This window comes from Kitasatospora sp. NPDC092039 (assembly GCF_044756065.1).
GTDB lineage: Bacteria > Actinomycetota > Actinomycetes > Streptomycetales > Streptomycetaceae > Kitasatospora.
On the sequence record NZ_JBIVSD010000027.1, the window covers coordinates 1 to 86,185 of the forward strand.

General features: G+C 73.5%; 68 protein-coding genes, 1 tRNA gene, 1 rRNA gene, 1 other RNA gene, 1 pseudogene and 1 riboswitch. Of the genes and pseudogenes, 21 read left to right on the forward strand and 51 right to left on the reverse strand.

Going from position 1 to position 86,185, the window contains the following annotated elements; translation table 11 throughout:
* Window positions 1-126: 126 nt before the first annotated feature.
* Complete coding sequence (locus tag ACIQI7_RS35120) at window positions 127-669, reverse strand: VOC family protein (RefSeq protein WP_401117970.1); 543 nt, start codon at window positions 667-669, stop codon at window positions 127-129.
* A 203-nt stretch (window positions 670-872) separates the two neighbouring features.
* Here ACIQI7_RS35120 and ACIQI7_RS35125 point away from each other — a divergent pair, with 203 nt between their 5' ends.
* A complete protein-coding gene (locus ACIQI7_RS35125) occupies window positions 873-1,430 on the forward strand; it encodes an Lrp/AsnC family transcriptional regulator (RefSeq protein ID WP_401117972.1) in 558 nt (185 codons plus the stop codon).
* 152 nt (window positions 1,431-1,582) lie between these two features.
* Window positions 1,583-2,353 carry an IclR family transcriptional regulator gene (locus ACIQI7_RS35130; RefSeq protein ID WP_401117974.1) on the forward strand — a complete coding sequence of 257 codons (771 nt, stop codon included), beginning with the start codon at window positions 1,583-1,585 and terminating at the stop codon, window positions 2,351-2,353.
* A gap of 69 nt (window positions 2,354-2,422) precedes the next feature.
* Here the strand turns inward: ACIQI7_RS35130 and ACIQI7_RS35135 are convergent, their stop codons facing one another.
* The 3 genes from ACIQI7_RS35135 to ACIQI7_RS35145 all read right to left on the reverse strand — a co-directional run bounded on the left by ACIQI7_RS35135 (window position 2,423) and on the right by ACIQI7_RS35145 (window position 6,165).
* Complete coding sequence (locus tag ACIQI7_RS35135) at window positions 2,423-3,229, reverse strand: S16 family serine protease (protein ID WP_401117976.1); 807 nt, start codon at window positions 3,227-3,229, stop codon at window positions 2,423-2,425.
* A 38-nt stretch (window positions 3,230-3,267) separates the two neighbouring features.
* Window positions 3,268-3,918 (reverse strand): IclR family transcriptional regulator, encoded by a 651-nt coding sequence (locus ACIQI7_RS35140; protein ID WP_387756885.1) that lies wholly within the window; start codon window positions 3,916-3,918, stop codon window positions 3,268-3,270.
* A 414-nt stretch (window positions 3,919-4,332) separates the two neighbouring features.
* Window positions 4,333-6,165 (reverse strand): DEAD/DEAH box helicase, encoded by a 1,833-nt coding sequence (locus tag ACIQI7_RS35145; RefSeq protein WP_401118076.1) that lies wholly within the window; start codon window positions 6,163-6,165, stop codon window positions 4,333-4,335.
* A 310-nt stretch (window positions 6,166-6,475) separates the two neighbouring features.
* On the opposite strand from ACIQI7_RS35145, the gene ACIQI7_RS35150 reads away from it, so the two are divergent.
* Window positions 6,476-6,901, forward strand: coding sequence for an SsgA family sporulation/cell division regulator (locus ACIQI7_RS35150; protein WP_401117979.1), 426 nt, complete (start codon window positions 6,476-6,478; stop codon window positions 6,899-6,901).
* Between the two features lie 92 nt (window positions 6,902-6,993).
* On the opposite strand, the gene ACIQI7_RS35155 is transcribed toward ACIQI7_RS35150, so the two are convergent.
* The 3 genes from ACIQI7_RS35155 to ACIQI7_RS35165 are packed head-to-tail and all read right to left on the reverse strand — an operon-like array spanning window position 6,994 to window position 11,527.
* The gene (locus tag ACIQI7_RS35155; RefSeq protein WP_401117981.1) at window positions 6,994-9,597 is read right to left on the reverse strand and encodes a rhomboid family intramembrane serine protease; all 2,604 of its coding nucleotides are present in this window, start codon (window positions 9,595-9,597) and stop codon (window positions 6,994-6,996) included.
* Window positions 9,564-10,889: an alpha/beta hydrolase gene (locus tag ACIQI7_RS35160; RefSeq protein ID WP_401117983.1), complete on the reverse strand. Its 1,326-nt coding sequence runs from the start codon at window positions 10,887-10,889 to the stop codon at window positions 9,564-9,566. The genes ACIQI7_RS35155 and ACIQI7_RS35160 overlap by 34 nt, the downstream gene beginning before the upstream one ends.
* Entirely contained in the window at window positions 10,886-11,527 is a 642-nt protein-coding gene (locus ACIQI7_RS35165) for a class F sortase (protein ID WP_401117985.1), read from the reverse strand. Before ACIQI7_RS35165 ends, ACIQI7_RS35160 begins: the two co-directional genes overlap by 4 nt.
* A 402-nt stretch (window positions 11,528-11,929) precedes the next feature.
* Between ACIQI7_RS35165 and ACIQI7_RS35170 the strand changes: the two genes are divergently transcribed.
* Entirely contained in the window at window positions 11,930-13,225 is a 1,296-nt protein-coding gene (locus ACIQI7_RS35170; protein ID WP_401117987.1) for a hypothetical protein, read from the forward strand.
* A gap of 3 nt (window positions 13,226-13,228) precedes the next feature.
* On the opposite strand, the gene ACIQI7_RS35175 is transcribed toward ACIQI7_RS35170, so the two are convergent.
* Complete coding sequence (locus ACIQI7_RS35175; protein ID WP_401117989.1) at window positions 13,229-14,671, reverse strand: MFS transporter; 1,443 nt, start codon at window positions 14,669-14,671, stop codon at window positions 13,229-13,231.
* A gap of 106 nt (window positions 14,672-14,777) precedes the next feature.
* Window positions 14,778-15,092, reverse strand: a complete 315-nt coding sequence (locus ACIQI7_RS35180) for a DMT family transporter (protein WP_387756878.1) — start codon at window positions 15,090-15,092, stop codon at window positions 14,778-14,780.
* A gap of 44 nt (window positions 15,093-15,136) precedes the next feature.
* Window positions 15,137-15,203, reverse strand: a riboswitch (guanidine-III (ykkC-III) riboswitch).
* 83 nt (window positions 15,204-15,286) lie between these two features.
* On the opposite strand from ACIQI7_RS35180, the gene ACIQI7_RS35185 reads away from it, so the two are divergent.
* Window positions 15,287-15,358: transfer RNA gene (locus ACIQI7_RS35185), tRNA-Cys, on the forward strand.
* Between the two features lie 87 nt (window positions 15,359-15,445).
* Here ACIQI7_RS35185 and ACIQI7_RS35190 read toward each other — a convergent pair.
* The 6 genes from ACIQI7_RS35190 to ACIQI7_RS35215 all read right to left on the reverse strand — a co-directional run bounded on the left by ACIQI7_RS35190 (window position 15,446) and on the right by ACIQI7_RS35215 (window position 22,857).
* Window positions 15,446-17,773 (reverse strand): xanthine dehydrogenase family protein molybdopterin-binding subunit, encoded by a 2,328-nt coding sequence (locus tag ACIQI7_RS35190; protein WP_401117991.1) that lies wholly within the window; start codon window positions 17,771-17,773, stop codon window positions 15,446-15,448.
* On the reverse strand, window positions 17,770-19,032 hold the full coding sequence (locus ACIQI7_RS35195; RefSeq protein WP_401117993.1) for a 2Fe-2S iron-sulfur cluster-binding protein: 1,263 nt from the start codon (window positions 19,030-19,032) through the stop codon (window positions 17,770-17,772). Before ACIQI7_RS35195 ends, ACIQI7_RS35190 begins: the two co-directional genes overlap by 4 nt.
* The gene (locus ACIQI7_RS35200) at window positions 19,029-19,895 is read right to left on the reverse strand and encodes an FAD binding domain-containing protein (RefSeq protein ID WP_387757053.1); all 867 of its coding nucleotides are present in this window, start codon (window positions 19,893-19,895) and stop codon (window positions 19,029-19,031) included. The genes ACIQI7_RS35195 and ACIQI7_RS35200 overlap by 4 nt, the downstream gene beginning before the upstream one ends.
* 313 nt (window positions 19,896-20,208) lie before the next feature.
* Window positions 20,209-21,819 (reverse strand): beta-N-acetylhexosaminidase, encoded by a 1,611-nt coding sequence (locus ACIQI7_RS35205; protein ID WP_401117995.1) that lies wholly within the window; start codon window positions 21,817-21,819, stop codon window positions 20,209-20,211.
* A 111-nt stretch (window positions 21,820-21,930) separates the two neighbouring features.
* Window positions 21,931-22,209, reverse strand: coding sequence for a DUF3039 domain-containing protein (locus tag ACIQI7_RS35210; RefSeq protein ID WP_224282582.1), 279 nt, complete (start codon window positions 22,207-22,209; stop codon window positions 21,931-21,933).
* Between the two features lie 63 nt (window positions 22,210-22,272).
* Window positions 22,273-22,857: a YqgE/AlgH family protein gene (locus ACIQI7_RS35215; RefSeq protein ID WP_387756874.1), complete on the reverse strand. Its 585-nt coding sequence runs from the start codon at window positions 22,855-22,857 to the stop codon at window positions 22,273-22,275.
* Between the two features lie 307 nt (window positions 22,858-23,164).
* Here ACIQI7_RS35215 and murA point away from each other — a divergent pair, with 307 nt between their 5' ends.
* Window positions 23,165-24,505: a UDP-N-acetylglucosamine 1-carboxyvinyltransferase gene (gene murA / locus ACIQI7_RS35220; protein WP_401117998.1), complete on the forward strand. Its 1,341-nt coding sequence runs from the start codon at window positions 23,165-23,167 to the stop codon at window positions 24,503-24,505.
* Between the two features lie 73 nt (window positions 24,506-24,578).
* Here murA and ACIQI7_RS35225 read toward each other — a convergent pair whose 3' ends face one another.
* The 8 genes from ACIQI7_RS35225 to ftsE form a co-directional block, all read right to left on the reverse strand.
* Window positions 24,579-24,863, reverse strand: a complete 285-nt coding sequence (locus ACIQI7_RS35225; protein WP_030242980.1) for an HU family DNA-binding protein — start codon at window positions 24,861-24,863, stop codon at window positions 24,579-24,581.
* A gap of 507 nt (window positions 24,864-25,370) precedes the next feature.
* The gene (locus ACIQI7_RS35230) at window positions 25,371-26,843 is read right to left on the reverse strand and encodes an NAD-dependent malic enzyme (RefSeq protein ID WP_387756872.1); all 1,473 of its coding nucleotides are present in this window, start codon (window positions 26,841-26,843) and stop codon (window positions 25,371-25,373) included.
* A 349-nt stretch (window positions 26,844-27,192) separates the two neighbouring features.
* The gene (locus tag ACIQI7_RS35235; protein ID WP_387756871.1) at window positions 27,193-29,496 is read right to left on the reverse strand and encodes a HelD family protein; all 2,304 of its coding nucleotides are present in this window, start codon (window positions 29,494-29,496) and stop codon (window positions 27,193-27,195) included.
* 150 nt (window positions 29,497-29,646) lie between these two features.
* Window positions 29,647-30,028: a transfer-messenger RNA gene (ssrA, locus tag ACIQI7_RS35240) on the reverse strand.
* 86 nt (window positions 30,029-30,114) lie between these two features.
* Window positions 30,115-30,591 (reverse strand): SsrA-binding protein SmpB, encoded by a 477-nt coding sequence (smpB, locus tag ACIQI7_RS35245; protein ID WP_045695776.1) that lies wholly within the window; start codon window positions 30,589-30,591, stop codon window positions 30,115-30,117.
* Window positions 30,592-30,635: 44 nt separating this feature from the next.
* Entirely contained in the window at window positions 30,636-31,769 is a 1,134-nt protein-coding gene (locus ACIQI7_RS35250) for a S41 family peptidase (RefSeq protein ID WP_401118002.1), read from the reverse strand.
* Window positions 31,770-31,882: 113 nt separating this feature from the next.
* Window positions 31,883-32,794, reverse strand: a complete 912-nt coding sequence (gene ftsX, locus ACIQI7_RS35255; RefSeq protein ID WP_387756869.1) for a permease-like cell division protein FtsX — start codon at window positions 32,792-32,794, stop codon at window positions 31,883-31,885.
* A 79-nt stretch (window positions 32,795-32,873) separates the two neighbouring features.
* Complete coding sequence (ftsE, locus tag ACIQI7_RS35260) at window positions 32,874-33,563, reverse strand: cell division ATP-binding protein FtsE (protein ID WP_188307673.1); 690 nt, start codon at window positions 33,561-33,563, stop codon at window positions 32,874-32,876.
* Between the two features lie 350 nt (window positions 33,564-33,913).
* Here ftsE and ACIQI7_RS35265 point away from each other — a divergent pair, with 350 nt between their 5' ends.
* Window positions 33,914-34,108: a hypothetical protein gene (locus ACIQI7_RS35265; protein ID WP_355268548.1), complete on the forward strand. Its 195-nt coding sequence runs from the start codon at window positions 33,914-33,916 to the stop codon at window positions 34,106-34,108.
* 148 nt (window positions 34,109-34,256) lie between these two features.
* On the opposite strand, the gene prfB is transcribed toward ACIQI7_RS35265, so the two are convergent.
* From prfB to ACIQI7_RS35280, 3 genes are all read right to left on the reverse strand, one after another.
* Window positions 34,257-35,372: a peptide chain release factor 2 gene (gene prfB, locus ACIQI7_RS35270; RefSeq protein ID WP_401118005.1), complete on the reverse strand. Its 1,116-nt coding sequence runs from the start codon at window positions 35,370-35,372 to the stop codon at window positions 34,257-34,259.
* Between the two features lie 69 nt (window positions 35,373-35,441).
* Window positions 35,442-36,695: a serine/threonine-protein kinase gene (locus tag ACIQI7_RS35275; protein ID WP_401118008.1), complete on the reverse strand. Its 1,254-nt coding sequence runs from the start codon at window positions 36,693-36,695 to the stop codon at window positions 35,442-35,444.
* Between the two features lie 285 nt (window positions 36,696-36,980).
* Window positions 36,981-38,915: a protein kinase gene (locus tag ACIQI7_RS35280; RefSeq protein WP_401118010.1), complete on the reverse strand. Its 1,935-nt coding sequence runs from the start codon at window positions 38,913-38,915 to the stop codon at window positions 36,981-36,983.
* Window positions 38,916-39,295: 380 nt separating this feature from the next.
* Here ACIQI7_RS35280 and ACIQI7_RS35285 point away from each other — a divergent pair, with 380 nt between their 5' ends.
* The gene (locus tag ACIQI7_RS35285; RefSeq protein WP_401118012.1) at window positions 39,296-42,130 is read left to right on the forward strand and encodes an FtsK/SpoIIIE domain-containing protein; all 2,835 of its coding nucleotides are present in this window, start codon (window positions 39,296-39,298) and stop codon (window positions 42,128-42,130) included.
* A gap of 174 nt (window positions 42,131-42,304) precedes the next feature.
* Here the strand turns inward: ACIQI7_RS35285 and ACIQI7_RS35290 are convergent, their stop codons facing one another.
* The 3 genes from ACIQI7_RS35290 to ACIQI7_RS35300 all read right to left on the reverse strand — a co-directional run bounded on the left by ACIQI7_RS35290 (window position 42,305) and on the right by ACIQI7_RS35300 (window position 44,264).
* Window positions 42,305-43,114 carry a class I SAM-dependent methyltransferase gene (locus tag ACIQI7_RS35290; RefSeq protein ID WP_401118015.1) on the reverse strand — a complete coding sequence of 270 codons (810 nt, stop codon included), beginning with the start codon at window positions 43,112-43,114 and terminating at the stop codon, window positions 42,305-42,307.
* Window positions 43,115-43,275: 161 nt separating this feature from the next.
* Window positions 43,276-43,827 carry a hypothetical protein gene (locus tag ACIQI7_RS35295; protein ID WP_401118017.1) on the reverse strand — a complete coding sequence of 184 codons (552 nt, stop codon included), beginning with the start codon at window positions 43,825-43,827 and terminating at the stop codon, window positions 43,276-43,278.
* Between the two features lie 14 nt (window positions 43,828-43,841).
* A complete protein-coding gene (locus tag ACIQI7_RS35300) occupies window positions 43,842-44,264 on the reverse strand; it encodes an ATP-binding protein (protein WP_401118019.1) in 423 nt (140 codons plus the stop codon).
* Between the two features lie 201 nt (window positions 44,265-44,465).
* On the opposite strand from ACIQI7_RS35300, the gene ACIQI7_RS35305 reads away from it, so the two are divergent.
* The 4 genes and pseudogenes from ACIQI7_RS35305 to ACIQI7_RS35320 all read left to right on the forward strand — a co-directional run bounded on the left by ACIQI7_RS35305 (window position 44,466) and on the right by ACIQI7_RS35320 (window position 47,722).
* Window positions 44,466-45,791 carry a tetratricopeptide repeat protein gene (locus ACIQI7_RS35305; RefSeq protein WP_401118079.1) on the forward strand — a complete coding sequence of 442 codons (1,326 nt, stop codon included), beginning with the start codon at window positions 44,466-44,468 and terminating at the stop codon, window positions 45,789-45,791.
* A pseudogene (locus tag ACIQI7_RS35310) lies at window positions 45,755-46,261 on the forward strand (XRE family transcriptional regulator); the annotation flags it as partial. The gene ACIQI7_RS35305 and the pseudogene ACIQI7_RS35310, both read left to right, overlap by 37 nt.
* A 27-nt stretch (window positions 46,262-46,288) precedes the next feature.
* Window positions 46,289-46,756, forward strand: coding sequence for an NUDIX hydrolase (locus tag ACIQI7_RS35315; RefSeq protein ID WP_401118021.1), 468 nt, complete (start codon window positions 46,289-46,291; stop codon window positions 46,754-46,756).
* A gap of 135 nt (window positions 46,757-46,891) precedes the next feature.
* Window positions 46,892-47,722 (forward strand): hypothetical protein, encoded by an 831-nt coding sequence (locus ACIQI7_RS35320; protein WP_401118023.1) that lies wholly within the window; start codon window positions 46,892-46,894, stop codon window positions 47,720-47,722.
* Here the strand turns inward: ACIQI7_RS35320 and ACIQI7_RS35325 are convergent.
* The 13 genes from ACIQI7_RS35325 to ACIQI7_RS35385 all read right to left on the reverse strand — a co-directional run bounded on the left by ACIQI7_RS35325 (window position 47,709) and on the right by ACIQI7_RS35385 (window position 65,137).
* Window positions 47,709-48,554 carry a hypothetical protein gene (locus ACIQI7_RS35325; protein ID WP_401118025.1) on the reverse strand — a complete coding sequence of 282 codons (846 nt, stop codon included), beginning with the start codon at window positions 48,552-48,554 and terminating at the stop codon, window positions 47,709-47,711. The two genes, ACIQI7_RS35320 and ACIQI7_RS35325, sit on opposite strands and share 14 nt — an antisense overlap.
* A gap of 118 nt (window positions 48,555-48,672) precedes the next feature.
* Window positions 48,673-49,575, reverse strand: a complete 903-nt coding sequence (locus tag ACIQI7_RS35330) for an enoyl-CoA hydratase/isomerase family protein (RefSeq protein ID WP_401118027.1) — start codon at window positions 49,573-49,575, stop codon at window positions 48,673-48,675.
* The gene (locus ACIQI7_RS35335; RefSeq protein WP_401118081.1) at window positions 49,572-50,762 is read right to left on the reverse strand and encodes a cytochrome P450; all 1,191 of its coding nucleotides are present in this window, start codon (window positions 50,760-50,762) and stop codon (window positions 49,572-49,574) included. The genes ACIQI7_RS35330 and ACIQI7_RS35335 overlap by 4 nt, the downstream gene beginning before the upstream one ends.
* Before the next feature lie 336 nt (window positions 50,763-51,098).
* The gene (locus ACIQI7_RS35340) at window positions 51,099-52,487 is read right to left on the reverse strand and encodes a cytochrome P450 (RefSeq protein ID WP_401118029.1); all 1,389 of its coding nucleotides are present in this window, start codon (window positions 52,485-52,487) and stop codon (window positions 51,099-51,101) included.
* Window positions 52,488-52,560: 73 nt separating this feature from the next.
* Entirely contained in the window at window positions 52,561-53,151 is a 591-nt protein-coding gene (locus ACIQI7_RS35345; protein WP_387756854.1) for an ATP/GTP-binding protein, read from the reverse strand.
* Window positions 53,126-53,500: a DUF742 domain-containing protein gene (locus ACIQI7_RS35350; RefSeq protein ID WP_401118032.1), complete on the reverse strand. Its 375-nt coding sequence runs from the start codon at window positions 53,498-53,500 to the stop codon at window positions 53,126-53,128. The genes ACIQI7_RS35345 and ACIQI7_RS35350 overlap by 26 nt, the downstream gene beginning before the upstream one ends.
* Window positions 53,497-53,898 (reverse strand): roadblock/LC7 domain-containing protein, encoded by a 402-nt coding sequence (locus tag ACIQI7_RS35355; protein ID WP_387756852.1) that lies wholly within the window; start codon window positions 53,896-53,898, stop codon window positions 53,497-53,499. Before ACIQI7_RS35355 ends, ACIQI7_RS35350 begins: the two co-directional genes overlap by 4 nt.
* Window positions 53,895-55,169, reverse strand: a complete 1,275-nt coding sequence (locus tag ACIQI7_RS35360; RefSeq protein ID WP_401118034.1) for an ATP-binding protein — start codon at window positions 55,167-55,169, stop codon at window positions 53,895-53,897. Before ACIQI7_RS35360 ends, ACIQI7_RS35355 begins: the two co-directional genes overlap by 4 nt.
* A gap of 409 nt (window positions 55,170-55,578) precedes the next feature.
* The gene (locus ACIQI7_RS35365; RefSeq protein ID WP_401118037.1) at window positions 55,579-60,525 is read right to left on the reverse strand and encodes an NAD-glutamate dehydrogenase; all 4,947 of its coding nucleotides are present in this window, start codon (window positions 60,523-60,525) and stop codon (window positions 55,579-55,581) included.
* 284 nt (window positions 60,526-60,809) lie between these two features.
* Window positions 60,810-62,435: an L-glutamate gamma-semialdehyde dehydrogenase gene (pruA, locus tag ACIQI7_RS35370; protein WP_401118083.1), complete on the reverse strand. Its 1,626-nt coding sequence runs from the start codon at window positions 62,433-62,435 to the stop codon at window positions 60,810-60,812.
* Window positions 62,436-62,635: 200 nt separating this feature from the next.
* Window positions 62,636-63,292, reverse strand: coding sequence for an HAD family hydrolase (locus ACIQI7_RS35375; RefSeq protein ID WP_401118039.1), 657 nt, complete (start codon window positions 63,290-63,292; stop codon window positions 62,636-62,638).
* 63 nt (window positions 63,293-63,355) lie between these two features.
* Complete coding sequence (locus ACIQI7_RS35380; RefSeq protein WP_401118041.1) at window positions 63,356-63,865, reverse strand: DUF6912 family protein; 510 nt, start codon at window positions 63,863-63,865, stop codon at window positions 63,356-63,358.
* Window positions 63,866-63,997: 132 nt separating this feature from the next.
* Window positions 63,998-65,137 (reverse strand): patatin-like phospholipase family protein, encoded by a 1,140-nt coding sequence (locus tag ACIQI7_RS35385; protein ID WP_401118043.1) that lies wholly within the window; start codon window positions 65,135-65,137, stop codon window positions 63,998-64,000.
* A gap of 334 nt (window positions 65,138-65,471) precedes the next feature.
* Here ACIQI7_RS35385 and ACIQI7_RS35390 point away from each other — a divergent pair, with 334 nt between their 5' ends.
* A complete protein-coding gene (locus tag ACIQI7_RS35390; protein ID WP_401118045.1) occupies window positions 65,472-65,948 on the forward strand; it encodes an Rv3235 family protein in 477 nt (158 codons plus the stop codon).
* Between the two features lie 101 nt (window positions 65,949-66,049).
* Here ACIQI7_RS35390 and secA read toward each other — a convergent pair whose 3' ends face one another.
* On the reverse strand, window positions 66,050-68,812 hold the full coding sequence (secA, locus tag ACIQI7_RS35395) for a preprotein translocase subunit SecA (RefSeq protein WP_401118047.1): 2,763 nt from the start codon (window positions 68,810-68,812) through the stop codon (window positions 66,050-66,052).
* Between the two features lie 266 nt (window positions 68,813-69,078).
* Between secA and ACIQI7_RS35400 the strand changes: the two genes are divergently transcribed.
* Both ACIQI7_RS35400 and ACIQI7_RS35405 read left to right on the forward strand, forming a co-directional pair.
* Window positions 69,079-69,633 (forward strand): GNAT family N-acetyltransferase, encoded by a 555-nt coding sequence (locus tag ACIQI7_RS35400; RefSeq protein ID WP_401118049.1) that lies wholly within the window; start codon window positions 69,079-69,081, stop codon window positions 69,631-69,633.
* 37 nt (window positions 69,634-69,670) lie between these two features.
* A complete protein-coding gene (locus tag ACIQI7_RS35405; protein ID WP_401118051.1) occupies window positions 69,671-70,882 on the forward strand; it encodes a winged helix-turn-helix domain-containing protein in 1,212 nt (403 codons plus the stop codon).
* A 24-nt stretch (window positions 70,883-70,906) separates the two neighbouring features.
* Here the strand turns inward: ACIQI7_RS35405 and ACIQI7_RS35410 are convergent, their stop codons facing one another.
* Both ACIQI7_RS35410 and hpf read right to left on the reverse strand, forming a co-directional pair.
* The gene (locus ACIQI7_RS35410; protein ID WP_387756842.1) at window positions 70,907-71,659 is read right to left on the reverse strand and encodes a response regulator; all 753 of its coding nucleotides are present in this window, start codon (window positions 71,657-71,659) and stop codon (window positions 70,907-70,909) included.
* 202 nt (window positions 71,660-71,861) lie between these two features.
* The gene (gene hpf, locus ACIQI7_RS35415; protein WP_401118054.1) at window positions 71,862-72,557 is read right to left on the reverse strand and encodes a ribosome hibernation-promoting factor, HPF/YfiA family; all 696 of its coding nucleotides are present in this window, start codon (window positions 72,555-72,557) and stop codon (window positions 71,862-71,864) included.
* A 369-nt stretch (window positions 72,558-72,926) separates the two neighbouring features.
* Here hpf and ACIQI7_RS35420 point away from each other — a divergent pair, with 369 nt between their 5' ends.
* The gene (locus ACIQI7_RS35420; protein WP_401118056.1) at window positions 72,927-73,664 is read left to right on the forward strand and encodes a ComF family protein; all 738 of its coding nucleotides are present in this window, start codon (window positions 72,927-72,929) and stop codon (window positions 73,662-73,664) included.
* 43 nt (window positions 73,665-73,707) lie between these two features.
* On the opposite strand, the gene ACIQI7_RS35425 is transcribed toward ACIQI7_RS35420, so the two are convergent.
* From ACIQI7_RS35425 to mtrA, 3 genes are read right to left on the reverse strand one after another with little or no spacing between them, the layout of a single operon-like run.
* Window positions 73,708-75,567, reverse strand: a complete 1,860-nt coding sequence (locus ACIQI7_RS35425) for an LpqB family beta-propeller domain-containing protein (RefSeq protein ID WP_401118058.1) — start codon at window positions 75,565-75,567, stop codon at window positions 73,708-73,710.
* Window positions 75,542-77,641 (reverse strand): MtrAB system histidine kinase MtrB, encoded by a 2,100-nt coding sequence (gene mtrB / locus ACIQI7_RS35430; RefSeq protein WP_401118060.1) that lies wholly within the window; start codon window positions 77,639-77,641, stop codon window positions 75,542-75,544. Before mtrB ends, ACIQI7_RS35425 begins: the two co-directional genes overlap by 26 nt.
* 1 nt (window position 77,642) lies before the next feature.
* Entirely contained in the window at window positions 77,643-78,320 is a 678-nt protein-coding gene (gene mtrA / locus ACIQI7_RS35435) for an MtrAB system response regulator MtrA (RefSeq protein WP_030247322.1), read from the reverse strand.
* A gap of 297 nt (window positions 78,321-78,617) precedes the next feature.
* Between mtrA and ACIQI7_RS35440 the strand changes: the two genes are divergently transcribed.
* The 5 genes from ACIQI7_RS35440 to ACIQI7_RS35460 all read left to right on the forward strand — a co-directional run bounded on the left by ACIQI7_RS35440 (window position 78,618) and on the right by ACIQI7_RS35460 (window position 84,167).
* Window positions 78,618-79,781, forward strand: a complete 1,164-nt coding sequence (locus ACIQI7_RS35440; RefSeq protein WP_401118062.1) for a hypothetical protein — start codon at window positions 78,618-78,620, stop codon at window positions 79,779-79,781.
* 5 nt (window positions 79,782-79,786) lie between these two features.
* On the forward strand, window positions 79,787-80,488 hold the full coding sequence (locus tag ACIQI7_RS35445) for a DUF4129 domain-containing protein (RefSeq protein WP_401118064.1): 702 nt from the start codon (window positions 79,787-79,789) through the stop codon (window positions 80,486-80,488).
* A complete protein-coding gene (locus ACIQI7_RS35450) occupies window positions 80,485-81,723 on the forward strand; it encodes a DUF4350 domain-containing protein (protein ID WP_401118066.1) in 1,239 nt (412 codons plus the stop codon). Before ACIQI7_RS35445 ends, ACIQI7_RS35450 begins: the two co-directional genes overlap by 4 nt.
* Window positions 81,720-82,730 (forward strand): AAA family ATPase, encoded by a 1,011-nt coding sequence (locus tag ACIQI7_RS35455; protein WP_401118068.1) that lies wholly within the window; start codon window positions 81,720-81,722, stop codon window positions 82,728-82,730. Before ACIQI7_RS35450 ends, ACIQI7_RS35455 begins: the two co-directional genes overlap by 4 nt.
* 126 nt (window positions 82,731-82,856) lie before the next feature.
* Window positions 82,857-84,167: a DUF58 domain-containing protein gene (locus ACIQI7_RS35460; protein WP_401118070.1), complete on the forward strand. Its 1,311-nt coding sequence runs from the start codon at window positions 82,857-82,859 to the stop codon at window positions 84,165-84,167.
* 9 nt (window positions 84,168-84,176) lie between these two features.
* Here the strand turns inward: ACIQI7_RS35460 and ACIQI7_RS35465 are convergent, their stop codons facing one another.
* The 3 genes from ACIQI7_RS35465 to rrf form a co-directional block, all read right to left on the reverse strand.
* Window positions 84,177-85,334: an RNA polymerase sigma factor gene (locus tag ACIQI7_RS35465; protein ID WP_401118072.1), complete on the reverse strand. Its 1,158-nt coding sequence runs from the start codon at window positions 85,332-85,334 to the stop codon at window positions 84,177-84,179.
* Between the two features lie 9 nt (window positions 85,335-85,343).
* Window positions 85,344-85,751, reverse strand: coding sequence for a YciI family protein (locus ACIQI7_RS35470; protein ID WP_401118074.1), 408 nt, complete (start codon window positions 85,749-85,751; stop codon window positions 85,344-85,346).
* A gap of 182 nt (window positions 85,752-85,933) precedes the next feature.
* A 5S ribosomal RNA gene (gene rrf / locus ACIQI7_RS35475) occupies window positions 85,934-86,050 on the reverse strand.
* Window positions 86,051-86,185: the final 135 nt, after the last annotated feature.

The window sequence follows — 86,185 nt, forward strand, 5'->3', positions numbered from 1 at the left end:
TACCGAGCCGGCGTCGTCCTCGCCTCGCTGATCCTGTGGCTACGAGCCGAGGAACAATGACCCGGCACAAGATCAATTACGAGACACGGCCTAGGGCCTGTCCGACGATTCCCGGCGGGCGCTCCGTCAGAAGCCGTCGCAGGGCACGTACCCCGGCAGGTACGGCCCGACGTAGCCCGCCCGGTCGACCAGCGTGTGCCTGGTCCCGCCCGGCACCCCGATGGTGGCCAGCACCACCGCGCCGTAGTCGTCCCGCGCCTCGTACGGCTCGGCCAGCGACAGCGCGCCGCGGTCCACCGCGTAGTCGTAGGCGTAGGGGACGTCCGGCACGCTCACCGCGAGGTCCAGCACCCCGTCCCCGTACCGGTCCAGGTACGCGGCCAGCTCCCGGCCGCGCGGGCCGGTGGTCCGCACCGGCGAGGAGAGCACGATCCGCGTGCCCGGCGCGGTCAGCACGTACGAGAGCGTCTCCGGCTCGCCGGTCTCCGGCCCCGCGTACGCGGTGCAGCGCAGCCCGAGCGCGGCGCAGTAGCGGCGGGCCGCCCGCTCGGCGTCGGCGACCGCGAAGACCACCGCGTCGGCGCGGCCCGCCGGCAGCGGCCCCGCCTCCGCCGGGTCCGGTAGGAGGCCCGCCCCGAACAGGGCGGGTTCGGCGGTGGTGTCGGTCATGACTGCCCTCCCGGTAGGCGTACGGACCATCCTGGCCGCCCCCGGCACCGGGGGTGGGGCCCTGCGCACGGGGGTGTGGCTGGAGGGTGGCGCCGGGGCGACCTGCGCGCAACTGTTTCGTTTCCTCCTGGTCAAGCTGTGCCCCGGAGCGGGAGAATCGACCGCGCCGCTGTACAGAATGCCCACCACAGGACGGTGCCGCGATGCCCCCCGCCCACGCCCCGAGCTCGCCCGGGTCGCCCAACTCCGCCGCCCCGCACGGCGTTTCCGCCGCACCGGCGGCCGGCGCCAACGACACCATCGACACCCTGGACGGCCGGCTGATCCGGCTGCTCGCCGAGGAGCCCCGGATCGGGGTGCTGGAGTGCTCGCGCCGGCTGCAGGTCGCCCGGGGCACCGTGCAGGCCCGGCTGGACCGGCTCCAGGCCAAGGGCGTGATCGGCGGCTTCGGCCCGGAGGTGGACCCGGCGGCGATCGGCTACCCGGTGACGGCGTTCGCCACCCTGGAGATCTCCCAGGGCCAGGGCGCGGACGTGCGGGCGCACCTGGCGAGCGTGCCGGAGGTGCTGGAGCTGCACACCATCACCGGGATCGGGGACATGCTGGTGCGGATCGTGGCCCGGTCCAACGCCGATCTGCAGCGGGTGATCGACCGGGTGCTGGGCTTCGACGGGATCGTCCGCTCGTCCACCGCGATCGTGCTGGAGAACCCGGTGCCGTACCGGATCCTGCCGCTGGTGGACCAGGCCGCCGCCGAGTAGGAGGGTCCGGGCGGCGCGACGCGCCGATCCGGCATAGGCAGGCGGCGCCGATGGCCTCAAGATTTAAATATGAACGTTCTACTGTCCCTCGTGTCGCCCCGCGGCCCGCTGACACCCGCGGCAGCCGCGTCCCTGCCCGGGCCGGCCCCGGCATGACGAACGCCGTCGCGGCCGACGGTACCGCCCCCACCCTCATCGCCTCCGCCCAGCGCGCCCTGCGCCTGCTGGAGGCGGCCGCCCGCTACCCCAAGGGCGCCACCGCCAAGCAGCTCGCCCGGGACACCGACCTCGCCCTGGGCACCGCCTACCACCTGCTCCGCACCCTGGTGCACGACCACTACCTGGAACGCCGCAGCGGCGTCTACCTGACCGGCCCCGCGGTCGCCGGGCTGATCCGGTACAACGGTCCGGCCACCGGGCGGGCCCGGCTCAGGGCGCTGCTGGGCATGCTCGCCGACGAGCTCTCCGCCGCCGTCTACTTCACCTGGTACCGGCACGGCGAGGTGGAGCTGGTCGAAGCCGCCGAGGCCCCCGGCGCGCCGCTGATCGACCGGGCCTGCTTCCGGACGGGCGCGCACGCCACCGCGGCCGGCAAGACGGTGCTGGCCCTGATGACCGCCGACGAGCGCCGGGACCACCTGGCCCGCCACCCGATGGTGGCGTTCACCCCGTACACCCTGCGGGACCCGGCCTGCCTGCCGCTGCTGCCGCGTCAGGGCCCGCGGCGGGTCGTCCCGATCACCCAGTTCCAGGAGTACGCGATCGACGTGGCGGGTGCGGCCGTGCCGATCGTCGCAGGCAACGGCATCGGCGCGATCTCGGTCTCCCTGCCGATGGCCCAGGCCCACCGGCTGGCCGGGATCGCCGCCCAGCTGCACACCCGGCTGGGCGACGACTTCGCCGCGGTGGCCTTCGGGATCTGAGCCCGAACCCTCCCGGACGGGGCCCGAACCCTCCCGGACCGGGCCGACCCGTGTGCGGGGGACGCCCGGTCAGCAGGAGGGGACGGTGCCGCCGCTCCTCAGCGCCTGGAGCGCGGAGACCGCCTCGTCGAGGGTGCCGACCGGCACCAGGCGCAGCGACTTCGGGGTGTTCACCCTGGCGTCCGCGCACTCGTCCTTGGGCAGCAGGAACACCGTCGCGCCGTCCCGGGCGGCCGCCTGCGTCTTCAGGGGGACGCCGCCGACCGGGCCGACGGTGCCGTCCTTGTCGATGGTGCCGGTGCCGGCGATGGTGAGCCCGCCGGTGAGGTCGCCGCCCCTGCCGTCGCCGGCCAGCTTGTCGACGATGCCCAGCGCCAGCATCTGACCGGCGCTCGGGCCGCCGACCGCGCCCAGGTCGATCCTGACCTTGACCTGGTCCGGCGACAGGTGGAGGTGGTTCAGCGCGGCCGCGGTGGCCGCGTCCTGCGACTCGGCCATCTGCTGGGCGGTCGCCTCGTCGGCCTTCACCGGGTCGGTCTCCGGGTAGACCGTCTCGGTCGGGCGGACCGCCTCCCGCGGGTCGAACCAGGCCTGCACCGAGCGCCAGAAGGTGTTGCGCTGACCGGCGTTGGTCGCGGTGATGGTGACCATCCGCAGCTCGCCCTCGGTGGTGCGCAGCGGCGCCCCGGTGATGGTGAGCACCGGCCTGTCCTGGTACGAGCCCAGGGTGTCCGCGGTCAGGCCCGGCCAGGTGATGGTGTACGGCAGCGGGACGAAGGCGGCCACGCCGAACAGCGCGGCGACCAGCACCCCGCACAGCGTGAGCGCGCGGGTCCGCGGGGAGGTGAGGGCCTTGGAGAGCTTGGTGTCGGACACAAGGGGAATCCAAACACACCGGACCCGGTGCGCGGGCGCTACCTCAGGGCGTCGGCCACCTCGGTCGCTGCCTCCACCACCCGGGGGCCGACCCGCTCGGGGACCAGGCCGTTCAGCATCACCACGCCGACGCTGCCCTCGATGCCGCTCAGGCCGACCAGCGCGGCGGCCGCCCCGCTCGCGCCGGACTGCTCCTCCGCACGGGTGATGACGAAGCCCTGTTCGGGCCGGCGCTGGCTGGGGAAGGTGCGTGCCTCCAGGATCGCCCGGCCGGCCGCGCTCTCGGTGAGCGGGTGGCGCAGGCCGGTCCGGTAGGCGACGTGGAAGTCGGTCCAGCTGGGTTCGACCACGGCGACGGCCAGCGCCTCGTTGCCGTCCACCAGGGTCAGGTGGGCCGTGGCGCCGAGGTCCTCGGCGAGGCTGCGCAGGGCCGGGAGGGCGGCCTCGCGCAGCAGCGGGTGGACCCGGTGCGCGAGGCGCAGCACGCCGAGGCCCACCCGGGCGCGTCCGCCGATGTCCCGGCGGACCAGGCCGTGCTGTTCCAGGGTGGCCAGCAGCCGGTAGACCACGGTCCGGTTGACGGCCAGCCGGGCGGCCAGCTCGGTCACGGTGAGCCCTCGTTCGGAGTCGGCGAGGAGCTTGAGGACCCGGACGCCGCGGTCCAGGGTCTGGGAGGTCTCGGCAGTCACGGCGGGCAATCCTTTCCGCGGCGCTCGCGGGGCGGGCGGCGCCGTTCCAAGACCGGTGTCGCGCGCAGGTGGGGGTGGCCGCGCTCGGACCGCACGGCGTCGTCCTTGACGCGCACGGCCCCGCGGCGCCGTCCCGCGGGGGTTGCCCGGCGGAAGAGCGTGGGGGAAAGGTAGTGAAGGAAATGACGCGGCGGAAGTGGTTGTCCAAAATTCGGGCGTGATCAACTTCAACACCGCGTCGAAATCAGGACGAACCCCCGCGATTCGCCGGGTGCGTCGGGGTGCGTACGCGCCCCCGGTCCGATGTCCGGACGCGCCGGGGAGGACGGGGCGCCCGGCCCCGGCCGGGGCGCGCCGGCCGGCGGAGCCTTCCGTCCGCCCGCCGAACCGTTCCTCCGCCCGCTACGGGCTCCGCTACTTGGCCCACTCCCGGATCTTCGCGATCCGCGCCCTGAGCTGGTTCGCGGTGGCCTGCGCGGTGAGCGGCCCGCCGCACTGGCGGCGCAGCTCGTTGTGGATGGTGCCGTGCGGCTGGCTGGTGCGGTGGTGCCAGGCGGCCACCAGCGCGTTCAGCTCCTTGCGCAGCTCCCGCAGCTCCTGGTGGGTGACCACCGGCCGCTGCTCGGCCGGCAGCTCCAGCAGGTCGGCCTCCTCGGCGGGCTTGGTCCTGCTGCGCTGGATCTGCCGGTGCTGGCGCTTCTGCAGCAGCATCTGCACCTGGTCCGGCTCCAGCAGGCCCGGGATGCCGAGGTAGTCCTCCTCCTCCTCGCTCCCCGGGTGGGCCTGCATGCCGAACTCCATGGCGTTGTACAGCACCCGGTCGAAGACCGCGTCGGAGCCCAGCGCCTCGTAGGAGAACTCCTCGCCGCCCGCGCCGTCCGGCCCGTCGTTGGCCCGCTCGGCCTCGGCGAGCAGCCGGTCCTCCTCGTCGAAGAGGCCCTCGCCCTCCTTCTTCGGGCGGTCCAGCACGTGGTCGCGCTGGAGCTCCATCTCGTTGGCGAAGCCCAGCAGCAGCGGGATGGTCGGCAGGAACACCGAGGCGGTCTCGCCGCGCTTGCGGGCGCGCACGAAGCGGCCGACGGCCTGGGCGAAGAACAGCGGGGTGGAGATCGAGGTCGCGTACACGCCGACGCAGAGCCGGGGCACGTCGACGCCCTCGGACACCATGCGGACCGCGACCATCCAGCGCGAGGTGCCCTCCGCGTAGTCGGAGATCCGCTTGGACGCCTCGGCCTCGTCCGAGAGCACCAGGGTGACCTTCTCGCCGCTGATCTCGCGCAGCATCTTGGCGTAGGCGCGGGCCACGTTCTGGTCGGTGGCGATGACCAGCCCGCCGGCGTCCGGGATGGCCTTGCGGACCTCGGTGAGGCGCCGGTCGGCGGCCTGGAGGACGGCCGGGATCCACTCGCCCTGCGGGGACAGCGCGGTGCGCCAGGCCTGGGCGATCAGGTCCTTGGTCATCGGTTCGCCGAGCCGGGCCTCCAGCTCGTCGCCGGACTTGGTGCGCCAGCGCATGTTGCCGCTGTAGCTGAGGAAGATCACCGGGCGGACGACGTGGTCGGCCAGCGCGTGCCCGTAGCCGTAGGTGTAGTCGGCGACGGACTTGCGGATGCCGTCGCCGCCGGCCTCGTAGGCCACGAAGGGGATCGGGTTGGTGTCGGAGCGGAACGGCGTACCGGTCAGCGCCAGCCGGCGGGCGGCCGGCTCGAAGGCCTCGAAGCAGGCCTCGCCCCAGGACTTGGAGTCACCGGCGTGGTGGATCTCGTCCATGATCACGAGGGTCTTGCGGGCCTCGGTCCGGTTGCGGTGCAGCATCGGGTTCACGCCGACGCCCGCGTAGGTGACCACGATGCCGTGGTACTCCCGGGACAGCGGCCCGGAGGAGTACGCCGGGTCGAGCTTGATGCCTATCCGCGCGGCGGCCTCGGCCCACTGCTTCTTCAGGTGCTCGGTCGGCGCGACCACGGTCACCTGCTGCACCAGGTGGTTGTGCAGCAGGTACGAGGCCAGGGTGAGCGCGAAGGTGGTCTTTCCCGCGCCCGGGGTCGCGACCGCGAGGAAGTCGCGCGGCTGCGTCTCGATGTACTTGTCCAGCGCACCCTGCTGCCAGGCCCGCAGCTTGCCCGCGGTGCCCCAGGGGGCGCGGCCGGGGAAGGCCGGCGAGAGATGGTGCGAACCGGCGGGCGCGGCATGGCCGACGGGCCGGGCGGGCGCCTGCGCCTCCGGTACGTCGGAGAACAGCGGCATCGAGGAGGCGGCGGCAGTACTCACGGTCTCCGAGGGGGGATCATCGCAGGTCAGAGGCGGTTTTGCGGCCTCGCCCCGCGGTCGGGAGGCAATCGGACAACCCGCCCAGCGTACCGGCCCGGCGCCGTTCGGGCCTCCAGGCGAGGCTCCGCGCCGGGCCCGCGCGGCCGGAAATCGATGTGACCCGGATCACGTCGAATACCTCGTGGAACCGGGTAAGCACCACCGGTCCCGGGACTCTCACCAGGGTGAGGCCGCACCAACCCCACTGCCCTAGCGCGGCCCCGCACCCGACCGAAGGGACCCGTCCGTGCGCACCGTCGAAGAGACCGTCCAGGCCCGCCTGATCCTGTCCACCCACCGGTCCGTCCGGCTGCGGGTGGTGCTCGGCTACCGGCCCGAGGACCCGCTGGCCGTGCGGATGGCCTTCCCCTCCGAGTTCTCGCTGGACGACCCCGCCGAGCGCCGGGACAGCGCCGACATCGTCTGGATCTTCGCCCGCCAGCTGCTCTCGGCCGGCGTCGAGCTGCCGGCCGGCGTCGGCGACGTGCACGTCCGGCCCGCGGCCGGCCGGCGCACCATGGTCGAGCTGCGGGCCCCCGAGGGCACCGCGCTGCTCCGGTTCGACACCGCCGACCTGCGCCGCTTCCTGTGGCGCAGCCGGCTGGTCGTCCCCGAGGGCGAGGAGCACCTGCACCTGGACGCCGACCGCGCGCTCGCCGAGCTGTTCGGCTGACGGGCCCCGGCGCCGGGGAACGTGACGTCCGTCGCCGGCAACCCGGGTCCGGGGCCCGGGAAGCCCGTACGGCCGCCCACCCCCCGGGCGGATCACCCCGAGAGCCTGCGCATCAGCCGGACGCCCTGGGCCGCCGTCAGGTGCGGCAGGTACGCCTTGCCGATCGCCCTGGTGATGCCGGGCAGCGCGGCCGGGTCGGGGTACGCCATGTACATCGGCCGGTACTCCGGCTGGAACTTCGCCTTGAACGCCAGCAGCGAGCGGAAGCCGTACACCGGCTCCAGCACCTTGCCCATCCAGTCCAGCATCCGCTGCAGCCCGGTGGGCTCCTCGTCCTGCCCGGTGCGGGCCAGCGGCGCGCCCGACAGCGACAGGAAGCGCGCGCCCTCCTCCTTGAAGCCGAGCGCGGCCGAGGCGATCAGGAACTCGCTGACGCCGCGGAAGCCGTCCGAGCGCCGGCGCATGAAGTCCAGCGTCCAGCCGACCGGCACGCCGTCCTCGTAGACCGGCATCCAGCTGGTCAGCCCGTGCACCACCCGCTGCTCGTCCACCGCGATCAGCACCCGCACGTCCGGGTCGTCCAGTTCCTCCAGCCCGCCGAGCGTGAAGCCCATCTCCGGCAGGCCCTTCTCGGAGACCCACTCCTCGGAGATCGCCCGGATCTGCTCGCGCAGCGCGAGCGGCGCCTCGTGGTACGCCCACCACTCCGCGGAGATGCCCTGCTTGCCCGCCTTGTTGAGGGCGGTGCGGATGTCCTGCCACTTGCGGCCGGTGAAGGCCAGCTCGGGCAGCGGCACCACGGTGTCCTCGGCGACCTGCACCGAGCGCCAGCCGAGCCGCGCGGCGGCGGCCCTGGTCTCGCCGCAGACGCTGTAGAAGCACGGCGTCCAGCCGCGCGCGTCGCAGTACCGGGCGAAGCCGGCCACCGCCCGGGCCCGGTCCTCCGGCGCGCCGAACGGGTCGCCGGTGGTCAGCGCGACGGTGCCCACCACCCGGTAGGCGACGGCCGCCCGGCCGCCCTCGTCGAACCAGTAGTGGTTGCCGTCCCAGGTGGCGATGAACGAGAGCGTCCCGCCGCCGTGCTCGGTCAGCAGCGCCCGCGCCCGGGCGGCCGCCGCCGCGTCGGTGTGCAGCACCGGGCGGCGGAAGACGGACAGCAGCACGGCCAGCGCGACCACCCAGAACGCCAGCCCGCAGTACGTCTCCAGCAGGCGCGCCACCGGCCCGACCGCGATCGGGTAGTCCGGCAGCAGGTCGTTGTACGCGGGCGGCAGGAACTGCGCCGGCAGCCCGGCCACCAGTCGGCGGGCGGTCGCCCCCGGCTCGAACTCCCCGGCCACCAGCCGCCCGACCCCCACGTAGGCGGTCGCGGAGGCCAGCGCCGCGCCGCCGAGCACCAGGGCCAGCCGGCGCATCGAGCGGCCGGACAGCCGCAGCGGGAACCGCTTGCGGGTGGCCAGCAGCAGGACGGTGGTCAGCAGCGGCAGCAGCAGCGCCTCGACGAAGTACTGCACCACGTCCCGGCCGACCGGCCCGCCCTCCAGGTACAGCCAGCACAGCAGCGCCGCCCAGAGCAGCTCGGTGGCCACGGTCACCAGCCAGGCGAACCGCAGCCCCCGGCGCAGCCCCTCGGCCAGCACCAGCAGCAGCGCCGGGAACAGCGCGGCCATCAGCCGGCCCGGGGTGTCGAAGATCCGGACGACGGCGTGCGCCCGGGCGCAGTCGTGCGCCGACACCGCGCAGAAGTCGGCCACCTCCTCCGGGCTGAGCCGGTGCGAGAGGTACAGCTCGGAGAAGGTGTTGAACGGCCCGCTGGCGTTGTCGTACAGCGAGGCGAGCAGCGGCCCGAAGGCGGCGGCGACCAGGCAGAGCGCGACCAGCACCCGGGTCTCGGAGTGCGAGGAGCGGTGCGTGCGCAGGTGCGGGCGGCCCCGGCTGAGCAGCGCGCCCAGGCCGAGCCCGGCCAGCGCCGCGGCGCACCGCTGGACGCTCTGCAGGTGGCCCACGTACAGCGTCATCACCAGCGGGACGAGCAGCACCAGCAGGTGCAGCCGGCGGCGCCAGAGCACGGTGAGCCGGTACCCGAGCACCCCGGCCAGCGCGAACACGCCGACGCCGGGGCCGACCGCGATCTGGTCGGCCACCGAGACGGTCCACGGCTCCCCCACCGCGGAGCCGAACGCGACCAGCGCGGTGCCCAGCAGGGTGCCGACCACCTGCCCGCCGACCAGCACCACGAGGGTGCGCGGACGCCCGAGCCGGTGCTCGGCGGCCGGGCCGACCAGGAGCAGCAGCAGGCTGGTGAACACGTACGAGCCGCTGCCCGAGCACCAGAACATCGAGGTGACCGGCGTCCACCAGTGGCCCTCGGCCAGCGTGGACGGGCCGACGCCGGCCCGTTCCAGCAGCCGGTCGGACGGGCCGTGGCCCAGGCTGCCGGTGGCCGCGCCGAGCAGCCAGAGCCCGGCCAGCAGGGTCAGCGTCAGCGGCGCCGACCGCAACCGGGAGCCGAGCACCCGGGCCGCCCGCCGGACCCGCTGCGGGCGCGGCTCCGCGGTGCGGGTGACCGGGGCCCGGTCGGCGCCGCGCTCGGCCGCGCGCTCCGCGTCCGGCCCGGGCCCGCGCCGCTCCCCGACGGTGGCCAGCGCGGTCCCCGCGCCGGTCACCGGGTCAGCCCGGTCTGCTGGGCGAGCCACGGGAGCTGCTCGGCTATGCCGGGGCGGAAGACGACCCAGCCGTGGCCGCCCGGCATCAGGTCGAACTTGGCCTTCATTCCGGCCGCCTGCGCGGCCTGGTAGACCTTCTCCATCTGCGGTCTGAACTCCTCGTCGGTCTCGCCGACGACCAACGCGACGTTGGTGTCCGGGAACTTCTTGCGGGCCATCACCTGCAGCGGATCGACCGCGTCGAACTTCTTCTCGTCGCCGCCGAACGCGGCCTTGACGGTCTGTTCCCGGCTGCCCAGGGTCGGTTCCTCCTGCCCGGACATGTCGAGGACGGTGCCGTACACCTCGGGAGCGTTGACGCCGAGCTGGAGCGCGCAGGTTCCACCCATCGAGGCGCCGCCGATCGCCCAGGCGTTCCGGCCGGTCGCGGCCTGGAGGTTCTGGTGGACCCAGTCGGGGACGTCCGCGGCCAGGTAGGTCTGGGTCTTGGCGATCCGGGAGTCGAGGCAGAGCGTGTTGGCCCAGGTGGAGCCGAGCTGATCGGGCATCACCACGATCGGCGCGAGGCCGTTGTGCTCCGCGGCGTAGGCGTCCAGCGCCTCGTTGATCTGCGCGGAGAGCACCCAGTCCCCCGGGATGCCGGGCTGACCGGTGATCATCACCACCACCGGCAGCAGCGGCCGCGGGGTGGCCTGGTAGGCGGGCGGCAGGTAGACGTACGCGTCGCGGGCCTTGAAGCCCGACTTGGTGCCGGGGATCGGCACCACCGAGACGGTGCCCTTCTCGGGCAGGTCCGCCGGGGGCTTCCAGACCTCCTCCAGCGACCTGCCCGGCGGGGCGGCCACGACCTGGCCGGCCTTGGTGGCGACCAGCCCGTCGGTCTTGGTCAGCCACGGCGCCAGCATCACCCGCCCGCTGGGGAACTGGCCGAAGCCGATGTTGACCTCGGAGGAGGCCATCAGCACCACCAGGCCGGTCAGGCCCAGCGCGATCCCCCGCCGCCGCCAGGTGAGCCGGCGCATCCGGTAGCCCGCCAGGCAGAGGCCCAGCAGGGCGATGGTTATCCACCGGGTGACGTACCGGGGCGTGCCCTCCGGGAAGGGGTGCCACCAGCCGTCGACCACGGCGTCCAGCAGCCAGCTGAGCGCCGCCGCCGTCAGCAGGGCGGCGGGCAGGCGGACCCGCCACCAGCTCCGGCCGCGGCCGACGGCGAGGGCGAACAGCGCCGCCCAGCCGGCCGCGAGCACGGCGTGCGGGATCAGGCCCTCGGTGAGCGGCCAGTCGATCGGGTTCCAGCGGGTGGCAAGGGTCAGCGTGCTCATGCGGCTTTGCCCGGCGGGGTGGTGTCGGCCAGGAAGCCGTAGGCGACGACGTTGCCGTCGTAGCCGTGTTCCGCGCTGTACGAGCCGCCGCAGGTGATCACCCGCAGCTGTGCGTCAGCGGCCTGGCGGTAGACCCGGTCGTCCGGGAAGTCCTTTCGGTCGTGCACTTCGATGGCGTAGAGCTGGTAGACGGCGGTGGCGCCGTCCGCCCGGGCGATCTCGATCCGATCCCCCCGACGGAGCGCGCCCAGATGATAGAAGACCGCGGGGCCGGCCCTGTTGTCGACGTGCCCCGCGAGGATCGCGGTGCCGCGCTGACCGGGGCTCGCCCCGCCGCGGTACCAGCCCGCGAGGTTGCGGTCCGCCTCCGGCGGGGTCTGGAGGCGGCCGTCGGCGTCGAGCCCCAACGCGGTCACCGGGGCATCCAGCCGTACCGCCGGGATGCGGATCCGGGTCGGCGCGGACGGGCCCAGCGGCGGGACCACCGAGACCGGCGCGATCCCGGCCTGGGCCTGGCCGGCCTGCGGGGCGGGCGGCAGCGACCGGCCGCCGTCGTGCAGCAGCCAGGCGCCGAGCACCAGCGCGGCTCCGGCCGCCAGGGTGCCCGGCCACGGACCCCTGCCCTGCTGGACGCCCACGGGCGCTCCCCTCTGCCGACGGAATCCCGCTTCCTGGGAGTTTCCTGGGAACAATTCAATCGGAACGGACTGTAGGGCACGTCCACACGACGGTCGTACCGGCACCCGCCGATCGGCAGGGTTGATGGCCTCTTCCCTGCACGCCGTGGGCGTCCGGTCGCTGAGCGCGACGGCGGCCTCCCGCATACGATCGCCGCGGGTGCACACCCGACACGACCTACCGACGGTTCAACGGACCCGATCGGTTGCGTCGTTCGAGCGATCACTCCCGACCGCGCGCTGTGCCTCTCCGACCGGCTCCTCCCCCGTGCCATGCTGACCCGGTTACGGGTTCCGTCGTCCCCGCGCCCGATCGGACTCCGCACTCCCGCACGCCGCCACCGCCCCACGAACGGAGTGACCATGGAAGCCCTCTCCCGCCGAACCCTGCTGACGGCCGGCGCCGCCACCGCCGCCGCCCTGGCGGCCGGCTGCGGCAGCAACCACGCCACCGGCGGGGAGCGGGCGACGGGCACCACCGTCCCGGCCACGGGCACGGTCGACGAGCAGCTCGCCACCCCCACCCCGGCCCCGGTGCCCAAGCCGCAGGCCGTGCTGATCGGCGACGGCTCCACCTCGGACACCGGCGCCCAGCCGCACCAGCCCGTCTCCGAGAGGCTGGAGCCCGGCCAGCGCCCGCCGCAGTTCGTGGTCTTCTCCTGGGACGGCGCCGGGGAGCTCGACAACGGCCTGTTCGCGCGCTTCCGCCGGCTGGCCCAGGAGCACGACGCGAAGATGACCTTCTTCCTCAGCGGCCTCTACCTGCTGCCCGAGTCCAGGAAGGACCTCTACCGCCCGCCGCAGCACAAGGTCGGCGCCTCCGACATCGGCTACCTCAGCGACCAGCACATCCGCGACACCCTGGAGAACGTGCACGCGGCCTGGCTGGAGGGCCACGAGATCGGGACCCACTTCAACGGCCACTTCTGCGGCTCCACCGGCGTCGGGAAGTGGTCCCCGGAGGAGTGGGACAGCGAGATCCAGCAGGCGATGGACTTCGTCACGAACTGGCGCACCAACACCGGCTTCACCGACCTGCCGGCGCTGCCCTTCGACTACCGCAAGGAGCTGATCGGCAGCCGCACCCCCTGTCTGGAGGGCCAGCGCAACCTGCTGCCCACCGCGGTCAAGCGCGGCTGGCGCTACGACAGCAGCGGCAACGGCACCCAGGTGTGGCCGCAGAAGATCCAGGGCGGCGCGCTGTGGGACCTCCCGCTGCAGTCCATCCCGTTCCCCGGGCACACCTTCCAGGTGCTCTCGATGGACTACAACATCATGTACAACCAGTGCGGCCCCAACACCAAGGCCGACCCGGCGCTCCACTCCGGCTTCCAGGCCCAGGCCCGCGACGCGTACCTGATGGGCTTCGACCGCGCCTACAACGGCAACCGGGCGCCGTACGTGATCGGCAACCACTTCGAGGAGTGGAACGGCGGCATCTACATGAACGCCGTCGAGGACGCCCTCAAGGCCATCGCGGGCAGGCCGGAGGTCCGGCTGGTCTCCTTCCGGCAGCTGGTCGACTGGCTGGACGCCCAGGACCCGGCGGTGCTGCGCAAGCTCCGGACCCTCGCCCCGGGCCAGTCCCCGGCCGGTGGCTGGGAGGCCTTCCTCGGCGCCCCGGCGGGGGCGGCGGCCCCCGCCGCGGCCGTCGGCTGACCGTCAGGTCCGGGGGCGCACCCGGCCGGCGAGCAGCGCTCCCAGCAGCGCCACCCCGGCCATCACCAGCAGGATCACCGCGAAGGCGCCGGGCGAACCGGCGCCTTCGGCCGCTCCGTGGCCGGCTGCCGCCAGGGCGCCGCCGCCCAGGGCCGCGAACAGCACCCCGGCCAGGCCCGTGAGCAGCACGTTGCCCAGCGCGTCGCTCATCTGCAGCGCGGCCGAGTTGGCCCCGGCGTCCTCCGGCGCGGAGAGCTTCATCATCAGCACGCTGACGCTCGCGATGGACAGCCCCATCCCGACGCCGCCGAACCCCCAGGCCACCGAGGCCGCCCAGGCCGGCACCGCCGGAACCAGCACCAGCGCGGCGCCCGCGATCGCCAGCGCGGTCAGCAGGAAGCCGCCCCGGATCATCGCCGCGCGGTAGCGCTCCGCCCCCGGCCGGCCCTGCAGCCAGGATCCCAGGGCCCACGAGAGCCCGCCGCTGGTCAGGGTGAGCCCGGCCAGCGTCGGCGACAGGCCGCGCTGGGTGGTCATCATCAGCGGGATGAAGGCCTCGGCCGCGAAGAACGCCCCGGCCGCGACCCCGCGCAGCAGGATCACCGTCGGCAGCCCGCGCCCGGCCCGCAGGGTCCGCTTCGGCAGCAGCCCGAGGACGGCCGGCACCAGCAGCGCCGCCCCGGCGATCCCGGGGAGCAGGCCGGGCAGGTCGAGGCGCTGGCCCGCGTACTGCAGCAGGCCGGCGCCGAGCGCCGCCATCGCGGCCAGCAGGGTGCGCCGGCGGTCGAAGGCGGCGCCCTTGGGCAGCGGGTGCTCGCGCTCGGAGCGGGCCAGCGCCGGGCCCATCACGGCCAGCGGCAGCAGGATCAGCGCCGGTACCGCCAGGAACACCCAGCGCCAGCCCAGGTGCTGGGTGACGGCCCCGGCGACCAGCGGGCCGACGATCGAGGGCAGCACCCAGGCCGACGAGAAGGCCGCGAACACCGACGGCCGCAGCCGCTCCGGATAGGCCCGCCCGACCACCACGTACAGTGCGACGATCACCAGCCCGCCGCCGAGGCCCTGGATCGACCGCCCGGCCACGAACACCCACATCCCGGGCGCCGTCCCGGCCACCACCAGGCCGACGCCGAACACCGCGATGCCGGTGAACAGCGGCTGCAGCGGGCCGCGCCGGTCGCACCACTGGCCGGAGACGACCAGGGCGAACAGCGTGCTGGTGAAGTAGCCGGAGAAGGCGAAGGCGTACAGCCCGAGGCCGTCCAGCTGGCGGGCCGCGGTCGGCATCGCGGTGTTGACGGCCGTCGCCTCGAAGGCGATCACCAGGACCACCGAGACGATCCCCAGCGTCAGCGCGCGGTAGCGGCCGCCGAGCACCCCGCCACCGGGGTCGTCGTCGAGGGGTATCGGTACGGAGTCGACCGTGGTGGAGGAGGCTGTGGTCATACGTAACATCGTAAGAGCCGTCCGCCCCGGTGACCCCTGACCCCGGTCGCTGATCGACTGGGTCCGTGGACGTAGGACCAGGGGCCCCGGGACACCCCTCGGGGGCTCAGTGCAGCACCTTGAGACCCACCACGCCGGAGACGATCAGCAGCAGGCAGGCGACCCGGGCCGCGGTCACCGCGTCCCCCAGGACGGCCATCCCGTAGACCGCGGTGCCGACCGCTCCGATGCCCACCCAGACGGCGTAGCCGGTGCCGATCGGAATGGTGCGCATCGCGTACGCCAGACCGCCCATGCTGAACAGCAGTGCGACGCCGAAGACGAGGCTGGGAACGAGCCGGGTGAAGCCCTTGGACGATTCCAGGGCGACCGCCCACACGGTCTCCAGGAAACCCGAGACGATCAGAACGAGCCAGGCCATGACGGTGCTACCTCCGCAGTCCACAGCGGCCGGATTGCCGCTGAACTGCGCCGTCTTGTCGTCACCGGGTACGACGCGCTCGTCCGGGGTGGCGGAAAAGCACGCCACCTGTCTCCGACGGTAGCACACTGCCACGCAGAATTTACAAAGGAGCATTGACCCCGCTCCCCCGGACCGGCCACTATGAATTCACTGGCCGTGTGCCCGAGTGGCTTAGGGAACCGTCTGCAAAGCGGTACACGCGGGTTCGATTCCCGCCATGGCCTCCCCGGAAAGGGAATTGCCGGTCGACTCCGATAAGTCGGCCGGCAATTCCCTTTCGCTTTTCCGGATTCTCCCGGGAGACCATCCGGTCAGGCCGTGACGGCGTCCTCCGCCCGGATCGGCAGCCGGCCGACCGGCAGACCGGTGGCGGCGCGCACCGCCGCGGCGACGGCCGCCGGGGCGACCACCGCGGGGACGGCGCCGACCGCCTTGGCGCCGAACGGGGCCACCACGTCGCGCTCCTCCAGCAGCGCGGCGATCCGCACCTCCGGGGTGTCCAGCGCGGTGGGCAGCCGGTAGCCGGTGAGCGACGGGTTCTGCAGCACCCCGCCCTCCGTCCGCAGGTCCTCCAGCAGCGCCAGGCCCACGCCCTGGGCCACCCCCGCCTCGATCCGGTCCTCGATCTGGCGCGGGTTCAGCGCCCGGCCGACGTCCTGGGCCACCGTCATCTCGACCACCCGCACCGAGCCCAGCTCGATGTCCACGTCCACCACCGCGCGCATGGCGCAGAACGAGATGGAGACGAAGGCGTCGCCCTGACCGGCGTCGTCCAGCGGCTCGGTGGGGTGCGGGCGGCACTGCGCGGTGGCCCACAGCTCCTTGCCCTCCAGCGCCTCGGCGACCGGCATGCCGAGCACCCCGTCGTACGAGGTGATCTTGCCGTCGGAGATCTGGAGCAGCTCCGCCGACATCCCGAAGTTCGCCGCGATCGGCTGCAGCAGCTGGTGGCGGACCATCAGCGCGGCCCGCTCGACGGCGCCGCCGGAGACCCAGGTGTGCCGACCGCGGGCGGACGGCCCGGCGATCGACTGGTCGCTGTCGGCCGGCGCGATGTAGACCTCGCTGACGCCCAGCACGGTCTGCACGATCTGCCGGGCCAGCGTGGCGAAGCCCTGCCCGGCGTCGACCGCCGCGCAGATCACCGTCGCGTGGTCGCCGCTGACCCGCACGGTCGCGGTGGAGACCTCGTCCTCGCCCTCGGCGCCCAGCATGTGCACCATGCCGACGGCGTAGCCGATGCCGCGCCGCACCGCCGCCGGGTCGCCCGCGCCGCCGGGCCCGCCGGGCAGCAGCCACTCGGCGTCCGGGTCGTCCACCGGCAGGGCCGGCAGCGGCTCCGCGGCGACCGCGTCCAGCAGGGCGCGGACCGGCGCCGGGCAGGTGACGGCCTGTCCGGTGGGCAGCGGGTCGCCGGTGGACATCGCGTTGCGGCGCCGGATCTCCACCGGGTCCACGCCGATCCGGGCGGCCAGCTGGTCCAGCTGTGACTCGTAGGCGAAGCAGGCCTGCAGGGCGCCCTCGCCGCGCATCCGGCCGGCCGGCGGGTTGTTGGTGCGCACCGCCCAGGCGTCCACGAAGACGTTCGGGCAGACGTACGGGCCGGCCGAGAAGGCCGTCGCGGCGGCCAGCGCCTCGGCGGAGACGTCCGCGTAGGCGCCGCCGTCCAGCAGGATCTGCGCCTCGACCTTCACCAGGACGCCCTCGGCGTCCGCGTGGTGGCGGTAGCGCAGGAGGGCGGGGTGGCGCGAGGTGTGGGTGTGGAAGGACTCCTCGCGGGTGAGCGTCATCTTCACCGGGCGGCCGGTGCGCAGCGCCAGCAGGGCCAGGGTGACCTGGAACGAGATGTCCTCGCGGTCGGTGGTGGCGCCGGGCACGCCGGTGACCACCAGCCGGACCCGGTCCGGCTCCAGGCCGAGGCAGGCGGCGGTGCGGTCGCGGTCGCCGTGCGGGTCGGTGGAGGACAGGTGCAGCTCGACGCCGCCGTCCGGGCGCGGCACGGCCAGCCCGGCCTCGGCGCCGAGCGGGGCCGGGTCCTGTCGGCCGACCTGGTAGAGGCCCTCGACGACGACCTCGCCGACCGCGTCCGGGTCCCCGGTGCGCAGCGGCAGGTGGCGGAACAGGTTGCCGTCCGGGTGCAGCGGCGGCGCGGTGAAGGCCTGCTCGGGGTCGGTGACGGCCTCCAGCGGCTCGTAGTCGACCGTGATCAGGCCGACCGCCAGCCGGGCGGTGTCCGGGTGGTCGGCGGCGACCGCGGCGATCGGCTCGCCGTGGTGGCGCACCACGCCGGAGGCCAGCACCGGCCGGTCGGCGACGATCGGCCCGGCCGGGGCGCCGTCGGCGGTGCCGTCCGGGCCGGGCGGCAGGTCCGCGGCGGTGACCACGGCGTGCACCCCGGGCAGCGCCAGCGCGGCCGAGGTGTCGATGCCGAGGATCCGGGCGTGCGGGTGCGGCGAGCGCAGCACGGCGCCCCACAGCAGGCCCTCGGCCCACAGGTCGGCCGCGTACGGGTAGATGCCGAGCGCCTTGGGCAGCGCGTCGCTGCGCAGCGGGGAGCTGCCCAGGCCGATCGGCTCCGGTGCGCCGCCCTCGCCGCCGTCCTGCTGGAGTGCTGCGCCGATGTCGGTAGGCGACGTCATGATGCGTGGTCGTCCTCGGGGAGCCGGATGCCGTGGGCGGGGGTGGCGCCGTACGGGGCACCGGCCGGGGCGCCGCCCTCGGCCGGGGCACCGTGCGGGTGCGGGGCGGCGTACGGGGTGCCGTGCGGCGGCGTGCCGTCGTAGGCGGCGCCGGGCAGCGGGGTTCCGTGCGCGGGGGTCGGTTCGTAGACCGGGGCGTCGTACCCGGTGTCGTAGCCGTTCTGCTGCGGGTGGCCGTCCGGGTAGGGCACGTAGGTGCCGTGCGCGGGGGTGGCCTGGTACGGCTGCTCGGGGTAGCCCTGGGGCGGGTAGTACACCTGGTCGTCGGCGGCCTGCGCGGGGACGGCGTCCCGGATCGGGGCCAGCACGGTGGTGTCGTACACGCCGCTGTCGTAGCCGTGGGGGTCGCCGTACGGCAGCCCGGCCGGGGCCTGCTCGACGCCCGGCGGCCCGGCGGCGTGCTGCTGCTCCGCGGGGTTGTCGAGCGGGTGGGGCACCGGGTGGGCCGCCGGATGGGGCTCGACGGGCTGCTGCGGGACGTGCTCGATCCAGGCCTCGGCGTCGGTGTAGACCGGCGGCTCGACGGCCTGCCCGGGCTCCACGGAGGGCTCCCCGGGCGCCTCGGCGGCCCGCCCGGGCTCCGCGGGCGCCTCCGCCGGAGGCTCGGCGGCGGCCTCGGCGGGCCCCGCGGCCTCCTCCGCCTCCTCGGCCTCCAGCGCGCGGGCGTCCGCGACGGTCTGGACGGCGGCCAGCACGCCCCGGTAGCCGGTGCAGCGGCAGAGGTTGCCGCACAGGGCCTGACGGGCCTCCACCTCGGTGGGCCGGTGGTTGCGCTGGAGCAGGTCGTGCACGGCCATCGCCATGCCGGGGGTGCAGTAGCCGCACTGGACGGCGCCGGAGGCGGCCAGCGCCTGCTGGACGTCGCTCGCGCCGCCGGCGGCCGACAGGCCCTCGACGGTGTTGATCTCGCTGTCGGCGGCCAGCGCGGCCGGGACCAGGCAGCCGGCCACCAGCTGGCCGTCCACCTGCACCGAGCAGGCCCCGCACTCGCCCTGCTCGCAGCCGTCCTTGGCGCCGGCCAGGCCGAGCCGCTCGCGCAGCACGTAGAGCAGGCTCTCGCCGATCCAGGCGTCGGTGACGGGCCGTTCGAAACCGTTGACCCGCAACGTGTACGAGGCGCACGGGCGCAGCTCGCGGCTGACCTGCGGGGAGAGGCCGAGCGGGTCGGCGTCCAGGGTCTCGATGGGGTCTGTGGTCACTTCAGCGCCCTTCCCAGTGCCCGTCGGGCCAGCACCGATACGGTACGCCGCAACCGGACGGCGGCCGCGGTCGGCCCCTCGGTCACGGCCTCCCAGGCGCCCTCGGCGCCGTAGTCGTCGGGGACGCAGGCGGAGGCCACGTACTCGCCGAAGGCGGCGGTCGCGGCCGGGTCGATCTCCCGGCTGCCGTCCCAGTCGATGCAGCCGGCCACCCAGGCCTCGGCCTCCAGCGGGCGCAGCGGGACCGGCGCGACGGCCCCGACGGCGCAGCGCACCGAGCGCCGGGCCGGGTCGAGGACGAGGGCGACGGAGGCGGTGGCGCGGGCCGGGCCGCTGCGGCCGGTGGCCTTGAGGAAGACCTGCGGGGCGTGCAGCAGCGGGACGCGCACCCAGGTGAGCAGCTCGCCGGGGCGCACCGGGTCGAGCCCGGTGAGCAGGTGACTGACCGGCACCTCGCGGGTGCCCCCCGCCCGGGCCAGGGTGACGCTGGCCTCTAGCGCGGTGAGCACCGGGAGGGTGTCGCCGGCCGGGGCGGCGGTGACGATGTTCCCGCCGAGGGTTCCGACGTTGCGGACCTGCGGCGGGCCGGCGGTGCGGGCCGCGTCGGCGAGCGCGGGGATGAGCGCGGCGAAGTCGGGGCGGTCCATCCGGGCGTGGGTGAGTCCGGCGCCGAGCACGGCGGTGCCGCCGTCCTCGTAGCGCCAGCCGCGCAGTTCGGTGATCCGGCCGAGGCCGACCAGGGCGGCGGGGCGCAGTCGGCCGGCGTTGACGGCCTCCATCAGGTCGGTGGCTCCGGCCACCGGTACCGCGGCCGGGGCGGCGGCCAGCGCGTCGACGGCCTCGTCGAGGGAGGCCGGCAGCATGATCGTCCGGTTCACCTGGGTCCCACCGTGCTCCACTTGCTCATCGATCGCCTGCCGCCCGCCGGCCTTCGGCCGTGCCGTCCTGCGTCAGCAGCCCGGCCTGGCCCGTAGGGTACGGGCGATCGGGCCGGGTTGGGCAACTCTGGCACACAATGCTCGATGATCACTTCTGGGCCGGTGAACGGGGCTGCCCGATTGGGACTGATACCGGGCGGTATCTGCCCCGACCCGCTCCGGGTCAGGGCAGATGTTCATCAGTTCTTGACGTCGGACGACCGTTCAGAAGTTCCCGGCGAGGAGCACCGGGGCGTGTCTAGCGCACCGGCGGCGGGCCCTCGATCGGCCGGCCGGCCACCCCGGGCCGGCGCTGCCACGGGTGCGGCCCGTCGGCAGGGCGGTACTCGACGCCGAGCGCGTCCAGCGCCCGCAGGTGCGTCGTCAGCCGCCGCTCGAAACCGGCGAAGTCCCGCTCGGCCGGCTCGGCGGGCAGTTCGGACCAGGCGACCTCGGCGAAGGCGACCAATCGGGGGAAGGCCCGGTAGTCGAGGTCCCGGGCGCTGTCCATGAACTCGCTCCACAGGTTGGCCTGGGTGCCGATCACGCGCCGGGCGGCGGCCTGGTCCAGCTGCTTCGGGACCGGCTCGAACCGGTAGACGTCCTCCAGCGTGCGCACGAAGCCGACCGGGATCGGCTCGTCCGGCCCGTCCGCCTGCCGGTGGTCGAAGTAGACGTGCTGCTCGGGGCACATCACCACGTCGTGCCCGGCCTTCGCGGCGGCGATCCCGCCGCCGAAGCCGCGCCAGGAGGAGACGGCGGCGCCCGGGGCGAGCCCGCCCTCCAGGATCTCGTCCCAGCCGATCAGCCGGCGCCCGCGCTCGGCCAGCCAGCGGTCGAAGTGCCGGATGAGGTGGCTCTGCAGCTCGTCCTCGTTGGCCAGGCCCAGTTCGCGGATCCGGGCCTGGGCGGCGGCGCTGTCCTTCCACTGCTCCTTGGGGCACTCGTCGCCGCCGAGGTGGATGAACTCGGACGGGAAGAGCTCCAGGACCTCCTCCAGCACGCCCTCGAAGAAGCGCAGGGTCTCCTCGGAGGCGTTGAGCACGTTGTGGCTCACCCCCCAGTCGGTCCAGACCCCGAGCGCGCCGGTGTCCACCACGTCGGTGTTGCCCAGCTCGGGGTAGGCGGCGACGGCGGCCTGGGTGTGGCCCGGCAGGTCGACCTCCGGGACGACGGTGACCCCGCGGGCGGCCGCGTAGGCGACGATCTCGCGCAGGTCGTCCTGGGTGTAGTAGCCGCCGTGCGGGCGGTCGTCGCGGCGCTGACCGGTCCGGTAGCCGACCATCGAGCGCTCCCGCCAGGCGCCGCGCTCGGTCAGCCTCGGGTAACGCTTGATCTCGACCCGCCAGCCCTGGTCGTCGGTCAGGTGCAGGTGCAGCACGTTCAGCTTGTGCGCGGCCAGCAGGTCGACGAAGCGCAGCACGTCCGACTTGGGCAGGAAGTGCCGGGCGACGTCGAGCAGCGCGCCGCGCCAGCCGAACCGGGGGGCGTCCGCGATGTCGGCGCCGGGCAGCACCCAGCCCTCGCGGCGCAGCGGCGAGCGGCGGTAGGCGTCCGGTCCGAGCAGCTGCCGCAGGGTCTGCGCGCCCCACAGCGCGCCGGCCGGGCCGCCCGCGGCGACCAGCGCGTGGCCGGGGCGCACCGTGATCCGGTACGCCTCGGCGGCGAGCGTCCCGTCCTGGACCAGTTCGATGCCCGCACCCGGCCGGCCAGGGCCGAGCGGCAGCCCGGTGGCGGCGGACAGGGTGGCCCGCAGCCAGCGCTCGGCGTCCGCCAGCGCGGGGGGTGCGGTTAGCGTGGTGGCGGCGTCGAGCGGATAGTCCTCGTCCGGGTGGCGGGCGGCACTCGAAGGTGCGGGAATGAGGTCCATTCCGACATCCTGCCCACGCCCCGGACGATTGGCATAGACCACCCGGGAAACCGGGTGCTATGCAAAACGGCGTCGTGCGGAACGCCACGGACTCCCGGCGGACGCCCCGGACTACTTGTTGTCGCCGTCGCCGCCCTGCGGCTTGCCGATGCCGTCGTAGATCTCCTTGCACATCGGGCAGACCGGGTACTTCTTCGGGTCGCGCCCGGGCACCCACACCTTGCCGCAGAGCGCCACCACGGGGGACCCGGAGAGCGCGCTCTCCATGATCTTGTCCTTCTGGACGTAGTGCGCGAAGCGCTCGTGGTCGCCGTCCCCGTTGGACACCTGCGGGACGGGCTCGACCAGGGTGCCGGTGCCGAGGCCGCGCTCGGGCTCAAGAGTGCTCATGGGTGCCAAGTCTATGGGGGCCTGCGGAAACCGGGCCAGTGTCGCGGCGCCCGGCCGGTCGGCTCAGTTCATCGTCGGGTCGTCCGGGTAGGTCGCCAGCAGGGCGACCGGCCCGCGCTGGCGGCGCAGCACCGCGCGCCACAGCCGCTCCGGCTCGGGGCTGGAGACGTCCCCGGGCTCGCAGTCCACCAGGTACCAGGCGCCGGTCTCCAGCTCCGCCTCCAGCTGCCCCGGCGACCAGCCGGCGTACCCGGCGAAGATCCGCAGGCTGCCCAGCTCGCCGGCCATCACCTCGGGCGGCGCCTCCAGGTCCACCAGACCGATCGCGCCGTGCACCCGCCGCCACCCGAGCGGCTCCCCGGTGCCCGGCTCCCCCGGCGCCACCGCGAGGCCGAGCGCCGAGTCCAGCGCCACCGGGCCGCCCTGGAACACCACGGCCGGCTGTCCGACGAGTCTGTTCCAGCCGTCCAGCACACTGCCCACCTCGACCGGCGTCGGCCGGTTGAGGACCACGCCGAGCGCCCCCTCGGCGTCGTGGTCGAGGAGCAGCACCACCGCCCGCGCGAAGTTCGGGTCGGTGAGCAGGGGCGTCGCGACGAGCAGACGGCCGGTCTGGGACCGGCCTCCGTGCGAATGGGCCGCCGTCATGCCCACATGATCCCGCAGAACCGCTCCGCTCGGACACCGCAACATGCCGAAACCCGCCACGCCGGACGAACACCCGTACGGCCGTACCGGAGGGCGGGTGCGGGCCCGGAGAGAGCACCATCACGGGAGAGGCTCACGGGAACCATCGGCACGCCCACTACCATCTACGTCTGGTGGACGCCTTCATACGGTGCCGACTCGGTTTCGCCGGGGGCCCGAACGCGCCCGTAGACGACCGGTCCACCACCGGCTCTCTCTCGGAGCCCCCTTCCCCCCGACTCCTCTGGCACCCCGGATTGCGAGAACGATGACCGACGACGTCCTGCTGGTCCACGGCGGAAACCCGCTCGAAGGCGAGATCCGCGTCCGCGGAGCGAAGAACCTGGTGCCCAAGGCCATGGTCGCCGCCCTCCTCGGGCAGGGCCCCAGCAGACTGCGCAACGTCCCGGACATCCGCGACGTCAAGGTGGTCCGCGGCCTGCTGCAGCTGCACGGCGTGACCGTGCGCACCGGTGACGAGGACGGCGAGCTGATCCTCGACCCCTCGCACGTCGAGAGCGCCAACGTCGCCGACATCGACGCCCACGCCGGCTCCTCGCGGATCCCGATCCTGTTCTGCGGCCCGCTGCTGCACCGCCTCGGCCACGCCTTCATCCCCGGCCTCGGCGGCTGCGACATCGGCGGCCGCCCGGTCGACTTCCACTTCGAGGTGCTGCGCCAGTTCGGCGCCACCATCGAGAAGCACCCGCAGGGCACCTACCTGGTCGCCCCGCAGCGGCTGCGCGGCACCAAGATCGAGCTGCCGTACCCCTCGGTCGGCGCGACCGAGCAGGTGCTGCTCACCGCAGTCCTCGCCGAGGGCGTCACCGAGCTGCGCAACGCGGCCATCGAGCCGGAGATCGTCGACCTGATCTGCGTGCTGCAGAAGATGGGTGCGATCATCACCCTGGGCACCGACCGGACGATCCTGATCACCGGCGTGGACGAGCTGAACGGCTACAACCACCGCGCGATCCCGGACCGGCTGGAGGCCGCCTCCTGGGCCTGCGCGGCGCTGGCCACCAAGGGCGACATCTACGTCCGCGGCGCCCGTCAGCTGGAGATGATGACCTTCCTGAACACCTTCCGGAAGGTCGGCGGCGCCTTCGAGGTGGACGACGAGGGCATCCGCTTCTGGCACCCGGGCGGCGAGCTCAAGGCGATCGCCCTGGAGACCGACGTGCACCCGGGCTTCCAGACCGACTGGCAGCAGCCGCTGGTGGTCGCGCTGACCCAGGCCACCGGCCTGTCCATCGTCCACGAGACGGTGTACGAGTCGCGGCTCGGCTTCACCGGCGCGCTGAACCAGATGGGCGCGCACATCCAGCTCTACCGCGAGTGCCTGGGCGGCACCCCGTGCCGCTTCGGCGCCCGCAACTTCCTGCACTCCGCGGTCGTGTCCGGCCCGTCCAAGCTGATCGGCTCCGAGCTGGTCATCCCGGACCTGCGCGGCGGCTTCTCGTACCTGATCGCGGCGCTGGCGGCCGAGGGCACCTCGACCGTGCACGGCATCGACCTGATCAACCGCGGCTACGAGAACTTCATGGACAAGCTGCGCGACCTCGGCGCCCACGTCGAGCTGCCGCAGGAGCAGCTCGTCGACGCCTGACGGTCCGGGCACGACGGCGAGAGGCCGGGCTCCCCAGCGGGGAGCCCGGCCTCTCGGGCGTTCAAGGGGTGGCTCAGGCAGCGCCCTTGGCGGCTTCCTTCAGCTTGGAGCCGGCGCTCACCTTGGCGCTGTAGCCCGCGGCGATCTGGATCGGCTCGCCGGTCTGCGGGTTGCGGGCGGTGCGGGCAGCGCGGTGGGTGCGCTCGAAGGTCAGGAAACCGGGGATGGTGACCTTCTCGTCGCCCTTGGCGACGACCTCGCCGACGATCTCGGCGAAGGCGGCCAGAACGGCGTCGGCGTCCTTGCGGGTCACCTCGGCGCGCTCGGACAGCGCGGCCACCAGCTCACTGCGGTTCATGTGTACTCCTGTGGTCTGTTCGCTTGCGGTGCGCGGGGGCCCATCGGTGCTCCCACCGGGGGGCACCCGGATAGGCCGCAGGTCCGCACACTGTGCTCATGCAGGCAATGCGTGGTCGCAGGCCGGGTCCGTACCCGATGCCGCGCGCCCGGGCCGTCGAAGGCCCACCCGCCCGCCTGGATACGAATCCTGCCCCGACCGGCCCCGAGAAAGCCAATCGGGCCCCGGCTGGGCCACCCGAACATCGCCCGCCCGTCGGGGGTGTGACGCCCCGTCGGCTCCGGCGGACCGGGAGCGGGCGGCGGTCGGGACGACACGCCGGAAGACCAGGGGGACGTTCCGTACTTGTCGGACACGCCTGCCCCGTGCAGAGCTACGGTACGCCCTAGGACTGACAAGCCCAAACACGCCCCTCGCCCTTGTGTCGCAAGGGTTCGGGGCGGCTTGGAGGGTATGACCACTATTCGCACATTTGAGCGATCTGCGACACGTCGCCCGATCCGGCCGTCAGAGCTTGACGGTGGGGAACGCGGCGGTGTCGAGGGTGCCGACGATGCCCGGGGTCGGACGGGACGGCGCGCGGTCGTCCTGGGCGCCCGCCAGGGCCGCCTCGCGCACCGCGGAGGCGACGGTCTTGGCGACGTCCTTGTGGAACACGCTCGGGATGATGTAGTTCGCGTTCAGCTCGTCGTCGGCCACGGTGGTGGCCAGCGCCCGGGCGGCGGCGATCATCATCTCGGTGTTGACGGTGCGGCTCTGGGCGTCCAGCAGGCCGCGGAAGACGCCCGGGAAGACCAGCACGTTGTTGATCTGGTTCGGGAAGTCGCTGCGGCCGGTGGCGACCACGGCGGCGGTCTGCCGGGCGATGGCCGGGTCGACCTCCGGGTCCGGGTTGGCCAGCGCGAAGACGATCGAGTCCTCGGCCATGGTGGCCAGGTCGTCGCCGTCCAGGACGTTCGGCGCCGAGACGCCGATGAAGACGTCGGCGCCCGCCACGGCCTCCTTGAGGGTGCCGGTGCGGCCCGAGCGGTTGGTGTGCTCGGCGATCCAGCGCAGGCTGTCGTTGAGGTCCTCGCGGCCCAGGTGGACCACGCCGCGGACGTCCGCCACGGTGGCGTGCTCGACACCGGCCGCCATCAGCAGCTTGAGGATCGCGGTGCCGGCGGCGCCGGCGCCCGACATCACCACGCGGATGTCGCCGATCCGCTTGCCGACCACCTTCAGCGCGTTGGTGAGGGCGGCCAGCACCACGATCGCGGTGCCGTGCTGGTCGTCGTGGAAGACCGGGATGTCCAGGGCCTCGCGCAGCCGGGCCTCGATCTCGAAGCAGCGCGGCGCGGAGATGTCCTCCAGGTTGATCCCGGCGAAGCCCGGGGCGATCGCCTTGACGATGGCGACGATCTCGTCGGTGTCCTGGGTGTCCAGGCAGATCGGCCAGGCGTCGATCCCGGCGAAGCGCTTGAACAGGGCGGCCTTGCCCTCCATGACCGGCAGCGCGGCCTCCGGGCCGATGTTGCCCAGGCCCAGCACCGCCGAGCCGTCGGTGACCACGGCGACGCTGTTGCGCTTGATGGTCAGGCGGCGGGCGTCCTCGGGGTTCTCCGCGATCGCCATGCAGACCCGGGCGACACCCGGGGTGTAGATCATGCTGAGGTCGTCACGGTTGCGGATCGGCAGCTTGGACGACATCTCGATCTTGCCGCCGAGGTGCATCAGGAAGGTGCGGTCCGAGACCTTGCCGATCGACACGCCGTCGATCGCGCGCAGCTTCTCGACGATCTCCTCGCCGTGCGCGACCGAGGAGGCCGCCACCGTGACGTCGATCCGCAGGGCCTCCAGGCCGGAGGCGGTGACGTCGAGGCCGGTCACCGACCCGCCGGAGGACTCCACGGCCGTGGTGATCGCACTGACGGCATTGCTCTGGGCCGGGACCTCCAGCCGCACCGTGATCGAGTTGGAGACACTGGGCACCGTCGCCATCGACGCTTCCTTCTTCCGTCTGTCCCGCAGGCTCAACATTTTGTTGAAGGCATCGCCTGCGCATGCTAGACCTCGATCGTCGCACCTTCCAAGGGCAAGCCAGAAATAACGTTCATTGAGTGTGCGGACCCGACAAACCCGTCCGACGGCACCGGTCCCCGCCGCTCACTCCTTGCCTCTCCCGGCCGATGCGTTACATTGGACGGGACACCGGCTCGATCCAAGCCCCCGGGCCCAACCTTCGTCCCTTCGAGGGACCACTTGCCGCGAGGCGAGCATGGCGGGTCGGTGTCGTCAACGTCTGAAGGCCCCTCACCATCCGGTGGGGGGCCTTCTTCCGTACGGACCGTCAGCCGTGCAGCAGCGCGGGCACGCCGTCCGCGTCCGGCAGGTCGTCCGGGCCGGAGAGCACCGTCAGCCGCTGGGTCGCGCGGGTCAGCGCCACGTACAGCACCCGCAGGCCGGCCTCCGACTCGCCGGCGATGCCGGTCGGGTCGGCGACCACGGTCGCGTCGTACTCCAGGCCCTTGGCCTCCAGGCTGCCCAGCGCCACCACGCGCTCGCCCAGGCCCTCGGCCCAGCCGGCCGCCTCGTCCCGGCGGTCCATCGGCACCACGATCGCCACGGTGCCGTCCACCTCGGCCAGCAGCCGCTCCAACTCGGCCCGGGCGGCCTTGCCGAAGGCCTCCGGCGAGGGGTCCGCGGTGGCCGCGAAGCGCGGCTCCACACCGACGTGGCGCACCGCGCTCGGCGACGGGGTGCCCGGCGCGGCCAGCGCCAGCACCTTGGCCGCGACCTCGGCGATCTCGGCCGGGTTGCGGTAGTTCACGGTCAGCGTGAAGCGGCGGCGCGGCTTGCCGGAGAGCACCTCGTCCATCGCGGCCTGGGCCTCCTGCGGGAACGGCCAGGAGGACTGCGCCGGGTCCCCGACGATCGTCCAGGTGGCCGTCCGGGACCGGCGGCCGATCATCCGCCACTGCATCGGGGTGAGGTCCTGCGCCTCGTCCACGATGACGTGGGCGTACTCCGTGCGCTCCACCGGCCGGCGGTCGCGCTGGCGGGCGCTGCGGTCGGCGAAGGTGGTGACCTCGTCCAGGCCGCTCAGCAGGTCCACCGCGTCCACCTCGCGGACCTTCGGGCGGGCCGGCTCGCCCAGCAGCACCTGGAGCTCGTCGATCAGCGCGACGTCGTGCGCGGACAGCGCGCCCTCGCCCTCCGCCGACAGGTGGCGCCAGGAGGCGGCCAGCAGCCTGGCCTCGTCCGGGGTGACGGCGCGGCGGGCGATCCGGTTGGTGTGCCGGTGCTGGCGCAGCGTGGCGAGCACCCGGCGCGGGGTCAGCGCCGGCCACCAGGCGTCCAGGAAGTCCAGGAAGGACGCCTCGTCCGAGACGTACTCGTCGAAGGACTCCTTCTCCTCCTGGCGCTGCTCGCGGGCGTAGTGGTCGGCGGGCTTCGGCAGGTCCCTGGTGGCCTGCTGCCACAGGGCGTCCAGCAGCAGCCGGCGGGCGCGCGGGCGCAGCAGGTTCAGCGGGGTGCCGCCGGAGCCCACCACGTTGCCGCGCACGGCCTTCAGCCGGGAGGCGTCCAGCTTCAGCACCTCGCCGCGGGCGACCACCTTCAGCTCCTGCGGCGCGCCCAGCTCCAGGGCCGCGCGGGCGGCCCGGCGCAGCAGCTGCACCATCCGGGCCGAGCCCTTGACCCGGGCCGCCTCGGGGGTGTCGTAGGTGTCCGCCTCGATGCCGTCCACCAGCGAGCCGATCGCCCGGATGGCGACCTGGCCCTCCTCCCCCAGCGCGGGCAGCACGCCCTCGGTGTAGGAGACCAGCAGCGGGGTCGGCGAGACCACCAGGATGCCCCCGGCGTAGCGGCGGCGGTCCTGGTAGAGCAGGTAGGCGGCGCGGTGCAGGGCGACGGCGGTCTTGCCGGTGCCGGGGCCGCCGGTGACCAGGGTGGCGCCCGCGGCGGCGGCGCGGATCACCTCGTCCTGCTCCCGCTGGATGGAGGAGACGATGTCGCGCATCGAGTGGCTGCGGGCGCGGCCCAGCGAGGCCATCAGCGCGCCGTCGCCGACCACCGCCAGCTCCTCGCCGTCCAGGGTCGGGGTGAGGTCCGGGCGCAGCAGGTCGTCCTCGACGCCGATCACCTTGCGGCCCTTGGACCGGATGACGCGGCGGCGGATCACCCGGCCCGGCTCGACCGGGGTGGCGCGGTAGAACGGGGCGGCGGCGGGCGCGCGCCAGTCGATCACCAGCGGGCCGTACTCGGCGTCCAGCACGCCCAGCCGGCCGATGTGGAGGGTCTCGGCGACGGCCGGGTCGGCCGGGTCGAGCGGGGTGTTCGACGGGATGCCGTGCTCCTCCGGGGCGTCCGCCCGCTGGAGGTCGATCCGGCCGAACAGGAAGTCCTCGAACTCGCTGTTCAGACGCTGGAGGTGGGCGCCGGCCCGGTAGACCTGCGCGTCGCGTTCGGCGAGCGCGCCGGGAGTGCCGACCTGGACCCGCTTGGCGGCGTCCTCCAGGATGTACTCGGCCTCGGCGAGCTTCTCCTCCAACCGGTGGTAGACGGTGTCGAGGTGCTGCTGCTCACCGGCGATCTCGCGCGTGCGGACGGTCTCGTGGTCGGTGGCGGGGGTGGTGGGCGTGTTGCTCTGCATGGCCTCGGTGGTAGCGACGGAATCCGGCTCCGGAAAACGAGCGGACGGATGATCCTACGCCGCGACCCCCCGGCCGCGCTGCTCCGGAACGGACAAAAATCGAAGGCCGCCCTCCGCGGAGCGGAGGACGGCCTTCGAGTCAACATGGGGTGGTGGAGATGCCGGGAATCGAACCCGGGTCCAGTGGAGTCAATTCAGGGCTTCTCCGAGCGCAGTCCGCTGTGCTTTTCTCGGCCCTGGCGGTCACGCGGACAAGCCGCCAACAGGCCCAGCTGCTGTTTGGTTTCCCATCCGCCCTCGCAGCCCGGGCGGACGGTTGAGTTCCCTAGATTATGCCAGGGTCCGGGTCGGGAACTCCCCGGTCTGACACCCAAGCGCTATCGGTGCTTATTAGGCAGCGAGAGCGAACTGCTGGGAATCGCGCTTAGAGTTGGCGATTATTTTTTTGCGACACGTGGTTTACGAGATCATTGCCGCGTTCCTCGGCTCGCTTCCCCTGTTTCAACATCCCCTGTCGAAACCGATCATCCCCATGTTTTGTTGAGAAACAGCTCGGACGGTCAGCGTCCGTGTTGCTTGCGCCATAGTACGCGAGGCGACGGGCGAGGGTCCAGCGGATTAACCCTGGCGTCGGCGGGCCGCCGCCACCGCGCGGGCCGTCTCGCGGGTGTCCTGCTTCTCGCGCAGCGTCTGGCGCTTGTCGTACAGCTTCTTGCCGACGGCCAGCGCCAGTTCGAGCTTCACCCGGCCGTCCTTGAAGTACAGCGAGAGCGGGACCAGGGTGTGGCCCGCGTCGCGGACCTTGGTCTCGATCTTGCGGATCTCCAGCTTGTGCAGCAGCAGCTTGCGCTTGCGCCGGGCCGCGTGGTTGGTCCACGTCCCCTGGGTGTACTCGGGGATGAAGACGTTGTCGATCCACGCCTCGTGGTTCTGGATGTACGCGTAGCCGTCGACCAGGTTGGCCCTCCCCTCGCGCAGCGACTTGACCTCGGTGCCGGTGAGTACGAGGCCGCACTCGTAGGTGTCGAGGATCGTGTACTCGTGTCGCGCCTTCTTGTTCTGCGCGATCAGCTTCTGTCCGGTTTCCTTTGCCATAGCCCGGTCATTCTCGCACTTCGACGCCCGGCGGGGCAGCTGCTTTAGGCGCGGGTGCCGAGCCCCGCGAGGACCCGCAGGGCGAGCTCGTCGGCCTCCTCGCCCGAACCGGCCTGGACGTCGGGGGCCAGGCCGGTGCCGTCCGGGGAGCGTCCGGCCGGGGTGTAGTAGCGGCCGACGGTCAGTTCCAGCACGGCGCCGTCGGCGAGCCGGCTGGGCTGCTGGACGGTGCCCTTGCCGAAGGTCCGCGAACCCACCACCACGGCGCGGCTGCGGTCCTGGAGGGCGCCGGCCAGCAGTTCGGCGGCGCTCATCGTGCCGCCGTCCACCAGCAGCACCAGCGGGGTGCGCTGGTCCCCGCCGGGCGGGGCGGTCAACTCCCTGGTCCCGCCGCGCTCCTGGTACGAGCCGACCGGTCCGCCGTCCAGGAAGATCCCGGCGGTGCCGGCCGCCTCGTCGACCAACCCGCCGGAGTTGCCGCGCAGATCGAGCACCACGCCGGTGTGCGGGGCGCGCAGCGCGGCGCGCACCTGGTCGGCCACGCCGCTTGTGAAGGCGCGCACGGTCACCCGCAGCACGCCCTTGCCCAGCTGCTCGGCGGTGACCTGCCGGCTGTCCAGCAGCACGCGCCGCAGCCGCAGTTCGCGTTCGTCGCCCCCGCCGCGCCGGACCGCCACGGTGACCTCGGAGCCCGCCCGGCGCTCCTCGCCCTGGCCGCGCAGCCGCGCGACCACCTCGGTGACCGGCAGGTGGTCGGCCTGGTCCCGGCCGATCCGCACCAGCCGGTCGCCGGGGGCGATCCCGGCCTCGGCGGCCGGTCCGCCCGGCGCGACCTGGGAGACCTCGGTGACGCCGTCCTGGCCGCGGCCGACCGACAGGCCGACGCCCGGGTACCGGCCGTCCAGGCCCTGGCTGAACTCGGCGTACTCCTGGGCGCTGTAGTACGCGCCCCAGCGGTCGCCGCCGACCGCCAGCAGGTGCTCGGCCTGCTGCTCGGACAGGGCGGCGCCGGCCGGGTCGGCCGGGAGCCCGGCGGCCCGGACGGTGTCGACGGAGGGCCGGTGCGACGGGTCGGCCGGGTCGCCCCAGGCGCCGGTCGCCGCGCCGGTCAGCAGCACGGCGCCGAACACCAGGCTGAGGGCGGCCACCTGGCGGCCCCTGCGCGGAGTTTGCAGCATGGCATCGGAGTGTAGACACCGCTCCGCGCGGGGCGGGCCGGAACGGTGGACCGCGGAAGGCCGACGGCCCCGGACGGCGCAGTGCCGTCCGGGGCCGTCGGGGCGTCCGGGGGTCAGACCTTGAGGTACTTGCGCAGCGTGAAGAACGCCGCGACGCCGGCCATGCCCATACCCACCACGATCAGCAGCGGTATCACCGCGAGCACCGAGCCGAGGCCGATGAAGTGGATGAACTGCACCCGGTCGGCCAGCCAGTTCTGGACGAAGAAGTGCCCGCCGATCAGCAGTCCGGAGGCCATCATCGCGCCGAGCAGCGCCGAGAAGGCCGCCTCGGCGATGAAGGGCATCTGGACGTAGAAGTTCGAGGCACCGACCAGGCGCATGATCCCGGTTTCGCGCCGTCGGCTGTACGCCGACACCCGGACGGTGTTGACGATCAGCAGCAGCGCGACGAACAGCATCAGCACCATGATCACGAAGGCCGCCGTCTGGAGGCCGTTGAGCAGGCCGAACAGGTTCTCCAGGATCTTCCGCTGGTCCTCGACCGACTTGACGCCGGGCTTGCCGGCGAAGGCGCTCTGGATCACGTCGTACTTGGTCGGGTCGTTGAGCTTGACCCGCCAGGACTGCGGCATGGCGTCCGGGCCCAGGACGGAGATGAGCGGGTTGTCCGGGTTCATCTCCTTCCAGTGCTTGTACGCCTCGGGGGAGCTCTCGTAGGTGGACGACTGGACCACCGAGGTCATCTTGTCCAGCTGGTCCTTGATGTCCTGGACCTGCTGGTCGGTGGCCGCGCCCTTGTCGCACTGGGGCGAGTTGCGGGCGTCCGCCTTGGTGCAGAAGTAGATGCTCACCTCGACCTTGTCGTACCAGTACCCCTTCATGGAGTTCACCTGGTCGCGGACCAGGAGCGAGGAACCGGCGAGGGCGAGGGAGAGCGCGACGCTGACCACGACCGCGATGGTCATGGTCAGGTTGCGTCGGAGACCCACACCGATCTCCGACAGGACGAACTGGGCACGCATGCGGGAAACAACTCCAGGGTCGGTACTGCTCCGGGACTGGCGGTTCGGGCCGACGGCCCTACGGGTCAGCGCTGGTCGGTCAGTGCTGGTACCCGTAGACGCCGCGGGCCTGGTCGCGGACGAGCAGCCCCTTGTCGAGCTCGATGACGCGCTTGCGCATCTGGTCGACGATGGCCTGGTCGTGGGTGGCCATCAGCACCGTGGTGCCGGTGCGGTTGATGCGGTCGAGCAGCTTCATGATGCCGACCGAGTTCTGCGGGTCGAGGTTGCCGGTGGGCTCGTCCGCGATGAGCAGCATCGGACGGTTCACGAAGGCGCGGGCGATCGCCACGCGCTGCTGCTCACCACCGGACAGCTCGCCCGGCATGCGGTCCTCCTTGCCGCCGAGGCCGACCAGCTCCAGCACCTCGGGCACCACCTTGCCGATGGCGCTCTTGGGCTTGCCGATCACCTCCAGGGCGAAGGCGACGTTCTGCGCGACCGTCTTGTTCGGCAGCAGGCGGAAGTCCTGGAAGACGGTGCCCAGCTGGCGGCGCATGTGCGGCACCTTCCAGTTGGACAGCTTGCCGAGGTCCTTGCCCAGCACGTGCACGGCGCCCGTGGAGGGGCGCTCCTCGCGCAGGCACAGGCGCAGGAAGGTGGACTTCCCCGAGCCGGACGAGCCGACCAGGAAGACGAACTCACCCTTCTCGATCTCCAGCGAGACGTTGTCCAGGGCGGGACGATTCTGCTTGGGATAGGTCTTGGAGACGTTGTCGAATCTGATCACGGCTGCATCACGGAGGCCATCCTAGGCGGCGCCAGTCCTCGGTCGGTCCGCCCCGGAGGCCCGGTCCATGGGCGGGCGACGGGAACGCAGAGGGCCGCTCCCGGACTGGGACCATACGCGAATCGGGAACGGGCCCGCAGGGACCGCCCGTGACAACGACCGCCCCTTGGGGGAGAATGTCCGCTTATGCCCCGAATATTGCGAGGCATCTCACAGCCCGGGAGCCGGAACCGCCGGAACCTGGCAGAGTGGAGGGGGCGACCGTGTCACGGCCGCTCCCCCGTACAGGGCAGTGCGTGGAACCAAAGCCCCGTCCGGTGCGTTGGCTGTAGCAGCAAGGAGGAGATCGCATGACCTGCGACCATCTGGTGTGCGCCAACTGCAACGGCCGCGTCAGCGACGGGCGTTGCCCGGTGTGCCGGGCCAACCGGGCCCGGATGCAGGAGCAGCAGGGGCCGTTCGCCGCGCTCTCCCCCGCGATGCTGCTGGCTCTGCTGGCCGGGCTGCTCGCGGTGGCGCTGATCGCCCGGCAGGCACTGGCCTGACCCCCCAGACGTACGAGAAGGCCCCCGACCACTGCGGTCGGGGGCCTTCTGCGTCGTGTCGGTGCCTACTCGGCGCTGGTCCCGCGCTGCTCGCGGCAGCGGATCCCGGCCTCGATGCCGTGCTCGACGTTCATCGAGGCCGCGGTCCTCACACCTCGGTCGAGGTCTCGCGCTGCTTGCGCCAGCGGATCCCGGCCTCGATGAAGCCGTCGATGTCGCCGTCCAGCACGGCCTGCGGGTTGCCGGCCTCGTACGCGGTGCGGACGTCCTTCACCATCTGGTACGGGTGCAGCACGTAGGAGCGCATCTGGTTGCCCCAGGAGCTGCCGCTGTCCTTGAGCGCGTCCATCGCCGCCTTCTCCTCCTGGCGGCGCCGCTCCAGCAGCTTGGCCTGGAGGACGTTCATCGCGGACGCCTTGTTCTGGATCTGCGAGCGCTCGTTCTGGCAGGAGACCACGATGCCGGTCGGGAGGTGGGTGATGCGCACCGCCGAGTCGGTGGTGTTGACGCCCTGGCCGCCGGGGCCGGAGGCGCGGTAGACGTCCACCCGCAGGTCGCCCTCGTCGATGTCGACGTGGTCGGACTGCTCGACGACCGGGAGGACCTCGACGCCGGCGAAGGAGGTCTGCCGGCGGCCCTGGTTGTCGAACGGCGAGATGCGGACCAGGCGGTGGGTGCCCTGCTCGACCGAGAGGGTGCCGTAGGCGTACGGCGCCTTCACGGTGAAGGTCGCGGACTTGATGCCGGCCTCTTCGGCGTACGAGGTGTCGTACACCTCGGTGGGGTACCCGTGCCGCTCGGCCCAGCGCAGGTACATGCGCATGAGCTGCTCGGCGAAGTCGGCGGCGTCCACGCCACCGGCTTCGGCACGGATGTTGATCAGCGCCTCGCGGGCGTCGTACTCGCCGGACAGGAGGGTGCGGACCTCCAGCTCCTCGACCGCCTTCTGGAGGGCGACCAGCTCGGCCTCGGCCTCGGCGCGGGTGTCCGCGTCGTCCTCGGCCTCGGCGAGCTCGAACAGCACGCCCAGGTCGTCGATGCGGCCGCGCAGGCCCTCGACGCGGCGCAGTTCGCCCTGCAGGAAGGAGAGCCGGCTGGTCACCTTCTGCGCGTTCGCGACGTCGTCCCACAGGGTGGGGGCGGCTGCCTCCTCCTCCAGGACCGCGATGTCGGCCCGGATCTTGTCCAGGTCGATGACGGCCTCGATCGACCCCATGGTCGTATCGAGGTTCTTGAGCTCTTCGGAAGGATCGACGGCTGCCACGCCCCCAGGGTAATGGTTCCGGGGGTGGTCATGACGACACCCCCGGTTCCCCAGGCGTCACAACGGCGGTCAGGGCGCCCGCGGGGCCGTGCCCGACACCGCCGGGCGGGTGGGGTGGCCGCCGTCCGGGACGGTGGCCGCGAAGGCCGTCCAGGCCGCGGCGGCGCCCGCCAGCAGCAGCACGGTGGCGATCAGGACGGCCAGCAGCCGGCGGCGGCGCAGCAGCGCCTGACGGTCCCGGCGGTGGCCGGGGGCGACGCGCTGGGCGCGGGACTCGACCGCGTAGGCGGCCAGCTCCTCGGCGGACGGGCGGCGCAGGCTGGTGTGGGTGTCCCGGGTGGAGTCCGGGGCGGCGCCGGGCACCAGCGGCACGGCCGGGCCGCGGCGGCGCTTGTGGGTGCCGGGGCCGGCGTCGACCTCGGCGTAGACGGCCTCGCCGGGGGTCAGCTGCTCCTCGGCCGGGGCCCGGCCCTGGACGGGCACCGCGAGCACCGGCAGACCGGCCAGCGAGGGCAGCTGCTCGCGCAGCCGGGAGGCCAGCTCGGCGGCGCGCAGCCGGGAGGCCGGGGCCTTGGCCAGGCACTCGGAGATGATCCGCCACAGCCCGTCCGGCAGACCGGGGATCGGCGGCACCTGCTCGGTGACGTGCCGGCGCAGCACCGCGCCGGTGTGGCCGCCGCCGAACGGGGTGGAGCCGGCCAGCAGCTCGTACAGCACGGTGGCGAGGGCGTAGATGTCGACGGCGGCGCGCGGCTCCAGGCCCTCGATGATCTCGGGGGCGAGGTAGTCGGGGGTGCCGATGATCCGGGTGGCCCGGGTGCGGCGGGGGGCGTCGACCAGGCGGGCCACGCCGAAGTCGGTGAGCTTGGCGCGCGGGGCGCCGCCCGGGCCGGGGGCGGCGGCGAGGTCGAGCAGGACGTTCTCCGGCTTGACGTCGCGGTGGACGATCCCGGCCGCGTGCGCGGCGGCCAGGCCGTCGGCGACGTCGGCGATGACCGAGGCGGCGGTCTGCGGCGGCAGCGCGCCGTCCCGCTCCAGCCGGGAGCGCAGGTCGGTGCCCTGGACCAGCTCCATCACCAGGGCGAGGTCGCTGCCGTCCACCACCATGTCGCGCACGCCGACCACCCGGGGGTGGTCGAGGCTGGTCAGCGCGGTGCGCTCCTGGACGAAGCGGCCGACCAGCACCTGGTCGGCGGCGAGGTCCTCGCGCAGCAGCTTGACCGCCACCGGGCCGTCCGGCCCCTCACCGAGCCAGACCGTCCCGGCCGAACCCCGGCCGATCACCTGGTGGACGGTGTACCGGCTGCCGATCTTGCGTGCCAATGCTGCTCCGTGGGCGGCGCGGGAGCGCTCCGGGGGTCCGGCGCGCTCGGTGGGGCGGGACAACAGCGACCAACCTACGCGCCCGGAGGCCCCGCGCGGGCCGCCTGAGGGGCCCTGGGCGGGACTCCCGGCCGAGAAATCTCGCGAATTGTCGATATAGCGCCAATATCGCCTCCCGACCGGGCCGGGGCCCGGATCGGCCCGGCCCACGATGCCGGACCGCTGCCCGGCATCGGCGCTGACCCGGCACGGGCACCGGCCCGGGGCGGGCTCCCGCCCGGGGCGCTACCTGCCGAGGACGCTGTTCACCCAGCCGCGCGCCGAGTCGAACCAGCCCACCACGTTGTCCCAGTACTGCGGCAGCGGCGTGAAGTTCCACAGCGCCACCCCGGCCACGGCCAGCACCAGCAGGACCATCAGGCAGCCCTTGAGGCAGCCGAGCCCCGGGATGTACATCCGGTTGCGGCTGCGCGGGCGCGGCTCGCGGGCCGGCGCGGGCTCGCGGCGGGCCGGTGCCGGCGGCTCCTCGCGGCGCTGCGGCGGGGCCTCCCGGTACTGCGGCGCGGGCGGCTCGGCCCGGCGCGGCACCGGGGTGGGCGCGGGCGGCGGCGGGTAGCCGCCCTGCGGCTGCCCGTACCCGGACGGGGCCTGCCGGTAGCCGCCGGGCGGCTGCGGCCCGGGGCGGCCGCCCTGGCCGCCCTGGCCCCGCTGACCACCCTGGCCCTGCGGACCGCCGTGGCCGCCCTGGCCCGCCTGGTACGGCGGCGGGGCCACCGGCGGGCGCTGGGCGTAGCCGGGCGGGGGCGGGGACTGGCGGTAGCCGTCGGGCTGCTGCGGCCCGGGGCGGCCGCCCGGGGCCCCCTGGCCCGGCCGGCGGCCCTGGCCGGGGTGGCCGCCCTGGCCGGCCTGGTAGGGCGGCGGGGCGACCTGCGGGTCCGGGTAGTCCTCGTAGTCCTCCGGGCCGAAGTAGCCGACCTGGGTCTGCTGGTTGCGGTCCCGCGCCGCGCGCAGCTGGGTCTGCCACGGGTGGGGCGCCTCCTCCTGGGGCGGCGCGGCGGGCGGGGGCGGCGGCACGGCGGCGGGCGGCATCACCCGGGTGCGGTCCTCGGCGCCGTGCGGGGGCGCCGGCGGCGGCTGGGTGCCCATCACCCGGGTCGCCCCGGCCGGGTCGTACTGCGGTCCGGCCGGGGGCGGTGGCAGCACCTGGGTGCGGTCGTCGGCGCCCAGGGCCGTCGCGCCCAGGCCCATGGCGCCCGGCACCGTCGCGGGCGGCAGCGGCGACGCGGTGGCGGGGACGGCGGTCGGCTGCGGGTCCGGCAGCAGCAGGGCGCCGACCGCTAGCGCCTCGTCCACCGCCGCCGGGGAGGCGTGCACGCCGACGCCGGCCGCGACCACCCGCAGCGCGTGGGCCAGCGAGGTGGCGCCGGGCCGCTGGGCCGGGTCCTTGCGAAGGCAGCGCTCGATCACCGTCCAGAGCGGCTCGGGCATGGTGCTGGGCCGCTGCGGCTCCTGGGCCAGGTGGGCCTGGAGCACGGCGAGCGCGCTGTCGCCCTGGAACGGCTGGCGGCCGGTGACCAGCTCGTACAGCATGATCCCGGCGCCGTACACGTCCACCGCGGAGGTCTGCGGGCGGCCCTCGGCGGACTCCGGCGCGACGTAGGCGGGGGTGCCGACGAACTCGTGGGTGCGGGTGACGCCCGGGGAGTCGGCCAGCCGGGCGATGCCGAAGTCTGTCAGCAGCGGGTGCATCCGCTCGACGCCGTCCACCAGGGTGGAGGCGAGCAGCACGTTGGCCGGCTTGAGGTCGCGGTGGACGATCCCGTCCGCGTGGCTGGCCGCCAGCGCGTCCGCGACCTGGGCCATCAGCAGGGCGCCCGCGATCGGGCTGAACGGGCCGTTGGCGCGCAGGTAGCGGGCCAGGTCGGGGCCCTCCACCAGGTCCATCACCAGGGCCAGCAGCTCGCCCTCGACGACCAGGTCGCGGACCCGGACGATGTTGGGGTGGGTCAGCCGCAGCAGCAGCGAGCGCTCGCGCAGGAAGCGCATCACCACGTCCGGGTCGGCGGCCAGCTCCTCGCGCAGCACCTTGATCGCCACCCGCTGGCCGGGCGCGCAGCCCGGCACCTGGACGTCCTCGCGCACCACGCCGCGCCAGACGGTCCCGGTCGCACCCCGCCCGAGGGTCTCATCCAGCAGATATTTGCTGCCGACTGGCCGCACCTGTCGCACTCCTCGCCGTGCCGCCCGCGCGGGGCGCTCCTCCGCTGGTGCGGTGAGCCTGCCGGGCCCGTGTCTGCGGCCACTCTAACGGTGTCCGTTCGGGTTTTTGAGGTGGCCGGTAGGCCATCCGCACGGTCTGGGGAAGGGTTGGGGGACATCCCCTAGGGAAGGTCCCGGGCACCCCGCGAGGGGCCGGTCGACCTGACCCTCCGTCGCCCGCGCCACGGCGATGATCGCAAGATCGTCAAATCCGGTACGGTGCGCGGACCGTCCTCGACGGATGGCAGGATGGACACTCGCCACTCGTGTGGCCCAACGGTGCCCACGGCACCGGGCAGCGGCACCAGGCTTCACATCAGCAGAAGGGACCCGCGGGCGAGATGCAGATCCGGCTGACCGTCCTCCGACCGCGCAGCGGCCCGTCCGCCGCCGGCTCCGCCATTCCCTACGTGGACGTGCTGGTCACCGCGCCCGTCGGCACCGCACTCGGCGCCATCGCGGGCGCGCTCGCCGGGGCCGTGGGCGTCCGCGGGCCGCGGGCCGCCACCCACGTGCACCTCTATGCCGGGGCGCACCGGGTCGACGAGCACACCCTGCTCGGCCACCCCCCGCTGCTCGACGGCGCCGTGCTCAGCCTGAACGAGCCCGACCCCACCGCCGACGACCCCGACGACGCCCCCGCCGCCGAACTGCGGGTGGTCGGCGGCCCCGACGCCGGCGGCGTGCACCGGCTGCACGGCCGGGAGATCCGGGTCGGCCGCTCCGCCGAGGCCGACGTCCCGCTCGACGACCCGGACGTCTCCCGGCTGCACCTGTCCCTGCACCTCGCCGAGGACGGCCGGGTCTCCGTCCGCGACCTCGGCTCCACCAACGGCACCGCCCTGGACGGCCGGCTCGTCCCGCCCGGCCCGCCGGAGGCCGCCGTCCCGCTGGAGCCCGGCGCCCTGCTGCGGATCGGCGAGTCCACCCTCCAGGTGACCGCCCCCGAACCGGCCGAAGCCACCGGGACCGTCCGCGCCGCCCTGCCGGACGGCCACGGCCACCTCCAGCTCGCCGCCCCCGGCCCGGTCCGGCCCGCGCCGCCCGTGGTCGAACCGCCCGCCGCCCCCGAACCCGCTCCGGGCCGTGGGCGCGGGCTCTTTTCCCTGCTGCCCGGCCGCGCCGCCGAGCCGCCCGGCCAGGAAAGCGCCGAACGCCACCACGCCGCGGTACGGCTGCGCCAGACCGCCGCCCAGCGCGAACGCTGGCCCGACCTCGCCACCCTGCTGCTCAACGCCGTCCGCCCCGGCCCCCGGCTCTGGGAACGCGGCCCCGGCCACCCCGACGCGCTCACCCTGCGCCTCGGCACCGCCGACCGCCCCGGCGGCCCCGGCACCACGCCGGGCACCATGCTGCCCGCCGTCCCGGTCACCCTCGACCTCCAGACCGCCGGCAGCCTCGGCCTCAGCGGCCCGCGCGAGCGCCTGGACGCGCTCGCCCGCGCCGTCGTCGCCCAGCTCGCCGCACTGCACCCGCCGACCGGGCTCAGCCTGGTCGTGGTCGACGCCGACCCGGCCCGCGCCGCCGAGGACCGCGCCGACACCTGGGCCTGGGCCCTGTGGCTGCCCCACCTGCGCCCGGTCGACGGCCAGGACTGCCGGCTGCTGATCGGCCTCGACGACGAACAGGCCACCGCCCGGCTGACCGAGCTCACCGCCCGGCTCCGCGGCCCCAGCGGCCTCGGCGGCCACCCCGCCACCGTGGTCGTGGTGGACGGCCGCCCGGCCACCGAGGCCGCCCGGCAGGCGCTCGACCTGCTGCTGCGCCAGGGCCCCGCCGTCGGCATCTTCCCGATCTGCCTCGCCGAACAGCCCGAACTGCTCCCCCGGGGCCTCGGCGCCACCGCCGTGATCACCGGCGAGGTCGGAACCCAGTTCTCGCTGGACCGCCCGGTCGCCCGCGGCCGGGAGGCCCTGCACGAGGTCTCGCTGGACGCCGTCTCGGACGCCTGGGCCGAACGCCTCGCCCGGGTCCTCGCCCCGCTGCGCGAGGCCACCCCGGCCGCCCGCGGCCCGCTGCCCGACGTCCTGCGGCTGCTCGACCTGCTCCAGCTCGACACCGTCACCCCGGCCAAGCTCTCCGCCCGCTGGGACGCCCACGCCGGCGGCATCGGCGCCGCCACCGCCCTGCTCGGCACCACCCGCGACGAGCTCTGCACGCTCGACCTGGCCGACCCCGAGCTCACCCTCCCCTCCCCCGACCCGGGCGGCCCGCACCTGCTGATCGGCGGCGCCCGCGGCTCCGGCAAGACCGAGCTGCTGCGCACCCTGGTCGCCTCGCTCGCCGTCTCCGAGCGGCCCGAGCGGCTGGCCGTCACGATCATCGAGGGCCGGGCCGTGTCGGACGGGCAGGACGGGCTGGACGGCTGCACCGAGCTGCCGCACGTCACCGGCCGGGTGAACGCCGCCGCCGACCCGCGCGCCGCCCTGCTCGCCGCCGAGGCGCTGGAGGACGAACTCACCATCCGGGAGCGGCTGTTCGACGGGCTGGACTTCGCCTCCTGGCACGCCGCCCGCATCCTGGACGAGCAGAGCCTGGACGGGCCGGAGGAGGCCGCGGAGCACGCCAAGGTCCCGGTGCCCGCCGCCGTCGGCGGCGGAGCGGCCACCACCCCCCGGATCATCCCGCCGCGCGGCGCGGAAGGCCCCCGCCCGACCGGACCGGCCGCTCCCCCCGCCCGGCTGGTCGTCGTCGTCGACGACTACGACGCCCTGCTCTCCCCCACCTCCGCCGCCGGCCGCCCGCTCGCCCGCGCGCTGGCCGCCGTCGCCCGCCGCGGCGGGCCGCTCGGCATCCACCTCGCCGTCGCCACCGGCCGCCCGGAGGAGAGCGCCGGCACCGAGGTGGACGAGTCCGCGCTGCTGAGGATCGCGCTGCGCACCGACGACCCGGCCGACTCCGACCTGCTGATCCACCTCGGCGACGCGGCCGCCCTCCCCGAGGACACCCCCGGCCGCGGCTACCTCCGGCTCCCGGACGGCGGCGTCACCGCCTTCCAGACCGCCCGGATCAGCGGCCGCATCCCGCGCACCGCCACGCTGCGGCCCACCGTCGTCGCCATAGACCCGCTCCAGCTCGGCGCCCCACCGGCCCGCCGCCCGGTCCGCGAACTCGGCAACGGCCCCACCGACCTCGCCCTCCTCGCCAGCGCCCTCCAGCGCGCCGCGGCCCGCTGACCGGCCGTCCCGCACGAGAAGTCGGCCGGTCCGACTTCCTGTGCGGCAGGTGGGCGTACCACGCCGAAGCCGGGGGCGGGGCCGCGTGAACGCACGCGGCCCCGCCCCAAGAGAGAGTCACGGCGGCCCCGGCCATGACTGGCCGGGGCCGCCGGACGCAGAACCGACCTCCCCTCAGCGGCGGCAGATCAGGATGCCGCCGAGGCCGTTGATCTCGAAGACCCCTTCGGTGGCGATCGCCTCAGCGACGATCTCCGCTGCCCGGCCGACGGTCTCGTGGAAAGGGACGCCGCTCCGGTCGGCCCAGGCCTCGTACGAGGCCAGGTGGGCGACGACCGGCGCGGGGTCGGAAACCCGGATGACACCGGGCAGTTCCCGCACCCTGATGTCCTCGAACACCGCACCGAGGTAGCCGGAGGCCTTCTCCAACGAGAACCGGGTGACCCTCCACGGGCCCTCGGGAACCCCGAGGACGTCCCCCGCGGCCCTGGCCCAGAGCCGGTCGAGCTCCTGCTTGTCGGTGTCGCTGTTGGTCGAGGCGACGAGCACACCGCCAGGCCGGAGGACACGGGCCAGTTCCTCGATCGTGGCCTCGATGTCACCCACGTGGTACAGCATGTGCAGGGCCAGTACCGCGTCGACGCTGCCGTCGCCGAACGGCAGGGCCTGGGCGTCGGCCACCAGGACCGGCTTCGGGACGTCGGCGAGGATGCCCGCCGAGATGTCCACTCCCACGACCTGGAGGTCCGGTCGGTCCCGGTGCAGGCGGTTGACGTACGTGCCGTTGCCGCAGCCGATGTCGATCACGGTGCCGCTGGTGCCGGCCAGCTCTTCGACGACGATCCCCGGCAGGTCGTACCGCGGCCGCTGCCACTGGTAGAGGGACTGCCGGGCGGCCAGGTGGCGGCCGTCGGCGTAGGCGCTGTTCGCGAGGATCGCCTTGTCGGCGACGGCGTCGTCCTGCTGTGCGGTGTTGCTCGTCACTGTGGCAGCTCCGGAGGATTCGTGAGTGCGGGGCGAGAGCAGGCTTCTCCGCCATTCTCACGACGCCTCGGGACGATTGGGAAGCCCGCCCCGCCTCTCCTCTCCCCGGCGCCGTGGTCCCGCCTTCTGCGCGGGAAGTCGGCGGGGCCGACTTCCCGCGCTCACAGGCAGGTCGCACGGGTGCGGCAGTGGGTGAGGGCGTACCTGATGCGGTGGTCGGAGGGGAGGGTGGCGGCGAGGAGTTCGCCGGCGGTGACGAGGCTGGCCCAGTAGCGGGTGGGGTCGCCGGTGCGGGGCAGGGGGCGGGCAGCGGCGAGGGAGAGGTAGGCGGCGGTGAGGTTGCCGGTGGTGAACCAGCGCTGGAGGCCGTGGTGGTGGCCGGGGCGGATGCCGCCCATGGCCTCGACGGCGACCAGGAAGTGCTCGACGACGGTGCGTTCGGTGTCGGTGAGGGACTTGGGGACGTCGAAGACGCCGAGGGCTTCGAGGAGTTCGCCGGTGTCTTGTTCCGAGTCGGGACGGGGGGCGGCGAGCAGGGCGTCGTGGCAGTCGGCGAGGCGGCGGACGGTCTCGGCGAGGGGGATGCCGAGGGCGAGGCAGACGGCGCGCGCGGTGGGCAGGGGCTGGTGGCCGAGGCGGGCGATCAGGGTGTAGGTCGCGGCCGGGGTGGCGCCACGGGAGAGGGTGTGCCGGGCGAGGGTGGCGAGGTGCATGGGGAATCGGGCTTTCAGGGGGTGGTGGCGGGGGCGATGAGGGCCCAGACGTACTTGCCGATGCCGCAGGGACGGGAGGCGCAGCCCCAGCGTTCGGCCAGTCCGTTGACGAGGAGCAGGCCGCGCCCGTGCTCGTCGTCCGGCGCAGCAGCACGGAGGAGGGGGCGGGTGGTGTCGGCGTCGTGGACTTCGAGGCGCAGGAGGTCGTCGGGGGTGAGAGTGAAGCGGACCTCGATGTGCCGGTCGTCGGGCGCGTCGGAGTGCTGGACGGCGTTGGCGAAGAGCTCTCCGAGGAGCAGCTCAGCGGTGTCGTGGTAGCGGTCACCGGTAGGGAGGCCGGAGAGGCAGGCCCGGAGCAAGTGCCGCGCGAGGGGCGTGGATTCGACACGGGAGTCGAGGCACGCGACGAACATGCGGGGACGGCGGGACATGAGCATGAGGGAGCACCTCGTACGGGCAGGGAAGGGGAACCGGTCGCACCACTGCTGGTGATTGAACAGTGACTATCAGTCAACATTCCTGCCTGGTGGTCGGCTATGGTCGAGGCGAGCCGAGACGTTGAAACCCTTGAAACCCGCCCACCAGGGGGAACTGCCGTGCGAACCGACCGTGCGCCGAACCGCAAGCTCGCCTCGTTGATGACCGAAGCTGCCTGGGGAAACGGCGAGTTGGCACGGGCCGTCAACCGGACGGGCACCGAGACCGGGCAGCGGCTGAAGTACGACGCTTCGGCCGTCTCCCACTGGCTGGGCGGCACCTCACCCTCGGCAAAGGCCCTGCCAGTCGTCCTGGAGACGCTGGCACGGAGGCTCAAGCGGCCGATCACCGCCTTCGAGGCCGGATTCCGCGAGATGCCTACCCCCGCCGACCAGTCGACGGATACGGTGTCAGGACTGGTTGACCTGGGGAGCCTCGACATGGACCCATCCCGGCGTGGAGTACTCACCGCAGGCCTCTATTCAGTGGCCCTCACCATCCCGGGCTGGCCAGACGTAGTGGGCCGCTTCGCGAGACTGCGGACCGATCCGCACCTGCGGATCGGCGTGGCGGAAGTTCAGGCAGTCGTGGCGATGACCGAGCGGATCAGCGACCTGGACGACCAGTTCGGCGGCCGGATGGCCCGTCCGATGGCTGCCTCGTTCCTGGTCAACACGATCGTCCCGTATCTGAGGGCGGATGCCAGCGAGAACGTCCGCAAGGCCATGCTGTCGGCCGCCGCCGACCACTGCTATTTGACGGGCTACATGGCCGTGGACGAACGCCACGACTCCCTGGCCCAGCGCTACTACACGAAAGCCCTGGAGCTGGCCGGGCACGCGGATGACCACCTCACGTACTGCACCACCCTGCGTGGCATGAGCGTCCAGGCCGTCGACCTCGGCCACGGCAGCGCCGCCCTGCGACTCGCGGAAGCAGCCTCATCCGCCTCGCCCCAGGCCGGCCCTCGCATGAGGGCATTCCTTGCCGGCCAACAAGCTCACGCTCTCGCCCAGACCGGAGACAGGGCCGGAGCCCTGCACCACCTGCGGACGGCGGAAGTCGCGATGGAGCAGGCAGAGTCCAAAGGGAAGGCGTTCGGCTCCTACGATCCCGCCACGCTCTCGTACCACATTGCCCAGGTCAGCTACGAGTTGGGCGACCGTGAAGGCGCGATCCGCGCACTTCGACACTCCGCGACGATCCGGCCTGCGGTCTATCGCCGGGGCCGCATGCGTCACCGCTCGATGCTCGCTGAATGGCAGCTCGAAGCCGGCCGACTGGAGGAAGCCGTCCAGAACTGGCATCTCGCCCTGGACGACTACCCGACCATCCAGTCCGGCCGGGCTGACGACCGCTTCCGCTCGATGCTCTCCGCGACCCGGCCGCACCGCCGCAACCCCCACGTGCGTGGGCTCCTCGATCGCGCCCGCCCCATGGCGGGCGGCCAAGGACGGGCGCGGACGGTACGGGAGGCCATGACATGACCAGCGATGAACCGGGCGTGCCCGCGCAGGCCGCGCCCGCTCCCACGGGCGAGGAATACTCGGGGGTCTGGATCAGCCACTACGAGTTCTTCAGCAGCAGCCGGGAGAACACGTTTACCGGCCTGCACCACGTCGTACTGCTCCAGAACGGAAACCGGATCACTGGCCGGTCCCTCCCCGGCGCGTCGTCCAATCCCGACTCACCGCTGTCCTTCGATCTCACCGTCGACCGGAACGTCGTGACGGGCTTATGGGTGGAACAGACCGCGCAGGACGGCTACTACCAGGGGGCCAGGTACCACGGCGCCATTCAGCTCCTGGTCGATCCGACCGGGCGCCGGATGGCCGGCAAGTGGGTCGGCTTCGGCAAGGAGTTCGACGTCAACACCGGGCCCTGGGAGCTGCGCCTGCTGGACAGGTCCACCACCGACGACGTCTTGAGTCGCTACAGCGTGCCGCCCGAGGCGTAGCGCCGGGTTCGATAGAGGTAGTGGATCGTGCCCAGGCGTGACTACGAGGGCGACCCGAACGCCCCTGCGGCGAACTCGTTGGTCCCGGCCGCTTCGGTGGTCGTGGTCGACGGCGCGGGCCGTGTCCTGCTCCAGCGCCGCACCGACAACGGGATGTGGGCGCTGCCCGGCGGCAAGATGGAGATCGGTGAGTCGCTCGCCGGGTGCGGTGTCCGCGAGACGCGCGAGGAGACCGGCATCGAGGTCGAGATCACCGGAATCGTCGGCACCTACACCGACCCCCGGCACGTCTTCGCCTACGACGACGGCGAGGTCCGCCAGGAGTTCTCCATCTGCCTCCTCGGACGCCCGCTCGGCGGGCAGCTGCGGGTGTCCGACGAGTCCCACGAGGTGGCTTGGTTCACCCCGGCCGAAACGGACGGGCTGCCGATGGTGTCGAGCATCCGCAAGCGGCTGGCCGACTGGCGCTCCGGGGCGATCCCAGTAGTGCGCTAGCCGCCGGGTGGATGTTCGCAAACGGTTCGCACTCTGCGTAGCCGATGTGCTACTTTCCGCATCATCAACAGAACATAGGAGACCCCGGCGGTGGTGAGACACCCCGGGGTCGGGCACCAGGAGCAAGACCTCCAGATGCAGATTCATCGTAGCGCGCATGTGCGCGCGTTCACCGTGCTTCCCAACGGCCTGTTGCAGGACCGTCGGCTTTCCTACACCGCTCGCGGCCTCCTCGCCGATCTCCTCTCCCGCCCGGACGGGTGGCGGGAGGACGGGCGGCAGATGGCGGACAGCAGCCCGCAGGGGCGGGGCGCCGTGCGGCGGGCGCTCAAGGAGCTGAAGGACGCCGGGTACTACCGGGTCGACACCGTCCGGATGACCGACGGGACGGTCCGGTCCGAGGCCCACGTCTTCGACACCCCGCACCGCGCACCGGCTGTCCCCCGTCCGGCTTCCGGTGGAGGAGGGACCGGCGGCGCTGTCACCCCTCCCGTAAAGAACCCGGAGCAAGAACCCACCCTCCCGGATGAACGGACGCGGGCGGCCGTGGCCACCCTGTTCCGGGTGATCCGGCCCGAGCCGCGCCTGCGCCTCGGCGAGGCCGAGGCGCGGACGCTGGCGCCGCTCGTCGCGCAGTGGCTGGAACGGGGCTGCGACGAGGCCGGGTTGGCCCACGCCCTGCTCCCCGGGCTGCCGCAGCCGATGCACTCCCCGGCGGCGGTCCTCCGGGACCGGCTGCGGCGCAAGCTGCCACCGGAGCCAGAGCCACCGGCGCCCCATGCCGAGTGCGGCCGCTGCCACGACCCGGTGCCCCGCCCCGGCATCTGCCGCACCTGCGCGGGCCTGGGCACGAGAACGGTCGCCGTCGGCACCGGAGCGCCCGCCACCCCCGGCGGCGTCGCCCGGGCCCGCGCGGCCCTGCGCGGGCTGCCCCTGCCGAACCGTCAGGCCGTCACGCGCACTTGACGTCGCGGTTCACCACGGCCATCCCGGTGACCTTGCCGCCGTCCACGGTGAACTCGTACTGCCAGCCCTGCTGTCCCTCGGCCGGCATCACGTACCTGCCGCTCTTGTCGAGCTGGAGGCCCTTTGGCCCGTACGCCTGCTGGAGCGCCTCCACGGTGGAGCCGGCGCCGATGCCCTCGGCCGTCCGCGCGTCCGCCGGGGCGGCCAGCTCGCGCAGGCCCGTCGCGGCGAAGGAGACCCGGCCGGTGGCCAGGTACGCCTTATCCTTGGCCTCCTGCGCCACCCTCAGGTCGACCAGGGCCATCGTCGCGTCCGCGATCGTCTTGGCGGCGGCGGCCGAGTCCTTGGCCGCCGCGGCCGACCCCGCGGCGGCGGCCGCCGCGTCCTTGGCGGAGGCGTTCGGCGGCAGGGTGCCGCCGCCCGGGGCGGGCGCCCTGCCCGAGGCGGCGTCGGCCTGGGCGTTCAGGTCCTTGTAGCGGGCCTCGGTGGCCGCCTCGGCTGCCATCCGGGCCTGGTCCGGCGCCGGGCCGCCCTTGTAGACGAAGTCCGTGCAGCCGCCGAGCAGCGAGACCGGCGCGCTCTCCAGGGCGCCGGTGGCCAGCCCGGCGTCCTTGGCCATCCCGGGCTTCAGCCCCCGGTACCCGGCGGCCGCGAAGGCCTCCGGGCCCTTCGTGGCGGTCGCGGACGCGGACGCGGAAGCGCCGGTGGCAGCCGGGGCCGCCTTCGCCGCGTCCTTCTTGTCGTCGGACGAGCAGGCCGCCGCTCCGGCGACCAGCAGTGCCACCGAGATGCCCACGCCCACCGCGCGGACCGAGGCTCGGTTCTTCCCCATGTCACAACCCCCACTTGATCGTTCGACGGTCACCGTACCGAAGGTGCGGGAACGACCAACAACGGGTTTCCGCGCGGGTGCGGAGGAGGGCCCCCGGGACCGTCCTCCGCACCGCCGGTCAGTCGGCCGGGTGCTGGGCGGCGAGACCGCGGGCGTAGTGGGCGGCGGCGAGGACGGAGGCCATCAGCTCGGAGTCCAGCACGGAGGCGTCGGCCAGCCGGGTGGCCGACGCGTGGGAGGCCAGCAGCGTCTTGGTGACCCGCAGGGCCGCCTCGGGGCGGCGGGTGACGGGCCGGGCCCACTCGGCCACCGCCCCGTCCAGCTCCTCCTCGGCGACGACGCGCTGCAGGATGGCCAGCTCCCGCGCCTCCACCGCGCCGACCGGGCGGCCGGTGAGGATGATCTCCCGGACCCGGGCCGGGCCGACCTCGTTGAGCAGCCGGGGCAGCAGCCCGCCCCAGGCGACCGGCAGGCCCAGGGCCAGCTCGGGCAGCCGGAAGACGGCGTTGTCGGCGCCGACCCGCAGGTCGCAGGCGAGCGCCAGGGCGAAGCCGGCGCCGGTCGCCCGGCCCTGGACCCGGGCGACGGTGACGGCGGGGCTGTTGGTGAGGGCGTCGCAGACCCGGCGCGCCTTGTCCCCGTACGTCCGGATCCGGCCGCCGGTCGGGTCCTCGTCCAGGCCCGCGAGGAGTTCGTCGCGGTCGCCGCCGAGGCAGAAGTCCCGGCCGGCCGCGGACAGCACGATCACGCGCACGGCCGGGTCGGGTACGGCGAGGACGGCGAGGAGTTCGTCCAGCATCGCCATGGTGACGGCGTTCCCGGTCTCCGGACTGTCCAGCTCGACGTGGAGCACCGCGCCCCGGAGCTCGGAGCGGACGGTACGGGCCGGCGCGGGCACGGGGACGGCCACGGGTTCGGGAGCGGGCCGCGGGTACCAGTCGGCGGGCGTCGAGGGGTGCGCGATGTACGGGGGTTGCATCGCGTACGGGGGGTACTGGGGAGCCCGCGGGGTGACGCTCATGCGGCGACTCTCAGGGACGTCACCCGGTGGAAGACCATCCGGGGCGCGTGCTCCGGCGGGCTCACCGCCCGCAACGTCGGGAAGCGCTCCAGCAGCTGGCCGAGCAGGGCGCGCGCCTCCAGCCGCGCCAGGCCCGCGCCGAGGCAGTAGTGGGCGCCGCCGCCGAAGGTGAGGTGGGCGCCCCGGCGGAGCGGGTCGAAGGTGTGCGGGTCGGGGTTGCGGCGCGGATCGCGGTTGGCGGCGCCGTACATCACGTGGACCATGGTGTCCTTGGGCAGGAACACCCCGGACAGCTCGGTGTCCTCGCCCGCGATGCGGCTGTTGACGCGGATCGGCGGGTCGTAGCGCAGCGCCTCGTCGATCACCCCGTCGATGTGCTCGGGCCGCTCCCGCAGCCACTGCCACCGGCCGGGCGACCGCAGCAGCTGCCACACCATCGAGGAGAGCATCGTCGCCGTGGTCTCCAGCGAGGCGATGGTGACGAACATGGTGAGCTGGTAGACCATCCGGTCGGTGGTCTCGCGGTCGGACTCCAGCGCGTCCCAGGTGCGGATCCAGCCGGCGATCACGTCGTCGCCGTCGCCGTCGCGGCGCTCCTGGACGAGGCGGGTGAAGTACCGGCGCAGCTCCATGGTGGCCTGCTCGGAGACCGCCAGCTGGCTCTTGGTGGGCAGCAGCTCCTGGGCGTGCACCTGGTCGTGGGTCATCGCCAGGATGTGCGGGTAGTCCGCGGGCCGGATGCCCAGCCAGCGCCCGACGGTGCCGATCGGCAGCTGCTCGCTGACCACGGCCGCGAAGTCCGCCTCGCCGTCCGTCCGTATTCGCTCGGCGAGGTGGTCCAGCAGCCCGGCGGCGTCGGCCTCGACGGCCGGCACCATGTCCCGGAGGGTGTTGCGGTCGAAGAGGCTCCCGAGGCTGCGCCGTTGCCGGGTGTGCTCGGGTGCGTTGAGCCGGGAGAGCGTCCGGCTCATCTCCTGGGTGGCGACGGCCTCCCAGCGCTCCGTGCCGGTCTGCCGCTCCTGCCAGGCGAAGTCGGGGACGAGCCAGTTCCTGCCGCGCAGGACCTGGTCGCACGCCTCGTAGCCGGTGACCAGGTAGCCGCCCCAGGGCGCCGGGACGAGGTCGCCCAGCGCCCGCAGCTCGTCGTAGACCGGGCTCGGGTCGGCGAGCCCCTCTGGCGAGCGCAGCCTCCGCAGCAGCGGCACGGCGGCGCGGCGGTCGGCCCTCCCGTCTGGTCGCTCCGGCGCGGGGCGGGCTTCCAACACAGCGGTCACACGGGGCTCCTTAACGCGCGGGCGGGCAGTACGGCGGCGTACTACCCAGCAACAGCGCGCTCAAGCGTCGATCCGTGTTGCCCCCGTCACGTACCGCACCGGCGTCGCACGCCGTTCACCTCGCGGTGACCGAAGGACCCTTGACGGCCCCTCCGTCGACGCCCCCGACCGGAGCCCGGGCCCCGGGACACCCCGAACACCCGCCCCCCGGACACCCGGGCCCCGGACACCCCGGGGCCCGAGGACGCCTCAGAGCCGGAAGACGTCCAGGAAGGAGCTCCACCACCCCTTCTTCTGCGGAGCCCGAGCCGCCGCCGGGGCGGTGGCCTGAGGGTACGCCTGCGCCGGCTCGGAGCCGGCCGGCGCCGCCGACGGGGCCGGTGCGGCGTCCGCCGCCGCGGCCGGCCTGGTGGTCCGGGCGGGCGCCGGGCTGAACCGCACCGGCAGCGATACCAGGCCGCGCTGGAACGGGCCCGGCCGCCACTCCACGCTCTCCGCGGGCACCGCGAGCGTGACGTCCGGCAGCGCGTTGAGCAGGCACTCGATCGCGCTCAGGGCGATCAGCTGGGCCGGGGACTTGGCCGGGCAGGCGTGCGGGCCGGCGCCCCAGGCCAGGTGCGCCCCCTTGCTGAGGGTCAGCCGGGCGTCGGTCAGCGCCGGGTCGCTGTTGGCGGCGGCGAAGCTGATCACCACGGGGCTGCCGGCGTCCATCGGGACGCCCCCCAGGTTGAGGTCCTGCATCGGGTAGTGCGTCGCGTAGTTGGCGATCGGCGGGTTGTTCCACAGCACGTCGTCGAGGGCGTCCTCGATGCGCAGCCCGGAGCCGCCCTCGCCGGAGAGCAGCAGGAGCAGCGCGTTGCCGATCAGGTTGCGCTCGGGCTCGACGCCGGCGCCCATCAGCATGACCAGCTGGTCCTTGAGCTCCTCGTCGCGCAGGCCGGCCGGGTGCTGGATGAGCCAGGAGGTGATGTCGTCGCCGGGCTGGCGGCGCTTCAGCGCGACCAGGTCCATCAGGCAGGAGGTCAGCTCCTCGTTGGCCTGGATGACGTCGATGCCGTCGAAGAGCGCGGACATGCTGCGGGTCAGCCGGTCGCCGATGTCGGCCGGGCAGCCGAACAGCTGGTTGAACAGCAGCAGCGGCAGCAGCCTGGCGTAGTCGTTGAGCAGGTCGGCCCGGCCCAGCGGGCTGAACTGGTCGATCAGGTAGCCGGCTATCCGCTCGACGTGCCGGTTGAGCCGGCTGTCGTTGAGCCGCTCCAGGCTCTCGGTGACGGCCTTGCGCAGTCGCAGGTGCTCGGCGCCGTCCGTGAAGAGGCAGTTGGGCCGGTAGAACATCATCGGCAGGACGGGGCTGTCCATCGGCACCCGGCCCTCGTTCAGCGCCGCCCAGCGCCGCGAGTCCCGGGCGAACATCCCCGGGTTCTGCAGCACCCGCAGCGCGGCCTCGTGCGAGGTGACCAGGGTGGCGTCCACCCCGGGGGCCAACTCCACCGGCGCGGCGGGGCCGTGGACGCGCAGCTTGTCGTAGACCGCGCCGGGGTCGGCCGAGAACATCTCCCCGTAGAGCGGGGTGCTCACGCCGGCGTGCATCGGGCAGCCCGGCGGAGGCGACGGGACGGGTCGCGGCAGAGATTCCATGGGTCGTTCCTTGGAGGTGGCCCCGGGCGGATGCGGACCCGGGAGGCGTGAGGGGAGGAAGGCGTGGGGGAGGTCAGGAGGCGCGGTCGAGCAGGTGCCGGACGAGCGTCAGCAGGGCGTTGGCCGAGGAGCGCTGGTCCCGCGCGTCGCAGAACACCACCGGGGTGTGCGGCAGCAGGTCGAGCGCCTCGCGCAGCTGGTCCTCGGTGTAGTCGCTCTGCCGGTCGAAGCTGTTGACCGCCACCGCGTACTCCAGGCCGTACTGCTCGATCAGGTCGATGACGGGGAAGGTGTCCGCGAGGCGGGTGGGGTCGGCCAGCAGCAGCGCTCCCAGCGCGCCCCTCGCCATGTCCTCCCAGAGCTGCATGAACCGCTGCTGCCCCGGGGTACCGAACAGGTACAGCACCAGGTCGTCGCCGAGCGTCAGCCGGCCGAAGTCCAGGGCGACGGTCGTGGTCTTCTTGTCCGGTACGCCGCGGAGGTCGTCGACGCGGACGGACGCCTGCGTCATGCTCTCCTCGGTGCTCAGCGGGGCGATCTCCGACAGGGCCCCGATGAGCGTCGTCTTGCCGACCGCGAAGTGCCCCACGACCAGGATCTTGACGGCGGTCGTCACCGCGCCCGGGACGTAGATGTCCTCAGGCGAACCGGCGTTGAAGTCCATGCAGTACCTTCTCTAGAAGTCTCGGGTCCGGCGCCTGGGCCGGAGGCGGGGCCGACCGGCGCAGCAGCCGTCCCTCCCGGATCAGGTCCGTCAGCAGCAGCCTGACGACCCCCACCGGAAGCTCCAGCCGTGCCGCGACCTCGGCCACCGAGAGGTAGCCGCCGGAGCACAGCTCCCAGATCGCCCGGGTCTCCGGGCTCGGCAGGACGGGCAGGCCCTGCTCGGGCGCGACGGTGACCAGGGTGATCAGAGACAGGTCGTCCGCGTTCGGTAACTCGCGTCCACCGGTGATGACGTAGGAGCGGATGAAGCCACCGGTGACCCGCTGTTCCTCGCCGCCGGCCGTCATGAGCCGCTGAGCGTGCTCTGGCGCGGCGCCGCCGACATCGCCCGGCCGAGTGCGCCCACCTGCTGCTGCATCCGGAAGGACATCGCCTCCATGTCGACGTCGGGGGCGGTGGAGGCGGCCAGGTACGCGCCGCTGCCGGCCGCGATCAGGAAGATCCAGCCGTGGTCGTACTCCAGGAGGGTCTGGCGCCAGGCCCCGCCGCCTCCGCCGACGAACGGGGCGACCGCGCGGCTCAGCGACTGCATGGAGCTCATCGCGGCGGCATTGGTCTCCGCCTCGTCGCGGCCGATCTCGCTGGACCGTTCGAGCAGGAGGCCGTCGGCGGAGACGAGGATAGCGTGCCGGGCGCCCGGTACCTGGAGTACGTCGTTGAGCACCCAGGAAAGATCGCGGCTCACTGGATCTCGGTTCCTTCCGTGGTCATGGTGTTGCGCCCGGACAGCGTGCCGCGCTGGAACGCGCCGAGGCGGGACGGCGTGTGCTGGCCGGTGCTCCGCACCGGTTCCTCGACCCGGACGGGGTCCTGCGGGGCGGGGACGACCGACACGGGGCGCTGGCGGCGCCGCCGGGGCAGCAGCCCGTCCGCGGTCGTCTCCGCTGCCGCCGTCGGCGCGGGCTGCGGCGCCGGCACCGGGGCCAGCGGCGCGGCCGGCTCGGACAGCGACACCAGCCGCTGCCCGGCGGCGGGCGCCCAGGCCTGGGCGGGCTGCTCCACCGGTGCGGGCTGGTAGTCGGCGCGCTCGGCGACGGGCGGGGCCGCGACCTCGCTGCTGAGCAGCTCGGCCGGAAGCAGCACCACGGCCCGCACGCCCCCGTACGGGGAGACCGAGTCGACGGAGACCCGGAAGCCGTAGCGGGCGGCCAGCAGGCCGGAGACGGCGAAGCCGAACTTCGGGGGGTTGCCCAGGCTGGTGAGGCTGATCGGCGCGCCCGGGTTGAGGAGCTGCGCCGCGCGGTCCTTCTCCTCCTGGCCCATGCCGAGGCCGGCGTCGTCGATGATCAGGCAGACGCCGGTCGGGACGGCCTGGACGCTGACCTCCACCGGGGTGTCCGGGGCGGAGTAGTTGGTCGCGTTGGCGAGCAGCTCGGACAGCACGACGGCGACCGGCTCGACGACCTTGCTGGCGAGCGAGACGCTGACCCGGGAGTGGATCCGCACCCGGTCGAAGTGCCGGATCCGGCCCTGGGCGCTGCGGGCCACGTCGTAGACCGAGGCGACGCTCTCGCGGCGGCCCAGCCAACCGCCGCAGAGCACCGCGATGCCCTGGGCGCGCCGGCCGAACTGGCTGTTGGTGTGGTCGATCGTCATCAGGTCGGCGAGGATCTGCGGGCTGTCGCCGTACTTCCGCTGCACCTTGTCGATGACGACCTGCTGCTCGTCGGCCAGGCCCTGCAGCGTCCGCATCGCCGCCTTGAGGACGGCCTTGGTGTCCTCCTCGGCGTCCCGGCGGACGGCGGTCAGTTCGGACGCGTGCTGCCCCCGCAGGTGGTCGTGCAGCGCGGCGGCCTCGTCGCGCTGCCGCTGCGCCAGGGCGCTCTCCTCCTCCAGCGCGGCGTTGCGCCGCCGCAGGGCGAGGTTGGTTCTGCGTGCTTGGAGGGCCGCTCCGACGGCCACGAGCATCACCACGATGAAGACCCAGAAAAAGGGTTCCTGCACAAATGACGTCATGAAACTCTCTTCAGGTGGCATCGCGTGGAGCCGGTCCGGGCCCCGAAGCGCGAATGGGACTGGCGGCCCGAGCCTCTCCGAAAGGCACCTGATGTCACATCACATCGAAGTGCTTTGCGGCACGAGACCTGCGGCGACGCCTATCGCGGAGTCAGCCTACTGCAACTCATGCCTTGTCAGAACAGCTGTCAAAAAGGGCAGTTGGGGCGAAATTCCGCGACCCGCCGGGAACTCAGACGGCAATTGGCGGAGTTTGTGATGCCGCGTTAACCGCAGGGACACATCCGGAGCCCGCCCGGGTTCACGCGCAGCGTGATCCGGCCGTCACGCTCCGGAATCCGGGCGGCGTCCGGGAACGCGGAAGGGGCCCGCGTCCGAAGACGCGGGCCCCTTCCGGTGCGGCCGTCCGTCAGCGCATCGAACCGGTGCGCAGCAGGGTGCGGATGACGCGCATCGCGACCGAGAGGCTGGACAGCTCGTAGTTGTCCGAACCCCTTATGTCGTCGAGGGTGCTCTTGGCGCGGTTCAGCAGGGTCGAGTTGAGCTCGGCCCAGGCGGTGTACCGCTCCTCCGGGGTGGCCGCCTCGGGCCCGCAGGCCAGGATGTCGGCGGTCAGCGCCGCGTGCGCCGCGAAGAGGTCCTCGCGGATCGCGGCCCGGGCCATCGACGACCAGCGGTCGGTGCGGGGCAGCTCGATGATGCGGTCGAGCAGGTGCGAGATCTGGAGCCGGTCGCCCAGGTCGTAGTAGAGGTCGGCGACCTCGGCGACGTCCTTCCCGGAGCGGTCGGCGACCTCGACGATGTCCAGGGTCGGGAAGACCGAGGAGAGGCCGGCGATCCGGGTGGCCAGCTCCTCCGGCACCCCGGCCGCGGCGAGCTCGCCGTACACCGACTCGAACCAGGTGAGGTCCTCGCCGCGCAGCGGCTTGGGCAGCGAGGCCCAGACCTGGTTGACGCGGTCGTGGAAGAACTCGATGGTGCCGGCGATGTCGAGCGGCTGGCGGCGGTTGTTGAGCATCCACCGGGTGGCGCGCTCGACCAGGCGCCGCGAGTGCAGCCGCATCTTGGTCTGCACCCGGGCCGGGACCTTGTTGTCCAGGTCCTCGATCTCGGCCCAGATCGGCTCCAGGTCGAAGACGGCCCGCGCGGCGGTGTGCGTCCGGGCGATCTCCTCGTAGGTCGCGCCGGTCTCCTCCTTCAGGCGGAAGGCGAAGGTGCAGCCACCGCGGTTGATCGTGTCGTTGACGATCAGCGTGGTGATGATCTCGCGGCGCAGCGCGTGGTTGTCGATGGCGTCGGCGAACCCCGCCCGCAGCGCGCTCGGGAAGTACTCGTGCAGCGCGGTGCGGAAGAACGGGTCGTCCGGCAGGTCGGTGGCCAGCAGCTCCTCGGCGAGGATGATCTTGGTGTACGCGAGCAGGACGGACATCTCGGGCTGCGAGAGGCCGCGGCCGCCCTGCTGGCGCTCACGGATCTGGCGCTCGGTGGGCAGGAACTCCAGCCCCCGGTCCAGCTGACCGGCCGACTCGAAGCGGCTGATCATCCGGGCGTGCACGTTGACCATGCTGTGCGCCTGGGCGACGGCGTTGGCCAGCACCACGTTCTGCGCGTAGTTGTTGCGCAGCACCAGGTGGCCGACCTCGTCGGTCATCTCGGCCAGCAGGGCGTTGCGCTGCTTGACCGTCATGTCGCCCTCGGCGACGACCTGGTTGAGCAGGATCTTGATGTTGACCTCGTGGTCCGAGGTGTCCACACCGGCCGAGTTGTCGATCGCGTCGGTGTCGATCCAGCCGCCGGAGCCCTCCGGGCCGCCGGTGGCCGCGTACTCGATGCGGCCGAGCTGGGTGCAGCCGAGGTTGCCGCCCTCGCCGATGACCCGGGCCCGGACCTGCTCGCCGTTGACCCGGATGGCGTCGTTGGACTTGTCGCCGACCTCGGCGTTGGTCTCGGTGGAGGCCTTGACGTAGGTGCCGATGCCGCCGTTCCAGAACAGGTCGACGGGCGCCTGCAGGATCGCCTTCATCAGCTCGGCCGGGGTCAGGCGGGTCTCCTCGACACCGAGGGCGGCCCGGACCTGCGGGGTCAGCTGGATCGACTTCGCCGAGCGGGGGTGCACCCCGCCGCCGGCCGAGATCAGCGACTTGTCGTAGTCGTCCCAGGAGCTGCGCGGCAGCTCGAACAGACGGCGGCGCTCGGCGTACGAGGTGGCCGCGTCCGGGTTCGGGTCGAGGAAGATGTGGCGGTGGTCGAAGGCGGCGACCAGGCGGATGTGCTCGCTGAGCAGCATGCCGTTGCCGAAGACGTCGCCGGACATGTCGCCGATGCCGATGACGGTGAAGTCCTCGGTCTGGGTGTCGACGCCGAGCTCGCGGAAGTTGCGCTTGACCGACTCCCAGGCGCCGCGGGCGGTGATGCCCATGCCCTTGTGGTCGTAGCCGGCCGAGCCGCCGGAGGCGAACGCGTCGCCCAGCCAGAAGCCGTAGGACTCGGCGACGCCGTTGGCGATGTCCGAGAAGGTCGCGGTGCCCTTGTCGGCGGCGACGACCAGGTAGGTGTCGTCCTCGTCGTGGCGGACCACGTCGGCCGGGTGCACGACCTCGCCGCCGACCAGGTTGTCGGTGATGTCCAGCAGCGCCGAGATGAAGGTCTTGTACGAGGAGACGCCCTCGGCCAGCCAGGCGTCGCGGTCGACCGCCGGGTCCGGCAGCTGCTTGGCGACGAAGCCGCCCTTGGCGCCGACCGGGACGATGACGGTGTTCTTGACCATCTGCGCCTTGACCAGGCCCAGGATCTCGGTGCGGAAGTCCTCGCGCCGGTCGGACCAGCGCAGACCGCCGCGGGCGACCTTGCCGAAGCGCAGGTGGACGCCCTCGACCTGCGGCGAGTAGACCCAGATCTCGAACGCCGGGCGCGGGGCCGGCAGGTCCGGGATGGCCTTCGGGTCGAACTTCATCGACACGTAGGAGTGCCACTCGCCGGAGCCGGAGCGCTGGAAGAAGTTGGTCCGCAGGGTCGCCCTGATGAGGTTCAGGAAGGAGCGCAGGATGCGGTCCTCGTCCAGCGAGACGACCTCGTCGAGGGCGCCGGCCAGCTCCTCCAGGATGCCCTCGGTCAGCTCCAGGGCGCCCGAACGGTGGCTCGGGCTCAGCCGGGCCTCGAACAGGTTGACCAGCAGCCGGGTGGTGTGGGTGTTGTTGCGGAGCGCGTCCTCCATGTAGTCCTGGGAGAACGTGGAGCCCGCCTGGCGCAGGTACTTGGCGTACGCGCGCAGCATCATCGCCTGGCGCCAGGTCAGCCCGGCGGTGAGGACCAGCTCGTTGAAGCCGTCGTTCTCGGCCCGGCCGGTCCAGGTGGCGGCGAAGGTCTCCTGGAAGCGCTCGCGGGCCTCGTCGGTGAGCTCGGTGGCCTCGCGCAGCCTCAGGCCGAAGTCGTAGACCCACGCGGTGGTGCCGTCGGAGCGGCGCAGCGCGTACGGGTGCTCGTCCAGCACCTCGACGCCCAGGCGCTGGAGCACCGGCAGGACCTCGGTGAGCGAGATCGGGCCCCCGACCCGGTAGATCTTGAAGCGGCGCTCGTCGTCGCCGGCGCCGACCGGCTGGTACAGGTTCAGGCGGAAGTCGCCCTCGCCGTGCAGCGACTCGATCTGCTTGATGTCGGCGACGGCGGTGCGCGGCGGGAAGTCGGCGCGGTAGCCGTCGGGGAAGGCGTTGGCGTACTTGTGACCGAGCTCGGCGGCCTTCTCCTCGCCCAGCTCGGTGTGCAGCTGGTCGTGGAAGCCGTCCATCCAGAACCGGGCGGCCTCGGCCAGGCGGTTCTCGATCCGCTCGATGTCCGTCTCGGTGAGCTGCGGCAGCTCGGTGCCCGGGGCGACCCGGACCACGAAGTGCAGACGGGTCAGCACCGACTCGGTGGCGTACACCGTGTAGTCGATGGTGGCGCCGTTCAGCTCCTCCTTGAGGATGTCGGTGATCAGCAGCCGGATGCGCGTGGTGTAGCGGTCGCGCGGCAGGTAGATGAACGCCGAGAAGTAGCGCCCGTACTCGTCCTGGCGCAGGAACAGCCGCAGCTTGCGGCGCTCCTGGAGGTAGAGCACGCTCGTCGCGATGGAGAGCAGCTCGGAGGCCGGGGTCTGGAAGATCTCGTCCCGCGGGAAGGTCTCCATGATCTGGAGCAGGTCGCGGCCGTCGTGGCTCTCGCTGGAGAAGCCGGACTCCCCCAGGACCTCCTGGACCTTGCGGCGCACGACCGGGATGCGGGTGACCGACTCGGTGTAGGCGGCGGAGGAGAACAGGCCGAGGAAGCGGCGCTCGCCGACCGGCTCGCCGGCGGCGTCGAACTTCTTCACGCCGACGTAGTCCAGGTAGGCCGGGCGGTGCACGGTGGCACGGCTGTTGGCCTTGGTGAGGACGAGCAGCTTCTTCTCGTGGGCCTTGGCGCGCACCGGCGCGGAGAGCCGGCCGAAGGCCTCGCTGACCGCGTGGTGGTGGTCGTCGTGGCTGTGCGGGTCGGAGCGCAGGATGCCGAGGCCGGTCCCGGCGACGGCCTTGAGGACCTCCTCGCCCTCGTGCTCGACCAGGTCGTACTCGCGGTAGCCGAGGAAGGTGAAGTGGTCGTCGGCGAGCCAGCGCATCAGCTCCCAGGCCTCGCCGACCTCCTGCTCGGGCAGGCCGGTCGGGGGCTCCTCGGCCAGCTCGTCGGCCAGGCGCAGGGCGCTCTCGCGCATCTTGCCCCAGTCCTCGACGACCTCGCGGACGTCGCCGAGCACCCGGCGCAGGTCGGCCTCGATGGAGCGCAGGTCCTCGCGGTCGGTCTCGCGGTCGATCTCGATGTGCATCCACGACTCGACGGTCGCGTCGGCGGGCCACTCGGTGCCGGCGGCCTGGCTGCGGGAGCAGGCGTCGACGTCCAGGATCTCCAGCAGCTTGCCGGTGATGTCACGGCGGACGACCAGCTGGGGGTGGATCACGATGTGGATCGCGCGGTCCTGGCGGGACAGCTCGTTGGTGACGGAGTCGACCAGGAAGGGCATGTCGTCGGTGACGACCTCGACCACGGTGTGGCCGCAGGACCAGCCGTTCTCCTCGACCGAGGGGGTGTGGACCCGCACCTCGGCGGTGCCCTGCGGGCGCTTGAGCCCCAGGCGGTAGTGGGAGGCGGCCGCGCCGTAGACGTCGACCGGGTCGAGGTCGACCAGGTCCTCGGGCGCGGTGTGGAGGTAGTAGTGGTGCAGGTACGCGGTCAGAGCGCCGTTGCTCAGACCCTCCCCCGGCGCCGCTCCCCCCACCTGGCTGTTCTCAGCGGCTGCGGCTGCCTTCTTGAGCAGTTCGGCCTTGGCTGCGTCCAGCTTGGTCTGCATGACTTCTTGGCTCCTGTCGCGCGCCGTTGCGTGACTCGGTGGTGTGTGGATGTACACCGACGGGTCACCGCAATCCTGCCGCACCATCCGACTGAAAGGGGCTCATGGCACGCATGAAACGTCCTCCCAGCGGGTAGGACGACTCGTTCGTCCTGCAGCCACCCGACGACGCCAGCCAGCCTAACCGGATCAATCGAAGGTGCACAGGGACAGGTAGGCGCAAACCCGCAGGAAGTCGGCTCCGTCCTGGACACCATGTCCAAACCGGAGCCCGGTGTTCACTCTCAGCCCATGTGCGGGTATCCGTGGTGGGTCGGCGGGACGAACGTCTCCTTGATCGACCGGGCCGAGGTCCAGCGGAGCAGGTTCTGCGCGGCACCCGCCTTGTCGTTGGTGCCGGAGGCCCGGCCGCCGCCGAAGGGCTGCTGGCCGACGACGGCCCCGGTCGGCTTGTCGTTGATGTAGAAGTTGCCCGCGGCGAAGCGCAGCTCCTCGACGGCCTGGGCGATGGCGTAACGATCCTGCGCGACCACCGAGCCGGTCAGGCCGTACGGGGCTCCGCCGTCGACCCGGCGGAGCACGTCGTCCCAGCGGGAGTCCTCGTAGACGTGGACGGCGAGGATCGGGCCGAAGTACTCGGTCCGGAAGATGTCGCCCCGGTGGTCGGAGGAGACCAGCACCGTCGGCCGGACGAACCAGCCGATCGCGTCGTCGTACTGCCCGCCGGCCGCCAGTTCGATCGTCGGATCGGCCTTCGCCCGGTCGATGGCGTCCCGGTTCTTCTCGAAGGCCCGCCGGTCGATCAGGGCGCCCATGAAGTTGGACAGGTCGGTCACGTCGCCCACCGGGAGCGCGTCCACCTCGGCCAGGAAGTCGTCCTTGATCCGCTGCCAGAGGCTGCGCGGCAGGTAGGCGCGGGAGAGCGCCGAGCACTTCTGGCCCTGGTACTCGAAGGCACCGCGGACCAGCGCGGTCCGCAGGACGTCCGGGTCGGCCGAGCGGTGGGCCAGCAGGAAGTCCTTGCCGCCGGTCTCGCCGACGATCCTCGGGTACGTGCGGTAGCCGCCGATGTTGGCGCCGATGGTCTGCCACAGCGACTGGAAGGTGGCGGTGGAGCCGGTGAAGTGCAGCCCGGCGAACGCCGGGTCGGCCAGCACCACCGGGGAGACCTGCAGGCCGTCGCCGGTCACCAGGTTGACCACCCCGGGCGGCAGGCCGGCCGCCTCCAGCAGCCGCATCAGGTGGTACGCGGCCAGGGTCTGGGTCGGCGCGGGCTTCCAGACCACGGTGTTGCCCATCAGCGCGGGAGCGGTGGGCAGGTTGCCGGCGATCGCGGTGAAGTTGAACGGGGTGACCGCGTAGACGAAACCTTCCAGCGGGCGGTGGTCGGTGCGGTTCCACACGCCGGGCGAGGAGATCGGCTGGTCGGCCAGGATCTGCCGGGCGAACCGGACGTTGAACCGCCAGAAGTCGATCAGCTCGCAGGCGGAGTCGATCTCGGCCTGCTGCGCGGTCTTGGACTGGCCGAGCATGGTGGCCGCGTTGAGCGTCTCCCGCCAGGGGCCGGCCAGCAGGTCGGCGGCGCGCAGGAAGACCGCCGCGCGGTCGTCGAAGGAGAGCGAGCGCCACTGCCGCCCGGCGGCCAGCGCCGCGTCCACCGCCGCCCGGGCGTCCTCCCGGGTGGCGTTGCCGAGCACGCCCAGCTTGGCGGCGTGGTGGTGCGGCTGGACCACCTCGATCCGCTCACCGCCGCCGAACCGCTGCTCGCCGCCGATGGTCATCGGCAGCGGGACCTGCTCGGCCGCCAGCTCGTCCAGCCGCCGGACCAGCCGGTCCCGCTCCGGGGTGCCGGGCGCGTACGAGCGCACCGGCTCGTTGACCGGCACCGGCACCTCGGTGACTGCGTCGATGGGCATGGCGGCTCCGTCCTGGCGGCTGGTCGGGTGTGACACCAGCCTGACCAGCCGGGGCGCGATCCGCCCGTTCAGACACGCGGACGGCGGACGTGGCGCCCGCCACGTCCGGCCGGTCCGGGCATGGTTCAGGCCGCGCCGTCCGCCTGGTCCCGGGGTGGTCCACCCCGCCGCGTCCGGCCGGTCCGGGGCGTGGTTCAGGCCGCGATCCGGCCGGCCAGCTCGACCGCCTCGGCGAGGGTGTCCACCACCGGGACGCCGACCGGCTCCAGCTTCTCCCTGGTGTGCGAACCGCCGGTGTAGAGCACCGCGTGGGCGCCCGCCCCCAGCGCCGCCAGGGCGTCGTCCGCGGCGTCGCCGATCAGCACCGTACGGGCCGGGTCCACCAGCTCACCGAGCGCGGCCAGGTGCCTGACCAGGTGCTCCGCCTTCTGGCCGCCGGCCGGGCCGCTGCGGCCGTCCACCCGCAGGAAGCCGTCGGTCAGGCCGAAGGTGTCGACCAGCGGCACCAGCCGGTCGTGCTCGTACATCGACAGCAGCGACTGGCTGTTCCCGGCCTCCCGCCAGCCGTCCATCAGCTCGCGCACGCCCTCGGCCAGCCCGCAGGACGGGCTGAGCTCCCGGTAGCGGTCGTGGAACGCGTCGTCGAGCCTCAGCCACTCCTCCGTGGAGGGCATCCGGCCGAGCAGGCGCTGGTAGAAGCGGGGAATCGGGATCTCGTACTGCTCGCGGTACTCCTGGAGGGTCATCGGCCCGACGCCGATGGTCGCGAAGGCGGCGTTGCTCGCCCCCAGCACGGCCTCCATGTCGTGGAAGAGCGTGCCGTTCCAGTCCCAAACGATGTGAGTGCGCACAGGGTGAAACGGTAACCCGGCCGGGTGACACGCCGGTAGGACGGAACTCACGCGGACCGGGGCTCAGGCCAGCAGGGCGGGGATCTCCTGGGTCGCGTACCAGAGCAGGTCGTGGTCCTCGGCGCCGTCCACGGTGAACTGGGCGTCCTGGTCGCCCGCGTCGGCCGCGGCGACCGCCGCCACCGCCGCCGCGACGTCCGTGACCACCTCGTCGTCGGCCACGTCGGCGTGCACCGCGGCCGCCTTGGCCAGCCGTACCGGGCCGGCCAGCACCACCCGGCCGAGCGAGGCCTGGTCCTGGTACTCGTCACCCGGGAAGGGCCGCACCGAGGCGTCGGCCACGTCGAGCGCCACCACGACCCGGCGGCGCGGGGCCCCCGGGTCGGCGGCCAGCTGCCGCAGCGAGGCCTGCGCGGCCCGGTTCAGCGCCGCGTACTCCAGTTCCTCGAGGTCGTCGCTGACGTACCACTCGCGCAGCGCGGGGGTCACGGCGTACGCGGCGGACTGCTCCAGGGAGCCGCCCTCGTGCGCCGCCGCCAGGCCGGTCAGGGTGGTGGGCAGGTACACGCGCATCGGTGGCACTCTCCGGTTCGTCCAGCGGGGTTCGTCCAGCGGCACGGCTTCTCCAGCGCCCCAGGACTCCAGCGCCCCAAGAATAGGCGCCGCCGGACCGGCCGTGATCACCTCCGGTGCGGGGCCGGGCGCTCACCGCCGGGCGCCGAGCGCCTCCCGGCTGGTGCGCAGGGCGCTCTCCAGGACGGCGCCCCGGCGGGCCGGGTCCATCATGTTCGGGCCCATCACGGCGAGGTCCGCCGGGGTCGGCGCCAGCAGCCGTACCCGGACGCCCTCCGCCCGCAGCAGCGCGGCCTCGCGCAGCAGCTGCCGGGTGACGGCGCGGCGGTAGCGGCTCACCAGCTGGGCGAGGACGCCGCGCGGACGGTCCCGGGCGCGCCACTCGCGCAGGGCGGCCAGGATGTCGCCGCCGTGCCGGCGCCGGCCCTCGGCCCCGGCCCGCCCCGGCCGGGGGTGCAGCCGCAGCGCCATCGGGGCGAGCACGTACACCTCGTCCAGCCCCCGGCCGAGCATCAGGTCGGCGTTGGTGGCGGACCAGCAGCCGCCGTCCACGTACGCCGAGCCGTCCAGCCGCACCGGCGCGAACCAGCCGGGGATCGCGCAGGAGGCCATCACCGCGTCGGGCACCGGGACGGCCGGGGCGTCCGGGTCGCCGAACACCACCCGGCGGCCGCTGCGGTAGTCGACGGCCACCACCCGCAACGGCGAGCCCCCGCCACCGGGCGGCCCACCGGAGCCGGACGTCGCGCCGGGACCGGACGTCGCGCCGGAGCCGGACGTCGTGCCGGGGCCGAGCAGGCCGCGGACCAGCTCGCCGACCGGCGTCAGCGACCCGCGGCCGTGCGGCGCGATCGCCGACACCATGGTCAGCAGCGGGTACGCGCGCGGGTGCCGGACGGCGTCGCGCAGCAGGCCGGGCGACCCGATGCCGGCCCGGGGGCGGGGCGGCAGCGCGCCGCCGACGGCGGTGTCGTAGTCGAAGGCCGCCCCGGCCAGCGGCCCCTCGGTGACCGGCAGGCCGCGCTGGTGGTCGCGCAGTTGGTCGGGGCGGACGCCGCCGGCCAGCATCGCGGCGAGGATCGCACCGGCCGAGGTGCCGAGCAGCACGTCGGCCTCGCCCGGCGGCCGACCGGTCACCTCCTCGACGGCGCACAGCGCGCCGACCGTCCAGGCCGCGCCGAGCATCCCGCCGCCGCCCAGCACCAGGCCGCGCCGGGGCGCACCCGCGGCGGGCGGGGCGCCGCCCGCGGCCCGCGCCGCCCGTGTGGTCATACCGGCCACCCCTCGTCGTGGGAGCCCCGCCGTCCGCTCCCGACCAGGCTCCCGATGGTGCGCGCCGGGCCGGTACGGCGCAATGCGGCGGGCGGGCGCCGCCACCCGGTCCGCCCAGCCCGAACGTCCCCTTTAGGACCGTACGGCCCGTCCCCGCACGTCAACCGGACGCCGCGGCCCGACCCCTCCGGCCCGGCGCCGCACTGGCCGGTTCACCCGGATAGGTGAACTCGGCAGCCCGCCCGGACCGCCCCGGAAACCCGTTGCCGCCCGGCGCGGGGCGCCCCCAGCCTGGACCCGTCCGTACCCGCACCACCCGGCCGAGGAGCCCGCCGTGACCGTCCGCCGCAGCGCCCACCCCACCGTCCGCCCGCACCGCCGCCCGCGCACCGCCGGCGGCTGCGACCCGGCCGGGCGCCGCCCGCGCCACCCGCGCGCCGCCTGCACCGCCGCCCCCGGCGCCGGGCCCGGGGCCGGCTCCCGGGCCGACGCCGAGGCACTGGCCGGCCGGTTCGCCCGCCAGCTGGTCGAGGTGCTCACCGGCGCACGGCCCTCCGGCCAGCTGATGCGGCACACCAGCCTGGACGGCTACGGGCAGCTCGCCTCGCTGGTCCGGGCCGGCGCGCTGCGCCGCGGCGGCCCCGCCGACCGGCCCAGGCTCGGCCCGGTGCACGAACGCTCGCCCTCACCGGACGCGGTCGAGGCCTGCGTCCGGGTCGACCTCGGCCGACGGCACCACATGGTGGCCTTCCGGCTGGAGCAGCGCGGCCCGGCCGGGCAGTGGCAGTGCACCGCCGTGGAGGCCCGGTGAACACCCTGCCGTGCCGTCGCCGGCACACCACGGCGCAGGGCGCCGCCCCGGTCCGGGAACGGCGCCCTGCGAGGCGTCCTGGCTGGTCTCCAGCGGCGGGCTCAGGCCTTGCGGCGGCGGCCCTTGGCCGACTTCGCGGCCTTGCGGCGCTCGGCGCGGGTCAGCCCGTCGCCCTCGTCCTCCGGCGCGAGGTCCTCGAAGTCGCCCTCGATGACACCGCCGCCGACCTCGTCCGAGGGGGCCGTGTAGTGCAGCCGCTGCGGCTTCGGGGCCTCCAGGCCCTTGGCCTTGATCTCCGGGCGGGCGGAGTCCTTCTCCAGCTTGTCGAGCACCACCTGGGCGTCCTCGACCGGGACCTCCTCGACCTGCTGCTCGACCTGGACCTCCAGGTTGAACAGGTAGCCGACGGACTCCTCCTTGATGCCCTCCATCATCGCGGTGAACATGTCGAAGCCCTCGCGCTGGTACTCGACCAGCGGGTCGCGCTGCGCCATGGCGCGCAGGCCGATGCCCTCCTGGAGGTAGTCCATCTCGTAGAGGTGCTCGCGCCAGCGGCGGTCCAGCACCGACAGCACGACCCGGCGCTCCAGCTCGCGCATGATCTCCGCGCCCAGCTGGTCCTCACGGGCTCCGTACTGCGCCTGGATGTCCTCCTGGATGACCTTGATCAGGAACTCGGGGGTCAGCCCGGCCTGGCCGCCGGCCTCCTCCTCCAGCTCCTCCAGGTCCAGGGTGACCGGGTAGAGCTGCTTGAGCGCCGTCCAGAGCTTCTCCAGGTCCCAGTCGTCCTCGAAGCCCTCGCCGGTGGCCGCCCGGACGTACGCCTCGACGGTGTCGTCCATGAAGTGGCCGACCTGCTCCTGGAGGTCCTCGCCCTCCAGCACCCGGCGGCGCTCGCCGTAGATGACCTCGCGCTGGCGGTTGAGCACCTCGTCGTACTTGAGGACGTTCTTGCGGATCTCGAAGTTCTGCTGCTCGACCTGGGTCTGCGCGGAGGCGATGGCGCGGGTGACCATCTTGGACTCGATCGGCACGTCCTCGGGCACGTTGGCCATCGAGAGCACGCGCTCGACCATGCCGGCCTTGAACAGGCGCATCAGGTCGTCGCCCAGCGACAGGTAGAAGCGGGACTCGCCCGGGTCGCCCTGACGGCCGGAGCGGCCGCGCAGCTGGTTGTCGATCCGGCGGGACTCGTGCCGCTCGGTGCCGAGGACGTAGAGGCCGCCGGCCTCCTTGACCTCGTCCTGCTCGGCCTTCACCGAGGCCTTGGCCTTCTCCAGCGCGGCCGGGAAGGCGGCCTCGTACTCCTCCGGGGTGTCCGTCGGGGTCAGCCCGCGCTGCGCCAGCTCGGCGGCGGCCAGGTGGTCGGCGTTGCCGCCCAGCATGATGTCGGTGCCGCGGCCGGCCATGTTGGTGGCGACGGTGACGGCGCCCTTGCGGCCGGCCTGCGCGACGATCTGCGCCTCGCGCTCGTGGTGCTTGGCGTTCAGCACCTCGTGCGGGATGCCGCGCTTGCGCAGCTCCTGCGACAGGTACTCGGACTTCTCGACCGACACGGTGCCGACCAGCACCGGCTGGCCCTTCTCGTGCTTCTCGGCGATGTCCTCGACCACGGCGGCGAACTTGGCCGGCTCCGACTTGTAGATCAGGTCGGGCTGGTCGATGCGCAGCGGCGTCTTGTTGGTCGGGATCGGCACCACGCCGAGCTTGTAGATCTGGTGGAACTCGGCGGCCTCGGTGGTGCCGGTACCGGTCATGCCCGCGAGCTTGTCGTACAGGCGGAAGAAGTTCTGCAGGGTGATGGTGGCCAGGGTCTGGTTCTCGTTCTGGACCTCCACCCCCTCCTTGGCCTCGATCGCCTGGTGCATGCCCTCGTTGTAGCGGCGGCCGGCCAGGATGCGGCCGGTGTGCTCGTCGACGATCATGACCTCGCCGTTCATCACGACGTAGTCCTTGTCCCGCTTGTACAGCTCCTTCGCCTTGATGGCGTTGTTCAGGAAGCCGACCAGCGGGGTGTTCACCGACTCGTAGAGGTTGTCGATGCCCAGGTAGTCCTCGACCCGGGTGACGCCCTCCTCCAGGATGCCGACGGTGCGCTTCTTCTCGTCGACCTCGTAGTCGCGGTCGATCTTCAGGCGCAGCACCAGCTTGGCGAAGTCGGCGTACCACTTGGTCGCCTGGTCGGCCGGGCCGGAGATGATCAGCGGGGTGCGGGCCTCGTCGATGAGGATCGAGTCGACCTCGTCGACGACCGCGAAGTAGTGGCCGCGCTGGACGAGTTCGTCCTGCGACCAGGCCATGTTGTCGCGCAGGTAGTCGAAGCCGAACTCGTTGTTGGTGCCGTACGTGATGTCCATCCCGTACTGGCGCTTGCGCTCGACCGGCGTCATGTTGGCCAGGATCACGCCGACTTCGAGGCCGAGGAAGCGGTGCACCCGGCCCATCCACTCCGAGTCGCGCTCGGCGAGGTAGTCGTTGACGGTGATCAGGTGGACGCCCTTGCCCGTGAGCGCGTTCAGGTACGCCGGCAGGGTGCCGACGAGGGTCTTGCCCTCACCGGTGCGCATCTCCGCGACGTAGCCGTAGTGCAGCGCGGCGCCGCCCATCAGCTGGACGTCGTAGTGCCGCTGGCCGAGGACGCGCTTGGCGGCCTCGCGGACGGTGGCGAACGCCTCGGGGAGGATGTCGTCCAGGGTCTCGCCGTCGGCGAGCCGCTGCTTGTACTCGTCGGTCAGTGCGCGCAGCTCGGCGTCGGTGAGGTTGACGAAGTCCTCTTCGATGGAGTTGACCTGGGCAGCAATCCGCTGCAGCTTGCGAAGGATCTTGCCCTCGCCTGCGCGCAAGATCTTGTCGAAGACGGACACGTGAGCGGGCTCCTTGCCTGTATTGGCACTGGACGACTGCACGGGGGGTCCACCCCACCGCACGGGCCATCGTATGCGAGGAGTCCAACCCCCCGGGAGGTGCGTCAGCACGGTATTCCCGTGTCACCCGCGCGAGCACATGGCCCGATAGCACCGTCCACCGGGACAAAACGGTCGGCGGGCCCGAGAGTTGGCCGTCCGCGGAACCGGCGGACCGGCGGAATAATCGGATGCCCGCTTTCCTCGTCCGGCGAAATAATCCGTTCATGGAAGAAACCCCCGAACCGGTCGTCCTCACCACCGAGCGGCTCGTGCTGCGCGCTCCGCGGGAGTCCGACATCGACGCGGTCTTCGCCGCCTGCCAGGACCCGGAGATCCAGCGCTGGACGGTCGTCCCGTCCCCGTACCGGCGCGAGGACGCGGAGTTCTTCGTACGCGATCTCGCGATTGAGGGCTGGCGCACCGGGGCGAACCGGATCTGGTGCGTTTTCGAGCGCGATTCCGGGGCCCTGGTCGGCAGCCAGGGGCTCGTCCTGCGCGCCCACGACCCGGGCTCCGCCGAGATCGGCTGGTGGGCCGTGAAGGAGTTCCGCGGCCGCGGCTACACCACCGAGGCCGCCCGCGCCGTCTCCCACTACGGCCTGCGCGAGCTCGGCCTGCGCCGCCTGGAGTGGCTGGCCTACGTCGGCAACGCGGGCTCCCGCGCGGTCGCCGAGAAGGCGGGCTACCGCTTCGAGGGCACCCTGCGCTCGTACGCGGAGCAGCGCGGCGTCTTCCACGACGCCTGGGTCGCCTCCCTGGTGCCCTCCGACCTGGGCTGAGTCCGCGCTGTCGGTGCCCCCGGCTACGCTCGCCGGCATGACCGCCGCTGCCGCCCGCCCCGCCCCCGTCGCCGTCCTCAGCGCGGACGACGCCCGCCGGATCGCCCTGCGCGCCCAGGGCCTGCTGGGTGCGCCGGACCGCCGGGCCGGGGTGCGCGGGGTGCTGCGGCACCTGGGCGCCGTCCAGCTGGACACCATCTCGGTGCTCGCCCGCTCGCACGAGCTGGTGCCGTACGCCCGCCTCGGCGCGGTCGGCCGCCCGGCCGTCGAGGCGGCGTACTGGGGCGGCGGCACGAGCTTCGAGTACTGGTCGCACGCGGCCTGCGTCCTGCCGGTCGAGGAGTGGCCGCTGTTCGCCTTCCGACGCCGCCGCTACCGCGACCGCGGCCACCTCTGGGGCCACCAGGTCGCGCCCGAGACCTACCGCGCCGTGCTCGACAAGCTGCGCGCCGAGGGGCCGTTGACCTCCACCGAGCTGGGCGGCGCCAAGCGGACCGCCGAGTGGTGGGACTGGTCCGACACCAAGATCGCGGTCGAGCGGGCGCTGGCCTTCGGCGACGTGGTCTGCACCGAGCGCCGGAGCTGGAAGCGGGTCTACGCGCTGGCCGAACAGGCCGTCCCGGACGCCCTGTTCGGTCAGGACCTGCCGGACGAGGAGTGCGTGCGCACTCTGGTCGCCCAGGCCGGAGCCGCGCTCGGCGTGGCCACCCGGGCCGACCTGCTGGACTACCACCGGCTGCGCGCCGAGCAGTTGGACGGGGTGCTCGCCGACTGCGGGCTCGTCCCGGTCGAGGTGGCCGGCTGGGGCCCGGACGGCGCCCCGGCCCCCGCCTGGGCGGACCCGTCGGCCCTCGCCACCGCCCCGCGCGGGCGCCACCGCACCACGCTGCTCTCGCCGTTCGACTCGCTGATCTGGGACCGCGCCCGCACCGAGCGGATCTTCGGCATGACGCACCGGCTGGAGGCCTACACCCCCAAGCACAAGCGGGTGCACGGCTACTTCGCGATGCCGCTGCTGGCCGGCGGCCGGCTGGTCGGCCGGGTCGACCCGGCCCGCGAGGGCCGCACCCTGGTCGCCCGGCAGGTCTCGCTGGACGGCGGCCGGGCAGGCGGCGCCCGGCACGTGGAGGCCCTGGCGACGGCCCTGCGCGAGGCGGCCGCCTGGGTCGGCTGCGAGGAGGTGCGGGTCGGGACGCTGCACGACGAGCGGCTGCGCCCGGCCCTGGAGAAGCTGCTGGCCGGCCGCTAACGGCCGGCCCAAGTCCCGTAAGACTCAGCCTATTTCGAGGATCTTCTCGCGCATCGCGTACACCACGGCCTCCATCCGGGAGTGCAGCTGGAGCTTCTCCAGGATGTTGCGCACGTGGTTCTTCACGGTGTTCTCGCTGATGAACAGCTCCTTGGCGATCTCCCGGTTGTTCATCCCGGTCGCCACCAGCTTGAGCACCTCCAGTTCCCGGTCGGTGAGCCGGGGCGCGGGCACCAGGTCCCGGTCGTCGGAGCGGCGCTGGATCATCGACTTGAACTCGGTGAGCAGCTTGGAGGCCATCGACGGGCTGATCTGGGACTGCCCGTCGGCGACCGCGCGGATCGCGGTGGCGACCTCGTCGGTGGAGATCTCCTTGAGCAGGTAGCCGGTGGCCCCCGCCTTGATCGCCTCGTAGAGGTCGGCCTCCTCGTCGCTTATCGTCAACATGATGATCTTGGTGCTGGGCGCCACGTCCTTGATCGCCGTGCAGGCCTCGATCCCGCTGCGGCGCGGCATCCGGACATCCATGAGGATGATGTCGGGCAGCAGGTCGGCGGCCTTCAGCACGGCCTCGGCGCCGTCCCCCGCCTCGCCGACGACCTTGATGTCCGGCTCCTCCGCGAGGACGATCTCCAGCCCCCGGCGGAACAGCGCGTGGTCGTCCACCACCAACACGCGGATCGGCTCACCCCGGTGCGGCTCGTACGCGGGCTCGTCCTCCGCCCCCAACGGCAGCCCGGGCCCTGCCCCGGGCCCCAGCCCGAAGTGATCCCCCATCCGCTCCTCCCCCTTCGCGGGTCGTCGTACGCCAATCATTCCACGCTCCGACCCCGCCACGGTCACCCTCCGATGCCGATTCCCCCGCATCGGGTGACCCCTCGCCCGGGACGCGACGCGTTCGAACCGCCCCTCCCCCGAACGCCGGTGACCCCGGCGGCCACGGGCCGCCGGGGTCACCCCTCCATCGCTGCTCGGACGGTCAGTCCTCGTCGTCGGCCCCGCCGATCGCGCCGCCCGCCCCGCCGCCCGGCCCGGCCGCGAGGTCGGTCTGCAGGTGGATGACGCCGTAGTGGTAGCCGTGCCGGCGGTAGACCACGCTCGGCAGGCCGCTGTCCTTCTCCACGAAGAGGTAGAAGTCGTGGCCGACCAGCTCCATCTCGTAGAGCGCCTGGTCCAGCGCCATGGGGGCGGCCGGGTGCGTCTTCTCCCGGACCACCAGCGGGCCTTCGCCCTCCACTTCCAGGGATCCCATCATGGTCTTGCGGACGGCGCCGTTCGTCTCGTCCTCGGGCGCCGTCGTGTCCGGCAGCGCGGCCAGGGCCGCGGTCGCCTCGGCGACGCTGATCGGGGTGCGGCCGTTCGCGCCGCCCTTGTGCACCCGACGCCGGTCCGCGGACTTGCGCAGCTGCGCGTCGAGCTTCGCCGAAGCCAGGTCGAGCGCCGCGTACGGGTCGCCGGCGGCGGCTTCGGCCCGGATCACGGGGCCGCGGCTGCGGAGAGTGATCTCCACCCGATCGGACCGGTCGGCCTGCCGCGGGTTGTGCTCCTTGGACACCTCGACGTCGAGGCTGATGGCCTTGGCGTCGAACTTCTGGACCTTCTCCAGCTTCTCGGCCACGTGCTCGCGGAACCTCTTGGGCACCTCGGTCTTGCGGCCCTTGACGACGATGTCCACGCAGAACTCCGATCCCTCGTGCTGACGCCGATCCGGGTGCTACCGGACCGGACTGAGACCCAGCTGGACCAGCCCATCCACTGCCGGCCCCCCGCCCCCGCCGCCAGCGGCGGGAAACGACTGGCCCTCACCTCACTTCCTCCCCACCAGGGACGGTTGAAACCCCCTGGGCCTTATCGAACACCTCACACGGGTTTTTCGCCTCCTCAGGCGATAAGGAGGGTATGACCCGATACTGCGGCCGGGCGGTCAAGCTGGTGCACCCTGTCTACCCTCTCGCGAGTGAAGTAAGGGTAAATACCTGGACAACGCCCCCCATACGGCGCATCCTTTGCTGACTCTCCGTGCCTGCCGCCGCCAGGAGCAGCCGTGCCGCCGCCCCTCTCCCCCGCCCCTCCGCCCTCCGCCCAGGGGTCGTTCGGCCACGCACTGGCCGGCCTGCTGGACGTCCTGCTGCCCGCCGACTGCGCGGGCTGCGGCAGCGAACGCACCCAGCTCTGCCCGGCCTGCCGGCACGTGCTGGCCACCGCCCGGCCGGCCCCCACCCCGCTGCCCTGGGCGCACGCCGCCGCGCCGTACACCGGTCCGGTCCGGCAGCTGCTGCTCGCCCACAAGGAGCGCGGCGCGCTGCGGCTGGCCGGGCCGCTCGGCGAGGCCCTCGGCCGGGCGGTGCGCTCCGCCCTGGGGGCGCGGGCCGGGGCGGCCCCGCTGCTGCTGGTCCCGATGCCCTCGGCGCGCTCGGCCGTCCGCGCCCGCGGGCACGATCCCACGCTGCGGCTGGCCGGGGCGGCCGCCCGCTCGCTGCGCCGGGCCGGCCTGGACGTCCGGGCCGCACCGCTGCTGCGGCACGCCCGGCCGGTGGTCGACCAGACCGGGCTGAACGCGGCCGAGCGGCGCCGCAACCTGCACGGCGCGCTCACCGTGCTGCCGCGCGCCCGCACCGGGCGGGCGGGCCTCGCGGGCCTGGCGGGCCGTCACCCGGTGCTGGTGGACGACCTGGTGACCACCGGGGCCAGCCTCGCCGAGGCCGCCCGGGCACTGGCCGACGCCGGCCTGCCGGCCCGGGCCGGCGCCACGGTCGCGGCCACGGTGCACCCGGCCCACTGAGCCCGGCGCGCGCCGACCCACCGGGCCGTCAACCGGCCGCCGGTCAGCCCGGGTAGAAGAACGAGCGGGGCTTGTCGATCAACTGGGCTTCCCGCCACTGGTTGTTGAGCAGCCGGTAGACCTTGGTGTCCGACACCGCGAGCACCGGCGGCGCCTGGGTCAGCACGTCCCCGCGGGACTCCGAGGCGGAGACGGTCCGCATGCTCTCGCCGATCCCCAGCCGGGTGTCCGAGCTCTGCGAGCCGTCGGTGCTGATGTAGTGCAGCTGCTGGGTCCGGTCGACCTCCTTGCCGAGCACCAGCAGCTGATCGGTCTCCACCCAGGACACCGAGGCGACGTCGGTGATGGTGGGGGCCGCCCGGCGGATCCCGGTGATCTTCGCGGTCGGCGCCTCCTTGGTGCCGCCGTGCACCACCAGGCCGAACACCAGCGAGCTGGTGGCCACGCCCGGGGTCTTGACCACCAGGGCGACCCGGGCGCCGTCCGAGGCGATCTTGAGCGACTCCACGGTCTGCCCGGTCAGCCCCTCGACCGGCACGGTGTACGACTTGTTGCCGCGCACCATCACCACCCGCGGGTTCTGCTTGCCGCGGTCCACCACCCAGAGGTCGCCGCGGCCGTCCCAGCTGGGCGAGGCGAAGCCGTCGTCCTTGTCGCCGCCCTTGGCCGGTGCGCTGAGCACCGGCTCGCCCATGCTCGCCGTGCTGTCCGACAGCGGCACCGAGAAGACCTGGCGGCCGTCCCCGCTGACCGCGGCGGCCCAGCCGCCGTCCCGGCTGACGGCGACGGTGCCCAGCGGCGGGGTGCCGTTCGGCTGCGGCTTGCCGAGGGGGCCGCGGACCGGGTCGCCGGTGCGCCCCTCGTCGATCTTCATGAGCACGCCGTTGTCGGCGCGCTGGTAGTACTGCTGGGTGGAGGCGCTCCCGGCCAGCGACCCGGGCCCGGTGGCCGGTCCGTCGTTACGGCTGGCCGTGCAGGTGCCGTGCCGCCCCTTCAGCTCCAGGCGGTCGAGCCCCTTGCCCTGGTCGGCGAGGGTGTAGAAGAGCTGGGTCGCCATCCGCCGGCAGCCCGTCGGCTCGCCGGCGTCCGCCCCGCCGAGCCGCACGTGGGCGCCCCGGTTGTCGTCGATGCCGACCTCCTCGACCGTGGTGCCGGACGGGAAAGCCGTGCCGACCACCGGCGAGAGCCAGGTGGACGGGCCCTGGACGAGCGCCCGGGCGGCCGAGGCGAGCGGGTCTATCCGGCGCCGCAGGTAGATCGGGTCGGCGACCAGCACCTCCTGGCCGGTGTTCCCGGCGACCGCCGAGGACGGGTCCGGCGCGGTGTAGAAGAACCGCTCGACCTGCCGGAAGCTGTTCCGGAAGTTGGTCTCGTTCATGATCACGCCGGGCGGCAGCTTGTCGATCCGCCACTCGCCGCCCTCCCGGACGAAGGTGAAGTCGGAGGAGACGTTGTTCTGCCCGGCCACCAGCAGGTACGAGTGCCGCTCGTCGACGGTGGCGACCAGCTGCCCGGTCACCGTCGCGGAGACCACGGTGTCCGTGTCGGTGACGTCCTGGCCGGCCGTGGTGGCGGTGGCGGTGAGCACCTGGGTCCCGGCGTCCGGGTTCCAGGTGGCGGCGGCGCTCTCGGTGAGGTACTTGCGCGCGGTGTCGTACCCCTCGTCGGCGGTCACCGCGTCCAGGAACCCGGTCAGCAGCTCGCGCGGCTTGGCGCCCCGGCCGGGCGCCATCGGGTAGACCCGGGCCTGCAGGTTCTTGTCGGCCGAGCCCTGGGACAGCTCCACCTTGGTGATGCCGCCGGAATCCGGCATGGCCGCGCAGCCGCTCGCCACCAGGGCGCCGAGCAGCCCGCCGACCGCCGCGAGGAGCCGCGGCTCAGTCCTGTTGCTCGTCCTTCGCACGCTGCGGCCCCTCCGCCGTCGTCCCACCCGTCACGTCCGGCTCCGCCGTCCGCTGTGCCACCGACGGCCGTCCCGGCGTCGGGTCCACCATGACCTGGGCGCCGGTGGTCCCGTACCCGGCGGCCGTCCACACGTCCGAGGGGTCCGCACGCGGCCCCTCGGGCAGCCGGCGCCGGCCCAGCCCGGGGCCGATGTTCAGCACTCCGCCGAGCCCGCTGCCGAGGCCGTTGCCCACGGCCTCCGGCGTCTCCGCCTGGTCGTCGACGGCGGCCGTCGCCGTCGCGCCGGCCGGGCTGATCGCCCGCCGGTACGGCGTGCCCTGCGCGCCCAGGCCCCGGTTGTTCCGGGAGTCCTCCGGCTCCAGCCGGAACGGCGCCCGGGTGATCTCGCCGCCGCGGGTGCGCGGCAGGGTCAGCCGGAAGTGCGAGCCGCCGCCGGGCTCGCCCCAGGCCTGGAGCCAGCCGCCGTGCAGATGGGCGTCCTCGACCGCGATGGACAGGCCGAGGCCGGTGCCGCCGGTGGTCCGCACCCGGGACGGGTCGGCCCGCCAGAAGCGGTGGAACACCCGGGACGCCTCACCCGGCTTGAGGCCGATGCCGTAGTCGCGCACGCCGACCGCGACGGCGCCGTCCGCGGAGCCCAGCCGGACCACCACGTCGCGGCCCTCGCCGTGCTCCAGCGCGTTGACCACCAGGTTGCGCAGGATGCGCTCGATCCGGCGGGAGTCCACCTCGGCGAGCACCGGCTCGCCGTCGCCGCGGATCAGCACGGCGCTGCCCTTGGCCTCGGCGAGCGGCTCGGCGGCCTCCACCACGCGGGCGACGATCTCGCGCAGGTCGACCGGCTCGGCGTCCAGGATCGCGGCGCCGGCGTCGAAGCGGCTGATCTCCAGCAGGTCGGCGAGCAGCGACTCGAAGCGGTCCAGCTGGCCCTGGAGCAGCTCCGCCGAGCGGGCCGCCATCGGGTCCAGGTCCTCGCGGCTGTCGTAGATGAGGTCGGCGGCCATCCGGACCGTGGTCAGCGGGGTGCGCAGCTCGTGCGAGACGTCCGAGACGAAGCGGCGCTGCACCCGGGACAGCTCCTCCAGCTGGCGGATCTGCGCCTGGAGGGCGTTGGCCATCCGGTTGAAGGACTCCCCGAGGCGGGCGATGTCGTCCGTCCCGGTGACCTTCATCCGCTCTTCCAGGTGCCCGTCGGCGAGCCGCTCGGAGATCCCGGCGGCCATCCGGACCGGGGTGACCACCTGGCGCACCACGACCCAGGCGATGCCGCCCATCAGGATCACCACGAACACGCCGGCGGTCGCCAGGGTGCCGGTGACCAGGTTGAGGGTGTCGGTCTCCTGCCCGAAGGAGAAGACGTAGAACAGCTGGTAGCTCTTGTCGGCCGGGCCCATGAACTGCATGCCGAGGGCCAGCCCGGGCTCGGACTTCCCGCTGCTCCCGGGCGAGCGGTGGATCCGGGTCGGCTGGTCGAACATCTGGTTGGGCTCGGCGAGCAGCTTGGCCCGCAGCGAGTCGGGGATGCTGCTGGGCTGGATGTCGCCCGAGTAGCGCGGCGCGAAGCCGGCGGTGTCCGGGACGACGGCGCCGGTGCCGGGGGCCATCGCGATCACCGAGTAGACGGTCTGCCCGCTCCCGGCCAGGTCGTTGACCTGCCGCAGCAGCCAGGTGCCGGTCTCGTCGAGGGTCGGGTCCGCGGTGCCCCGCAGTTTCTGGTCCCGGGCCTCGTCGATCTTCTTCTGCTCGACCTGGAAGCCGATCCTGGCCTGCGCCCGGGCGGCGTCCATCTTGGTGTCGAGCAGGCCGTTGCGCACCTGGGCCACCACGACCACGCCGAGCACCAGGACGACGGCGATGGACGCCAGCAGCGACACCGCGACCACGCGCAGCTGGATCGACCGGCGGTACAGCGCGGCCGTCCGGTGCACGGGGCGGCGCAGCTGACGCTTCACCAGCGCGACCACGCCGGAAGGGCGCCGGCGGCGGGTCGTCGAGCTGAGCACGTCGCCGCGCACGGCCCCGGCCCCGTCGGTCGCGGTACCCGACGGGGTGTCGTCTGCCCGGTCCGTCACGTCAGCTGGGTCCGGCCTTGTAGCCGACGCCGCGGACGGTCACCACGATCTCGGGGCGCTCCGGGTCCTTCTCGATCTTGGAGCGCAGGCGCTGCACGTGGACGTTGACCAGACGGGTGTCCGCCGCGTGGCGGTAGCCCCAGACCTGCTCCAGCAGCACCTCGCGGGTGAACACCTGCCAGGGCTTGCGGGCCAGCGCGACCAGCAGGTCGAACTCCAGCGGGGTCAGCGGGATGCCCCGCCCGTCCCGCTTCACGGAGTGGCCGGCCACGTCGATCACCAGGTCGCCGATGGTCAGCTGCTCGGGCGTGGGCTCCTCGGCGCGGCGCAGCCGGGCACGCACCCGGGCCACCAGCTCCTTGGGCTTGAACGGCTTGGTGACGTAGTCGTCGGCACCCGACTCCAGGCCCACCACGACGTCGACCGTGTCGGTCTTCGCGGTCAGCATGACGATCGGGATGCCGGACTCCGCCCGGATCTGCCGGCACACGTCGATGCCGTCCCGGCCGGGCAGCATCAGGTCGAGGAGGACCAGGTCGGGCTTGGTCTCCCGGAACGCGGCTAGCGCCCTGTCCCCATCCGCGACGAAAAACGGCTCAAAACCCTCACCACGCAGCACGATGCCGAGCATCTCGGCCAGTGCGGAGTCGTCATCAACGACGAGGACGCGTCCCTTCATGCGTCCATCTTCTCATTACCGGATTGTGACCTGCCGCACAGCAGTGCCATTGCTCCAGAACGGCCAACTCCCCCACCGGTGCATTCCGGCCATACCGGGCGAATACCCCCGCCGGGAACACCTCCGGACCCCCTCCCGCCCCACCGCTGACCACCACCCGCCCCGCCGCGGACGCCCGTTGCCGATCAGCAACCGGATCGCGCTGGGGCCGGTTTCCGGCCCATGGCACGATGGGCGCTGCGCGCGGGCGGAAGATCCGTTCGCAGTCGCGCCCGTGACGCCCTCCGAGGAGCAGTGATGACCGACACCCCGGGCTGGGCCTCGCCCAGCTCGTCCGAGCCGCCCCGCGACGACGCCCGGCCCCCGGCCGACGCGACCGCCGCCGCGCCCGGGCCGTCGGCACCACCGCAGGCCGCCCCGGGCTGGACCGGTCCGGCCGGCGCCCCCCGCGGCGGACAGCAGTGGGGACAGCCCTCCGGCGGGCACCGCCCGTACGGCTGGGGCGCCCCCGCGAGCCCCAAGCCCGGCGTCATCCCCCTGCGGCCGCTGAACACCGGCGAACTGCTGGACGGTGCCGTCACCACCGTCCGCCGGAACTGGCGCACCGTGCTCGCCCTCTCGCTCGGCCTCGCCGTGCTCTCCCAGGCCGGCACCGTCCTGGTCAACCTGATGGTCAAGGGCAGGACCGGCGAGGCCACCCAGGTCCTGCGGCTGCTGGCCGGCCTGCCGCTGGACCTGCTGCTCAACGTCTTCGCCACCGCGCTGCTCACCATCGTGGTCAGCCGCGCCGTCCTCGGCCGGTCGGCGACCGCCGGGGAGGCCTGGCGCGACGCCCGCCCCCGGCTGCTGCAGCTGCTCGGCCTGACCCTGATCACCGCCCTGATGGGCCCCGGGGTCGTGCTGCTCGGCTTCGTCCCGCTGCTCGGCTACGAGGCCGGCGGCGCGGGCTCACCCGCGATCAAGGGCCTGCTGGCGCTGGTCGCCCTGCTGATCGTGCCGGTCGCCGTCTGGCTGTGGATCCGCTTCAGCCTCGCCGCCCCCGCCCTGATGCTGGAGAAGCAGGGCGTGCTGACGGCGCTGTCGCGCGCGCGGCGCCTGGCCCGCGGCGCCTGGTGGCGGATCCTCGGCATCACCCTGCTGGGCCACGTGCTGGCGCTCGTCGTCGCGCTGGTCATCGCCGTCCCGGCCCAGTTCATCGGCCTGGCACTGGGCTTCGAGAGCCTCGACGGCCAGGGCCTGCCCGACTCCGCCGACCGGGGCGTCGCCATGCTGCTCCTGCTGGCGGTCGCCGGGATCATCGCCGGCACCTTCACCACCCCGTTCATCGCCGCCGTCGGCGTGCTGGTCTACATCGACCAGCGGATCCGCCGCGAGGCCCTGGACATCGAGCTCGCCCGCGCGGCCGGCCTGCCCGAGCACGGCGGCACCGGGCCGGGCGACCCGACCGCGGCGAGGCGCTGAGCCGGATGTCTGACTGGGGGGACAGGCTCCTCGCCGCAGGCGGAGCACCGGTCACCGTGCCACGTGACCCGGCACGCGACGCCGCCCGCGACGAGCTGCTCGACGCGGAGTACCACAAGCACGACCCGTCCGTGCTGCAGCGGATCACGGACTGGTTCTACGACCGCATCGCCGGCGCGCTCGACAGCATCTCCGGCGACGGCACCACCGGCACCACCGGACTGGTCCTCTTCGTCATCGTCGCGGTGCTGATCGGCGCCGCGCTCTGGTGGCGCCTCGGCGCACCCCGCCGCGCCGCCCGCACCGTCCAGGACGTGTACGGCGCCGAAGGCCCGCGCAGCGCCGACCAGTACCGCGCGGACGCCGCCGGGCACGCCGCCGCCGGACGCTGGACCGAGGCCGTCCGCGAGCAGATGCGCGCCCTGGTGCGCAGCCTGGAGGAACGCACCCTGCTCGACACCCGCCCCGGCCGCACCGCCGACGAGGCCGCCGCCGAGGCCGGCCGGGCCCTGCCCGAGCACGCCGCCGCCCTGGCCGCGGCCGCCCGGACCTTCGACGACATCGCGTACGGCGAGCGCACCGCCGACCACGACGCCTACCGGCTGCTGCACGAACTCGACCGGACGCTGGAGCGCACCCGCCCGGTCCTCGCGCCCGACGCCGCCGAAGCCCCCGTCCCGGCCCCGACCCCGGGAGGAGCGGCATGACCGGTACCGTCCCCGCGACCCCGCCCGACGCCGGGGCGCCCACCCCCGCGACCGCGCCCGCCGTCCCGACCAGCCTCGCCCCCACCACGCGCGGCCTGTGGCGCCGGGCCCGCTGGTACCTGGCCGTCCTCGCCGCCCTGCTGATCGGCGCCGCCGCCGTCTCCGCGCTCGGCCAGGACCGCCGCTACCCGGCGCTCGACCCGCGCTCGTACGACCGCGACGGCACCCACGCCGTCGTCGCCCTGCTCGAACGCCAGGGCCTGAAGACCGGGTTCGGCACCGACCCGGCCGCCGCCCCGGACGGCCCGGACACCCTCGTGCTGCCCGAACCCGACCTGCTCAGCCCCGACCAGCTGCGCGCCGTCGCCGCCGCCCGGCACCGCCGGCTGGTGCTGGTCGCCCCCGGCCCGGCCGCGCTCACCGCGCTCGCCCCCGGCATCCGGCTGTCCGACGACGCGGGCGGGCTGCCGTACGCCGCCGTCCGCTCCACCACGGCGGAGTGCTCGCTCACCGAGGCCGTCCGGGCCGGCAGCGCCCAGCAGGGCGGCATGCTCTACACCAGCGGCAGCCGCGGCCAGGGCTGCTACCCGCGCGGCCACGGCTACCCGCTGGTCAGCCTCCCGGTCGGCGACGGGGACCGCGACGTCATCGTGCTCGGCAGCGGCGCCTTCCTGCACAACGGCGAGCTGGCCAAGGACGGCAACGCCTCCCTGGCGCTCGGCCTGCTCGGCTCGCAGCCCCGCCTCAGCTGGCACCTGCCCGACTACTCCGTCCCGGCCCCCGAGGGCGCCCGCACCAAGACCTTCGGCGACTACCTGCCGAGCGGCTGGCACTGGGCCGGCTACCAGCTCGCCGTCGCCGCCGTGCTCGCCGCCCTCTGGCGCGGACGCCGGCTCGGCCCGGTGGTCAGCGAGAACCTGCCGGTGGTGGTCCGCGCCGCCGAGACCACCGAGGGCCGCGCCCGGCTCTACCGGCGGGCCAGGGCCCGCGGCCGCGCCGCCGAGGCGCTGCGCGGCGCCACCGCCCACCGCCTCGCCCCCGCCCTGGGCGTCCCGCTCCAGGCAGGCGCCCCCGACCCCGACGCGCTCTGCGTCGCCGTGGCCGGCCGACTGCCCGAACGGCCCACCGGGGACGTCCGGGCCCTGCTGTACGGCCCGCCCCCCACCGACGACGCCGCACTGCTGCGGCTCGCCGACGACCTCGACGCCCTCGAAAGGCAGGTACGGAACCCGTGACCGACCAGGCAACCGCCCAGCTCCGCCCCGTCCCCGGCACGGCACCCGCTACCCCCGCCACCGACCCGCGCACCGCGCTCACCGCCCTGCGCGCCGAGATCGGCAAGGCCGTGGTCGGCCAGGACGCCGCCGTCACCGGCCTGGTCGTCGCCCTGCTCTGCGGCGGCCACGTGCTGCTGGAGGGCGTCCCCGGCGTCGCCAAGACCCTGCTGGTGCGCACCCTCTCCACCGCCCTGAGCCTGGAGACCAAGCGCATCCAGTTCACCCCCGACCTGATGCCCGGCGACGTCACCGGCTCGCTCGTCTACGACGCCCGCACCGCCGAGTTCTCCTTCCAGCCCGGCCCGGTCTTCACCAACCTGCTGCTCGCCGACGAGATCAACCGCACCCCGCCGAAGACCCAGGCGGCCCTGCTGGAGGCCATGGAGGAGCACCAGGTCACCGTGGACGGCGAGCCGCGCGCGCTGCCCGTCCCGTTCCTGGTCGCCGCGACCCAGAACCCGGTCGAGTACGAGGGCACCTACCCGCTGCCCGAGGCCCAGCTGGACCGCTTCCTGCTCAAGCTGATCCTGCCGCTGCCCGACCGCGACCAGGAGTTCCAGGTGCTCTCCCGGCACGCCGCCGGCTTCGACCCGCGCGACCTCGGCGCGGCCGGCGTCCGCCCGGTCGCCGGGCCCGAGCACCTGGCCGCCGCCCGCGAGCAGATCGCCGGGCTGACCGTCGCCCCCGAGGTCCTCGCCTACATCGTCGACCTCTGCCGGGCCACCCGGCAGTCCCCGTCGCTGTCGATCGGCGTCTCCCCCCGCGGCGCCACCGCCCTGCTGGCCGCCTCCCGGGCCTGGGCCTGGCTGGCCGGCCGCGACTACGTCACCCCGGACGACGTCAAGGCGCTGGCCCTGCCCACCCTGCGGCACCGGGTCGCGCTGCGCGCCGAGGCGGAGATGGAGGGCGTCACCGCCGACTCCGTCATCCAGGCCGTCCTCGCCCAGACGCCCGCTCCCCGCTGACCCGGCACACCGCACCGTCACCCGCACCGCACCGCCCCCGTTCGGCCCTCCGGCCCACGGGCTTCCGACCCACCGGTCCCCGACTCACGGGTCTCCGACTCACGGGCTTCCGAAGGAGCGCACCGCATGGCCCTCACCGGGCGAACCGCCCTGCTCGCCGCACTCGGCGCGCTCGTCGTGGGCCTGCTGCTGCCGTCCCGGACCGGGATCGGCCTGGTCACCGGCGCGGTGCTGGTCGCCGTCGCGGTCGACCTGGTGCTCGCCGCCCCGGTCCGCGGCCTGCGGTTCGTGCGCGGCGGCGACACCACCGTCCGGCTCGGCGAACCCGCCACGGTCGAGCTGACCGTCACCAACCCGTCCGGCCGACCGCTCCGGGGCCTGGTCCGCGACGCCTGGGCCCCGTCCGCCTGGCGCCCCGGCACCGCCGAGACCGCCTCCCGCCACACCCTGGCCCTCCCCGGCGGCGAGCGGCGCCGGATCACCACCGTGCTCACCCCCACCCGCCGCGGCGACCACCACGCCCACCGGGTGACGGTCCGCTCCCTCGGCCCGCTCGGCCTGGCCGGCCGCCAGGGCTCCCACCTCGTCCCCTGGACGGTCCGCGCACTGCCCCCGTTCGCCAGCCGCAAGCACCTGCCCTCCCGACTCGCCCGGCTGCGCGAACTCGACGGCCGCACCTCGGTCCTGACCCGCGGCCAGGGCACCGAGTTCGACTCCCTGCGTGAGTACCTGCCCGGCGACGACGTCCGCTCCATCGACTGGCGCGCCAGCGCCCGCCGGAACACCGTCGCCGTCCGCACCTGGCGCCCCGAACGCGACCGGCACATCCTCGTCGTCCTCGACACCGGCCGCACCTCGGCCGGCCGGGTCGGCGACGCGCCCCGCCTGGACGCCGCCCTCGACGCCGCGCTGCTGCTCACCGCCCTCGCCACCCGGGCCGGCGACCGGGTCGACCTGCTCGCCCACGACTCCCGCAAGCGGGTCGCGGTGGCCGGCAGCTCGGCCCACGAGGTGCTGCCCGCCTTCACCCACGCGATGGCGGGCCTGGAACCCGCGCTGCACGAGACCGACATGCGCTCGCTGGTCGCCACGGCGCTCAAGATGGCGCCGCAGCGCTCGCTGATCGTGCTGCTCACCGGCCTCGACGCGGCCCCGGTCGAGGACGGCCTGCGCCCGCTGCTGCCGATGCTCACGAAGCGCCACGAGGTCGTCCTCGCCTCGGTCGCCGACCCGCGGCTGGACGTCCTCGCCGCCGGGCGGGGCACCGTGGAGGCGGTCTACGGCGCGGCGGCCGCGGAGCAGACCCGGGCCGACCGCCGGGCCACCGCCGAGCGCCTCACCCGCCACGGCGTCACCGTCCTGGACGCCCCGCCGGCCCGGATCGCCCCCGCCCTGGCCGACACCTACCTGGCACTGAAGGCGGCCGGCCGGCTCTGAACCGAGGCGTCACGTCGGCCGACGGTCCTTCAGCAACGTGTTGAGCCGGGCGGCCTGACGGGTCAGGTGGTCGCGCTCGGCGAGGTTCGGCGCCCGGTGCGCCGCCTGCGCGTACAGCCGGGCCGCCGCCACCAGGTCCCCGTCACGCTCGTGGAGGTACGCCGCCACCGCGGCGTACCTGGGCAAGGTGTCGTCCAGCTCCGCGAGCGCCGCCAGCCCGGCGCGCGGACCGTCGGCCTCGCCGACCGCCACCGCCCGGTTCAGCCGCACCACCGGGCTCCCGGTCAGCCGGACGAGCTCGTCGTACCACTCGACGATCTGCGTCCAGTCCGTCTCCTCGGCGGTGGGAGCGTCGGCGTGCAGCGCCGCGACGGCCGCCTGCGCCTGGAACTCCCCCAGCCGGTCCCGGGCCAGGGCCGCCTGGAGGATCCCGATGCCCTCGGCGATCATCCCGGTGTCCCACCGACCGCGGTCCTGCTCGGCCAGCGGCACCAGCGCGCCGTCCGGCCCGGTCCGGCCGGCCCGCCGGGCGTGGTGCAGCAGCATCAGGGCCAGCAGCCCCGCCACCTCGGGGTGGTCGATCACCGCCGCGAGCTGCCGGGTCAGCCGGACGGCCTCCGCCGCCAGGTCGACGTCACCGGAGTAGCCCTCGTTGAAGACCAGGTAGAGCACCCGGAGCACGGTGGCGACGTCCCCCGGCTGATCGAACCGGACGGCCGAGACGGTGCGCTTGGCCCGGCTGATCCGCTGCGCCATGGTCGCCTCGGGCACCAGGTAGGCCCGGGCGATCTGGCGGGTGGTCAGCCCGCCCACCGCGCGCAGGGTCAGCGCGACCGCCGACGAGGGCGTCAACGACGGGTGGGCGCACAGGAAGTAGAGCTGGAGCGTGTCATCCACGGCGGCCACGGGCCCCGGCTCCGGCTCCTGGTCGGCCACGTCCTCCCGGCGCCGGCGGGCGGCGTCCGACCGGGTCGCGTCCAGGAACTTGCGCCAGGCCACGGTGATCAGCCAGCCCTTGGGATCGCGTGGCTGGTCGACCGGCCAGACCCGGATCGCCTCGACCAGCGCCTCCTGAACGGCGTCCTCGGCCGCCGCGAAGTCTGCTCCGCGGCGGACGAGGACGCCGATGACGCTCGGCGTGAGGCTCCTCAGCAGGGCCTCGTTCATCGGAGAGGTCTACTCCGTGACGGTCGGCGGCATCGCCAGGAACGGCCGCAGCTCCAGCCACTCGTGGATCGGCTTCCCCCCGGCGCCGGGGGCCGCCGACAGCTCCCCGGCCAGCTCGACGGCGCGCTCGTAGCTGTCGACGTCGATCACCATCCAGCCGGCGATCAGGTCCTTGGTCTCGGCGAACGGACCGTCGGTGACCGGCGGACGCCCCTCACCGTCGTACCGGACCCACGTCCCCTCCGGCGCGAGCGCCTGGCCGTCGACGAACTCGCCGGTCTTCTCCAGCCGGGCCGCGAACTCCTGCATGTACGCGATGTGCGCCGTGACCTCCTCCGGCGTCCACTGGTCCATCGGCACGCAGTTGACCGCTTCCGGGGCGCCCCGGTAGTGCTTCAGCAGCAGGTACTTGGCCATCGTCTTCTCCTCGGAGCCTGGTGCGACCCATTGTGGCCGCGTCCACCCCGGGGACGACGCCGGTCACGGGTTCTCGACACGACTGACCAAGATTTTTTCGGGCAACCCTCCGGGGACGCACCGGCCCGGAAACGCGAAGAACCCCCACCCGGGTCCCGGATGGGGGTTCTTCAGCAATGATTGTTCGGCGGCGTCCTACTCTCCCACAGGGTCCCCCCTGCAGTACCATCGGCGCTGTAAGACTTAGCTTCCGGGTTCGGAATGTAACCGGGCGTTTCCCTCACGCTATGACCACCGAAACACTATGAAACTGTCAACCGCACCAACCACGCTGGGTTGGGGTCGTTGTTTCAGAACAACACAGTGGACGCGAGCAACTGAGGACAAGCCCTCGGCCTATTAGTACCGGTCAACTCCACCCCTCACAGGGCTTC

What these genes read in the sequence shown, in the direction of transcription:
- ACIQI7_RS35125 (WP_401117972.1), top strand. Translation starts at nt 873, where the DNA reads ATGCCCCCCGCCCACGCCCCGAGCTCGCCCGGGTCGCCCAACTCCGCC.
- ACIQI7_RS35120 (WP_401117970.1), bottom strand. Translation starts at nt 669, where the DNA reads ATGACCGACACCACCGCCGAACCCGCCCTGTTCGGGGCGGGCCTCCTA.
- ACIQI7_RS35345 (WP_387756854.1), bottom strand. Translation starts at nt 53,151, where the DNA reads ATGGACTTCAACGCCGGTTCGCCTGAGGACATCTACGTCCCGGGCGCG.
- ACIQI7_RS35215 (WP_387756874.1), bottom strand. Translation starts at nt 22,857, where the DNA reads ATGACGGCGGCCCATTCGCACGGAGGCCGGTCCCAGACCGGCCGTCTG.
- ACIQI7_RS35460 (WP_401118070.1), top strand. Translation starts at nt 82,857, where the DNA reads ATGGCCCTCACCGGGCGAACCGCCCTGCTCGCCGCACTCGGCGCGCTC.
- ACIQI7_RS35175 (WP_401117989.1), bottom strand. Translation starts at nt 14,671, where the DNA reads ATGACCACAGCCTCCTCCACCACGGTCGACTCCGTACCGATACCCCTC.
- smpB (WP_045695776.1), bottom strand. Translation starts at nt 30,591, where the DNA reads ATGGCAAAGGAAACCGGACAGAAGCTGATCGCGCAGAACAAGAAGGCG.
- ACIQI7_RS35145 (WP_401118076.1), bottom strand. Translation starts at nt 6,165, where the DNA reads ATGCCGCTGTTCTCCGACGTACCGGAGGCGCAGGCGCCCGCCCGGCCC.
- ftsX (WP_387756869.1), bottom strand. Translation starts at nt 32,794, where the DNA reads ATGCGTGCCCAGTTCGTCCTGTCGGAGATCGGTGTGGGTCTCCGACGC.
- ACIQI7_RS35225 (WP_030242980.1), bottom strand. Translation starts at nt 24,863, where the DNA reads ATGAACCGCAGTGAGCTGGTGGCCGCGCTGTCCGAGCGCGCCGAGGTG.
- ACIQI7_RS35200 (WP_387757053.1), bottom strand. Translation starts at nt 19,895, where the DNA reads ATGCTGCCGGCCTCCCTCGACGAGGCCGTCGACGCGCTGGCCGCCGCC.
- ACIQI7_RS35295 (WP_401118017.1), bottom strand. Translation starts at nt 43,827, where the DNA reads ATGCACCTCGCCACCCTCGCCCGGCACACCCTCTCCCGTGGCGCCACC.
- ACIQI7_RS35230 (WP_387756872.1), bottom strand. Translation starts at nt 26,843, where the DNA reads ATGGCGACGGTGCCCAGTGTCTCCAACTCGATCACGGTGCGGCTGGAG.
- mtrA (WP_030247322.1), bottom strand. Translation starts at nt 78,320, where the DNA reads ATGAAGGGACGCGTCCTCGTCGTTGATGACGACTCCGCACTGGCCGAG.
- ACIQI7_RS35300 (WP_401118019.1), bottom strand. Translation starts at nt 44,264, where the DNA reads ATGCTCATGTCCCGCCGTCCCCGCATGTTCGTCGCGTGCCTCGACTCC.
- ACIQI7_RS35265 (WP_355268548.1), top strand. Translation starts at nt 33,914, where the DNA reads ATGACCTGCGACCATCTGGTGTGCGCCAACTGCAACGGCCGCGTCAGC.
- ACIQI7_RS35350 (WP_401118032.1), bottom strand. Translation starts at nt 53,500, where the DNA reads ATGACGGCCGGCGGCGAGGAACAGCGGGTCACCGGTGGCTTCATCCGC.
- murA (WP_401117998.1), top strand. Translation starts at nt 23,165, where the DNA reads ATGACCGACGACGTCCTGCTGGTCCACGGCGGAAACCCGCTCGAAGGC.
- ACIQI7_RS35180 (WP_387756878.1), bottom strand. Translation starts at nt 15,092, where the DNA reads ATGGCCTGGCTCGTTCTGATCGTCTCGGGTTTCCTGGAGACCGTGTGG.
- ACIQI7_RS35235 (WP_387756871.1), bottom strand. Translation starts at nt 29,496, where the DNA reads ATGCAGAGCAACACGCCCACCACCCCCGCCACCGACCACGAGACCGTC.
- ACIQI7_RS35170 (WP_401117987.1), top strand. Translation starts at nt 11,930, where the DNA reads ATGGAAGCCCTCTCCCGCCGAACCCTGCTGACGGCCGGCGCCGCCACC.
- ACIQI7_RS35205 (WP_401117995.1), bottom strand. Translation starts at nt 21,819, where the DNA reads ATGGACCTCATTCCCGCACCTTCGAGTGCCGCCCGCCACCCGGACGAG.
- ACIQI7_RS35385 (WP_401118043.1), bottom strand. Translation starts at nt 65,137, where the DNA reads ATGACCACACGGGCGGCGCGGGCCGCGGGCGGCGCCCCGCCCGCCGCG.
- ACIQI7_RS35365 (WP_401118037.1), bottom strand. Translation starts at nt 60,525, where the DNA reads ATGCAGACCAAGCTGGACGCAGCCAAGGCCGAACTGCTCAAGAAGGCA.
- ACIQI7_RS35360 (WP_401118034.1), bottom strand. Translation starts at nt 55,169, where the DNA reads ATGACGTCATTTGTGCAGGAACCCTTTTTCTGGGTCTTCATCGTGGTG.
- ACIQI7_RS35325 (WP_401118025.1), bottom strand. Translation starts at nt 48,554, where the DNA reads ATGGGGAAGAACCGAGCCTCGGTCCGCGCGGTGGGCGTGGGCATCTCG.
- ACIQI7_RS35440 (WP_401118062.1), top strand. Translation starts at nt 78,618, where the DNA reads ATGACCGACACCCCGGGCTGGGCCTCGCCCAGCTCGTCCGAGCCGCCC.
- ACIQI7_RS35250 (WP_401118002.1), bottom strand. Translation starts at nt 31,769, where the DNA reads ATGCTGCAAACTCCGCGCAGGGGCCGCCAGGTGGCCGCCCTCAGCCTG.
- ACIQI7_RS35470 (WP_401118074.1), bottom strand. Translation starts at nt 85,751, where the DNA reads ATGGCCAAGTACCTGCTGCTGAAGCACTACCGGGGCGCCCCGGAAGCG.
- ACIQI7_RS35405 (WP_401118051.1), top strand. Translation starts at nt 69,671, where the DNA reads ATGACCGCCGCTGCCGCCCGCCCCGCCCCCGTCGCCGTCCTCAGCGCG.
- ACIQI7_RS35320 (WP_401118023.1), top strand. Translation starts at nt 46,892, where the DNA reads ATGCAGATTCATCGTAGCGCGCATGTGCGCGCGTTCACCGTGCTTCCC.
- ACIQI7_RS35330 (WP_401118027.1), bottom strand. Translation starts at nt 49,575, where the DNA reads ATGAGCGTCACCCCGCGGGCTCCCCAGTACCCCCCGTACGCGATGCAA.
- ACIQI7_RS35160 (WP_401117983.1), bottom strand. Translation starts at nt 10,889, where the DNA reads ATGAGCACGCTGACCCTTGCCACCCGCTGGAACCCGATCGACTGGCCG.
- ACIQI7_RS35400 (WP_401118049.1), top strand. Translation starts at nt 69,079, where the DNA reads ATGGAAGAAACCCCCGAACCGGTCGTCCTCACCACCGAGCGGCTCGTG.
- ACIQI7_RS35130 (WP_401117974.1), top strand. Translation starts at nt 1,583, where the DNA reads ATGACGAACGCCGTCGCGGCCGACGGTACCGCCCCCACCCTCATCGCC.
- ACIQI7_RS35450 (WP_401118066.1), top strand. Translation starts at nt 80,485, where the DNA reads ATGACCGGTACCGTCCCCGCGACCCCGCCCGACGCCGGGGCGCCCACC.
- ACIQI7_RS35410 (WP_387756842.1), bottom strand. Translation starts at nt 71,659, where the DNA reads ATGGGGGATCACTTCGGGCTGGGGCCCGGGGCAGGGCCCGGGCTGCCG.
- ACIQI7_RS35305 (WP_401118079.1), top strand. Translation starts at nt 44,466, where the DNA reads ATGACCGAAGCTGCCTGGGGAAACGGCGAGTTGGCACGGGCCGTCAAC.
- ACIQI7_RS35340 (WP_401118029.1), bottom strand. Translation starts at nt 52,487, where the DNA reads ATGGAATCTCTGCCGCGACCCGTCCCGTCGCCTCCGCCGGGCTGCCCG.
- ACIQI7_RS35285 (WP_401118012.1), top strand. Translation starts at nt 39,296, where the DNA reads ATGCAGATCCGGCTGACCGTCCTCCGACCGCGCAGCGGCCCGTCCGCC.
- ACIQI7_RS35380 (WP_401118041.1), bottom strand. Translation starts at nt 63,865, where the DNA reads ATGCGCGTGTACCTGCCCACCACCCTGACCGGCCTGGCGGCGGCGCAC.
- ACIQI7_RS35465 (WP_401118072.1), bottom strand. Translation starts at nt 85,334, where the DNA reads ATGAACGAGGCCCTGCTGAGGAGCCTCACGCCGAGCGTCATCGGCGTC.
- ACIQI7_RS35190 (WP_401117991.1), bottom strand. Translation starts at nt 17,773, where the DNA reads ATGACGTCGCCTACCGACATCGGCGCAGCACTCCAGCAGGACGGCGGC.
- ACIQI7_RS35445 (WP_401118064.1), top strand. Translation starts at nt 79,787, where the DNA reads ATGTCTGACTGGGGGGACAGGCTCCTCGCCGCAGGCGGAGCACCGGTC.
- ACIQI7_RS35210 (WP_224282582.1), bottom strand. Translation starts at nt 22,209, where the DNA reads ATGAGCACTCTTGAGCCCGAGCGCGGCCTCGGCACCGGCACCCTGGTC.